Source organism: Methanosarcina sp. (assembly GCF_028693135.1).
GTDB lineage: Archaea > Halobacteriota > Methanosarcinia > Methanosarcinales > Methanosarcinaceae > Methanosarcina.
Genome location: NZ_JAQUVZ010000001.1, coordinates 1 through 115343, shown reverse-complemented (window position 1 = coordinate 115343; position 115343 = coordinate 1). Strand labels below are relative to the sequence as shown.

The window sequence follows — 115343 nt, the reverse complement described above, 5'->3', positions numbered from 1 at the left end:
CACGAATTTCATGATTTTCCTGAAGTTTTTTTGCAACCGTACTTTTACCTGAACCATCAATCCCCTCAAGTGTGATCAGTTTGCCTCTCATAATAAAATAAGCAGGATACCCGTGTCTTTAGACATGGGAGGAATGCGTAAACATCCCCGTACTTGCTTTCATCCCTCCTTTAGATTATATTTTATAAGTTGGACGGGAGCTAAAAACTAGCTCCCCTCTACTTTCGTAGAGTAATGCGTATCCCGATTGTGGACTCCAACTTCGTGAAGTTGGAGTGTTGCAGCGTAGATGGAAGGACTTCAACTTCGTGAAGTTGGAGTGTTGCAGCAAAGCTGGAACCAGTCAATCAAGGAATCCGACCTCCTCTCGATCTGATATTGCAAGGTTTGTTTGATGCAAGCACCGCCCACAACCCTTTAGGGCTTTTAACCGGCATCCTTAGAGCTTCAAACTGAGGCGACATTCGAAGGTAACTATTGTTGTATTCTTGCATATCGGTTACCGATTTTGTTTACTCCAATCGGTGATCTGGTCAACCTAGGCACTATAACATGCCTGCCACTTTAGTGGCGGGTAGTTGACAAGGACCGCCTTTTTATTTTTTTCTTTACAGGTTTTCATTCAAATGCATTAGCTGTATTTATACTCTCCAGAGAGCCTCGGGTAGCTGGCAGGTCAGGGCAGCAGTTTCAGATGAAATGAGTATCCATTGGTCTTCGGTTAAGGAATTTTCTTGCCTGAAAGTATCGATTTTGCATTAGAAGTCTACCTTAAATTTTGGCCTGATTACATGAAATCGATACCGTGTCCAGTTCTCAATTTCTAAAAATATTTGATAACTGTTGTGGGAATGGAGGTAATTTATCACGATTCCTCACTTAACCGAAGACGCATGAATGAGTATCTATTTATGTAAACATTAAAAATAGCTTAAAGTAATGACCGTAATAGGAGTTATCACACGGGGCAAGTACGGGCATCGCCTTGTTGACGTTGTAAAGGAGCACAGTGATTTCTCAGTTGTAACTGTCGACCTGCCCGAGTTCGTGCCCATATTTATTGAGGAACCCGATGAGTTTTTGGAAAACCTGAATTTCGACCTGCGTGTCTTTTCTGCCGATCTCGTGGTTACCTATTCCCTGCACCCTGACCTGACCTCAGCAATTGCAAAGCTTGCCGCAGAAGCCGGGGTACGCTCTTTGATTATACCGGGAGGGTCTTCCAGGGCATCGGTTCCCGAACTTAAACAGATTTCCGAAGCTTCCGGAATGGATATAGAGGTGGATGAAACTTGCTGTACCCTTGAACCCAACTCATTCAACCGTCCATTTGCTGATATTTTCGGGTCCCCAGTTTTGAAAGTTAAGACCGAAAACGGAAAAATCGCTAAAGTTGAGGTCATAAAAGGTGCCCCCTGCGGGAGTACCTGGCATATGGCTAAGGAACTTGTCGGAGTGCCGGTAAAAGATGCTCCCCCAAAAGCCGGGTTGCTGGTCCAGCAATATCCATGCCGGGCGATCAGGGGTGAAATGGGGGGGATTCATGAGTCTGCAGAACTTCACAAGCAGGCGCTCATAACAGCGCTTGAGAATGAGGAGTGATTATATATTCCTTGGAAAAATATAATCTAAATATGGCAGAAGAATGGGACCCATTTTTTATTTTCTGAAATTCCTGTTTTTTGCCTGTACTGATTGCCAAGTATCTTTTTGGGGGTGAAAATATTATTTCCCTATCTATATCAGAAGACTCAGGGCCTGAAGACCTTGAGCCAATAGCATTTGCAGTGCATTCACTAATGGGACTCCCTACCACCATTAGAAGCCTCAAACGAAAAGGGCTTCGTCTGGAAAAGGGAAAAATCCTTGACCGGGACTATACAGGACCCGTTCTCGAAGAGGTGTTAAAGACCAACAAAATTGCCCATGAAGTTCCCGCAGAAGGCATGTACCGCGGAAAACATGTGGTAGTTGCTCCTATCCGTTCAAAGGATGGGAAGGTTGTTGCGGTTCTCGGGGTTGTGGACCTTCTGGCTACAATTGATCTTCCTTCTGTCTTTCAGGAATATACCTCTGTGCTGCAAGAAGTAGAAGATGCAAAAAAATGAAGCTGAAACAGGTTCCGAGAACCATTCTATAAAAAAGGAAAAAACTAATTGGATTTTATTGGAGGATTTTGTCCCCTCTCTTTTTCAAGGTTTGAGAGGACATTTATCCAATTCCTCCAGTCTTTATTGAAATCCAGGATCCTGATTTTTAAACCAGGAAAAGTTTTCTGGTGTTTACTGTGGTTTTTCGTATAACTTGACCTTTTTCAACAGGACTCCGCTCTTTGCGTGGGGCTGTCTGAAGACTGTATCGTTGGACTTTTCGATTTCTCTTGCTTGAGTTGCGAGTATTGCTGCAGCTCCCATTATCTCGTGCCCGGCTGCGGCTGTGAGGCATACCTGGTCGAGTTCCTTTAACATGAAGCAAGCAGGGAAATTAACCTGTGCAACTTTCTCAGCCATGTGAAGGGCTGCAAGAGCTTTTGCTTTTGCGTAAGGGTTTGCAAAGCCTGCGTGTTCTACACATTTTTCGGGTTTTGCGAAGATATGCGGGAGTTCAAGCTCCTTTCCTGTCCTTCCGGAAGCAACCTGGTCGGTTACCCTGTCGAGTTCCTCCTGGATAAGTCTTACAACACCACAGATGGAGAGGACTTTCATTGCATCGGAATTGAAGGACGCCATTTCGACGGAGTCGAGGAATTCCCTCTTTGCTCCGATAAGGGGGTCTACCGGGAGGATAATGTATCCAAAACCGTCCTGTTCAAAAGCCTCACGGGCTTCCTTTTTAGTAGGACCGTCTGAAACTACGATACAGGGTACATCTTTCCAGAGTTCACGGGCTGCGGTCGGGCCTGGAGCTGCTGCATTCGGACTGATTATTACCACGAAGTCAGCATTCCACTGCTTGAAGCTTTCGGTGTCTGCCGCTTCTGCAGGGCCCATTTTGGCACCAGTACCGAATGATCTTACAGTAATTCCCTCTCGCGCTGCAATTTCATCCTGGATCAGATTGATAACCTGGCTCATTCCCAGGTTGCCCATTTTTATAAAACCTATGTTGACCATTTTTCTCAAAATCCTGTGTTAACCTTTTTCTTCAATAGTGGAATTCCTAAAGGGTTTATAATCCTTTTGGCAATCTCTCTTTCTTATCCCTCTTATTTTATATATATCTGCCCTATTTATAATTATTATTCGGTATCATTTATCGATCCTCCGAAAAGCTTAAAAGGGATGTGATTTATTTCACTCAAAAACGTTGACATCAATGCTGTTGTTTTGTGGTTTTGTTTTCGCGAAACCCGCATTATAATTTGAAGAACTTTATCCGTTGGTGGGCTTTTAATGTCAGGGCACATATATTCTATCAAGCTGCGGGGGTACCCTGAAAACGGTACTTCGGGCGGCATGCCCTTTTTCGGGAATTGCCCCGCTATATATATAGCTATTCAGGTCCAGGTTTTGATTGAGTGAACTGTCCTATACATAATTCTACTGAAAACAAACTCATTGTTTTTGATATGGATAGTACCCTTATAGATGCTGAGACCATCGATGAGCTCGCCAGAGCCGCAGGTGTTGTAAGCAAAGTAGAGGAGATTACGAAGAGGGCAATGTATGGAGACCTCGATTTCGAGCAAGCGCTTGCAGAAAGGGTCAGACTTCTTAAGGGACTTCCCCTTGAAACTGCCCTTGATGCTGTAAATCAGATAAATCTTATGCCGGGAGCAGCCGAACTTGTCCTGTATGTTAAAAATCGGGGTTATAAGACTGCGATGATTTCCGGTGGATTTACCATAGCTGCCGAGAGAGTAGGTAAAACGCTTGGTATTGATTTCGTCGTTTCCAACGAACTGCTTGTTGAAGATGGCTGCCTCACGGGCGAAGTTGTCGGTCCTGTCACACAAAGCGATTCCAAAGCAAAGGTGTTCGAGGAATTGGCTCGGCTTTACAATGTCAGGCCCGAGCAGTGTGTGGTTGTCGGGGACGGCGCAAATGATGCCTGTATTTTTGAGGTAGCAGGTTTTTCCATAGCTTTCAATCCAAAGCCCATACTTAGGGAATATGCGGACGTGGTCATAACAATAAAAGACCTGAGAGCCGTGATCCCTGTTCTTGAATCTCTTTCTTATCAATTTTGTAATCAGGCACAGCATGTCGACATCGAACACTACTAAAATGCCAGCTTTTTTGCTGGATCGGGAGGCACAATAAGAGATGCTAAAGGAATTACAGAAAAAAAGATCAGATTTGAAGGACATTTCTGAAGAATCCAAAGATAAAAGAAATACTTTAAACGCTGAGGCCAGCGCGCTTGCCGCAAAGCGCAACGACCTGAACAAGAAGACAAAAGACCTTATCAACGAAGCCCAGGAACTAAAAGTTCTCAGGGACGAGATTAACGAGAAGGTCAGTGAATACAAGAACAAGCGCGATGAAACCAATGCCAGAGCCAATGATCTGTTTGCAAAGGCAGATTCCATCAGGAAGCAGAACAACCTTGGCGGGCCCTCAATCAAAGCCTTAAGGAAAGATATCGATCGCCTTGAATTCACCCAGCAGACCGAAGTTCTGAGCACAAGCAAGGAAAGAGAACTTGTTGGCAAGATTGCAGAGCTTCAGAAACAATACCATGAGAAAAAAATCCAGCTTGAGGGCAACCTCGAACTGAAAGATATCCTGGATGAAGCCCAGCAAATCAGGGACGAAGCTTCAGAGTTCCACAATGAGCTTGCAGAATACGCCAGGCAGGCCCAGGAATTCCACGAGAAGATGATTAACGCCTTCAAGGAAGCTGACAGAACCCGGGCAGATTCAGACATTGCACACAGGGAGTTTGTAAAAGCCCAGGAAGCAGCTGACGAACAACATAAGATTTTCATCAATGCCCAGAAGGAAATCAGAGATCTCGATAAAGAAATCTTCAAGCTTAAGAAGAAAGACAAAGACGGGAAGTCCCGCGTTGTTAAGTCCGAACTTCAGAAGGATGCAAAATCCATTTTCGATAAGTTCAAGGGCGGAGCAAAACTCACTACCGAAGACCTGATGACTCTTCAGCGGTCTGGTTTAGTCTAATCAATCACATAGAATCAATTTGTTCGTTGAAATTTTTAATTTTCGTTGCAAGTGAAGGTTTCAAACCTTTACCTGCACTCATTTTTCTATTACCTGCTTATTTTCCTGTTGCTAGCTTAGTTTTCTGTTATCAGAGCAGTACTGGAATCTGCTGCTTGTTTAATGTTGCCTGTTTACTGCCTGTTTATATCCCCTGTTCACTTTTCGCTGCTCCCAGCTCACGGTTGATATTCTGTTAGTGTACTTTCGCGCAGTTTACTTTCGTGCAGTGTACTTTCGCACGGCTGTGCTTTCGCTTTTGTCTGCTGTGCAGGCAAGCTCAGACCGCACAGAGGATGCGGAAAAAAAGAACTGTTATGATTTTTAAGGTCTGCCTGCTTCAAAAATCTGAAATTTACTTTAAAAACCCGAAGCTCACTCCAGAATCTTCAGGTATTTTTCCCTGAACTCGGGGTTTCTCATAAGGCAGCATTTTGCGTTATATACGGGATCGTCCCTGATTTTTTTCCAGACATCTTTTACTTTATCCATGTGAACATTTCCATAGGGGATAGGAATGCAGGCACAGGGGAGGATATTTCCTTCAGGTGTGATGTGCAGCCACTTTTTTCCTGCCATGCAGCCTGTGGTCTTCATAACCTGCGGAATTGGAAAAACCCTGGGTCCTTCTTTCTCCTGGGCCCGGGACACAAAATTGTCAAATTTCCGGAGGTCTTTTGGGGTCATGATCTCGGAAGCATGGTCCATCCACCTGCCGGTTGGCACTATCTCATAGAAAGAGAGTTCATGGACTCCAAGCTCCGTTGCAAGAGTATAGAGTTCATTAAGCTCATTGACATTATCCCTTGAAAGCACCACATATATGTTTACAAGCAGCCCTGCCTCAAGTCCGTTTTTGACCGCTTCAACTGCGCTTTTGAAAACCCCTTTCCTGCCCCTCACATAATCGTGCTTTTCCTCATATGCGCTGTCAAAGCTAACTGTAAGGGAATACAACCCTGCAGCTTTAAGGCTTCGAGCGCGTTCTTCTGTCAGGCCCACTCCTGAGGTGAACATGCCGGCAATGGCTTTATCAGGGTCAACGTAACTTATCAGGGTTTCAAGACCCGAATAGGTAAGGGGTTCTCCTCCATCGAAAATAATAAATGTTGTGCCCATTTCGAGCACCTGGTCGATTACATCTTTAACAGTTTCGGGTGTAAGCTTTGTCCTGTTCTTTGTATCAGGGAGGGCACAGTGGATGCAGTTGTTGGGGCAGTCCTCTGTAATTGAAATTGTTACCTGGTCAGGTATATTTTTCCCGAACATTGATGATAGCTGGCTCTTCACAAGCCGGTCAAAGCCCGGACTCGGAATTGGAGGCATCCAGGTAGAATAGATCAGGCGGTCAGCTTCTACATTTGCAGGCTTTTCGCCGTCAAATATCGAGATGTTTGCCGTAAGGACTTTTTTCATGAGTGGAGATGCTAATCCACCTGTTTTCATCTTCAAGCACCCATCTTCAATTTCAGCATAAACCCTAAAAAGGGGGTTTTTATAAAACTCGTACTGCATATTTTCCCTGCATCTGGCTTTCTGGTGGTTTTTTCCTTTATGTATTTTCCGTTCTATTTTTTCCGGTTTTGTCTTTTTCCGTTTTTTCCGTTTTATCTTTTCCAGCTTGCCTTTCGTCTCCAGTTTACTTATCCCTCAGGAATGCCCTGTATTTCAGTAGGGCTGAGGGTTTCTTCTTCAACGTGAAGATAAATACCTGCATAGCCTGTTCAAAGGAGCTGCCGTGGATAAAGGACAGGTCCTCTTTTTCAAATACCCTTACCATTTCATCTATTTCTCTGTCCGTCATCTTCCTGAGGGTCTCAAGCCCTATACGGCCCAGGTAATGCTCGACCTTAAACTCCTTTTCCCAGGTTTTCCGGAATTCCAAAAGAGCACTTTTTGAGACATCTCCCTTTTTCACAGCATCTGCCGCCACGTCTCCGCATATCTGGCCTGCCCTCATAGCATAGCCTATTCCGGACTGCCCTGCAGCTCCTCCAACTACCATTACCCCATCCGTTATGTATTCACCAGGTATGGTAACAATAGGGTCTCCCCCGGAAAGTTTTCTTACAACCTCAAGTTCTTCGAGCCCTTTAAGCTTTTTGAAACGCTCCACCCAGGCATTCAGGTAAGGTGTGGCATCCTTGCCACATCTGCGCACATAAGCTCCAATCGCGGCATTATCGCCTCCTCTGGGGGCATATGTGGTCTTCCAGCCGGGAGCATGGTTTCCCACATAGTACTCAAACATTTCAGGCTTCCCGAGACCAGGGGCTCTGACATCCAGCTCAATTCCCCAGGCAATATCCTCCGGATGTTTCATTGTTTTCAGGCCCAGAAGGGAGGCCATTTTTGAATTTATGCCGTCGGAAATTACTACGAGTTTCGACCTGAACACCCCTGCCGAAGTACTGATGGCAAATTCCCCTCCCTCTTTCCGGATACTTTTTACTTCTATTCCTGTCCTGAGGTCAACCCCGGTTTTCATCACTTTTTCAGCATAAAACCGGTCAAATCTCGTTTTATCGATAGAATAACCGGGTGTTTCTACTATGACTTCGCGTCCTTCCGGGGAGATGAGCTTCATCCCCTTGAGGTAATGCACGACATAAGATGGGTCTACCTTTTCTCCGCACCTGTCAAGCATCCCCTTAAAAAAAGAGTTCGCGGGGTGTGGAGGATTTCCTATCTCTTCCTTTTTTTCCAGCAAAAGTACATCTGCACCCTTTTCACAGGCATTTCTGGCAGCCATGAGCCCTGCAGGGGACGCCCCAATTACAATAATGTCCGCATCCATTTTTTTCTATCCTTTTTCACCAGAGAATGGAGGTATAAGATCCAAGATATATGCAGAGCACCACGTCCAGGATCATTGACCCGAACATTATTGCTCTGTAGTTTGAGCCGTTAAGGAAAAGCGCCCCCCCCCTCTCAGGAGTTGGATGTTTGATAAAATCAAGGCACTGGGCAAGCATCCAGAGCCCTGAGGCAAGAGTTCCCGCAAAAAACACCGGTCCGAGTTTGGCTGACCAGCCTATTATTACTGAAGCAATAACTCCGACAATCCACCAGAATGTCACAAACCTGGCGGTAAAAGGAATTCCGAAGGTTACGGGCATTGTGGGGGCACCTTTTAGCCGGTCTCCTTCCACATCTCTGGCAACGCCTCCCAGAGTAAAAGCCCAGTCCGTAACGCACATCATGAGCCCGAAGCAGATTGCGGGCAGGGGCAGGATCACTCCGTCGCTGCCTTTCAGAATCCCTGCAGGATCAAAGGCAAGCCAGATGCCGATAGGCACAAGCCCGTAGGAGATGCCGACAGGCAGGAAGCTCAGGAAGGTGCTGCGCTTTGCAAAGATTGAGTAAATGGTGATAGTTGCAGCTGCGATAAATAGGACGGCAAGGGATTCCGGGTTCAGGTACGTGGCTGCCGCACCTGCGATAAGCAAAAGCAAGAGAGCATAAATCATCGCCGAATTTTTCGAGACTCTCGAGGCGGGCAGGGGGCGGTCCGGGATATTGATGGTGTCGATATCGACATCGCAGCAGTCATTGAAAACGTATGAACTGGTTATGGCCGCAAATCCTCCTATCACGGCAATCAGGAACGGGACAAGTAAGGGCAGTCCTCCGGTTGCCAGGTATGAAGCAAGGATCGCACTGGCGGCTGGGAGGGTCAGGTCCATGTAGTAGAGTTCGGGTCTCAGCAATCGGAGGTAGGGGCTGAGTTCCCCGATTCTTGCTGTAAGGGACAATCTTTTCACCTGTTCTTTTCTGGTTTTTATTGGGGGTTGGTTGTATTTCGGAAACTGTCAGGTTTTTAGTGTTATCAGGGGTTTTTACAGTTAGTCCTATAAACATTGGCATCTCAAAAAAGTTTCCTTTTTCTCTTTTTCAGGAGAATCTTGCCTTGAGAAGGTAGCGGAGGGGTTTATGAGATGCAGGAGAACCCCTGGAACCATTAAAGAAGCTGTAAAAAATCCAGGCCCCTTGGGGGGTATGGGGAGCTTATTCTTTTTTCCAGGCGTCCCTGTAGACCAGTTCAGCCTTTTCTTTTATTTTTTCGAGCAAGGGGTGCTCGAACTCCCGCTCACAGACAAAGGTAAACTTCGCTTTCGGGTTAAGCTCTATCAGTTTAAGGATATTTGAAAATGCGGTGCTGAGGGCTTCGTAATCCGGAAACTTTGAGACCTCGGCATTGAATGGGTATACCTCTTCCATTTCTGCAGGGAATGCCCCGAAAGGTGCTTTGAAGATAAGGAGCTGGTCATAGCTTTTCTCCCCTTTCACTGGAGTTGTGCGGATAATTGCCGACCCCTCAAGGCTGAATCTTTCCAGCCGCTTTCCGAAACGCAGGACTTCCGGTCTGGAGGCGGATTCCGGCCCGCAGTAAAAGTATGTGCTTTTGGTTGCAGGGTCTAACTGTTCCAGCCAGGGGGAATGGGTGTAGAGCTTTTTCAGCCCGTCAAGAAGTTTCGGATGGGCACGGCAGCGTTGTTCAACAAGCTCGAGCAGTTTTCCGTCCTTGATGGACTGCTTGATCAGCCGGATTTCTGCAAAGGTTGCATAAAGGTTATGCCTTGCGAGAAGTTCTTCCTTATTTTTGGCTTTTTTCAACTCGTCGGCAGTATATTTAGTACAGATAGGACAGGAACAGGGCAGGTAGTTCAGTTTTTCTATGTGATACGTCCCGTTTACAGTAATATAACGCCCGTCCTTGGCATAGAGGGCATAAGCTGCCGAGTCAAAAAGATCACAGCCAAGAGCGACTGCAAGAGCAAACATCATAGGGTGCCCTGCCCCGAAAAGGTGTACCGGTGAGGTTGGAGACAGGCCTTTTTTGGCTGCGGCAATTACATCCACAAGCTCTGCGTAACGATAGGATTCCATTAGCGGGACAACGGCTCCCAGGGGATAAACATCAAAGTTCAGGTCTCTCAGGTGGGATGCAGCCTTTTCCCTGAGTTCAGGATAGGTTGATCCCTGGACCGGGCCTGCCAGGAGCTGTTCGCCCTTAATGAATTTGCGGGCAGCTTCCAGGCGTTCGGCAGTGATCGCAAGTTCTTCTTCTGCTCTCCTGTAGTGGACGTCCGGAGGAGTCGGAATATCAAGTGGGACTATGATGTCACTCCCGATTTCCTGCTGGAACGCGAGGATCTCCTCGTTTGTAACTTCCACAGACCCGTATACTGAAAGTTGAAAAGAGCCTGAATCTGTCATAATTGGCCCGTCAAAACCAAGGAGCCCATGCAGCCCTTTTTCAAGGGCGACATTTCGCAGTTCTTCCTTCCGGTAGATAATATAGGAATTTGTGATCAGAATCTCTGCCCCGAAGCTTTTCATCTCATTCGGGGGGATAAGCTGGATGTTCGGATTTACTACAGGCATGACAGTAGGAGTCTCAACAGTCCCGTGAGGGGTCTTGAGTTTACCTATCCTGCCGCCTGCGTCCTTGTCGAGAATTTCAAATATCGCTGACATGCCGGGGGTATAGATGCCTATCAGATATATTTATCTTTGGGGACCCCGAATTGCGCCTCGGGAGTACGCGGTCCTTTTCGCTGCGCTCAAGAGGACTAATTGCTGAGTTATAACAGTGAGCTTCAATCAAGAGGACTGAGTTACAAATATTGTTGACCTTTTTCTGTTTTCCGTGCCTTCCGTTTTTTGTGGTTACAAAGTCTGAGCGAGTCAGGTGTATATTTACGTCAGGTGTATATTTACGTCTAAATTATAGTTCCCCTCTCTCCATTTTTTCTTCCCCTCAATCTCCTTTTCCTGGATCAGTCTTCTTTTGCTCGCGGCATTGCGATGATTTCCCTTACCTGAAGGGAGAAGAAGTCGTTGCTATGAGCCGGTCTTAGCACAAGAGCTACATCTGCACCCCACCTTGTACCTCCGATGGCTATGATTTCGGTATCTTCTGAGATCGGAATATGGCCTGAGTCTGCTGCCATAATGGCAACCTCTATAGCTACCTTGAAGCCTTTTCCGAAAAGGGAGCGCAGGGTATCCGCAATTACTTCGATCCTTGAATAGCCTCCGAACTTCTTTGTGACCGAACGCTCTATTCCGGAAAACATATGTGACTGAGTAGTGATTATTGCTCCAAGTTCTTCGAGTTTCTTTTTGTACTCTTCTTCTACTTCCCACTCGCCTTTTTCCTTCTGGCCGTACTGGTGGCTTACTCCAATTACTTTGATGTTGCTGCCTTTTACTGCCTCTGCCATTTTAAGAGCGGTTTTTCCACTGGTACTGGCAACTACAATATGGGATATTCCAAGTTCTGCTGCCCTTTTTGCTGCAGCCTCAACAACTGCGTCTGTGTTTTCTTCCCCTACTTTGTCCAGATAAAGAATTGGTTTTTCCATGAATTAATTCCTCCTGTATTCGGTTTTTTATCTTTTTTTACAAACTGTTTTTGTGGACTGTTTTTCCAGTTCCTATTCTGCAGTTCTTTGATTTCTTTCCTGTTATCTTCCCTTTCCTGTTATCTTCCCTTTCCTGTTATCTTCCTTCTTTTCTATGAAACTCTTTTCCCTCTCCTTTTCTTATCCTTCAACAACGCAGTTTGCATTTAGCAAACATTGGGTGGAGAATGCATCGTAATTAGAATAAACGCTTCTGATCTGAATTATTTTTTCTCTGTCATGAGAAAAGATATATATTAAAAGGAGTCTCTTTTAATAAAAAAGAGGGTTATGGCTTTCGGAATCCCGGATTCATCGATGTTTTTCTATTGATGTCTGTGCAGAAGGTAACACAGACCCGGGCTGCTGAGAAACTTGTTTATTTAGGATTAGCATATATTATCTAGGGGTTTTATTTCATTGAGGTGGTTTTTTGTCAACTACTACAGATTATGATAACAACGACGTGAAGATTATTACTAAACCTGTGCAGTCAAAAAACCCTGTTTTGATTGAAGGTTTTCCAGGAATCGGGCTTGTGGGGAATATAGCAAGTCAGCACATGATCGAAGAGATGAACATGGAGTATATAGGCTCCATTGAGTCCAGGTATTTCCCTTCAATTGCAGTGCTTTATGAGGGGCTTATAAACATGCCTGTAAGAATCTACGAAAACGTGGAGCACAACATCGTTGTAGTCATCTCCGATATTCCGATCAGCCACTCGGTATCTTACGATGTAAGCAATGCTCTCGTGGACTGGGCTGAATCTATCAATGTCAGGGAGGTTGCTTCCATTGCAGGAATTGCCATTATGGACGGGGAACATAAGGTTTTCGGGGCAGCTACCACGTCGGAAATGCTGGATAAAATCAAGGAAAAGGTAGAAATTTTCCAGATGGGGACTATTTCCGGGATTTCAGGCAGCGTAATGGCCGAATGCCTGCTGCGCGGGATTCCTGCAATTAGCCTTCTAGGGGCTACAAAAACCCAGAATCCGGATCCAAGAGCCGCTTCTGCTGTGATTGGAGTTCTTAATGAACTGTATGGACTTTCGGTCAGCACTGATAGGCTTATAGAGCAGGCTGAACGCATAGAAATCGAGCTCCATAAGCTTGCTGAAGATGTTCAGACTACCGAGCAGAAAGGAGAAGTAAAGAAGGAATTCCCAATGTACGGGTGATTCCATGGAGTATATAACGTTAACAGGAATTGCTGATTCTGTGATCGAGGTCCTGAAGAAACACGAGCTAAGGACTCTTGAGATTCGGAATCTGCAGAACTTCTTCGGAATACTCGGGCTCAATGCAGGAGATAATGTTCTCCTAACTTCTACGAGCCTTCAGGACCTTACAGATGGGACTTCAGCCCTTATAGCAAAGATTGTGCAGATGCAGATCTCTGTTCATTCTATTGTCAGTTCAAACGATATCTATTGTGAAGAACGAGAAGCCATGTCAGCTCGTATTCAGCTTGAATGCAGGAGCATGGCACGGGTGAAAAGCGTCGTTTCAAACGAACTCGGAAAACCAGTGAGGGTGGACGCAAGAGAAATTTCCTGCTACGAAGCCAGATAATAATCTCGTTAATTACGTTAATTTTCTAAAAACGGCTTCAAAAACGGCTTTTCTTAGTTTCCTGGCATCCCAATGTCAGACGATGCCCATGTGTTTTAAAGAGAATCTTAAAGAGACTCTAATTTTCTGGTCTCTGATGCTTCTTTTCTAGAAAATGTTCATTCTCTTCTTAATAAAACACCACTGTTCTGAAAAATCCCACTGTTCTGAAAAATATTTCTGCCCTGAAAGAAGACACTTTTGAGAGTTGGAAAAAAGAACGGAAAAGAAAGGTTCCGGAAAGGTGGAATTCTCTCCGGTAACCCTGGATTCATATTTTTGAATTATTCACATATCTTCAGGCATTTCGCCGCCCATCCCTGGGCCTGCTCTTCCACCGCCGGCTGAGGCGATTACGTCATCGATCCTGAGGATCATAATTGCGGCTTCTGTAGCTGCGTTGATTGCCTGGGTCTTGATCCTGAGAGGTTCGACAACATTGTTTTCGAACATGTCTTCGATCTTGCCTGTGTATACATTGAGTCCAGCCCTCTTGTTGCCCTTTTCGTGCTGGGAGCGCATTTCCACAAGCATGTCGATAGGGTCAAGCCCTGCATTTTCTGCAAGGGTCTGAGGAATGACTTCGAGAGCTTCGGCATAGGCCTTAACTGCAAGCTGTTCTCTGCCCTTAAGGGTTGCTGCGTATTCCCGGAGTCTGAGGGACAATTCGATTTCAGGGGAGCCGCCGCCCACAACAATCTTCTGATCTTCGAGAGCAACGCCCACAACTCTGAGGGCATCTTCGAGGGCTCTCTCAATCCCTTCAACTACATGCTCGGTTCCGCCGCGAAGCAGAATTGAGGTGGTCTTGCTGTCCTTGCAACCTGTTACGAAGGTCATTCTGGAACCTGTGACGTCTTTCTCTTCCACAAGGCCTGCGTAGCCGAGGTCGGACTCCTCGATTTCATCCATGCTTGTGATAACCTTTGCACCTGTTGCCCTGGAGAGTTTGTCCATGTCACTCTTCTTGACTCTGCGCATTGCGAAAATTCCTGCCTTTGTCAGGTAGTACTGGGCGAGGTCATCCATGCCCTTCTGGCAGAAGACTACATTTGCGCCTGTCCTGATTACCTTTTCCACAATTTCCCTGAGCATGGATTCTTCCTGGTCAAGGAAAAGCTGCATCTGGTCAGGGGAGGTGATCTTTATCTCGGCTTTTGTTTCGGTCTTCTTGAGCTCGATTGGCACGCTCAGGAGCAGGACTTTTGCATCTTTCACTATTTCCGGCATTCCGCTGTGGACACGTTCTTTATCAACGATTACACCTTCGATAATCTCGGAGTCTGCGATGCTTCCACCGGGTCTCTTTTCGATCTTGATGTCCTCGATGTCCACAGTGATCTTCCCATCTTCACTTACCTCAACAACCGATTTAACGGCCTGAACTGCAAGCCTGGAAAGGTGGTCCTTGTTAGCCTCTGCGCCTTTACCTGTAATGGCTGTGGCTGCAATTTTTTCGAGGGTTTCGGTATCTTCCGGAGTTGTGCTGATAGTGATGGTCTCCAGGATCTTTGTAGCCTGGTCTGCTGCAAGCCTGTAACCACTTGCAATCACAGTGGGGTGAACGCCGCTTTCCAGCAGGTCTTCTGCCTTTGTCAGGAATTCTCCTGCGAGTACGGCTGCAGTGGTTGTCCCGTCGCCTACTTCGGCGTCCTGGGTCTTGGCGACTTCTACGATCATCTTTGCACCTGGGTGCTCGATGTCCATTTCTTTAAGGATAGTTGCTCCGTCGTTGGTGATGACGACGTCTCCCATGGAGTCTACAAGCATCTTGTCCATACCCTTCGGCCCAAGAGTGGTCCTAACTGCCTCAGCTACTGCCTTTGCGGCCATGATGTTGTTGTGCTGGGCGTCGGAACCGTGGGTTCTCTTGCTGCCTTCTCTTAAAATAAAAATCGGTTGTGCTGCCAAAATTTAATCTCCTTTATAATGATATGAATTTCTATGAATTTTTATCAGTAGTATTTCTGAGCACGTTATTTTTGTGCGTAATTTTTCATATTCTTAATGCAAGCACTTCTATATAAGAATTCCTCTGGAGGTCAGGTTCTTAATCTTGAAAATTGGGTCTTCTGGTCCTTTTAATACATTTATTTGGTTGGTTTAGATGGTAAATAAAGTCCAACAATCTCACTCCTTAAACTAGGATCGCTGGTTGTAAAAAATCTGTTCTTTGTGAATTAAGGAGAAAATTTCAACTCTCAGAAAATAGTGCACTATAAGACGACTTACAGACGACTTACGCACTTGAGGCGTATATTCAAGTACAATATACTTTGTAATCAAACTCAAAATTTAGATTGTTAAATGTTCAATGATATTGGTTTTGTAAGAAATAATAAGACACAAGGAGCTTTTGACAGTCGGTTGGATAATTTATTTTATATGTTTAAGTTACATCTTTACTCTTACTCCAATTTTACTCAAAACAAAAATTTAATGTATTAGCTGCCTAACTATAGAAAGTAATCAATTAATTTACAATATTTTTTCCATTTATCAATAGCTCATTTCGACATGAGATAAAGCGTGATCAAACTAAATTGAAAAATATTGGTGCGTAAGGGCTACAGATGACCTCTCAAGAACATGGAAATATTAAGGTTTTTATCAGTTATAGCCACGATTCTCTCGATCACAAAGGGCGCGTGTTGAGCCTTTCAAATAGTCTGTGCGACGATGGGATAGACTGTAACATCGATCAATATGAGAGGTCTCCTGTTGAAGGCTGGCCAAGATGGATGAATAAGCAGATAGATAATGCAAATTATGTACTTGTAGTCTGTACGGAAAGCTATGAGAAGAGATTTAAAGGTCAGGATGAACCGGGAAAAGGTCATGGAGTTAAGTGGGAAACATCGATCTTAACTCAAGAGCTCTACGACGCTGAAGCTAAAAATAAAAAGTTCATTCCAGTGGTATTTTACTCCAAAGATGTACATTATATTCCTGTAGTGCTTAAAGGGGTAACTCACTATGTTCTTGATACAGATCAGGGTTATGACGATCTTTACGCACATCTTACTGATCAGAGACTAATTCCCAAGCCTAAAATTGGAAATATAAGACAGTTGCCTCCTGTTGTGGGAGATAATCTACAAAAACCGATTACTGCGGCTGAAAACTTAGAAATAATACAGTCATCAACAAAGTCTCAATATCTAGACGCCAAATTCAATGTTCCATACCGACAGAACTCTTTTTTTACAGGTCGCGAAGAAACTCTAGCACAACTTTATGATGAACTTAAATCTAGAAATGCGGCAGCTCTTTCTCAGCCAATGGCGATCTGTGGACTTGGAGGTATTGGAAAAACCCAAACTGCAATTGAATATGCGTACCGCTATCGGGACGAATATGAGTCAGTATTTTGGGTTAAGGCGGACTCAATAGATTCAATAGTCTCAGATTACGTTTCTATTGCAAAATTACTTAACTTACCTGTAAAAGATGACTCCGACCAGAATCTTGTGGTTTCTGCCGTAAAGAACTGGTTGAGAACTAACAATAACTGGCTGTTAGTTCTTGATAATGCTGATTATCCATACCTTATTGAATATTTTTTACCTTCAAATATTCAGGGCCATGTCCTACTAACTTCGAGAGCTCCAACATTTGATAATCTAGGGATCACGAATCCTATCGAAGTTAAAAAAATGTTGCCTGAAGAGGCTAAGGAGTTTTTTCTCGTACGTACTGGGCACAAAAACCTTGATCAATCAGAGATTGCTTCACTTGAAGAACTCATAAGGGAACTTGATTGCTTGCCACTTGCTATGGAGCAAGCTGGAGCTTATATCCATAAGCTGAAGTGCAGTTTTGCAGAATATCTTTCTAGCTATCGTAAGCATGGTTTGGAATTACTAGAAAAGTCTCAGGTTCAGAATACTAAGTATTCTGATTCTGTGGCTACAACTTGGTTGTTAAATTTCGAACAGGTGAAACAAACTTCTAAAACTTCCACTGATATATTATCTGCAAGTGCTTTCCTTAATTGTAATAATATTCCATTTGAAGTTTTTATTAAGGGATCAGGAGAATTAGGTGAAAATATTTATTCGATGCTGCATGATATCGAAGATGATAGGCTAGTTTTTAAAGAAGCTATTGAACCACTTCGGCAATTTTCACTTATTTCTACTTATTATGATAAGAATACATTTGATATCCATCGACTTGTACAGGTAGTTCTTAGAGATGGAATTGAAAAAAATGAACAGCAACGCTGGGCTGAAAGTGTTGTTAAAGCCTTAAATCGTGCATTTCCTAAAGTTGAGTATAAAAATTGGGAGCTTTGTGATAAACTTCTTCCACATGTTCAGACCTGTGCAGAATATATTAGGCTGTTGAATATAGAGACTGAAGAATCCGCAAAACTGCTAAATGCAACCGGTAATTACCTGCATAAACGTGCACGTTTTAAGGAAAGCGAGTCACTCTTGAAGAGCTCATTGGAAATTCGAAAAAAAATATTGGAGCCCGAACATTATGACCTCTCTGAGAGCCTCAATAACTTAGGGGAACTTTATATAGATTTAGGTAGGTATTCTGAAGTTGAGCCTCTGTATGTGCGCGCATTAGAAATCCGAGAGAATACTTTAGAGCCAGATGATCCGGCTATAGCAGAAAGTCTCAATAACTTAGGGGAACTTTATAACGATTTTGGTAGGTATTCTGAAGCTGAATCACTACATCTACATGCGTTAGATATTCGAGAAAACACTTTAAATCCAGATGATCCGGCTATAGCAGATAGTCTAGACAATCTAGCTGGAATATACATTCATTTAGATAGATTCTCTGAAGCCGAATCTCTACGTATTCGTGCATTAGATATTACGGAAAAAGCATTCGGTTTTGAACATCCAGATGTAGCTGCCTGCCTCAACAATTTAGCTGGAGTTTATAACGTTTTAGGTCGGTTTTCAGAAGCCAAAACTCTATTGATTCGCTCATTGAATATTTCAGAAAAAGCACTTGGTCCTGAACATCCAGCAGTAGGTGTCAGCCTCAATAATTTAGCTGGAGTTTATAACAATTTAGGCAGATCTTCAGAAGCCGAAACTCTGTGCATTCGCGCATTAAAGATCACAGAGGACGCGCTTGGTCCTGAACATCCTTATATGAGTAATCGCCTTACCACTTTAGCCGAGGCCTATAGAAATTTTGGTAAGTATTCTGAAGCCGAAACTCTATTAATTCGTGCTTTGGAAATTGCTGAAAAAGCACTTGGTTCTGAACATCCAGATGTAGGTATTAGCCTTAGCAATCTAGCAGTATTTTTCAAGGATCGCAACAAGTATTTCAAGTCCAAATCATATTATGAGCGAGCAATTAAAGTTACGGAAAAAACTAGGGGAGAAAATAGTCTTGAAGTTGCTAGACTCTTAGAAGGTTATGCCTCTTTATTAGCTAAGATGAAAAGGAATAGGGACGCTACGACAAAACATAATCGTGCTAAATGGATTCGTTCGAAAATTGAAAAAGGAAGTAAAAAGTGAGCTAAATTTATTACTGATATCGAGCGCAGAGAGCCTGTCCAAAATTGACCTCAAAGATTGGGATCAATTAAAAGAACGTATAAAAAATAGGACTTACGCCGTTGAAGTATAAAATCAAGTGCAATAGGCACTTCTGTTTAAATTTGAATTTTTAAACACTTAAAGGTTCAATGCTATGTTGATATCTCAACCATGTAAGTCCTATATAATAAAAGCTTTTTAAAAAGTCAAGTCGAAGGAATACTCCCATTTCACCTTCGACTTATTTGCACGCTGTATGCGAAGAATTAGTGTGTTTTTATGTACTCTATCATCCGCGGGGTCAGCAGAGGGATGATTTCGGGTAGCATGTTAGGCATCAGGTTCTCCATTGCCTTTGGCATGAGGTCCGGGAGCATCTCTCTCATGTAATCAGGCATCGGGACCCGCCTCTCAACAGCTTTGAGCATATCAGGCATGACCTTTGGCATGACCTTCGGCATGAGCATCGGCATCATTATGGGCATCATAGGCTTCATCATGGCATCCATTCCGGGCACATACTTGACCATCTTCATCATGGCCTGAAGGGGAGCTGGCATTGCGGCCATCATCTGGGGCAGGAGTTCTACCATCAGGTCGGTCATGTTTTCTGGCTGCAGGAGGGCGATCATCTTCTCAAAGGGCACCCATGACTGCAGGGCGTAGTTTGTCGTGTCCGGGATGTCATAGCCGAGGCTTCTTGCCACAAGGGCGCCGAGGTCCTGGGACTCTATGTTCATGTTGTTTTTCTCGGCTGCGACACGGAACTGAACCGTACAGCAGGGACACAGAGCCGCAATGATGTCTGCGTTTACATCTACCGCCTCCTGAAGCCGCATCCCTCCAAGTTTATATGCAACAGGAGGCTCGGCAATAAGGCTCACCACCGAACCACAGCAGTGGGCCTTTTCCCTGTTGTGTTCAAGTTCTTTAAACTGGATGCCAGGTATGGCTTTCAAAAGTTCCCTTGGGGGGTCGTATATCTCGCCTCCGGCTCTTCCCAGGTGGCAGGAGTCGTGCCAGGCAACCACTTTATTCAGGGGTACCTTGAATTTGGGCTTCAGCACGTCCAGGCGCTCAACCAGGATTTCTGAATAGTGTTTTGTCTCAAACCCGTATTCGATTCCCAGTTTTTCTGCCCACTGAGGATAGACTGTGTGCCACATGAGCCAGCATGCAGGACAGGAGGTTATCACGGTTTTTACGCCCCTCTTTTTCATGTTGGAGATGTTCATCCGCATGATCGTTTCAAAGACATCCCACTTTCCGGCAACGAGCATGGGAATTCCACAGCAGGCTTCCTTGTCTCCCAGCCCTGTAAACTCGACCCCCGCATCGTCGAGCATACGTACAGCCCCTATAGCCACGTCTTTTTCCACATAGGAGGCGGTGCAGCCTGCAAAGTAGGCGTACTCGGCTTTGTCTTTCATTTTTGCCCTGATGTCGTCAGGAATCCATTTATCCCTGTCTTTGCTGAGGTTTGCCCAGATGTTTCTCTCTTTCAGGAGGCTTGCAGCCATGATCTCGAAAGGCGGGAAGGTCATCTTTTTCTCTTCATCAACTAGCTTTCCGCGCATTGTCATCCAGGCATGTTCGATTGGCATGTCCAGCTCACAGCGGGCGTCGCACATCTGGCAGGTGGTGCAGGCAAGGAAGGTGTTCGTCTGCCTCTGGTCAAGTTTTTCCCGGCCTGCCAGGTATTCCTTGATGAAGAACCATTTTCCCCGGGGCGACTGGGACTCCCAGCCCCTGCCGTAGTACTGGTCGCACTCGCTCACACAGTATCCGCACTGGGAACAGGAGTAAGCAAGTTCGGCAATGTCTGCAGGGATGTCCTTTTCGTCTTTGAAGGTAATTTTCCCTATCCCGGACATATTCCCAACAAGCCTTCCCATGGGTTCGAAGGAAGAGCCAAGGGACACGGCTGTGTTCAGGAGACTTTTTCCTTCCAGGGTCTCAGGATTCATTATTCCGTTGGGGTCGAATTCTTTCCGGAGGGCTTCTATTTCCGAAAGTCGGGCTCCAAAGACGCTCTTTTTCTTCGAGGCAAAGAATAGGCCGGAAGAATAGGCTCTGCCTCCGTTTTCTTCTGCAATTTTCAGGATGCTCAGGGAAAGGGCAAAGGCCGTATTGAAGAGTAAGGAGCGTTCGGAGTGGCGCATGAAGCAGAGGAGTACAACATTTCCGTCACTGATAACCATCCCTTCTGTTAGCACCGGGAGTTTAATCCTCTTTTCAATTTCTTTAAAAGCACTGTCCATTTTTTCAAGCGGCACCAGGATCTCAGCAGGGATGAAGGAGGGGCCGAGCCTTTTAACCTTCATGGACTTGAACCATTCCTCGGTCTCGTGCTTCGCAATCTCTTCGGGAAGGACCGTACCGCCTGCATTTTCAATTGCTTCTTTTAAGCCGGAGACGTCCCTTGAAGCAGGGTACATAAAGGTACAGACGTAAGCAACAGGCAGTACTGGCCTGTTTTTGTCCACAACTTTCCCATAGTGAAGTTTTTGGGGCGATTTATTCTTCATGTCCGCCCATTCGGGGTTAAGGAAGGAGATCGACCAGAGGGGTATGTTCTTTTTCCTTATGGTTTCTACCGTTTTTTTCATGGCTGAAGCGTCAGGGAAACTGGCGGAAACGGCTTTTCTTTCTTCGAGTTTCTGGACATTCAGGGTAATTTCGGTGATGATCCCCGTGGTCCCCATTGTCCCTATTAACTTCTTGAGTTCGGGGCCGGAAAAGTCCCTTATTTTCCCGTTGGGGAGAACAACCCGGGCGTTTTCCATACTCTCATAGCCCCAGCCGAACTCATAACTCCCATACCCGGCTCCACTCTGAGCCAGCCAGCCTCCGATGGTCGAGGACGGAGCGCTTGAAGGAATTGCCCTGACCGAGAGGCCCTCTTCTTTCAGTTTCCTCTCTAACTTTTCCCAGATAAGCCCGCTCTGAACCACTGCTTTCTGCCCTTCGGGGTCGATGCTGATTATCTTATTCAGTAATGTGACATCGGCAACTATACCCCCCTTTGTAGGGATTACCCCGCCGTACCCTGAGGAGGCTCCTGCACGGGGGACAACCGGAATCTTGTACCTGTTTGCAAATTCCAGAAGCTTTAAGGCGTCTTCTTCCGTCCGGATTTTTACAACAGCCGCGGGGTCAGTGTTTCCTATCACCTTCTTGACAAGAGGGGGTAAGGCTCCTATATCGTGGTTGTAATAGTGGCGATCACGCTTGTCAAGATTGACGTATTCTCCGAAGAGTTCGGAAAGTTCTGTTTTTTGGGTTGGTGAAAGTTCCGGTACACTTCTTGCTGTCATTTTTTTTCTCCTGGGTTATGGTTTATTTGTGGATACTTTGCAGTGTGCGCAGGTGTTCTTGTTCAGTCAGGTTAAGTTAGGTTCTGGAAATGTTTTTCTGGCTTCCATATACTATATATTATATATTTCTAAATTAAATATATTCGTCTTTGTGATCTGAGCCAGAATTCTTTTTTCTGCAAAATTATTTTTTTCTGCTCGTTTTTCTGCTCGTTTTTCTACTGTTCGGCTTTTTCGAAGCTCTTTTTATTGTACTCTTACAAACTTTAGAGTAATCTTATAAAATGAAAAAATTAAAAATGAAGGGCATCTTTGGGACAGACACTCACACAACGTCCGCATTTGATACAGTCGGGTTTTGTCTCATTCTGGCAGACCTTTAGCTGCATGGGGCAAACTTTTTCGCATTTCTTGCAGCTGATGCATTTGTCTTTTTCAAGCTGCAGCTGGTGTCGTTTTCCCCCGAGCAGGCTCTGGGCTGTCCCCATAGGGCAGAAGGAACACCAGGTTCTCGGGCTCAGGTAGCTGCCGAGAAGGACTGCAATTGCAGTTGTCACAATGCACATGGTGACAAGGACCATCCCTATCTTCTCAAAGGTGTTCAGGGTTCCGACGATGCTTGAAATCCTGTAGCCCATGAACCCCATCATCAGGAGAAAGACCGGAAGGCGCACCCACAGGCTCCTTAAAATGCCGGGGATCTTTTTTTTCTTTGAAATTTTGCTGACCCAGAAATCAGCAAAGCTTCCCCTGGGACAGAGGTTTCCGCAGAACCATCTGCCTCTGAAGGGGCTGATAAGGAAGATTGCTGCAAAAATAAGCAACACAAAGTATCCGAGTGCGGGATACCAGAGTCCTCCTATGGAAACAATAAGTACAAGGATTCCCAGGTAGGGAGTAATTTTTAGCATTTTATTTAACCGCCGTTTTCCCATTGTTCAAGTTCCTGTCCGAGTCTGTCGGCCCAGGAGTGTACAATTTTTTGAATGACATTTTTAATCTGGTTTCTTGAATGGATTTTATAAATGAACACGTAACCCCCCCCGTCAAGGTTTTGCTGTGACCTCTGGAGAATCCCTTTTTCGTGCAGCTTTTTTACGGAACGCTGGACCGTAGAAATATCCAGATCCAGAGATCTGGAAAGGGTGTCAGTATCAACCCATTTTTCGGGTTCATTTAAGAAGTGCTTCATAACATTCAGGTCAGCTTTTGTAAGACTGAGAGCGCACTTGATCACATCTTCTACTTTGAATTCCTTGCAGGCAAAGTCTATTATTCCAATCCCTCCTCTCTTCTACAGTACTGTTATATTCCGTCCGGCGTATATATATACTGGCAAGTACGGCACACTAAAGGCAAAAATACGAAGTACATTAATTTTTTCACTCTGTTTCATTGATCTGTTTGTTTTTCTCAGTGGTTTCCAGCCACTCAAGCTCATGTCCCCAGCATAAGCCAGATTCTTTAACTTTGGGCGCGCGGAGGCACAGTGAGAAATCCCCTTCCTCGGAGCGAAGCGACAGGCGGGGGTAGCTCATTAAAACAAATTTGCCTGATTTAAAATAACTCTATTTCTATTTTAATTTCTGTTTTATGTTTTGAGATATGTTCTTTCATATAATATTCCGCTTCCCCGAACATTTGTGCTTTTGCCCTTTTGTATAATTTTCTCTGTTTCTCCCCCGATTTTTATCCCAATTGCCTGCTGAAGTGTCCACTCACTGCTCCATAGAGATAGATTTTTATACTCCCCCTCCAATCTGCAAATTGCGGTTTAATGAGCTTGCTTGATTTGAGGTTTCTTTTCCACAGAGAAATCCGATCTTGAATATGCTTTCTGCTCATTAATATCCACATATACTCCACAAAAAGCCGGCAGGTTTCTCCTTTTATCCTGCCGGATACAAACATCCTTTTTTCAATTAAAGTTTACTTGATCCGAAAAATTCTGTCTTCTTCTTCAGGTCTCCCCCACAGGTTCCCTGTTTTCCCTTCGGAAGGCAGATCTTTTCCGGATCAGGTGTTTACACCGGAGAAACCCTAAAGTTTCCCGGTTGCCGGTACTTACATCCCGAAAGCCGTCTGTGTAATCGTATTTTCTATTTCGTTCTTCAGTTCTTCCGGGATTCCCTTTATCCCAACATCCAGGAAACCTCTTATGATCATTCCTATAGCTTCTTCTTCGGTAAGCCCTCTTGCCATCAGGTACTCTACCTGGTCTTTAGCAATTTTCCCCACGGCTGCCTCATGAGTAAGCTCGATATCGTCTACATTTGCCTCAAGGATAGGGATTGCTAGCTGACTGCCTTTGTCGGTAAGGACAAGCCCTTTGCATTCCAGGTGCCCTTTTGCACCTTTTGCATTGCCTATCATTTCTCCTCGTGCAATTAGTCTCCCGCCGATTGTGATTGTCCTCGAAATCAGTTCCGCTCTTGTATCCGGGGCGTTGAAAATAGCCCTGCTTCCAAGGTCAAGTACGGAGCCTGGGTGGGCAATTGCTATGGTATTGAGCCTTGTAACTGCTCCCTTTCCTTCGAGCCTGACAGTCGGGTAGGTCTGTACGGAGCGCACCGGTTTCAGGCAAATGTAATTGCTCACGTAAGTCCCGCCTTCTTCCACCTGCACAACTGTCCTCGGGCGGACTCCTATTTGTTCAGCCCAGTTGTGGATCATTGTGAAATTCAGGGTGGCTCCTTTTTTTACATATATCTCGGATATTCCAAGGTGCAGGCCTTCTTCAACTCCCTTTTTGGCGGTACAGCCTGTGATAATGTCGAGACTTGCCCCTTCCTCGACGACTATGATATTATGCACTGTCTGGGATACCTTTTTGCTGTCCAGCATAAGGCAGGTCTGGACAGGCATGGAGGATTTCTTTCCCGCAGGCGCACGGATAAAGTAACCGTCCGCGTTTTCAAGGTAGGTCTTTGCCGTGTACTTGTCAGTATCCACCTGCACAAGGTTCCAGGAGTAATCTTTGAGCCATTCATACTTTTCAAGGGCTTCATGCGTGGACATCAGTTCCACGTTATCATCTTTCTGCGAAGAGTGTGAGACTGCATTATCCAGTACCAGAAAACTGCCGGATCTGCCCTCTTCGCTTGGGATTATCCCTACCTGAAGCAGGGTTTTTTTGCTTTCCTCGTCAAGAGTTTGAAGATCTTCAACAGGTTTGCTGACCTTAGAGCCCTCCTCATATTTTGCCAGTTCAAAATCCTCTCCGTAAGTCGCCTTTTTTTCAGCTGCGCTCTTGGCTCTCTTTTTCAGGCTCACTTCATCAGTCTGCATGTTATACACTCCTGGTACCCTTTGTTTTTTATTTCTTCCAGCATTTTAAGGGGATTTCCTGAACACATGACCGTTCCATTACACAGAATATACCCTCTATCTGCCTGGACATAATCCAGAACCTGGCCTGTATGGGTAATGATAAGGGCGGATTTTCCCTTTTTGCACCTTTCACCTGGACATTTCAGACCTTCTTCGAGAAGTCCTTTTATTGTCATCCCGACCTGTTCGATGCTTACAAGATCCACTCCGGACTCTGGCTCGTCCAGAAGGTAGAGGCTCGGATTCTGGGCTGCAAGCTGCAGAAGCTCAGAGCGTTTGATCTCTCCGCCTGAAAAACCCACATTTACATCCCTGTCCAGAAAGCGCCTCATGTCAAGGTTTTCTGCAAGGGCTTCAGGGTCCTTTTTTCCTTTCGATGCTACTTTTACAAGGTCCCTCAGTTTAATTCCGGACATATCCGGTGGACGCTGCATCATAATACCCAGCCCGCGGCGGGCTCTTTCATCTACTGGAAGATTGGTAATATCTTCTCCATTGAACAGTATGTTGCCTTTCACAATACTGTACTCGCTAAAGCCCATGATTGTCCTCATAAGGGCCGACTTTCCGGCTCCATTTGGTCCGAAAAGCACATTTGTATACCCTTTTTCAACCTCGAGGTTCACGTCATGAAGCAAAATTTTCCCGTTGACCTCTACAGTCAGGTCTTCTATTTTCAGCATCGATGTTTCTCCCTTAATCTCGTTTTAGATGCGGTTTCCCCTATTCCTTTCTCCGTATCTTGAGAAGTAGCAGTTCGAAGTTCTTTTATTTAAATTATATTCTGGCAGAAATAATTCTAAAATCAGACTGTTTTGCCATTTCTATCTGATTTCCAGTTATCTGCACTATATTCCTTTATTCCTGTTGGAGAACATTGTATTTCTAACCATACGTTCCCTTTCAGGGGTTTCCTTTCCTCTTTTTAAATTAAAACACTAAGTTAGGATTCTGTAATAAATTGGAATTACTATAGGGATTGAAACGAAAGTAATTTCTCTAAGCAGAAATGGGTTTTGGGGAAAAATTATTGTTTGGAAATAAATGGTTTTTTGAAAAGACAGTAATTGTTTGGAAACAAAATCTTTTTCGAAAAAGAATTATGTTCTTTTTTAATTTATCGGAGTTCAAAGCGCATTCCAGCTCTAGTTTCCTTATATTTTGAGGGGAAAGCAGCCTTTATTTTTTCTTTATGGACTGTGCAGTGTCCGGCTGCTATCAGTTCCATCTCTTTAAGCCTCTCAAACCTATCCCCATCATGCAGCCCTCCAATAATCCCTTTAATATCCCCATGGCAAAGAGCAGCATCCATTATTGCATCAATTCCCGGATGAGCGCAGCCTGTAAGCACATAGGACCCGTTTTCTGTACCCAGAACAAGGGATTGTTCTTTTATTTTATCTCCCAGTTCTCCTGTGCTCCAGATCCCATTAGATATCTCTACGGCTTCCTTTATCTCTACAAGGGTAGCCCTCTTCTTAATTTCCCTTTTGAGATTCTCTGAAAAAGATGAAGGGACATATACAGTGAGTCCGGGATTTGCGTGAAGGATCTCGGGCAGACCCCCTATATGGTCCCAGTGCTGATGGGAAAGGACCAGTTTACTTATACAGGGAGGGTCAATGCCAATTTTTTCCATATTCTTGAGAAGTAGAGTCCCATCCCATCCAGTATCGAAAAGAAGGATTTCGTTGTCTGTTTCTAGTAGAGCCGAAAATCCCCAGCTTCCTGTAAAACCGGGGCACGCTTCGTTATCATACAGCACTGTCAGCTTGAGCATCTGCCTGCCTCGCATTTTCAACATTTTCCGTCTTTGTCTCTAAACGTATCTGATTTACAGTTCTGACATTGTCCGGTATTCAAGCATCGTGGAAAGCGGGTTTGTTTCAATCTTTATTCCTGTCTCTTCAAGGGCACAGACCCCGTTAATTCCTCCCACTACCGCAACTCCGAACTTTCCGATGTCAACCGGAGCTCCAAGTAAAAACTCATCAATTTCTCCTGTAGTGATACAGCCGGCCAAACCCACCTTTGCTACCCTTTTCAAAAGCTCTCCTGTCATATCATAAGCAGAGGCATTTATCTGCCGCATATTGGCAAGGATTTTTCCTTCCCCTTTCTCAAGTACCTCAAGGACTGAGGTATGGGCCCTATTCATGAAAATCTTTATAGGGTCAATGGAAGTCCCGCTGTAGGAGATTAGATCAAGAAAACGTGCTGGTTTCCTGTTTTCGATCTGGAGGATCCCTCCATATGCGGGTTCTACAGGAATACCTGCTTTCAGGAGAAGCCCATCAAAAGTGACGCTACATACGGTAGCTATTCCAATTTTTCCAGGGGGAAGGGGTATTTCAGGTTCGGAATCCTCTTCGAAGACTCTTACTTTAGGGCTTATCATGTACCCTGAGTGGGCTGTATACGAAATCAAATCAACAACAGTTTCGAAATCGTCTTTGTCAAAATAAGAAATATTTACCACGACATCCCCTTTGTCTGTTTCAGGGTTATAAGTGGTTTTGAATGCCATTTCTTCGATTCTGGATATCACAAACCCAAAACGATCCCCTATAAGGGCATCATTCATTTCGTTTTCTCCAAGATCCGTAAGCGTACGCCCGGCATATCCGTGTTTGTGTGTAAACCCTCTCTCATCCAGGATCCTCAGGTGGTAGCGGACAGCCCTCTCTCCTATATCATAGCCCCGGTTGTTCAATTCGTCAGCTATCGCCCGGGCACCTATAGGTTTGTCACTTTCGTGAATCACCCTCATGATTTCAATGAGTTTTCTCTCTATTTGCGGATCCATCATGTTATAACACCGTTATACCCTGTATCAATTCCGTGATCTTTACGGATAATCGTGATAAAACCACAAAGACCACACATTGAATCATTTTGTGTGTGTCTCAATGAGTAAATTTAAGTGGTTTCAGTAGAGTTTCATAAATTCTCAGCAGGAAACCCCTGAGTCTTTAGCTCAGGGGAGGAATGCGTAAACTTCTCCGTCCTGCTCTGTTGAATTCGTTTTTTATTAATGTAATGAGGGCGAATAAATCACCCTCCACCTACATACGTAGGGTAATGCGTATCTGAATTGTGGACTCCAACTTCGTGAAGTTGGAGTGTTGCAGCAAAGCTGAAAGGACTCCAACTTCGTGAAGTTGGAGTGTTACAGCGTAGCTGGAACCAGTCAATTCCGGAATCCGTCCTCCTCTCGATCTGATATGGAAAGGTTTAACGATGCAAGCACTGCCCCTACCTCTCAGGACTGTTTAACCTGCATCCTTAGAGCCTTAAACTGAGGCGACATTCAAGGGTAACTATTTCTTTCCTATCGTTTACCGATTTTCCAAAGCTTCTAATCGGTGATCTGGTCAACCAGGGCTTGTTAGACAAGCCCCTGAGTCTTTAGCTCAGGGGTAGTTGACAAGTAGTTTGCCGGGACGCCTCAACGAGTTTTTCAATGAGTTCCGGGTCAGTATAACTATTTTTTAATATAATTGGCTATTTTTCGATTGCTCCAAACGGATTCAATCCTGATTTTAAATACTCAATTATAGTAAATATTTTCGTACTTAATATAAGTTTGTCTTATTCAACTTCATAAACCCTCAGCAGAAAACCTCTGAGTCTTTAGCTCAGGGGGTAGTTGACAATAACTGCTACTTATAATCTCGGAAAAGAGAATTTTTTGGATAACAAAAAATTCTGTTTCGTCTCTTTATTAACTTTTTCTTTTCCAGCTTCTTATTAACTTTTTCCTTTATGGCACCCGCAGTCATTTTAAAGTGGTAGCCAGTTATATTGGCAGTCTCAAATGTGAATTTCTGAATCGTGAATTCTCAATAACAGGCATCAGCAGCGAATAGCCTATCTGGTTACTTGTATATTATACAAGCTTTACAATTCCAGGTTCGGGAGAGTAAAGCTCTCCTGTTTCCAGAAGTTTCTTCAAAATTGCATCAAATTTCTCCTGACTTATCCCTTTTTCCACAGCCTTCTCACGAAACTCTTCAATTCCTATTTTCCCATCCGAAACCCTGAGGATCTCATTGAGGATTGATTTCTGGTCTTTTTTAGCGGCTGTGCTTCTGGAAGTAGTTCCGGACCCCGGTTGAGCCTTTCCTTTTATGGCTTGACCTCCGGGGTTTGAGTTTGCGGCTTCTTTCGGAAAGGGTTTCAGGGAAAACGTTTCTTTTCCTTTCCCTGAAAGGTCAGCCTGCAAGCGAGTTCTGAATTTCACAGCTTCGGATAATTCTTCAAAAGAGCCTAATATTCTGAGTTTTCGCACCTGCAGAATGGCTCCGCAGTGCTGGCATCTAAGGGTTTTCTTCCCGGGCTCTGTTATCTGGGCATGCTGCCTGCATTTTGGGCAAACTACCACCACATAACAAGAGCTTCCGGGGTTTTCTCCAAACTCCATCGCTTCTCACTTTCCGTATCTTCTCTGTCTCTTTTGGAAATCCCTGATTACTCTCAGAATGTCTATTTTTCGCACATCTTTCCAGTTGATGTCAGTAAAATAGAGTTCCGAATATACGGACTGCCATACAAGAAAATCTGAAAGTTTCTGCCCTCCCGAACGGATCATTATATCAGGTTCATGTTTGACAAGGAGGTGTGATTCAAGCATTTTTTCGTCCACTTCTTCCGGCTTGAGATGTCCTGCCTTAACCTCCTCAAGAAGTGAAAGTACAGCCCTGGTGATTTCTCCTCTTCCTCCAAAACCAAGTGATACATATACAAAAAAATCCCTGCCCTGCCGGCTGCTCTTTACTTCCCCTTCAAGGCCATATATTTCATAACCTGTTCCGGAAAGAATATCTCTGAAACTTTCTTCCAATAGGGTTCCAATCGTTGACGCAAGCTCGGTTTTCACCAGCTGATCCGTCTTAAGAATGTCCACATAAATGCTCACGAGTTCTACCTTAAACTTTTTGAATGCGAGGAGCGCGCTCAGGAGTTTTTCCATCCCTTTAATGTCAAGGAGATCGGTTTCCTTGAGTATGATAGCCACATGCGCCGGGGTCTTTGTAGTTGACCTGGTTATTTGCCAGGTCAGGTACCTCTCATAGAGGAGATAACCAAAAAGCAGGTCCATCGAGTATTCCTTCTAAAACAGCCTTAAATGGCCTGGTATTTATTTCTCATTGTTTAATCCGGGTTCCGGTTTTTCTCAGGCATGCGGGTTTTTTCGGCTATTTTACAGCAGATTATTTTGCAGTAGATACGATCTTGATTACATCCCCATTTTTCAGCTCGTGTTTTTCCCCAAGTCTGAGTCTTGTCCTTGCATCCACCGCATACAGGAAACGATCTCCTATCTCGGTATGGATCTGGTATGCAAGGTCGTGGCAGTTAGAACCTTTTTTCATAAGGTAAGCATCTGGCAGCATATTTCCTACTTTGTCGGACCATTTACCTTCGTCTTCTACGGGATATACTACAATGAGGTCCAGAAGTTCAAAGACAGTTCTGTTTATGCACTCCTGAACACCGGTGGTGCCAAGCCGTTCAACTACTTTATGGATGGCTTCAAGCCCTTTTTTCTGGGCTTTTGTAAGATCTTCTGTAAGCATCTCGAAGTATCCATTTCCTGGCTTATACTTGATTATCTCATTTTTTGCCGCTGATTTCAAAGCTAGTTCGGCTGCTGCACTCGTAGGTACTACTATCCTGTCAAGTTCTTTGAGTTTATTCAAGTTATCTCTTGGGGCAATATCTGCCTTATTTGCAGCTATAAGCAGGGGTTTGCTTATCTCTCTCATAGTATCACAGAGCTGGATCATATCTTCTTCAGTCCATTTTATGTGATCCACCCTTACAAGCCCCGTGTCAACTAAGGCAGCGTTTACGTGATATTCATTTATCCCTGCCCCTGCAAGCTGTTCTGAAATGACGACTTCAAGCTTTAACCCTTCTGCCTGGATTTTTCTGGAAAGCTTCACCCAGTTCCTCTCCAGAATTCCATAGAGCCACATGGTAATTTCCCTGTTCAGGAAAACCACATCCTCAAGAGGGTCATGGTCTCCTATTTCTACAGGGTTGCCCTCAGCATCTGTCCCGCCTGAGGCATCTACAACATGAATTATTGCCTGAGCCTGCCGGAGTTCGTCCAGGAAAGTGTTTCCAAGTCCTCTCCCTTTGCATGCATCCGGCACAAGCCCCGCAACGTCAATAATATCAATCGGGACAAGTCTGACGCCATCCACACACTTCCCACAAGTTTTTTCCTTCTCTTTACAGGGGCACTCAGCCTGAACATATGTGACACCGTGATTGGCGTTGATGGTTGTGAAGGGATAATTCGCAATTTCAACGTCTGCAAGGGTAACTGCTTTGAAGAAGGTGGATTTACCCGCATTGGGCTTTCCTGCAAGGCCTATGGTCATCGACATAAATTATAAAAACGAACATATTGCATTTAATCTTTATTGATATCAAAGCCGTAGAAACAGGTTTTTTTCCTCCTTTTTCAGGGAAAACAGACAGATGCGCTGCAGGTTCATCCGGCTGTTGAGTGATAAAGTTTATATCATAGAATGTGCTTATCAGAGTTACTCGCTTGCGTCCCGATAGGGTAGTGGATATCCTTGAGGCCTGCGGAGCCTTAGACCTGAGTTCAAGTCTCAGTCGGGACGTCAATTTTTCTTTATTTTCTATTTTCTTTATTTTTTCTTTATTTTTGCTTATTTCTTTATTTTTTCTTTATTTTTGCTTATTTCTTTTCCTTTTTTCCTCTCTGTTGCCTTATTTCTCCTTTTATCTCTGTTTTTTTATTTTTTTGTTTGTTTTAATTTTGTTGTTTGTTTTAAATATCTTTACAATATTATGAATGTAAACGAACTTGTTTTATAAAGGTTGAAAGATAGTGATATCTATGAAAGGAAAAATTCTGGTTTTTCTTCTGGTGTTTGTGTTCTTATTTGCCTCCGGTTGTGCTGAGGAAGATGCGGGGACTGCGACTGAAGAATCCGATGCTTCAGAAGCCGCAGTAACAGAATCGCAAGAAAACGTACCGCAGGAAAATGTTGCTTCAGGGTCTGGAAAGGACCATATTGTCCGTCTTGAGTATTATAATGTAATAAGACCTTCAGAACTGGATGTCCAGGCAGGGGATACCGTCTCCTGGTGGAGTGGTAAAAGGCAGGGAAATTATGTCCTGGTAAGTGAAGAAGGGCTCTTTTCGGATCAGGAAATGGCTTACAGTGTCCCTTATAGCTACACATTTAATACTCCAGGGACATACCTTTTCACTGTAAAAGACGTTCCGGAAATGAATGTTACGATCAGGGTGAACTGAGAACCTCTGTTCTCAAATTTTTTAAAAACCACTGCTTTTTTCTACTGATCTCAGACTTCTGCGTGGTCGGGCAGAGTTTCAGTTAAAACCCATTTGACAGAAGCACACATTTTATAATGTCTAAATGGGCTTCATGCTTCTGTTTTCTTTATATAATTCAAAGTTTTTTCTTGCATCGTATGATTTTTAGACATTTTTCATTTTATCAAAATGTAATGTGTCTATACAACGTGTTTTGTGTAATAAAATACTGTATTAATTAGCCGAATATGTCAAATTAGGGTTAAAAAGTAATACGGATTAAAGATGCCTGCCTGCCATACTACCCGTTCACATGCATAAATTTCAGGCTCTCTATGAGCCTCTACGAAAAAAAGCGTTAGGATTGTTGTAATAAAGTTCTCTTAAAGCTCTCTGCGGAAAAGGAGCCTTCTACTGTTTGCCGGGCAGCGCCTCTTAAGAGTTGATCTTTTTAAGGCTAATCTGTTTAAAAGTTATTTGTAATCTGGAATTTTATGGAGGAGAGAATTTCTCTCAGACCCTTGTAATCGGCCTTGACATACCTTTATAATGGTCAAAAAGTTCTTTTCCCCATTTAAGTGCGCTTTCGTCAAAACTCACAAGGTTATGATTGTAATAGATTCCACTATTGCAAAAGAGGGATAAAGCCATAAATTTCTCTGTAACTATGCTTGATGCAATTTTCATATTATTGTTGTTGCAGACATAGAGTTTAGTGTATTTTAAGTTCAGGAAGTGTTCAAGCTCTTTTTTGTAGTCGTTGAGCATCCTGTCATAAACATACTCCGTGAATACAAGTGTAATATCCGTACCCTTTGCTGCAAGTTCTATACAGAGCGAAGGATAGATCGGGAGGAAAAATGAAGATGAGATCATTACCTTATCGGATTCGGAAAGGTGGTTTACGACTTCTTTTGGGTACTCGAACACATGGTTTCGATCAGGGTTTACTTCATTATAGTCTCCAAGCTGTCCGATATTATCCAGGAATTCAGGAGGAATTGATGTCATATCCTGGTTAATCCAGTAATCGTGGTTTTTATCGAATACATTAAAAGTCTCAAGGATTGCTCTCATCTTGGGGACAAGAACCTCTCCGATACTGGAAAGTTTGTAGAGCCTGTTGTTTTCGACAATCAAGTCCTGTTTCATCATGATCTTTATCTGGGTCATTATAGGGCTTGAGCGTACATCGAGTGTGTTTTTAATTTCTTCGATGGTCCTGGGTCCGTCCAGAAGCAGCAGAAGGAGGTTTTTCCTTTTTTCTGAAAGAAAGAGAACATCCAGCAATGATGATTCCATCTAATTCCCTCTCTTATTTTTATCCTATCATATCTAACATTGTATATATCTCTATATATGTCTATACCAGAAGTTTATACACTTCTCTAACCTTTCTACCTTGCCATTATCATTTTTTATGGGAAAAGTACCTTAAGGTTAAGAATTATGAGGACATTCTGAAAATTGCCATTTTTATGTGTAACAACTACTACTATAATATATATAATTATTTTTCATTATTTTTGTTTCTGGTGTCCCCATATCCAAGTCTTATACGGCAAAACTTTGATCCATCTTCTTTTCCCCCGCCGGAAAAGCGAATAAGTATATATTTAAAATCAGTTGGTGGATTCATAAAACCTCAACAGGAAACCACTGAGTCTTTAGCTCAGAGGTATTGTCCTGCACTTTTCCTCTTTTATGACCCTTTTTAAGTTATATCTTATTTACCTGTTTGGACAGTCTCTTGAAATAGTCAAACAATTCCTGGCCCCACCGCAGGGCAGAAGGTTCAAAACTCAGAATAAACTGCTGGTCAAACTTTCCATTTTTGTCAAAGAGCCCAAGGAGCATTATTTTATCAGTTACTGTAATTTCAGAAATTTTTATTCCCTCTTTAGAGATGTAAAGGCTCACATTATCCATGCTCATTAGCTCTTTTATCATATTTGAGTGTTCTTTTGAAAGATGATCCCAGACCGACTGTGTAAAATTAAGGGAAAGTTCAGCTTCTTTTCTGCCAAGCTCAACATATAGGGGCAGATAGGCAGGATTGAAATATGAAGCAAGGGTTGAAGCCATCTTTGCATTTGCCATGCTATCAATAATCTTCTGAGAGGGTTCATAAATGTGGTTCAGGTCCGGCTCTACGAGAATGCAATCTCCCAGCTCTGAGATTCTTTCCAGAAGGTGGTGGGGGATTGAATTCAGATCATGACCTGTCCAGTAACAGTTGTTTTTTTCTACCACCTGAAGGGCACTGATCAGCGGTTTTACCTTTTTGATTATGAACTCTCCCAGCACCGTGAGCTTATACATTCGGTCTTCCTGGACGATGAGATCGCTATCTATCAATTTTTTTATCTGTGGAAGAATTGACGTGGCAGTAACATCTAGTTCATTCTTGATTTCATCAATGTTTTTTGAGCCGCTATCCAGCAGTATAAGAAGGTTTTTTCTTTTATCGGAGCGAAAAACAAGATCAATAAGTGAGGATTCCATATCTCCCTACTTCCTACAGTATAAAATGCTGCGATATGCTGCCGGTCCTTCTTTCCGGCAGGGGGGTTCTTATGCTGTTCTTTTTCAAAGTCAAAGATTCTCCGGCACTTTTTCGAAATACCTGTTTCTGGGGAATACAACTGTAGACTTCAGTCTGTTGAATAACCAGGGGCGCAGACTCCTACAAACGTCATCTTTGTTTCCATTGGGGTCTGCTTCCATCCTGGGGGGACGAGATACTCTATGCTGGTATCTATCTTTATTGAACTTTCCGGAAGCCCGAAATCTTTCATCGAATCCAGGATCATCTCTTCCCCGGTTTTTTGGGAGTATTCCACCGCAGCCCGATATTGTTCAAACTTTTTTCTTCCAATCGGCGTAAATACAAGGAAATTCTGATCCGGATTTTCCATCGAGTATGGCTTGATAGTTATCTCAATTCTTTTAATTCCTTTTCCTACGAGAGCTCCGACAGCGTTGCCTACTCTTGCCTGCTCGGGGACAATAATATCTGCATCAATGAGAGCTTTTAGCTCTCCATAGTAGGCTTTTACCGGTCCTCCCAGCAGAACGATGGGAATCTTTACTTTGTACTGGACAGGAACTTCTTCTTCCAGCATCATTTTTATTCCATCTTTTCCCTTTCCTTCCATTATAAAGGACATCAGGCTGTAAGCCATATTTCTGGCAACCTGCTGCTTTACTTTTTTACAGAAGACATGCACTCCCATTTGAGTAAAGCGGGAAAGTTTTTTGGCTCCTATCAGGGCAGTTTCTACATCCCATTCCGTGTATTCCCCAAGGACGTGCAGGGCATCAGTGGGCGTAAAGCCTATTGCCTGGATCACCCGCTGGTTGAGCAGGGAATCAAGGATTGCAGGAGAAGGAACACGCTTCATTTTATTTAATATTTCATGGATGGAAATAGGTTCGTCTCCTATAACTTCCAGCAGCTTTTTCTCCCTCTCTGTGGGGTTGATGGGTGTTACTCCGGTTCTTACAAAAAACTTGGTGGGCTGGATATGCTCATTGAGCATGGTCCTTAAAGGTATAGGATTTTTTTCAAGTTTTTCTTTGAAGTTAGGGTAGTTTACCGCAGCAAAACAGAGGGGCATGACTCTTCTTGGTCCTATCCTTATGCATTTCTTGAACCACACATGGCTATCTCCTCCGTTTGCGGAGCTTTCCATTTTTATAGCTTTTACGTGGGTTTGCCAGCCTCCAACAATTGCCCCTTTCTCACATAGTTCTGGCACGCCGTTTTTAATTATAGACACATCTGTGCTCGTCCCTCCAACATCGATCACAGCACATGTGTCAAGCCCTGAAAGGTGTGACGCCCCCATAATACTTGCAGCGGGACCGGAAAAAATAGTCTCAATCGGGCGCAGTTTTGCTCCTTTGATATCTATAACTGAGCCGTCACATTTTAACATAAGAACCGTCGCATCAAGCTTTCTTTCCTTTACTTCAGCCATGATGGAATGGATAAACTGGTATGTTATGGGAATTAGTTGAGCATTTAAAACCGCGGTTGTTGCCCTTTCGTAAGCTCCAAGTTCCTGGGAGAGTTCATACCCGCAAACTACAGGATGCCCTGTAAGTTTGAGGATTATGTTCTTTACCTTCAGTTCGTGTTCCGGGTTTCTGGTGCTAAAATAGGAAGAAACGGCAAATGCAGATACTTTATTTTTTAGACTTATTGCAAACTGCTCTACAGCTGTGATGTCAAGGGGGTGGAGTTCGTTTCCATTGCTGTCATGTCCCCCATTCACTGTAATACAGTAGTCGGCTGGGAGCTCCTTTGGAATGGTGTAGTCCCCTACAAGGATCAGTCCAACAGGATACCCTGTCCTTTCCATTATGGTATTTGTTGAAAGAGTTGTGGAAACCGACACAAGTTTTACTTTCTTAAGATATTCCGGGTTCAACTTGTCAATTGCGTTCCGAATTCCGGTCATAAGGTTTGGATAGGTGGTAACTGCTTTGCCTGTATCAAGGATACTGCTGTCTGAATCCCTTAAGATAACTACATCAGTATATGTTCCACCTGCGTCAATACCCAGACTATATTGCATTGTCAAAACAGCCCCATTTTTTACTCAATTTTAGGCGATCTATATCTTCTTTTAGCTTTATTCATTATCCTTCTTATCGGATTTGTGGAGTTATGTCACAATATATATATATTTCTATTTATAATGTGTAACTGTAATTTCCATTTCTTCCTGCCTTTTCTTTTAGACTTTCAGGGTATTCTTCGGAACACCGACTCCTACATAGATAAGTTTTGTTTCCATAGGCACGTCTGTCCAGCCGGTGGGTGCCAGGTGCTTCCTGCTGACATCTATCTTTATGTCCTCTTTTTCAAGCCCTGCACTTACCATATAATCCATGACAAGCTGTCTTCCCATCTTTTCTGCATATTCCAGGGCATCGCTGTATATGTCAAATTTCTTCCTTTCTGAAGGGGAAAACACAATAAATTCGTTTTTCTTTTCCTGTTGAAGGGTACTTTCTATAACTTCATTCTCTGGAGCTATGTTGTATTCCCCCTCATCTTCAGGTTTTTCTTCCCTGGATTTGGGAACAAGTCTTGTTTTTATGAGAATCTCTACCCTTTTAATTCCTTTTCCAACAAGGGCGCCAACTGCATTGCCAACATCAGCGTGTTCAGGAACTATGAACTCTGCATTAATCAGTCTTCTCAGGTCTTCACCATATGCTCCGACGGGTCCTCCGAGAAGGACAACAGGAATTTCCACGCTAAAGCGCGTAAAGTTCTTTCCCATAAGTACTCTGTCAATCTCGTTTCTGGGCATTCCCTCTATCAAATATGCGATAAGGTCTTCGGCAATGTTGCGCGCAACCCTGCTCTTTACTTCAGCACTAAAAGCCTCCGGGCTTAGCTTCAGGGACCTTCCAAGTATGTAAGCCCCCAACCTTGCAGCTTCCACATCCCACTCGGTATATTCTCCAAGGACATGCAGGGCATCGGTGGGTGTAAAACCTATAGCCTGAATCAGCCTTTTCTGTATCAGTGACTCGAGTAGTAAAGGCGAGGGGCGTTTTTTCAGTGCTATTAGCAGGTCTCCGAAGGAAACAGGCTCTTTTCCTATATGCCTGTATATCTCTTGTTCTCCTGCTTTCAGCTCAATAGGCCTGAAATCTGTACGGACAAAAAATTTCGTTACCTGGATGTTTTCACAGAGATAACCTTTTGCTACCCTGTTATGCTTAAGTTTCTCCCTGAATTCGGGATATGTGACAGAGGCCCTGCAGAGAGGAATCACCCGGCGGGGGCCTAAGTTGATCCGGTCACCCTTAAGCCATATGTGGCTGTCTCCGCCGGTTGCTGAGGTCTCCATACGGAGAGCTTTTACGCGGGTCTGCCAGCCGCCGACGACCGCACCTGAGCTGCTAAGCTGTGGGAGCCCGTTTTGCATCATGGCTACGTCCGTACTCGTACCGCCAACATCAATCATAGCGCATGTTTCAAGCCTGCTGAGGTGAGATGCACCCACAAGGCTTGCAGCGGGCCCTGAAAAGATAGTTTCGATGGGTTTTTCCAGAGCTTCTTCTATTCCAACTACTGACCCGTCGCACTTTAGCATCAGCATGTTTGCGTTGATCCCGCGGCTTTCAAATTCTTTGATTATTGACTGGATAAACTTATGGGTAATTGGGATCAGTTGAGCGTTGAGAAAAGCAGTTATAGCCCTTTCATAGGCTCCAAGATCCTGGGACAGCTCATGCCCGCAAACAACCGGGTGCCTGGTAAGTTTCTTTACGGCTTTTTTGACGGCGAGCTCGTGCTCGGGATTTCGGTTGCTGAAGTACGAAGAAACCGCAAACGCAGAAACTTTGTCCTGTACTTTGAGAGCGAATTCCTCTACTGAATCAAGGTCCAGGGCTTTTAGTTCTTCTCCGTCGCTGTTATGCCCGCCGGAGATTGCTATCCAGTAGTCTGTTGGAAGTTTCTCCGGGATCACATAGTCTCCGACCATGATCAGCCCTACCGGAAATCCGGTGCTTTCCAGAATCGTATTTGTGGACAGAGTGGTGGATACGGATACGAGCTTTATATCCTTGAGATAGTCGAAATCCAGTTTATCGATTGCATTTTTCATTCCCTGCAGGGGGTCGGGGTAGGTCGTCAGGGCTTTGCTCGACTCAACTACTTTTCCATCAGAATCCCTTATGATAACGGCATCAGTATAGGTGCCTCCTGCATCGATTCCAAGACTGAAGTGCATTTTCTTACTTACCTCTCTTATAAATTGGATAGTGGCTTCTTCAGGTTTTCCGGAGTTATTAGTTTCCGGTAATGTTTAGTAATTGCTATTAATAACCTGGTCAGTTTTCTGACTCTGGTTTCTCGTTAGATTTCGTTACTGGTTAAAGCCTGTTATTATTGTTAAAGTCTGAATAGTTGTTAAACATGTAGTAGCTAAATGGATATCTGATGAAACCTGAGTAATTAAAGATATTTTTTAAAGCCTGTAAAATTTAAACGGATTTTCTCTGATCCAGGTCCGAACAGCAGGTAATTAATTGGACTAAAGTTCAAAGTCTAAGGTATCAAAACGTTAATTGTCGAACGTTATTTTCTCGCTTATTTATTGGCTGTTTTGTTATTGGTCATTTATACCACTATCTTTTTTCTTCCTTTCTCAGAAACGTTGATCTTTTTCTGGAAAGAACAATTTCTCTCAAGGGCAGGTTCTGCTTTTATAAGGGTGTATATACCCTACCCATAGGTTGTTTTAAGTCTCATTTCCACCAGGTCCGCAATCTCCGTAACTTCCTGAATGTTCAGAGAGTTATTTACAGTAATACAAGCATTGATTGCAATCCCGTTTCCTATTCTCCTTGTTTTAAGCTCTCCAGAACCCAGTACTCCTTCGGTTCTGTTTATTATCTCTCTGATCTTCCGATTATTTTCTTCATCAAGGGAAGCTTCTATGAGCTCGTTGGCAGTGCCGTAGAGGAGCTTGCCCGAGGCTCCGATAAGGTAAAGGCTTAAAAGAACTGCAATTAAAGAATCAGCTATAACCCCGTTTTTTCCGGGGAGAAACGTACATCCTATGCCCAGAGTAACAAAACAGGAAATAAATAAACTTCTGATATGAGCGTTTCTTGTATAAGAGTCAATTTCTGATGAAATCCCTTCATTTTGATTCCAGGTTCTCCTGTTAAAAAAAGGAACAATTTCTTTTGATATAAGGGTGAAAGCAGCAGCGTAGAGTGCAAACATTTCAGGGGTTTCAGCCTCTCTTCCCTGCATAAATATAAGTAGTTCTCCTGAAGCTAGAGTAAATGATTGTACTCCGGCAAAAAGGAGCATACATGCTCCGGCTCCCGTAAAGAGGGTCACAACTTTTCCATGCCCATAATTATGGCTCCAGTCTTCGGGTTTGCTGGAGATAAAAAGGTCAAGAAGCTTTACGGATTCACCGATTAACTCTGAAAAGGAACGAACTGCATCCGCGATAAGTGCTGTGCTGTGTCCCAACAGTCCCGCAACCAATTTGAAGAGAGTTAGTGCAAGACCAAAAAAAAGCCCTGTATATGATATGTTCCGGGTTTTATTCAAATTTTTGTCCGCTTTCATCCGAAACTCACCGTTATTGATTCTTTTAATCCTCCTTCATAAAGCGGGCCCATTTGACCGGATCGAAAAGTGATTACTTTATTATTTAAGTTATTTTAAAAATTTAATAAGACCTTGAAAGCCTACATTTTCCCTTATGTGGTACATAACGCAGCATTTTCAGCCACTAATATCAATAGATCTTGGAGAGGGTATGTATCTTGAAAACACAGATTTATAACCTGTGTTTTCGAGGGTTGAATTTTTTTTTGGGCTTTCTGTCCTGTTTTTGCCCTGCTGTTTTTATGGGATTTCGTAGGTCTTTTAGGTTGGTGTAGGTTTCTCTCAAATTCCGTTTTTTAATTCCGTTTTTTAATTCCGTTTTTTAATTCCGTTTTTTAATTCCGTTTTTTAATTCCGTTTTTTAATTCCGTTTTTTAATTCCGTTTTTTAATTCCGTTTTCCTTTTTACTGAGGGTGTAATGCTGTCATTACTTTATCTTCAGAGTGGAGCAACTGTCTTTCCATGGATTTCATTCATTACCATGGCAAGAGCCGTATACAGAGATCCAAGACCCATAATAAGTCCGACATATCCAGCCACTACAAGCAGCCCGGTACTTCCGGTTGCGTTTACAACGGCCAGCAGCATAAATAATATAAATAATGTTGCAAATACAAACTGAAGGGCTCTGACTCCTATCTTCATTGTAATGATTAACATAACAAAGGTGTACATACCCCAGACGGAAAGATATGCGGCCATAGCGATTCCAGAAGAGGCTTCAGCCCAGCCTATTGCAGGCATTACAAGCAGTCCTGCCAGTGAGAACCAGAAAAGGCCGAATGCGGAAAATGCAGTTCCTGCAAAAACATCTCCTTTCTTCCAGCACATGATTCCTGCAAACACCTGGGCAAATCCTCCCAGGAATATTGCCATGGAGACAATCATTGACTCCACTGGGTATACGCCTATGTAGCTCAGACTCAACAGAACTGCAGCGAGGCCCAGGCCGGTAAAGCCAAGAGGGGCAGCATTTGCAGTTTTGTCGACTATTGTGGTAGAAGTTCCTACGTTTTCGCTCATGATTATTCCCCTGAAGCCGTTTTAAAAAAAATTAAAAAAAAAGAAGTTTAGGGCTTAGAGCCCGTAGTTTTCAGGTCTGAAAACTGCAACTTCTTGTTTGTATTTTGTCAGGCTTTCACTCATGAACTTGTCAGCATCATCGGTAAGAGCCACAAGGTCGGCTTTAACCTTTGCAAGAGCATTGGTTTCGAACCTTGTAAGTCTGAGCTTGCCGGAGTTGATGCCTTCTTCTACAATGTTACAGCTCTCAATTGCAGCATTCTTGGCACGGAGGTAGTTGTTGTTTCCGTCCTTTGCAATTGCCTGTCCTACCTTGTAGGCATTTTCATAGGAGACAACATATCCCTGTGGGTCTCTGTACTTGTCAGAGAGTGCGAGGATGTCCCTGAGGTCCTTTCCCTTTCCGAGTTTCAGAGAGGTGTTCATCATTGCACAGTCGTATGCAAGGGACTCGGACCAGCACTGAACAGTGGTACCACCGAATTCACCGTGGTATTCAACGGATTCGTTGGACCAGAGGTCACAGCACTGCATGGTCACGTTACCCATCAGGTCAGAGTGGGCACAGGTTGAGGACTTACCTTCCTGAGCAATTGGCACACCGGAGATGGATTTTATGATGGTGTTTTCGTATCCGCAGTCCTTTCCTGGGCCAGTTGCACCTGATTCAAATCCACAGAGGGTCCTTCCTGCAGAGATTGCCCTTGCAACGATTGCAGTTGTGTGGGCAAGGTTCTTGTCAAGCAGACCGCCTGCGATGAACATTGCAGTGTTTGCCTGGGCACAGTCTGTGTCACCGGCTGCAACAGTTCCTGTCTTCTTTGCAATCTTTGCAATGTCGGTCCAGATCATTTCCATGTCCATGGAGCCGAGCACACCGATGCCGAAGAGGATACCTGCAGTGTCGTTTCTGAGGATGGAGTAGTCGAATACTTCCTTACCACCCATGCTCTCTACGGAAAGCATGTCTGCGCCGCTCTTGGCACATTCTTCAAAGGCTTCGAGGAAGACTGAATACTTGTCTCCTCTGAGCTGGAGGTAGTCACGGTCTTCACGGATGTCACCGATTGTGTGGCGGAGTGCGCACTTTATGCCGTATTCATCGTGGTATTCTTCCATGATGGTCTTCTGGGCATGTGCAACAGCGCCTCCCCATTCGGGGTTGTTGGACATCTGTTCGACGTGTTCGGTTTCGAGTACTATGGAAGGAGCACCGATCTGGACCATTCTTGCCATTACATCGGTGGTAATCCTTTCGTATTCCTTAATGAGTTTGTCTTTTGACTTGCCTGCCTGAGGTCTTGGGGCGTAGTTAATTTCAGGAGTTGTGAAGCCAGCACCGATCTCGAGGCCAAGCCCTGCCTTTACGGGGAACTTTGCGTTTCCGAAAAGCATGTCATCTGCTTTAGCGTAAGCCATTGAAGTGTATTTCTTTACCATTTTGCTACCTCCTTAGTGCTTGTGGAATTCTGCTCTTAACTTCTCAATGTCGTTCCCGCTGGCAAGGATTGCATCAGCAATCTTCACTGCGTCTGAAGCTTCTTCACCATAAACTCCGAGGTCATACTGTGCAACGAAGTCCTGGTTTACAGCACCGCCACCACATGCAAAGGGTAATTTTAATCCCTTTTCAAGGAGCTTGTCATTGATTTCCTTGAATGCATACATGGTGGTTGTCATGAGAGCAGTACCTGTAAGCATAATTGGTTTCTCTTTTACAACAGCCTCAATGACTTCGTCAACAGGGACATCTCTGCCCAGGTCAGTTACGTCATAGCCGGCTGCTCTAAGGAGGGCAGCAACAATGTTCTTTCCGATGTCGTGCACGTCACCTTCTGCAACATGGCAGACAACAGTGCCCTTGGGCTCGGGTACTTCGGTTGTCTGGGATTTGCAGAATTCAATACCATTCAGCATTGCGTCAGCAGACATCATAACATTGGGGAGGAAAATGATACCATCGTCGTAGAGCTTGGATACTACACCCATGCCTACCATCAGAGCATCATTGATAAGGTCGATTGGCTTTTTGCCTGCAGCGATTGCGGCTTTGAGTCCGTCAACCACGTCGTCTTCTTCTCCCTCATAGATTGATTTTGCAATCGGGTAGATGAGTTCATCCTTCGGGTAAAGCTCTTCTGCTGCTTCGTCAGGAGTCATTTCCTTTTCGAGGGCGACGTTGTAGCGTACTAATATGCCATCGATGTCTTCCAGTTTCAAATCCAACATATTTTAACCTCCATTTTAATGAAGAGATCTCGGATTGCTCAGATCCTTGATCCTGCAAGTTGCATCTCCCTGAACTTTCAGGTATTTCTTCCGAAATACTTTCTGAAACAATGTAAATGAATTCGAAAACCTCCAGGCCGAATTCGTTCCATTGTAGGGGTATGGATAACCTCTTAATATGTACTGGTTTACACAAAAGTGCTGAATTACAGTCTAATTCCTGTTTTTCAGGCTCCTTAGGAATTTTACTTATATCCTGGAGTTCAGGATTTCCAATTCCTCTTTTTAGGTGCCAATAGACCTTTTCTTCCCAGTTAACTCATGAAAGGTGCACTCCCTTACTATTCGGGAATTCACTTGCAGATTAAAGTTGGATTTCCTCGCATATACCCTCACCTGTGCTAATTTTTGCGCAGCTATTATTTTATAATTCCCGCTCTATTTTTTTCCGCAAATGATTTTATAAAAAAGAAGTGTTTTTTCGTCCCCATTGATTTGATCAATGGTATCAAAATTTATGGGGCGCTTATCCCCTTTTAAGGGATATCTCTGATTGCGGATATTGAAGGTATGAAAGGTTTTTATTTGAGCTATGGGGATTATCAAGTAGATTTGTTTTATCTGGAATTTTTATGAAGACAAAATAATGTGCATCTGGATATTTTCTTGAAAGGATGCAAGTAAGTTTTACATTCCCCATTATTTTTTTCTGTATTTCCAGAACTTTTATTTTCTCCCTATTATATTATCGAGATTTTTAAAGTTGGGGTATTTAAATTGTCCCTGATTCTGTTTAAATCCTATTTTTTGCCTTTTTTGTGCCGTTTTTTAAAATGTGGGCAAACTTTTCCTTAATAAGTTATTACATCTCTGCTTTAAATTTCTTCTTATGCAAACTTCCTTCTATTTCCCGTAAATTTATTGCCATCCCGATGCCAGGTTTTTCTGGACGGTTGAAAGAACATTTTGCCTTTCTAATGCAGGTCTCTTTTGGGCAAGGTGCGAGGACAATTTTATCATATATAAAGTTTGTGCATGTCCGGTCAAGGCTTTCCTGAACCGGAAACATATTTCCTTCAAAAGTTCTTCTGTTGAAAGGGACTTATTGTGCCCTGACGGTAGACGTGGTCGTTTTTTTCCACCTTTATATATGAAAGTTGACTGTCTTCCAGCTGTCCAGTTACCGTCGTGTCCACAGTTTTGATAAGTTCTTCCCTGGATACGGATGTTACCGCAGAGAGTATCTTAATCCTTGATCGGGAATTCCTTTCTTTTTTAAGGATTTCAATTTCGGGTTTTTCATATGCTGAAGTCACACTTCCCTTTACAAAATCCTCTTTGTGTGCAAAGGAAAGTTTGATATGTCCTGTAAATTCAGGGTTCAGTTCTGTTACTCTATTTCTTATGCCGTCCAGGATCTGCCCGGAAACAGAAACCGCTGTTTCAAGAGGTATTTCCTGTGAAATTATCTCGAACTCGGTTGAGTAAGCTGAAACTCCGGACATTTCAATTGAGTTTCTCGCTTCACTAATTGTTTTATTCTGGCTGCTTCTCCTGATCAGACAGAACAGTTTGTCCAGGGCTTCTCCTCCTTGCCTGGCTGAGAAATGAACTATCCGCGCTGTTGGGTTCAATTTGCGGAGAAGCAGGCATGTCTCCAGAAGTTTTTCAGGCCCTATGAGGTCTACTTTGTTGATACCCAGAACCTCGGCATCTTCGATCTGATTTTTAACAAAATTCTGCAGATCTCCTACATCCGAGCCCAGACGGCAGGGGTCCACAAGATTTACTATTGGAGTGAATCTCATATCCGGGATACCCATGCTTTCTATATTACTTTTAATCTGTCTTGGAAAGGCTATCCCTGTAGGCTCTATTATAATAGTATCCGGACGGTAGGAAGTTATTAGGTTTTTTATGGTGTACTCCATACTGATCCTAAGAGTGCAGCAAACGCATCCGTTTGTAATTTCTCTGGTTTCCACTCCCCCTTCCGAGACAGTGTCACCGTCTATCCCTATCTCTCCGATCTCGTTGACAATAATTGCTATTCGTTGCCCCTGTGCTCCAAGGTATTCGATCAGTTTTCTTATTGTAGTAGTCTTCCCGCTTCCGAGGAAGCCGCCGATTATCATACACTTCATGGCTCTGCCACCTTCCTCATGACTTGAATTAAGGATTGGACATTATTACTGGAATATCTCTGTACTGTCAGCAGTATTATTATAGTCCGACAATGTTTAATTGTCCTGCCTGACGCATTGATCAAAGCAGGAGTACTGCACCCTTTCCTGCCTGGAGGTTTTCAGCAGTAAAGGGGCGTATAGATCCCTGATTCGGGTTTCCAGCCTTCATTTTAAACCCTTCAAATGGCAACAGGGTCTAAAAAGTACCTTTTACCTGTGTTCTGATACTCTTTTTGTGAGGGGATTGAGGGTTAGAGTACCGGGACGTTTTTCCGTCTGGCAATCGTCCGGTAAATGGCAAAACCGGAGTATCTTACCTTTACAAAATTTTTATGGACACAGCCCCCCTCTCGGAAAGGCACCTTTAAATGGCAAATCCGCACCTTTCCGGGAAGAGTATTGTAGGTCTAACTTTAGCTGGTGGTAGTTCACTTTTCAGTGAATATGACAACAATGCTCACGGAGAGGGAGTAGCATTGTTATCAGCGTGATATTTTTGAATTTATCCGGTTCTCCCTTGTTCCGGATTTATGCTTGCATTTTTGGCTTATCTCTTTGGGACGATCTCATCAATCCTGAGCACGTTTTTTGCCGTCTCCGTGCCTGCTATTATGGCGAGTTTCTTGACAGTTGCCGAATCGTATACTTTCGGCCCCTGATCAGTTACCTTTCGTGAGAGGTCTATCCTTGCCTCTATTCCTCTTGAATATGAATTCTTCATCTGCGCCATTGCATCAATTGCATTCATTCCCATATTTCTGGCAAGAATCGTGGGGATCTTTTCGAGGGCTTCTGCATACGCCTGGACTGCAAGTTGTTTCTTTCCGGCCTGTGTTGCCGCAAACAGCCTGACCATGTGCGCCAGTTCAAATTCTATTGCCCCTCCTCCATTCACGATTTCCCTGTTTTTCATAAGGAATGCCGCATTATTCAGGGCATCATCAACAGCCTCTTCCACCTTGTCAAGTCCATATTTGATAGGTTCCCAGATCATGATGGTGGCTATTGCCTTCTCTTTCACGGTGATGAAAACAAAGTTTTCCCCGTTTTTCTTTTCAAGTCTTATACTATCTGCTTTTCCGAGGTCGCAGGGGCGAATCTCGTCCTGAAATACTTTCAGGGTTGTGCCTGTAGCTTCCGAAAGTTTTTCGAGGTCTTTCGTTTTCAGCTTCTTGAAAGCCAGCATCTCATGGTCCCTGAGCAGAGTTTCTATGTAAGGGTCGATATCTCCTTCACAGAAGAGCACGTTTGCTCCCGAATCAATGATCTTTCGGGCAATTTCCCCGCACATCTGCTTTTTTCTCTCCTCAAAAAGAAGGGAAGTCTGTACAGAATCCATTTTGAGGTTATGCTGGGGGTTTAGGTATCCGCTTTTTATCTTGAGGTCATAATTTATGATAAGGACTGCAGGGTCCTGAAAACTTTTCGGCATATCTTCCCTTGCCGGGTTTTCATCCATGATCAGGCCTTCTATTGCAACGATTTCCGATCCACCTTTCTTTTTGAGGATTTTGATGTTCCTGTTCAGGTCGAGTCTTCCTGCCTGCTTTTCGCTCAGGTGCTTTATTACTTGAAGGACGATGTCCGTAACAGCTTCTGCCTGCTGCCTTTCAATCCCTTTTCCTGTTGCCGAGCACATTATTGTTGTACGTATGTCCTCTTCTGATGCCTGCTTTATACTGTACTGCAGCATCTCATACGCTTTTTGCATGGCAAGTTCGTATCCTTCTATAATGATTGTCGGGTGTACCCCTGTCCTGATAAGTCTTACAGCGTTTTTAATCAGGTTGCTTGCAAAAATCACAGCTGTTTTTGTGCCGTCTCCGCAGGCCTTATCCATCGATTCCGCAAGTTTTTTAAGGGAAGTTACGATCGGGTGAAGCACATCCATTTCCTTTAAGATGACTTTCCCGTCGCTTGTAACGAAAATATCTCCAACAGGGTTTACTATTATCTTGTTCATCCCCTTCGGCCCAAGGGATGAGCCCAGCAGCTCGTCAATCTCTATGGCTGCCCTTTCAAGCTGGTCGATAAGCTCTTCTTCTTTTACCGGCTCGTCGATAAGGATCTTGTCCCTAATCGTCCGGGCTAGTTTTGCCATTCCGTCCTGGCTTTCTCTGTTAGGGCTTGCTGGTGTTTTTAGTTCGCTTGCCATGTCCTTTCCTCATTTGCTGCTGTTTCTGCTGTTTTTGACCTGCCGGAAGTCTTATTTATGGCGGATATTCTTCCTTTAGCCAAAATTTAATCTGAATCTCTGATCTCTTTCAGGCTTTTTATCCGGGTTTTTAATAAATCTAAAAATTAAGGGGGTTTGAGGTTTTACCGTTTTTTGATTGGCTTTTTTGGGGTGTTTGCCGTTTTTTGATTGGCTTTTTTTGGGTGTTTGCCGTTTTTGATTGGTTTTTTTGGGTGTTTGCCGTTTTTTGATTGGCTTTTTTGGAGGTTTTGCCGTTTTTTGTTGGCTTTTTGGAGGTTTTGCCGTTTTTTGTTGGCTTTTTGGAGTTTTTGCCGTTTTTTGTTGGCTTTTTGGAGGTTTTGCCGTTTTTTTATTTAAGATTGAAACTTTTACCGGATTATTTTTTATTTAACTTATTACTGAATGTCTGATGATTCGGAGAGCCTTTCTGTGCATTCGAGGTAGGTCTCAAGATTTTCCATTGTAAAGTCTACTTCTGTGGGAATATCGTAACATCCGGAATCCGTGTATGTATCTATATATTCTCTTTCTGTGGACATATTGTAAGATCCGGAATCCGTATCTATATCTGTAGATTCTAATGATCCGGGGGATAAGTCTGATTCATATTTTAGAGGGTTTGTTTCAATAATTGAATAACAGAAGAGGAACTTCTGAGATGAATGGTTCAGTTCCAGATTGTAGATTGCAGGGTGTAAAGGGCTCGAATAAAACATTTTATTCTCAGGGGTGGGTATTTTCTGAGGTCTCATCCAGTTTCACCTCTTTTAACAGGGGTATTTGAAAAGGTCCACTACTATTTTCTGCGGGAAATATTTCGTTTTTCGGCCCAAATGTGTTTTTATTCGTTTTTTATTCTCTTTTTCCTTCCTTTACAATGCTTTTTCTATCGTTTTTAGTTCGCTTGCACTTTTTGAGGTAAAGGGTTCAGGAAATACTTTCGTTTTTATTCCCGTTTTTTTCTTGTTTTTCTATTTTTTTCTTCCTTCCAATACCTTTTTTATCGTTTTTAGTTTGCTTGCAATTTTTGAGGTAAAGGGTTCAGGAAATACTTTCGTTTTTTATTCCCGTTTTTATTCTCGTTTTTTTCCTGTTTTTCTATTTTTTTCTTCCTTCCAATGCCTTTTCTATCGTTTTTGGTTCGCTTGCACTTTTTGAGGCAAAGGGTGCAGAAAATAGTGAGAACCCGGGTTTTATTGTGATTAATAAAGAGAGGATGGGTTTGAATCCCATCCCTTACCTGGCAATCCAGGCTTGCTTTTTTCTTCGGAAATTCAACGGGTTTAGCCGATGATTTTCTTGTAGAGTTCAGGTCCCTTCTCTGCAACGGTATATGTCTGGGCAGTGATGGTGTCACAGGGTGCTCCTGGTGGCACTTCACAGCCGGTTGAAATCATGTACTTGGACTGCATACCGTTCTCTTTGAGAGTGTTCAGGACGCTTTCCTGGAGAGCCATGGTATCTGCCTTCATCTTACTGATACCTTCAGGGCTGTTGTCTAGGAACAATATTGGGCTGACCTCTCCACCGAACATAGTTTCTTTTCCGTGGGTGCTGATCAGGTACTTGTGGTCCTTGGATCCCTTATTGGCCTCGTCGGGGTAGAAGGTGTAGCTGTAGTACTCCGTGTTCCACTTGCTTATGAGATCCCAGTGGGGGACGTCGGCACAGTTGTGGATAACGACTGGCTTGTTGTACTGCTTGTAGAGCGGGGCAATCCTGTTCTGCATGATCTGGCCTTCGGACTTCATGTATTCGTCAGCGCTGAGGATGACGTTGTTTGTCCAGAGGTTTACTATACAGAGGTTGTCGGGCTGGGCTTCTTCGAACATGCCCTTCATGATTTCTTCTACGTAGGTTGTGGTCTTGTCAAGGGCTTTGAGGACAACGTCAGGGTTGGTCCTGAGGTCGGAAAGGACACGGGTTGCTCCCATAATCTGGGTCAGGGCTACCATTGGACCTTCGATCAGAGCGGTCATGGGTGCGCCGAGGGCGTGTGCCTTCTCTGTTGCAAGCTTGTTGCCCTGGATAAGGTTGTAGGCACGTGTACCTTCCTTAAGGTCGGGGACTTCCATTTTTTCGTAGTCTTCAAGGTGGCCGATTGCTGCGGGGGTGTCTTCTTCAGGATATCTTACAGTTGTGCCGAAATCTGCTGCATCAACACAAAGGTCGGTCAAGCCGACGAAGGTATCCATATTGAAGTACTTGATTCCCGCTTCGACACAGTCTGCATACTTTTCTGCACTTGTTGAGTAGTCTTTGTAGGAGCAGGGCACGAATTTCCTGGAAACGCCGCAGGCGAGAGGTGCTACAGGGAGCCTGTCGACTTTCTTGTCCTGGAAGGCAGAGCCAAACCTCTCTGCTTTGGTCATGGTTTCCTTAAACTTCGGGACCACGGAGTCGAATTCGGCTTTGACTTTCTCAGCAGTTATGAGGCCGATATCGATCTTTTCCTTGCCGCCTTTCTGTGCGAGGGATTCTTTGTACTTCATCTTGCTTGCTGCAATTGAGGAATCGCTCCATAAATCGGCAGGAAGCTCGCTTACAAGTGAACTAAGAGTTTCGACTGCTATGCTTGCATCACCGGCTGTGCCGTCTGCGCCAATGCTGTCTGCAAAGGTTTTGGAAATAGGCGCTCCACCGATCATGACAATCATGGAGTCTCTGATGCCTTCTTCCTGAAGCTGTTCAATAACGGTTTCCATACCACCCATTGTTGTGGTCATCAGAGTGCTCATTGAGATTGCAGTTGCCTTCTTCTCCTTTGCGGTTTCTACAAATTTATCAAGAGGCACGTCACAGCCAAGGTCTATCATGTTATAACCGGCTGCAGTCATCATGGTCTTGACAAGGTTCTTGCCAATATCGTGCACGTCTCCTTCAACGGTACCGATGATGACATTTCTGGGGACGGAGGTTCCGTCTAGTTTAATGTAAGGGGTAAGGATGTCCATTCCGGCATACATCGCATCTGCTGCGAGCAGAAGGCTGGGGACAAAGGCTTCTCCTTTTTCGTACATATCACTGATGATCTTCATGCCTTTTGCAAGGCCTTCAACTATTGCTTCGTATGCGTCCAGGTTTTCATCGAGGGCTTTTTGTGCAAATTCTTCTGCAATTTCTTCGTCGCCTTCAACCACAGCATCCATTAAAGCATTCAGAATGTCTTCTTTTGCCATTGAAAAATCTCCTTTTTTTTAGTGAAGGACCCAGACAGCCAGTTTTCTTCCTACTCTTCCGGATCTCCATCTTTTTTTACTTAGATCGTTAACGGGTTCCACAGCCCGTCAATTCCCTAAATCCACTAATTATACTCCTTAATTCACAAGATGGCCATTCACCTGAAAATCAGAATCTTTCGGCTGCGGTACAGGACCGAAATTTCGCCTGAATTTAGTCAGGTTATTCTTTCCTTTCAGGTTTTGGTCACTAATGAATGATTGACGTAAATGTATATAGCTTAACCGACAATGTTTTTTGATCTATAAGCAGTTTTTTATATCCCTGTGAAATATAGTTCTCCTTATATTTTGGATGGGCCTGATTTTTATTTGGCTTCTTATTTTAAGGTCCTGGAAAATTTGTTGTTTCTTTATAGTTTGCACTAACAGCCTTTTTGCAAACGTGATATTTTTTGTCGGAGTATGGAAAATTCCTTCTTATTGAAAAACAGAGACTATTTGAAATTGTGATGGGGTGCAAAAAACAAAGGCATTAAAAATTTGAAGGTAATGATCTCGAAGATACAGGCTGATAAACCACAGATTTCAACTGGTTTTCTGACCTCACCTATGCCAACTGACCTTCTGAACTGACCTTTTGAGCCTATCACATTTATATTATTCGGTGAATAAACAGACATTTTGTTTTTCAATATTGTGAAAACAGTAGAATATGTCTGATGTTGGCTTTATATTTTTTGATTCTTTACTTATTATGATACTTTAAATATAATATCTGTAATGTTATTCTGCTCAATATTAAAATGTAAATATAATCCATATCTGTAGTTTATGTTATGCTGATCATAATCTATATTTACATATAAAGCTATATCCATATATTATATCTGTAATATAATTAATATTATTTTAATCTAAGAGACCCCCCACTTTTAGATTCTAATTTCATATTGAAGGTATGTTGATGCTCACTCCTTTAACTCAGAGGGGTATACAACAAGAGATTAAATTTCAAAACGCTTTATTATATGTGTTAATAATAATTCATCCTGGTAAAGTACTGGATTTCTCCAGTAATGCCTGGCTAAATGTTGAAGCTATCCTTCCCGGAGGAGTGAGGTGGGTTTATGGGTATGGCTCCGGAAAACGGTAGGTTGAATTTAATATAACAGGTTCATGCTTGGAAGCTGATAAACATGAGTACTCTTATAGACTTGATTTTCTTCTCTGAAAAAAGAAAAAATCTCCTTGTCCAGTTAGCTAGTGGGCCAATGCATATTGATGAGATCAAGGACACCCTTAATGTAAAGGCATGTGCGGTAATGCCGCAGATAAAAAAATTGAAAGATATGGATCTCATCGTGCAGAAGGGAAGTGCCTATGAACTCTCGGATATCGGAGAAGTTATAGTTGAGAAGATGCTTCCCCTTAATACGCTTCTTGATGTTTTTGATGGAAATAAGGATTACTGGTCAAAACATGACAGGTCTCCAATTCCAAAGCACCTGATTCAGAAGATGGACATGCTGGGAAAATGTACTTTGGAGGAGCCTGATCTGGACCACCTTTTTGAATTCCCAAAACACCTGGAAGATAGACTTTATAGCTCTAAAACCCTCAAGTCATTCTACTCTTATTTCTGTCCTGATTGCCCTTCGATACAGGCAAAATGTGCAGAGGATGGGGCCGAAGTGCACCTTATTCTCGAAGAAAAGATCTATAATAGGCTGAAAAATGATTTTGAGGATGAATATAATACCTGCTTGAACAATAAGGTTTCACTTTACATCTATTCTGGAAAATTAAGGCTATCTTCTTTTATGGTTACGGACTCTTTTCTGATGCTGAAGCTCTTTGGAAAAGATGGAGAATTCGACCACAGGAAGATCATGAGTTTTACCCCTAGTGCTCTGGAATGGGGCAATGAACTTGCCCAATATTATGTGGACCACTCCGTGAAAATCATTTAAATATTTTATCAGCTGTCGGCCAGAGACATTTCTGGCAATTATTTACACAGCCAGGCGGGAATTTTTGGGAAAACTATTTTTGAAAAAGAAGGAATAAGAATGTTTTTCTCTTACTCGCCCTTTCTTTTCTTCTTATTTTTTCCTGCCTTCAACACTCACGATTTTTTGTCCATGTCCATGTTCGTGATGTCCATGCTTCTGGTCGTGTTCATGATCATGTTCGTGTTTGGCTTTATGCACGTCTATTCCCCTTTTCTCAAAGGTTTCCTGTACCGAGCTGTTCACAGAATCTTTTAGAGCTTCCTTCTTAACATTTGAGACTGCTGAGAGGATCTTTAATGTCGGGACAGCTCCTTCTTTTGATTTTATGATCTCTTCCTGGGGCTCTTCGTAATAGATAGTAACGCTCTGCTTTACGGTTTCTAGCCCGTTGTCCAGAAAGAGCTTGATATGCCCTACAAATTCGGGGTTTAGCTCCAGAACCTTTTCTTTTATTGTGTTCATTAATTCAGTAGTGAGCTCCCTGGTGGTTTCCTTGCTCAGGCTTTCTCCGTCTTTAATTGCAAACTCTGCAGCATAGCTGCCAACTCCGGAGGCTTCGATGGAATCTTCGGTTTCCTGAGCTTCGGGAGGTCTGGACTTTTCTTCTGTGATGGTTACTTGAGTTTTTTCCGGAATTTCTTTGATATCAGGGAGAACAATCTGCATGAAATTTTCAAATATTTCCCCGGTATCCTTCCCCGAAAGCAGAACCACTCTGGCTTTAGGATTCAGTTGCTGTACTGAAGCTTCCAGAATGGGAATCCGGATAGGTTCGATCAGATCTACTTTGTTTATTCCCAGAATCTCGGCATCTATAATCTGCCTCATGGCAAAGTCTTTTACCTCTTTCATTAGATACTTGAAGCGGCTGCCATCGATCAGGGTCACAAGGGGAGCGATTTTTACCTCCTCTCCAAGATTCATAAGTTCGACTTCGTTCCTGATAATGTGTGGAAAAGCAATTCCTGTGGGCTCGATTAGCAGGATATCGGGTTTGTATTCAATTGCAAGAAGGGTGATTGTGGTCCTCAGCCCAACTTTCAGAGAGCAGCATATGCAGCCTCCTGTGATCTCTTTGGTATCGAATCCGAACCTTTTGATCACGTCTCCGTCAATCCCTATTTCTCCTATCTCATTTACGATGATAGCAACTTTTTTTCCTTTTTCTGCCAGGTATTTGCCCATATTGATAATGGTGGTTGTCTTCCCGCTTCCCAGGAAACCTCCAACAACAATAACGTCCATTTTTTCCCTCCGTTTTCTGCCGCTTTCTACTTATTGTCCCTTCATTTTTTATCATTATCGAAAAGTGTAAACCTTCAGACATCTGATCCGGATATATAAGCATCAACTTTTTTATTCTTAAAGTATATTGTTTTATCCCTCAATAGGGGGTTATCACAATTCTTTTGTTTTTCTCAAATCCTTTTTTGGAGTCTATTTCCTCTGGGTTTATTCTGGTCTTCAGAGTCTAAAATACAACAAATATATGAGGTTAGGCAAAGTCACAAATTAAAAACAACCGAACAAACTTCGTAGGTGCAAACAAAAAAAGAACTCCAGTCTTGAAGGAATATATTTAAACTTTACTCGCTAGACGTCTTATGACCACGGAATATGAAGCAGAAAGCCCGCAAACTTTAGTTCACGAGCTCTCCACTTTTTTTCAGTTTTAATAAGTTTTTCTTACCTTCTTTTTTCCTTCTCAGTTGCCTGCAACAGTCAGGTTTTCCCATTTGAACCTGTCATCCGGGCAAGCATGCAGACAGCGCTGGCAGTTTGCTCCGTCACAGAGGTCGGTCCTTATTTTTATAGTCCCGCCGTCTTCCACCCTGAGAGCTCCGGTGGGGCATACCTTTGCACACGTCTTGCAGTCTGTGCAGTCTTCGATGACCATGGTAAGGTAGGTCCCGACTTTCTCAAGCACTTCGAGCCCTTCTTCTCCGAGTACAGGAATATCCCTTTCAACCTGGCGGTCGATTTTAAGGTTAGTTGAAGGCTCGCCGATCCTGGGGAGGCTTTTCTTTTTCAGGAACTTCTGGAGCATCTTGAATGCCATGCCCTCGTTCCAGTAGGCAAGTTCAAGCATATAGGCTTCCTTAAAGGCTTCGGAGGTCGCGAACATCACATGAGTGCCCACTATTTCCTTTGCAATTGCCTGCAGTTCCCAGAGCCTGTCTTCAGAGAGCAGGATTTCCCGGGCAACGGCCAGGGAGGTGTTTCCTATCTGGGAAACATAATTTGCGTTGAAAGGGATCATCCCTACCTGGTGGGCTTTTTCAGCATCCATATAAGTCCCGGCAGCTCCTGACATGTGAGCTATCTTGAGGTCTTCCATCTCAATGCCTGCAGCTACACAGAGGGTAATGTGCCCTGCCCGAAGTGCTCCGATGGCTCTTCCGGCTGCTGTAAGGTCTTTTTCCGTAAACTTGATCCCATCCTGAAGGTGGATGATGCCTTCAGGAGTCTTAATTTTTGGCAGAACTATCAGTTTATTCCTTATTCCGGTTTCGATAAGGGCAATAACTCCTGTCCCTGTTATGCCTTTTGCAGTGACCTCTCCCTTTTCCACGACGTCCCCTGTCTTCGGGTTTACGAGATCTCCCATGGCGGGGTTCATGTCCCTGTCGAGCACGTAACAGCGCAGGTTTTCTCCTTCAAATTCGACATCGCTGATGGTATGCGGGGATGCAATGGATCCGTATTCGATTTCCTGGCCTTCGAGAGCTGGCCCGGCGGCAGCCGATCCGGTGTAAATAATCCCTTTTGATTTCAGGGCCATTTCGGCGTTTGTCCCATAGTCCGTAGCGATCGCAATTTCATCACTTTCGATCATGCCTGCCTTTACTATAAGGGCAAGTGCATCGGCTCCGACCTCGTGTTTTATGGAAGGGGGCACAAACAGTTTGCAGTTCTTAAACTCTTCAAATCCCTCTATTTCGGTCAGAGGTATTACCCGAGCGTCTCTGTTTTGTTCTTCAATATGATACTTCTGTTTCTTACGCTCGCCTGCGTATGCCAGGTCTTCAATGGGAATTCCCTGAAAGATAGAAAGCTGGATCGGGTTTCCGCAGATTGAGAACTTCTCCATCTCTTCGGGTTTTACTCCGAGTTCCGCAATGATATTTTTGACTGCTGTTGCCGAGAGTCCGTGGGCTTTGTCAAGCCCGTAATGGATTGCAAAGTCAAGGTGGTCCATTACGTTTGCTCCCGGTAGGGGGTTCCGGAGAGTTATCACGGTTTTCTTAATTTCGCCTTTTTCCAGGTCAATTTTCTGGGCCCTAAAGCCACTGGTTCCCAGGTCAATTGCAACTCCTGTTTTCATATCTTAACCTCCTCCAAAAAAGTTTAAGACTTACTTAACTAATTATCTCAGCATTTATTATTTTTAATAAATTTTGATAATTTTGATGATAAATAAGCTGTCCCAATGAGTTTTGCTGAATCATTTGCCTGGATCGAGCCTTCTGAACTAACAGCCTGTTAGGGGACTGGCTCTGGATCTCCTCATTTTTGAGGTCCCGTCCTGGCAAAGTAAAAAAATATGAATCAGGGCAGAACATCCCGAAGTTCTAATTGTTTTAGAGCTCCGGGATTTGCCTGTAAAAAAATAAAGAATTTCGTGCTTTTTCAAGCGTAATATTCGTTTCTTGCTGCGACCATGGCTTTTATGTTCTCGAGTGGGGTCATGGGTGCAATTCCACAGCCCGGTGCGAGCACATCGATACCGTCTGCAAGAGCCTGCTTGGATTCGGTTTTGATCTTGTCAACAGGTCCGGGCAGCAGGGTGAAAGGACTGGAGATGTTTCCTATTAACCTTACTCTGGTTCCGATGACTTCCTTTGCCTTCTTTACGCTGCCAATCTTTTCTTCAACGCTGAGGCCTTCAAATCCGCAGTCTGCCATATAGTCAAGAATTGAGTTAACGTTTCCACAGATGTGGAGGATGGTTACGGAGTTCACGCCGGCAGAGAACTTCTGCAGCCTTGGCTGGAGATACTGCTTGAAGGAATCAGGGCTCATGAGGTCAGGGGAGGCGACAGGGTCTGCAATGGCAATAATGTCTGCACCTGCTTCGACCATTGCGTTTGCATAGATAATTGAAGCTTCGGTTGCGAGATCCAGAACCTGTTCGAAGAGGTCAGGTTTTTTAATGGACCATTTCATGAAGGATTTTACACTTGAAAGGTCAGAGGCGACAGTGATAGGGCCTTCCATACCGCCGATGATTGGGACATCCGGACCAACCTTTTCTCTGATGATCTTGATTGCTTCAAGTACGGCTGGAATTCTGCCTTTCTGAAGAAGGTCTGCAGGGACTGCTGCGCCTTCAAGGTCTTTGGGGTAGGGGTGACCGGTAACAGAGGGCTGCCTGTTCTTGGTACCCATATTGATCTCACAGCCCATGGCTTCGACCAGGACGGTAAGGCAATAGGGGATCCTTACAGCTTCAAGTCCGCTGAGCTCGTAGTTGGCGAGTGACAGTTTTGCCATAAGTTCAGGGTTGCTGTGGGATTCAGGCCAGGGGGCTCCGACTTCGTCCATGAGTTCTACAATTCCGGTCTGGGTTACGGAACAAACAGGTGTTTTGTCAACGGGCTTGCCTGCAAGGGCAGCTAAAAGTCTTGTTTTAAGTGTGAATTCGCTCATATCGGTCATACCTTTTTTACTATTATCCGTAGAGATATATTTTAATTCCAATTTAATTGTCTACTTGACAATATTATATAGACCTTTTCAATCCAAAATGTTTCACACTCCAGACTAGAGTATCCAGAGTATGCAATATATTAAAAAACTGTAGGTCTTACTAATGAATGGGATCAGATAGTACTTTCTGAATCACCTTTTTTGTCTCGCCTGAGCAGGAGTGAGAATAACGGTAGTAAAAATAATTCTCTAGCTCCTCAATTGAGTTAAGATGCGATGATTTTTTTAGTTAACAAATTATAAAAGCTAATTGCCGCGAATATTTTTTTGCCTTTTTTTTAATAAATCCCATCATAAATTTTGACTATATTATCCTGGTTATTATTTCTTCCAATCTTTTTCCATCCCTTTTTTTCTATGATCCGGTTTTGTAGGCACCAGGCGCTCTATTAAAGACCAGCCTCTGCTAATTGATTATTCTGGGTTTTTGAAGTAATTCGGATAGTTTCGCAACGTTAAGTTTCTTATTCTTGTGTTACATTAATCTATAGGGGATTTAATGGAAAGGCAATTGGCTGAAAATAAAAATAAGATCTGTTCTCCGCAGGGTGATGAACATCTTATTTCTCTCCCTGAATTTCTAAAAAGGTTCGAAACGGAGGAAAACGGGCTCAGTGAACAGGAAGCTGCGCAAAGGCTCCGGGAGTGCGGACCAAATGTCCTCGAAGAAGCAGGAAAGGAAAGCATAATTAAGAGATACGTCCGTCAGTTCCGAAACTTTTTTGCTGTCCTGCTGACTGTAGGAGCGATTCTATCTTTTGTTGGCGAGTACCTTGATCCCGGGCAGGGAAATCTCTATATAGGGGTTGCTCTTGTCGGGGTCGTTGTCCTTAACGGGACTTTCACATTTGTGCAGGAGTACCAGGCCGCAAAGACAATGGAAAGCTTCCGGCAGCTTCTGCCACCTCATGCAAAGGTCTTCAGGGGTGGAAAAGTAAGGGAAGTCCTGGCTTCGGAACTTGTGGTAGGGGATGTCGTCCTTCTTGAAGAGGGGGATAAGGTTCCTGCAGATGGGCGCCTGATTGAAACCAAATCCCTGAAAGTGGACAATTCAACCCTGACCGGGGAATCAGAGCCGCAGCTGCGTTCTCTTGAATGCACTCATTCGAATCTGCTGGAATGCCGGAATGTGGTTTTTTCCGGAACTCTTGTACAGAGTGGTAACGGTAAAGCCGTTATTTTCGGAACCGGGCCGAATACCCAGATGGGAAGCCTTGCAACGCTTACAGAGCAGACATTATCCGTGGACACCCCTATCCGAAAAGAACTCAACCATTTCATAAAGATTATTTCTGCAATTGCTATTTTCCTTGGAATTACCTTTTTTCTGCTCGCATTTTTTCTCCAGAATATTTTTCTTGCAAGCCTTATCTTTGCCATAGGAATCATTGTTGCCAATGTCCCTGAAGGACTTTTGCCCACAGTTACGCTTGCCCTCAGCCTTGCTTCCAGAAGAATGGCCTCCCGGAATGCCCTTATAAAACAGCTTGAGTCTGTGGAAACCCTGGGCTCGACTACCGTGATCTGTACGGACAAAACCGGGACCCTGACTCAGAATAGGATGGCAGTAAATTCTCTTATCGCAGGGTTTGAAACTCTGGAGCCGGAAAAACCTTTCATTCCTCAAGAAGGCTCTGCAGGGCAGGATGCAGAAGAAAGTCCAAAAAAAGGTCTTGCGGAGAAAGATACTGATTCAGGCGCAAAAGGAGTTCCTGTTACAGGAAATCCCATGTGGAATCCGGACAAGATTCCGCCTGTTTTTATAAGAGTTGCAGGGCTCTGCAATAACGCGAAAATTTACGATTCGCCTCCCGGATATACTGGCGACCCGACAGAAGGGGCACTTCTTGTTTTTGCGAACAGTTTTGTAGATATAAATAAACTCCAGAGCGAGTATCCAAGGCAGGAAGAGTTTCCTTTCGATTCCCTTACCCGGCGCATGGAAGTTGTCTGCCGCACTCCTGAAGGCAAACTTGAAGTATACCTCAAGGGCGCTCCGGAAGTGGTTGTGGAGATGTGCGGGTTAGTTATGGAGTCCGGGGGAGTAAGAAAACTGGATGAAGCCGGGCAAAAAGAACTTCTGGACAGGCACCTGGGGTTGGCAGAAAAAGGAGAACGGATAATTGCCCTTGCGTTCAGGCAGGCAGAAGGGGAGAAAGAGTATACCGGAGATTTTATTTTCCTGGGTTTCATCGGGATTGTAGACCCCCCACGCCCTGAAGCGAGAGACGCTATTGCAAAATGCCATGCCGCCGGGATCAAGGTTGTCATGATCACAGGTGACCACCCGGTTACCGCTGAGTCAATTGCCAGAGATGTGGGGCTCGCAGTATCCGGAAAACCTGAGATTATTACCGGAGACGAGCTGAAATCCCTTTCCCGTACAGAGCTTGCTTCCCGGCTTAAAAACCCGAGTATTGTTTTTGCCCGAACTTCTCCTGTACAGAAGTTGAAAATTGTACAGCTCTTCCAGGCAGAAGGAGAGATCGTTACCATGACCGGAGACGGGGTTAATGATGCTCCTGCGATCAAGAATGCCGACATGGGGGTTGCGATGGGCAGCGGCACGGATGTGGCTCGCGAAGCCGCAGATATGGTACTGCTGGACGACAATTTTGCTACAATTGTAAATGCGGTAGAAGAAGGCAGGACTGTTTTTGATAACATAAAAAAGTTTATTGCTTACATCCTTACAAGCAATATCCCCGAGATTCTGCCATTCATAGCTTTTGTTCTCCTTTCTATTCCCCTTCCCATGACTGTTCAGCTTATCCTGGCAATCGACCTCGGAACTGATATCCTTCCTGCCATTACTCTGGGGGTGGAAAAAGGAGAAGGAGATATTATGAAGAGGCCTCCCAGACCAAGGCATGAAAAATTATTAACTCCTCAGGTGCTTTTGACATCCTACGGAGTAAAAGGGCCTATTGAGGCTGCTGCGGGCTTCTTCTGTTATTTTGCCGTACTTCTTGACGGGGGCTGGGGTTTCGGCGAGCAGCTTGCACACACTAATCCCCTTTATATGCAGGCAATAACCGCTTTCTTCTCAGCCGTGATTATCTGCCAGATTGCTAATGTGTTTGTTTCAAGAACCCGGTTTCAGTCTGTCTTCTCAATGGGACTGTTCAGCAACCGCATGGTTCTCCTGGGAATTGCAAGTGAACTCCTGATTCTTGCTATCATTATCTGGAATCCGTTTGCTAACCTTATCTTCAATACCGCTCCCATTGATCTCAGGTATATGCTGCTTGCCGTTCCTTTTGCGGTTCTCCTCTTTGGGGTCGATGAACTGAGGAAATATCTCCTGAGAAAAAATGTTAACTGGGCAGCTAGATACTTTAAATGGTGATCCGGGCACGGTTTGAGGAATAAATTCACATGAACTCAAAAATGGGTGGAAGGGTAGCCTGAAGAGCCACCTGGAAGAGAAAGCTGATACATAACTTATGTGATCTTTTGGAAGTAAATTATGTGATATTTAACACTTTTGGCAAGTTGTGTTTTAAATCTTCTTTAATATATTTTTTTCCAGATACTGCCACGTGACTCATTTTTTTGGATAATAAAGCTTATAATCTCTTGTAATCACACTAACAGATTAAACTTATATACCATGTGGACGCAGTATTTATTATTTCGCTCTCCGTCATTCTTTATGGATAAGACGATTTTCACTTCAAGACCGCGTTGGTTTTGATGAGGGTATCCACACAAAACAATGAAGAGCCATATAGCTCAAGTCTATCTGCTATAATTCTTTTATAAACCCCTACAGGTTCAACCTGCCGAGTGTATATACTATGAATGTGAGTAAAAAAATTTTAGTTATTATCTACATAATTTTTGCCCTTCTGACTTCGGTCGTCATTTTTGCATCTCAGAATATCCTTGACTCAAGTTTTTCTGACATGGAGGAAAAAGGGGCAATTAGTGATGCGGAAAATGTACGTAATATAATTGATTTCCATATCATACAATTGGATGAGACAAACTCTGCCCTTTCTTCAAGGGAAGATATCAGGGCTTTTATGCTAAGTGAGAATCCAGAAGACCTTGGCGGGACTTTACTCACTGACTTTTTTACCCTGAGTGGATGTGACTTCATTTTTTTTGTCAATAGTTCAGGGACTATAATATACTCTCAGGTTTCAGATTCAAAAAATGTCGGTAATGCTTCCAGTGACTTAATTATTCCCGAAATCAACCAGAAAATAAATGATGGAAGTCTTCTCTGCAGGGAGGGGCTGAGCCCTTTAAACGGGATGTTTCAGCTGGGAAACGGACCTGCAATTGTTTCCTGCCGCCCCGTATCTGCTGCATCCGATAACAATGAGATGATCGGAACAATTATCCTGGGGAGGGATTTGGATGCTGATCTCATTGATTCCATCCAGAAAATTGCAGGGAATCCGGTTTTGCTTTACAGTCCTGATAGCGTGCCTCCTGATTTTGAGCAAGCCTTTTTAGAAAATAGAAACGGGAGTTTCATACATACTGTAGAAGGGGGCAGGTTAGCAGGTTATTTTATTCACGAAGACATTAATGGAAACCCAATTTTCATGGTTAGGACGGATGCTGACGGAAACATCTATACAGAAGGCAGGAAGTCCCTCAGGTATATTGTACTTTTCCTCCTGTTTTCAGGTCTCGTGGTCGGAGCAAGCTGTAAGTTCCTTCTTGACAGGGAAGTAGTATCCCGAATTGTTGCCATTGACAATTTTGTAGAAAAAGTGGGGAAAGATGAAGCTTTCTCAGCACACTGTATTATGGAAGGGGATGATGAGCTATCGAGGTTGACTGAAGGAATAAACCGGATGCTTGACCGTCTGAAACTAAATTCTGATATATTTAAAGCTCAGGAACATGAGAAGAATGCTATTCTCAATTCTCTCAGCGAATTCGTGATCTTTATGGATCTTGGGCTGAGAATCGTCTGGGCAAACAGGGCTTCTCTGGACTATGCAGGTCTTAAGCTTGAAAACATTATTGGGCACAGATATGAGGAATTCTTTCCAATGTCCTCTACTGCTCCCGGAAAATCTCTCGCAAGAAAGGTGCTTGAATCCGGAAATGATGGATTAGGAGAGGTAGTTACTCCGGACGGAAAATTATGGATGATCCGTGCAAATCTGATTAAGGATGAAGATGGAAAAGTAACCGGAATCCTGCAAACAGAGCTCAATATTACAGCATACAAACGTTCTGAAGAGAAGCTTCTTCAGGCAAAACTGGAAGCTGAGGTTGCCAGCTGTACAAAAAGTGAGTTCCTTGCCAATATGAGCCATGAACTGCGGACACCTCTTAATTCCATCATCGGTTTTTCGGACATACTGCTAGAGAGATTTTTTGGGGAACTCAACGAAAAACAACTGAGGTATGTTAATAACATATCTTCCAGTGGAAAACATCTTCTGGGACTTATAAACGATATTCTTGATCTCTCAAAAGTAGAAGCCGGAAAAATGGAGTTGCACTACAGTGAGTTTTCTATTGGCTCAGTTTTCGAAGAGGTGAAAACTACTCTTTCTCCTCTTGCTAAGGTAAAATCTCTTGAAATGGACTTTAATGTAGAATCAGATTTTGCAGATCTTCAAGCCGATAGGGGTCGTTTGACCCAGATTCTTTATAATCTTGTAAGCAATGCGATCAAGTTTTCCCTGGAAGGAGGCAAGGTATCTGTCCAATGTAAACAAAGTGGAAACCTAGCTTTTTTTTCAGTGATGGATACGGGAATCGGTATTTCTTCTGAAGACCATAAAAAACTTTTCCAGCCCTTTACTCAGATCGATGCATCCTTATCCAGGCAGTACTGCGGGACAGGGCTTGGGCTTTCTCTTGTGAAGAAACTTGTAAATCTACACCAGGGAGACATCTGGGTTGAAAGTGAACTTGAGAAAGGCAGTACTTTTATGTTTACAATCCCGCTCACCAAACCGTCTGAGTCCCGAAAAACCGATACTAAGGACATTAATGATTTAATGCTCGATGTTGAAATAAATAAAGCAGCTGCCTTTTTCGTGAAAGAGTGTGCAGAAGACTTGCAGGACGAAATTGAGCTTCCTGAAATCTGTCTTCCGGAAAAGAGTGTCGAAGAGCAGAATCTTGTTCTTGTAGTTGATGATGTGAAGAATTCCAATGAACTTATTTCAGTTTTTCTCCGGGAAAACGGATACTGTACAGCCTCATTATATAGAGGAAAAGATATTCTGAATGTTGCAAAGAAACTGAAACCTTATGCTATCACGCTAGATGTTTTCCTGCCTGATACTAATGGCTGGAGTGTCCTGAGACAGCTAAAGAGCGACTCTGAGACAGCCCGTATCCCCGTAATTATTATTTCAGTGACAGATAATAACGAGCTGGGAATCTCCTTTGGGGCAACTTATTCCTTTACAAAGCCAGTAAAAAGAATCGAATTACTGGATGCCTTAAGAGAAATCACAGGTAGGTTCAGGTTCGAAGAGCCAAGAATTCTTATCGTTGACGATGATGAGAATGCAGTGGAGCTGCTGAGTTCAATGATTGAACCCGAAGGCTTTGAGGTGGTAAAGGCTTATGGTGGGCAGGAAGGTCTGGACATGCTCTTTTCCGAGCAGCAGCCAGATATCCTTATCCTCGATTTGATGATGCCGGGAATAAGTGGATTTGAGGTCATTTCACATATGAGGGCAGATCAACAGACAAAAAATATTCCTTTAATTGTATGTACTGCAGGAGAGTTTACTGAGAAGAATATTGAAGAACTTAACGGCGAACTTAAGGGACATCTTATTTCTATTATGAAAAAGGGTACTTTCGGAAGAAAAGAGTTAATTAATAGGATAAAACAATTAACTATGTTTAAGAGGCGTGAAGATGAAAGAAATTCTTATTGTCGAAGATAACCCCATGAACATGGAACTGATCCTGGACCTTCTCGAGTTTTACGGACACCGTGTAACAGAAGCCGAGGATGGGATAAAGGCTCTTGAACGCCTTGCTGAGAAAAAGTTCGATATTATCCTTCTTGATATGCAACTTCCCAAAATGGACGGGCTTGAGGTTATGGACCGGATCAAAAAGAACCCGGCAACTGCAGATATTCCAGTAATAGCTGTCACAGCCCATGCCATGAAAGGAAGTGAAGAACACTTTATCGAAATGGGATGTGTGGATTATATCTCAAAACCCATAGATATCCACAGGTTTAGATCCCTGATTGATAAATACCTGGGAGACTAAAGAGAGGACACCGAACTGCAATCTTAAAGTATAACTTCCATTATATATATTTTATATACTACGTTCCGTATTTTTAGGCACATAAAGGTCTCAAGGTATTGAATTATGCGCTTAAAATATGCGAACTAAGGTTATATATTTCTAAAGAATTGGTACTCTATCAAAAAATACCCCAAAAACGCTGTAATTAGAAGTTTGTAAGCTGAGACGATATTTGCAATTTAGAGCAATCTAAAGAGATTAATATCTGGAAAACAGAGAACATCAGGAAAAGTAAACTAATATTGGAAAACGATTGTAGCCGGAAAGGCATTTGTTTCGATTTCGAGCTGATGTATTTTTTCCAATCCTATTTTCAATCCGAATTCGATTTTTGTCTATATACGGCTTTTGTCTATATACGGCTTTAGTCTTATGTTTCAAACAGGTGCTGCTTCTGTCTTAAACGGCCATATTCCCAGTGAAAATTATATTTTCTCCAGGCGTCTGGACATATCTTTATAGTATGAAAAAAGCTCTTCACACCATTTGAGGGCGCTGTCATCGAAGCTCATCAACCGCTGGTGGTCAAACTTTCCTTTTTTATCAAAGAGGACAAGAGAGCAGAAACGTTCTGTCACGACGTTTTTAAGTGTTACATTTTTATCACAGATATAGACTTCCGTATTCTTTGATTCTACAAGAGTCTTCAGGTCTTCAAAATAATCCTTTTTCATTCTATCAAAGACCGGCGTTGTCATGATAAGACACATCTCTGCTTCTTTTCTTACGAGCTCTGAATATATTTCAATATGGAGAGGATTGAAGTATGAAAGGAACATTTTTATATGTTTTGACGCTAGAAGGTTCTTTTTGAAATCTTCGGGGACTTCGAAAAGCCGGTTAAGATCGGCTTCAAGCATGAAGTAATTTCCTAGTTCATTAATCCTTTTAAGAAGATGCTCGGGAATTGCGGTAAAATCATGGTTAATCCAGTAATCGTAGTTTTCCTCAAAAACCCTTACAGTATCCAGCAGAGGCTCCATCTTCTCAACAACGATTTCCCCCATATCCGAGAGCCTGTAGACATTTCTTTCGTCCTGCACGATCAGACGCCCTTCCTTTAATTTCTTGATCTGCGGCATAATTGAAGTCGAGTTAACGTTAAGGGCGGTTTTTATTTCGTCCCCTGTCTTGGGCCCTTCTTCTAGAAGGAGCAACAAATCTTTCCTTTTTTCAGATAGGAACGCTAGGTCAATAAGTGATATTTTCATTTTAATTCCATCTCCCCTAGAAGCTTCTTAAGTATGCCGGAGAAGTTCTCCTACATCTTATTTCAGGAAGCAATCTTTATTGGCAAAAGTCCTTTATTTCTCCCAGGAGAAAACTGCGAGGGGGACTTAGTGCAACACTCATGCGCTACTTTTCAGTTGCTTCCTTATATTGTTTTCCAAAATTTACTTATTTTCTTAAAGTTAAGCTCCTTTTATCTGTCGGTTTCCCTTTTTCTTTGTCTATTTTCCTTTTTCTTTGTCTATTTTCCTTTCTCTTTGCTTTTTTCCTTTCTCTTTGCTTTTTTCCTTTTTGTCTGTTTTTTTACTTCCTATCTTTCTGTTCCCTTTTCTCTTTGCCTTTTTTATTTTCTGCCTGTCTTTTTCATCCTTTTCTCATTCCTTTATTCCGGTAGCAAGGACGTAACCCACATATTGTGAGGTTGACTTTTTTCGGAGCAGGGTTTTTTTGCCTTCTCCCAGCCGATTGAACCGGGATCTGATCTTTCTGCTGAACAGGTAATACTTCCCCATTTTCAAAATCAGCTCTGCAAAGTACCGGGCAAATTTCCAGCTCCCGCCCATCCCCTCAATCAGTGCTTTTACTTCTCCAGGTCCCGGAGAAGGCCTGAACTTTCGGATATTTACGTCTTTGAGCCCACCTTCTTGAAGTCCCCTTTTCCATTCTTCCGGCGTGGGGAGGGAAAAGGGAAGCCCTGTAATTTTCCCGAATACTTTTTCTGCGTGAGCGATTTCTTCAGCGGCTTTTGGGGGAATCCTCTCCTCTTTGTACATTTCGTTGATTCCCACATAGCCCCCCTGTTTCAGGACCCGCGCGAACTCTTTGAAGGTTCTGCCTCTATCAAGGAACTGGGACACAAACTCGGTTATCACTGCGTCAAAAGTCCCGGCTTCGAAGGGAAGGGCATAAGCGTCCGCAACCCTGAACTCCACCCTGTCCGAAACGCCCTGCCTTCTGGCCCTTTCTTTTGCTTCCTCAAGAGAAAGTTCTGCAATATCAATTCCCATCACATTGCAGCCGATTTTTCTGGCAAGGAAACAGGCAGAAAAACCGGTCCCACAACCGATCATAAGGACTTTTTTCGTCCTGTCAATCCGACATAACTCAGCAAGTTTTTTTGTGGATGTAAGGCCGCCTGTATGATAATAGGGCACTCCCAGGTAACTCATAAAATCATAGTAGCCAAGAGCTTCGGCTTCTTTAACTGAAAGCCACTTTTTGGAGGCAGATACTTCCTTTTCTGTTTGTGCCCCTGAATTTCCCAAACCTTCAGACATGCTTTTTCCCTCCGAGGTCATACTCCCTTCTGGGAGTTTATTTTTTCCTCTACATATTCTTCAAGCTTGTTGAGAGCCTTATGATTCTTTTTTCCAAAAATTACTTCTTCTCTTAAAGTTAAGCTCCTTTTCTCTGTTTTTTCCCTTTTTCTGGCAGGTACCGAAAGTTCTGTAAAATATGATTGGACTAATAAAAACGAAATTATGAATTGAAAATTGATACTAATACCAGGATAAAAACGAAAACCAATGAAAATAATAGAAAATTCAGATCAAATCGTCGGAAATTAATATTAATAAAATGTAGCAAGTTCACAAGTGACAGGTTTTAGTAGTTTAATGAATATTCAAGGATTTCCTAGCACTTTTAGCCCTTCCCGGAATAACCTGGTTTTGTTAGTTTATTCATTTTGTTCAGGCAAATCGATGAACCAGCCATTTAAAGAAAATCTTAATGAAAAAAGGAAAACGATCTTCATGCCAACTTATCTGACCTACTTTTATCTCTTTCCTGTAGCTGCCCTTATTGCAACCCTTGCAATTTCTTCAGGCATCTCAGGCACTAACTTCTGGATTCCGGTATATATGATATGGCTTGGCTTTGACGCGAAAATGTCTTTCTGGCTCGGGTTATTGACCATGATCTTCGGTTTTGGATCGGGGATACTCAGAAACCTGAAACAAAAAACAATTTCCTGGTTCATTGTAAAAGAATACCTGAAAATTACAATCCCTGCAGCTGTTATCGGAACCCTGCTAATTCCTTTTGCTCCTGCACAAATGCTCATAGTCCTGTTTGCGAGTTTTATTCTGTTATACGGGATCTATCTGGTATATCGCTACTGGCTTTACCGAATGGGGAAAATTCCTGAAGAGCTCGAAACTCATGATAGAATATGCTGGAAACGCGCCGCAGTTGCAGGTTTTCTCAAAGGGCTGATCGCAACCGGGCTTGGAAAATTAATCATGCCCTGCATGCTGGGGCATGAAAAAATCCGGTCTCCTGCAGAAGCTGTGGGCTCCACAGTCCTGATTATCTTCATTGTGAACCTTGTTGCCCTCCTCCTCCGCCTGACCCCTGACTTTATACCTACCCTGATCGAAAAAAAAGAACTGATCTTCGAGATAATGCTCTGGGTTGCTCCGGGAGTAATTCTGGGAGGGCAGATAGGACCGGCTATTGCAAGAAAGCTGTCGCAGCAGGGGATTAGGCTTTACACAGGAGGAATGCTGGTAGGCATCAGCATGCTGATGTATTTAAGGGCCTTTGCAGTCATATAAATTTAAAAGAAATGTAAAAGAATTACGGAAAAATTAAAAAATAGGAGCTTTTCAAACTCCCGTTTTCACTTCTTTCGAAGCCTGCTTCATCAGCACAACCAGTCCTTTCAAAATCTCTTTCGGAGAAGGTGGGTTCCCGGGAATTTTCATATCCACAGGCAGGATTTTGTCAACCCCGCCGAGTACGGCATAAGAACCCTTATAGATCCCGCCGTCACAGGCATCGTCTCCCACTGCTACCACAAACTTTGGGGAGGGCATGGCTTCATAGGTTTTTTTCACGGCTCCAGCCATGTTAAGGGTGACTGCTCCTGTAACCATCAGGACGTCAGCATGCCTCGGGGATGCAACAAAAGAGATCCCGAACCTCTCAACATCATAATGAGGGTTTCCAAGGTTTGAGATTTCAATCTCTGTTGAATTGTCACTGCCTGAATCCAGTTCGCGGATGGCAAGGCTGTGCCCGAAAACTTTCGGAATCTCTTTTTTGATTTCCGTTCCGAGGGCTTCTAATTCTTCATCTCTAAATTCAAAGGTCTCCGTAACCTTTTTACGGAGAAAGAGGGAAAGCGGGTTTACCATAATTATACCTCACTGCGTTTCTTCCACTGCATTTCTTATACTCTCTTTTTAAAGGTCGGTTCCTGCATAGGAGAGGTTAAGGCTCTTGTTGATCACGGGAAAATCAGGGACAATATTCCCAAGTACCGCATGTTCTATAGCCTGCCAGTTGCAGAAGGAAGCCGTCCTTACCTTGTATCGATCAACAAGCCCGTTCTTGAGGTAGACCCAGTGCAGGTTCTGTCCCCTTGGGGCTTCTACAAGGGCAAGTGAATATCCTGTAGCTCCAGGGTTGTTTGCTTCTCTGAGATTTTGCCCGGCGTATCCGGTACTTTCAGCAAATATGGGACCCTGCGGAAGTTTTTCTGCGAGGCGCAGGATGAGGTTTACAGAAGCCCTTATCTCATTGGTTTTTACTTCAAAGCGGGAAAATACATCCCCTCTTTTCCTTACTGAAGGTTCCGGAGCAAATTCTTTATATGCTCCATAGGGCCTGTCAAGCCTGGTGTCGGCTGGGCAGCCTGAAGCCCTGGCTATAGGGCCTGTAAGGTTAAGTGGTGAAACAAGTTCTTTTTTTATTATGCCTGTTGTTGCAAACCTGTCAATAAGTGAAGATGAAGACATTGCCCTATCGAAAGCAGACTCAAATGCCCTGGAAAACTTCTTAAGGAAGGCAGGGAGACCTTTCAGGAGTGAATCCGGGATATCCTTTTTCAACCCTCCTGGAGTATTAATCCCGCGCAGGAACCTTGACCCTGTCAGTTTTTCGTTCTGCCTGAAGACCTCTTCTCTCAATATGAAGAATGGGCTTGCCACAAGAGCAAAACCCACATCTACAGCCATTCCAGCAAGGTCCCCGAGCAGGGAATAGATTCTTTCGAGCTCAAGCATTATTGCCCGCAGGCTTTCTGCCCTTTCAGGCACGTTTATCCCGCAGACCTGCTCTACTGCCATACAGAACCCTGTTGCATTTGCCATACTTTCGTCCCCACTCACTGCTTCGGCAAGAGCTACGCATTTTGAAGGACTTTTTCCCTCAGCCAGTTTCTCTATTCCCCTGTGCTTGTAAAAAAGCCGGATTTCCAGGCTGAATATGGGTTCTCCTATCACGCTGAATCTGAAATGCCCAGGCTCGATTATTCCGGCATGTACAGGCCCGACGGGGATCTGGTACACACCTTCACCTTTAACCTGCCTGAACCTGTATTCCGTAGATGGAGCTTCAGCCCATCTGATTGGCCCGTTTTTGAAAGCTTTTTGCAGGGGATGGAAACCTTCAGGATAGCATTCGTGAAGGAAGAGCCTTCTGGTATCAAGGGCACCGGCAAATTCCAGCCCGAAACCATCCCTTATTTCTCGCTCAAACCAGGAAGCTGAGGGGAAGGTTCCTGCAACCGATGTAACCTTTTTTTCTTTTCCTGCCTCCCGGACAAGTACAAGGACAGGTGCCCTTCCTGCCTGTTTGAAAACATAAAAGAGGGTAAAGCCGCTCTTTTTTTCAAAGGCTTCTGCGCAAAAAAGCCCTATAAGGCTGAACTTCCTTTCCGCAAGTGCAGGAGTTGCATCTTCAAACCCGGTTTCTGAAAGCCTCAGGTATATTTCGTTTTCACGGGCATTTAGCAGTTCGGGCTCTCCTTCTACAATGCCCGAAATTATTGAAAGCAATTCCATTGTGTCCTTATTCATTTTGATATCCATATGTATCGCCCCTTAAACATACCCGAGTTCAAGAATTATTGCATCAAGCAGGTCCTTCAGTGAATCAGGGAAATAAAAGCCAAGGGCAAGGGCAAGAGCCAGCATGAAGATCGTTGGGACCCTCATGCCATTCTTTACCAGATATTGGCCCGGAAGCCTGCTTTTCTCATAGGCTGCTTTTCCTGTGGAGTTTTCTTTTACGGCTCCTCCTGTTCCTGCAGAAGTTCCGGTTATGTGCCTGTGCTCCTCTTTTTCGTTTTCTTCCTCTGCAGTCACTTTCGAGAAGGCTTTCAGGAGGAAGTTTGCAAAGGATGCAGCTGCAAGGATGAGCATGAACAGCACTGCAAGAGTCAGGTAAGGAGAAATTGCCGCACTTTCCAGCAGGATGAAAAATTTTGCAGGGAAGAGGGGAAAAGGCGGCATTCCTACTATTGCAATACTCCCAAGGATCAGGCACCAGGCTGCCCTGGGCTGGAGTTTAAAGACGTCCTTCATATTTTCACGCATATTGCTTCTGTATTGCCTGTGCAGAATGCCTGCGGAAAACAGCAGAGTTTCTTTTACCAGGACATGGATGAGCATGTAATAAAGAACCCAGAAGAGGGCAAGAGGGGTTCCCACTCCTATTCCTATGAGTAGAAGGCCCATATGCTCGACACTTGAGAAGGCTATTAGCCTCTTTAAATTCCTCTGCTGGAGCATGCTGAATGAAGCAAGAGCAATTGAGAAAACTCCTGCTGCAATCAGTATAGAAGACGCCTGTGGGGCGGCACTGCTCTCTCTAAGCAGGGCATACATCCTGATAATTCCGTAGATTCCCAGGTTCTGCATTAACCCTGAAAGAATTGCACTTACCGAAGGTGCCCTTGCATAGGCATCCGGGAGCCAGGTGTGGAAAGGAGCTACCCCTGCTTTTGCCCCGAAACCTATGAACGTGAATGTGAAGCTTGCAAGGAGAAGGGCAGGGGAAAACTCAGAGGCGTGAACTGCAAGTACGGTCCAGTTGAGGGTACCCTCTCCGAGGGTCTGTTCTGAGAGGGTGAAGAGGAAAACCAGCCCGAGGAAAGCAAAGAGCATGGCTCCTGAGACTATGAAGACGTATTTTAAAGCGGCATCGATATTTTCCCTTGCTGACAGAATTGCAACAAGCATGGCAGCGCAGACTGTTGTGAGTTCTGCAAAGATCCAGAAAAGCGCCAGGTTATCCGAAAAGAGCGCAACAGTGGATGTAACAAGCAGGAGGTTGAACGCAAGGTAGAAAGTCTTCAGGTTTTTAGGGTCAAGTTCGCCGGTTTCCATAAGGCTGTCGGTATACCCTCTGGCATAGAAGGCTGCAGCAGAGAATCCCAGGGCTGTTATCAGTTCCACATAAAGGTTAAGGTGGTCAAGATAGAGGGAGGCTCCGAGCTTTACTGGCAGGTCAAGCATAAGAAGGGCGATGCAGCTCATGACAAGGTGCAGAAGGCCGTTTCCTGCGGCAAGTGCATTCATTAACCTGTGGGACCTTGGAATAAGGCCGAGTGCCAGGAATATTCCCATTACTAACAGGTAATAGCGGATCATCGAGACTCAACTCCTGTCCAGATCTGCAGTTCCCGGAATTTCTGTCTGTACTCCTCAATGCTTGAATCCATCCCCACAGCCAGAATAGTGGTCAGCAGGACCAGGATTATTAGGTCTAGTATGATCAGGACTTCGATGATAAAGGGAAGTTCCGTAACAAAGAGCCCGAACATCAGGACTCCATTTTCCATGCTGAGGTAACCAAGCGCTTTTGTGACAACTTTTTTTCTGCTGAACATCACAAGCATGCCCATAAGGGTAAGGGAAAGCCCTATCACAGCCCCGAAGAAAAAGAGCTTCGAGAGGGGCAGTCCTTCGAATACCCTTGAAAGGAACGTATAGGAGAGGAGAATAAGGCCTATGCTCAGCAGAAGAGATGGTGTTGGCTCCAGATATGCAAAGTGAAGATCTCTTCCGATTTTGATTTTCTCTTCTATTCTGGAGACGAAGTAAGGAATTAGAATCACTTTACTTGCCAGGGTCAGGCATGCCAGCAGCAGAAGCTGACCTTTTCCGTCTATCAGGTAGAGGAGGAAGGAGACTGCAGCCAGCAGGAAAGACTGGATAGTATATGTGGTAAGGGCCGAACTAAGGTTGCGGGTTGAGATGATCAGCCCTGCACTTATAAGGACAAAGACGAAAAGGACCTTTATTATGCCTTCAAGGAAGAGCGGGTCAATCATGCAAACACCTCGATAAGGATGGTAAGGGCGGAAAAGAAAAATGCCATTACATAAAATGCAGGAAGCCTGAAGAGCCTCATCTTTGCAAGGGCTGATTCAAAGAGCCCGATTATTATTGCAAGCAGCCCTGCCTTCAGGAGGAAGAGAAAGGCTGAGACCGCAATTTTTCCTGCATCGATCTCGGTACTGAGCCCTACCGGAAGAATTGTGTTAATCAATATCCCCATTAGCAGGAACTGTTTAAGAGCATGGGCAAGTTCGAGCAGGGCAAGGTTCGTTCCTGTCTGTTCAAGGATCATTGCCTCATTAATCATGGTAAGTTCAAGGTGAGTTGCCGGGTTATCCACAGGCAGCCTTCCGGTCTCCACGATCAGGATAATGAAGAGCGAGATTGAGACCAGGACAAGGGTCGGGCTAATGGGAAGAATCGTGCCTGCATTAAGGGCGAACATCTGGTGCAGGTTGAGGCTTTTCAGGACAAAGGCCAGAGCTGCAAAAGCAACTACCATTGTTGGTTCGATTACAGCCGCAAGGCTCATTGATCTTGAACTGCCCATGCCGCCGAAAGCACTTCCGGCGTCAAGCCCGCCAAGGGCGGTAAAGAACCTTTCAAGCGCAAGAAGGTACAGGAAGACAATGATGTTTCCGATTCCTCCTGCAGGTTCCGGGACAAAGACCAGAGGTACGAAAAGGGAACAGACAAGCAGAGTCGAAAGGTTGAGGTAGGGGGTAAACCGCATGATCCAGGAGGAGGTCGGAGAATAGACCGCTTCTTTTTGCAGGAGTTTTCTTAAATCGTAATAAACCTGAAAAAGACTCGGACCCCTTCTCCCCTGGGCGTATGCCTTTACCTTTCGGATCAAAGCCATGTACAGAGGGGCTGCCAGCAGGGCAAAAAGCGGATTTAAGAGGGCAAAAAGCAGGAACGACGTGTTCATACAAAGCCTCCTGTTGCTATAATCAATACAATTACTGCCAGAAAGGCGTAAAGGATGTAACTGTCAAGTTTTCCGTTCTGCAGGCTTGAAACATATTTTGAAAAACTCTCGATTGCCCTCGCAGGAGGAATGTAAAGGTACTCTTCAAAGAAGCGAAGAAGGCGGATTTCCACGTTCCCGTTCTTAAAGAGACTTTCCTGTTTGTCGTGGTACTCAGCTTTGTGCACAATCTTTGTCCTGTAGATGTTTTTGAAGATCATCACAAGAGGCTCGGAAAAGCCTGCTGAGCTGTATTCCATGTGAGGGGCAAGGGTCGGAATTCCGCATCCCCAGGTCTCGCTAATTCGGGCAGGACTCGTTTCTTTTGAACGGATTATCAGGAAAAGGGCTGCGTATATTAACCCAAGCAGAAGCCCCAGTAAAAGCAGGTCCGGAAACTCAATCTCCCAGCCTGCAAAAGAAAGGAGCTGCTTTGAGAAAAGCCCTGCAAGTATGCAGAGAGCTGCCGGCACTGCGGGTCCTATCAACATTGGTTTCTGGACTTCCTCAGCAAGGCGGCTCTTTTCCGAGCGCGGAAGGGCAAGACAGGTGATTCCGAAAAGTTTTACGAAAAGGGCAGCTGCCAGCGCTCCGGTGAGGGCAAAACTTGAGAGAGCAGTTATCAGAAATACGGTGAGAAGGGGGTCAGTTACGGCAAACGACTGGAAGAAAGCCTGGTAGAGCAGGAGTTCCCCAGCAAAACCGTTTGTTGGGGGCAGGGCTGCAATCGAGACCGAGCCTATCATGAAAAGGGCTGTGGTTGCAGGCATAGTTTTTACAAGGCCACCGAAGGCTTCGATTTTCCGTGTGCCTGTGGCATGGACTATTGAGCCTGCACAGAGGAAGAGCAGGCTTTTGAAGAGGGCATGGTTAAAGGCATGGAAGCAGGCTCCAGCAAGGCTTAACAGGGCGAGGGATTCAAGCCCTTCAACTTTGAATATAACATACAGCCCTATTCCCGTGAAAATGATCCCTATGTTTTCAATGCTGCTGTAGGCAAGGAGCCTTTTTATGTCGTTTTCCTTAAGGGCATAAATTACCCCGAAGAGGGCTGAAAGGCTGCCTGCTGTAATAATGAGCACTCCCCACCAGAGTTCAGGTGTGAAAACTGAGAGCAGGAACCGCAGGAAGCCGTAGACTGCAACCTTCAACATAACTCCGGACATCAGTGCCGAAACACTTGAGGGGGCTGCAGGGTGAGCATAGGGAAGCCACTTGTGGAAAGGAACAAGTCCTGCCTTGACCCCGAAGCCGATAAAAAGGGAGAGGAAGGGGAGAGCCAGTTCGCTTGCAGAGTATTCAAGCGGTCCGAAATCGGCAGAGCCTGTCAATCTGAAGAGGCTTATGAAGCCCACGAAAAGAAACGCTGTGCTGATGTTTGTCATCACGAAGTAGAAAAAGCCTGCTTTTTTATTTTCCTCCGATGAATAGTCGTGAAGCACAAGCAGGAGAGAAGAAAGGGACATTATTTCCCAGAAAATAAGGAAGATGACCATATTGCCTGCGAGCACTACCATAAGCATGGCAAGGATGAAGAGATTTGTCAGGGCTGTCTGCAGGTTTTTCCCGGCTTCGCTTTTAGCGTGTTCCACATATTCGACCGAATAGATTGAAACACCGGGCACTACTGCTGCAATTAGCAGGATAAATCCGGCTGAGAGCCGGTCTGCAACAAGGGTAAAATCCAGGCCCGGAAGATATCTTATGGGTGGAAATACAGGCTCTTTTCCAGTGTAGAGGAGCGCGCCTGCAAAACCCAGAAGCAGGATTGATGAGAGAAGAGAAAGGCCAAAAGAAGTCTTTCTTGTGTTTTTACTGCGGTACAGAAGAGGGAGGACAGTTCCGGATATAAGGGCGGCAATTGCACCGTACACTAAGGCTTCGAGCAATGTATTCACTCCTCAAACCGAGATCCGGCAACTAATAGAAAAGCTGAAAACAGTTTTTCAATCCGGGTAGAGAGTTCTGGCTTTCCAGCCCCTCTACCGCTTAAAGTAAGGCTTTCGAAACTGTCCTCTGTATATGAGATGATAGGGTCATTTTTGTAATTCGTATTGAGATTCCACCGTAAATTTCATCCGGGTTTACTCTCCCCGGAAACGTTTCTGCCTAATACTCCCTAATATTATACAGGATTACATTATAAAGTTTCTTGTACGGATTAATAATTATTATTAATGATATATATTTCTGATAGAGGAACATAATCAGGGGCTTTGAACACAATAAATAAATTTGCTTTTTTGGTTCTCAAGAGGGAATTCCTGATATAACTCTCATCATAGGGAGATTGGAATGACCCGAACTATAATAATCTTCCGCAGCTTTTACCACTCTCAACAGAATTACTTTTAAGTTTAAAACTATTTTATAATAATTAATATGTGCTCAATACTTCCTATGTGCAGAAAGTTAAATGTGCAGAATGTTATTGCCTTATCTGTGGAATAGTCAGAACTATCAGCAGTTGCCGATAAAAATGGACAGAATACAGAAAGGAGCAAGGCAACTTCAATTGAATTATTTTTTTACATGTGCCCGCATGGATTGCTATGACTACTCGAAAAATAAGTTCCTTTCCGGAACCTTTCACTGATAGTGATATTGGTTCTTATTCCTTTCTTATTCCTTTCTTATTCTTTTTTATCCCTTTTACTTTTTTAAAACCCTGTACACCAGATGCACATACTTTTTTTCCACAATTTCATTTTTTACAAGTTCGAGTTGAATCCCGCTTTTCTCAATGCCTCTGAAAAGGTTTGTCCCATTTTTCCCCACAATCTCCGGAGTCAGGACAAGGCTAACTTCCTCAACGAGCCCCTGTTCGAGCAGTATGCTGTTCAGTATTCCTCCGCTGTCCGAGACTACAAGTTTAAAACCATACCGTTCATTTGCAATTTCAAGTGCCTGCCTGACATCCACGCGTCCCGCTCCTGCCCGGATAAAGTCGTAGTCCCTTTCCTTTAGGTAAGTGATGTAAGGTTCAGGAGTCTTTTCCGATACAAGGACGATCACATCTTTACTGTACTCGGAACGCCTGAAAACGTGCATCAACCCTTCGAGAACTCCCCGGGAATCCGCGATCATCCAGTATGCCCGAGAGTCTTCAGGTAGGATTTCAGGTTTCTTGAAGTCCGACTTCTCTTCCGGAGGGATTTTTTCGCAAAAAAATTGTGTTCCCGCCTTTGCGGTGTTTGAGCCGACTATCATGGCATCAGGCTCGTAACTGGCCAGGATTCCATAATGAACATCAAGGTTTGCCGTAAAGCCGGTAGTTGAGCCGTCGAGACTTATGGTGTTGTGTATAATCAGTCTTGGTAGCATATTGTCACCCATTCCCTCAAATTAAACATTCAATAAAGTTATTCTATATTGGAATATATTTAATCTGGATGCATGCTCTGGAATTTGAAGGCGTATCAAAGTCTTTCGCAGAAAATAATGTTATCAGAAACATCTCTTTTTCAGTCGAACCGGGCGAAATTTTCGGGCTGCTGGGACCAAACGGGGCTGGAAAAACCACCCTTATAAGGCTGCTTCTTGATATTCTAAAACCGGATTCGGGAGAAATCCGGGTCTTTGGGGGTTCTCTGGGGCCTGCTGCAAAAGACAGGATAGGCTACCTTCCTGAGGAAAGGGGGCTGTACAGGAAAACAAAGCTTCTGGATATGCTTGTATACCTCGCACAGCTTAAAAATGTACCCAAAAAAAAGGCTCAGACGAATGCAGAGTCTCTTCTAAAATCCCTGGGCCTGTACGAATACAGGGGGAAAAGGGTAGAAGAGCTTTCAAAAGGAATGCAGCAAAAAATTCAGTTCCTTTCTTCTATTATCCATGAGCCTGAACTTATTATTCTTGACGAGCCTTTTTCAGGGCTCGATCCCATAAGCACGAAAACCGTTAAAGACAAAATTATCGAGTACAGGAAAGCAGGCCGGACCGTTATCTTCTCCACGCATATGATGGAACAGGCGCAGAAGCTCTGCGACAGGATCCTCATGCTCAATAAAGGGCAGCGAGTGCTTTACGGCACCGTTGCAGGGATACGAAAGGAGCACGGACAAAACTCTCTGCTTGTGGAGTTCGCTGAAAAAAGGAGTTTGAGCATTATTCAGGAAATTTCAGGTATAAGAAAAATTACTGAGCATGAAGGGTCATTTGAGATCTTTCCTGAGGAGGGGATCAGTGCACAGGCAGTTCTTCAGGAGCTTGTACAGAGAGCCGAAATTCTGCGATTTGAGCAGGCACTTCCTTCCCTGAATGAGATTTTTATTGAGACTGTGGAGAGTGCTTCTGGTGAGTAAATTTTCCGGAAAAACCTTTATTGTTGCCAGGTACGAGTTTCTGAAAACCATAAGGCGTAAAGAGTTTCTCTTCATGACCTTTGCTTTTCCTCTTCTCCTTACCGGAATCGCTTTTATCCCCCCTCTGCTTGCTGGCACCACCCCTGCCGAAGACCAGAGGGTAGGCTATATTGACATGACCGGCTCTTTTTATTTTCCGGAATCCTCAATCAGTGAAGGTTTTTCTTTAGGGCCATTGGGGGCAAAGTCCTCAACTATAGAGTTTGTAAAATACGACGAAAGCTCTAAAGCCAGGAAAGCTCTGCATTCCGAGCAGATCTCTTCCTATCTTATAGTCCCTGCAGATTTCCTTGAGACCGGCGTAATTGAACTTTATGCCTCTGAAAAAGGAATGTCGGTTACGGGGTCCGAACTATCGGCTGAACTTTCAAATATAGCGATCAATTCTCTCCTGAAAGATCGTGTGGACGAAACCGTGCTCAAGAGAATCAAAAACCCGATTAACCTGAAGCTGTATAATGTCGGGGATAATGGAGAACCATCGGAGCAGGGTATAGCTGAGGTCCTGACTAACTTCGGGCTTCCTCTCCTTATGGCCTTTCTCCTCTTTTTCAGCATTTTTTCGTCATCAGGCTATCTTCTCCGTGGGGTTTCGGAAGAAAAGGAAAACAGGATTATGGAAGTTCTTCTTTCTTCTGTAACCCCTTCCGAACTTCTTACAGGCAAAGTCGTGGGGCTTGGTGCAGTCGGCCTCCTGCAGATTGTCGTGTGGATTTCAGCAATAGTTCTGGGGGGCGGATATGCTCTCCCGGTAAAAATAGATCCCATGCTTCTTTTTATTGCCCTGATCTATTTCCTGCTCGGTTTTCTCTTTTTTGCCAGCATGATGGCAGGGATCGGGGCAGTAACCGGCTCACTCCAGGAGAGCCAGCAGGTTGCGGGGATCTTCACATTTGCGGCTGCATTTCCCCTTGTTTTCATGCAATTCATCCTTACAAAACCCGACAGTCCCCTGGCAGTCTTCCTTTCTCTCTTTCCTTTTACATCTCCCGTAACCATGCTTGCAAGGATCGGGGCTTCGGAAGTTCCTTTCTACCAGATCGCAGCGAGTTTCTTTATCCTTTTTGTTTCAATTCATGCAGTAATCGTGATTTCAAGCCGGTTGTTCAGGGTTTACCTGCTCATGTATGGGAAAAGGCCCGGGGTAAAGGAAATCCTGAAGAATATCCGGGAAGGCGGCAGGTGAGGAAAAGAACAAAACGACATCTTTTGATTTATAGGATAAAGCGTAAAATCCCGAAGTCTTTAGCTACATCAGAGAATTTGAGGCAGATTAAGTTACCTTTTCTCAGGTGTACACGGTGATTGATTCGGGAATATTGAGACTCATCAAATAAACACATATTCTATCGTTATGATTTTATAATATTACTTACATATTTATGATTGGTTCATAAGGGATTACTGTAGAATGGAGCAAATGCAGGACAGCTTAAAAACTGATCCAGTAATGATACTTCATGACACAGGATACTGTAGAATGGAGTAAAAGCAGGACAGCCTTAATTAACTGATCCGGTAATATTATACTTCATGACACAGGGTAAACCTTGTGAACCACCTAACTTTCTAATTCGATGGTCTTTTTTATATCACATCTCTCATTGAGCATACACGTTCTTATTTTATCTCCGCAGGCGGGAAGACACATTTCCTCGACAGTTCCGGCTTTGCCGGAAATGACAGGGAGGGTTAGTTCACGATAGATCCGCCTGGATACAGACCGGAGCTATATGGTTTACTGCCTGGAGAGCAATGCTTTCAAGGAAGTTACGGATACTCCAGGGAATTTTATCCAGAGTATGGGAGGCTAAATTCAGGCTGCCTATAATTTCGTTACTATACTTAAGAGGGATTATTGCAACTGCTGTTATTCCTTCTTCCTTTACCGCTTCAGCCATATTTTCGGAGTAAAAATCCAGCGAGTAAATGGGCTTTTCGGTCCAGATCTGTTTTGCCTCATTTGATTCTGCTTTATATTTTGAAACTTTTTCTTTAAATTCAGGTGAAATTCCTCTGGATGCAACAAGATTTATCTGGTCCATGAGTTCGTCCTTAATATATACGCCTCCGGCATCCAGCCCGTGTATCTGCAAGCAGGCATCAAGTACCAGGTCCAGAATGGTATGGAGGTTCCAGGTTGTATTAAGGTTTGTTACCAGTTCCCGCTGGACTTCAAGCATTTTCTGGGCTTCTTTTTGTTCGGTAATGTCTACAACAATGCCCTGAATATGAGTTGCTTTGCCTTCTTTATCCCTCTGGATAAAGGTTTTCTCATCCACCCAGAGCATTTTTCCATCTCCTGTGAAAATCCTGTACTCAATGCTGAAAGAATCCTGACCTTCTGCGATGTTGCGTTTAAGGGTCTCAATGACCTTTGCAATGTCATCCCTGTGAATTATATTTCCGTAAACTATCTTCCCTGTTGTGAAATCTTCTACAGTGTACCCTAACTGGGTCACGTTTTCTGAAACATATTCGGCAGGCAGGTTTTCTTTGTTTTCCCATAGAAAAGCTACTGCCTGGCTGTTATTTATTATAGTCTTCAGCAGCCTCTGCATTTCAAAAGATTTCCTGAGAGCTTCTTCGTTCTCTTTCCGTTCGGTTACATCGAGGACAAGCCCTTGAAAGTGGGTTACCTCTCCGTCTTCATTCCGCTGGATAAATGTCCTTTCGTTGACCCAGCGCAGGTCCCCGGCTTTTGTGAATATCCTGTACTCAGCATTGAAGTCAACTTCACCTCTCCGGATGCGCTGTTCAAGCATTTCTTCAACTTTTTTCTGGTCATCGGGGTGGATGATGTTTCCATAAAGGATATTGCCGGAAATAAAGTCCTCAACCGTGTATCCAAACTGGACTACGTTTTCCGACACAAATTCGGATGGCCATTTTTCATCTCTTCTCCACAGGAAAACAACTGCAGGGCTGTTGTTTACTACGGTCCGGATTATTTCCTGCATCTTAAGGGCAGATAATAGGTCCACAATTCCGATTGCCGCAATTACCTCCCCTTCCTCCGAGAAGATCGGGCAAACAGCCACGTTCCTTCCCAGGTAAGTGCCCCCCTTTGGGACTCCACGCACAGTCATGCCGGTCCTGAGCACCTCTTCGAGTACCGGCCCTGTATAGTCCCTGTCAATGATTTCCCCATTTTCCAGGCGAAGCCCCTTCCGCTTGAGGCTGCGGATGGTGGTCGGAAGCCCTAAAAGAGAATGTACTGCAACTGCTATTGCCTCAAGTTCTTCAGGTCCTGCATCTTCAGATATCAAAGAAGGAATTCTTTTTACCCCCAGAAGGATTCTGATATTCTAAAACTAAAGGTAGGAACATTTCAACAGGAAAGGTTTCTTGCTGAAAATCAATGCCCGTCCTTTTATACTATATTTTTCAGAGAATATATAATCGTTCTTCATTTATATAATTGAGATTTTTCAAATCCTGGATTGTCTGTTATGAGAGCAGGAGAATAACCAGAAACTTGGGAAACTGTATTCATTTCTTATAATTTCCTTAAGAAAGGGCGCCTCCCTCCAGGACTCCGAGATATATTCGTTTTTCGTGCCCAAAAGGCATTTTTTGGGAAGCCTGTCCAGAGTTCTCCTGTTGATTATGTATACTGAAAAGAAAATGGCTGGCTCAGCCCGGTAGTAAAATATTACGTCGATGTACCGGTAAATCCTGTTTTTACAATGCTATCAGCTGGATAGCTGAAAAAATGCTGAGAAGAAAAATGTGAAAGGAACTGGTTGAAGTGCAAAAATAAATCCTTTCAATAATCCTTTCTATAGTACATCTTTTTACTTAAGACCAGATGAAAATTAGTAGTCCTGAGCGGATTCGAACCGCTGTCCCGGGCTCCAAAGGCCCGAAGGATTGACCACTACCCTACAGGACTGCGCATGCAAGCTTTTACTTATAAAGTAATTCATGTACTTAATTTTTGTGCCATCTCTGGACTTTTTTGCAGTATTTTCAGGTTAAATATTAAATTATATACAAAGTCGGATGATGGCTTTGAAACTTTTTACATGATAGTGTTTTTTGTTTGAAATGAATTTTTTGTATAATTAATTTAAAGTAACTTACATTACTACTATATAATGGAGCTGGAAGAGATAGGGAAGACTGAATAGAAATATTAGCGGATTGTAAAAAAATCGCCCGGAGTTGCCCTTTCTTGCTCTGGTAGTATGTTTGATGGGAACATATTTTCAGAGCTGCTGTTGGGGGACACAGTAAGAGAGAAGGGTGACTCCGGGCTTCTTCTTACAGTCATTTTGTTTTTAGTGAATCATTTTTTTTTAGTGAATCATTTTTGTTTTTAGTGAATCACCATTTTTTTTAGTGAATCAATATTTTTTTTAGTGCGTTTTAATTTTGTTATAATTAATTTTTGATCGCTTTTGATCGCTTTTGATCTGTTTTGCTATATTCTCAATATTCTTTTTTTCTTCTATTGAGTGCTCTTGTTGAATATTTCTGGGTAATAATTAGAATCGGTGCATAATTTATGCTGGTTTTGAAACTTTTAGCGTAACAATATAATTTGTTACCGAACAATTTTTGACATAATTAATTTAAAATAATTTATGCTATTAGTATATACTGGAGTTGGGAAGTGAGATTGGGTAATCTACCAATATAATATATCACTTGGAGAATCGCCTGGGGGTCGCTGATCCTTTCTTCGAATCAATATGCTTGGGGGAGCATATGATGTTGGAGAGGCTATGTTGGGGGACATGGCTAACGGATGTAGTGCCTCTGGGCTTCTCTCATACTGTTTTTCCTTACTCCGTCTTTTCTATTCTTTTCTATTCTTTCCTTTTTGTCCCTATTTTTGTCCCTATTTTTGTCCCTATTTTTTTCTCTGTTTTCTTCTCTGTTTTCTTCTCTGTTTTCTTCTCTATTTCTTTTCCGCCTTTTGCCAATTTATTCTTTAATATGGTTTTGAGACTTACATTTATAAAATATATTGTTTTTCAGGTTAATATGGCAAAAGACCGAGCATCGAAATGCCTGCCAGGTTGATAGTTTAAGTAACACGTGCCTGCAGATCATAGTTGAAATTTTGGCAGTTGGCAGTTTAACCTTTAGTTGAGCCTTATAATTAAATCCATATATTGCTTTGAATTTTTTAACGTTAAATTAATTTTTGTTTAAGAACAAAATTTTGGGTAATTAATTTAAAATATCCAATGATATAATGTTATATGTGTGGAGTTGGGAAGTGAGCAAGGTATAAATATAATATAATATAGAACTGCTCGGAGGCCATTGATCCTGCTCTGGATCAATATGCTTGGGGGAGCATCTCTTCAGGGCTGCTTTGTTGGGGGACACGGTAAAATAGGATAATAGTGCCTCTGAGCTTTTTCTTACAACGTTTTCTTCACTGAACTTTTTTCTCTCCGGACCTTTTCCCTGTTACTTTAAAAGTTGTCAAAAACGGGCGTTTGATCGGAAGAGTGATGCCCTCTTTTTCGATATGAAGCTCAACCACTTCTTTCAAGTTCGATACTGCTTCTTCAATCGTATTTCCCTTACTTGATATGTCCAGCTCCAGGCATGAGGATACGTACAGCTCGTTCTCCTTTTTCACCATTGCGGAAAATGTAAACATTTCTGTCATTGTTTGTAATACCTCAATTTTTATGTTAAGTATTTCGCATCTGCTTTTTATCTCTGGTTAAGTGGAAGTTTAGCTTAAACACATTGAATTTTTTAATAAAAAGGGGGACTTCGGTCATTCCTGTTTTGAGATCTGAAAGTTTTCATGTTTACGCAGGTTTGAACATCTGATGTGATCAGTAAGAAAAATGATATTCATCTTCAGTTCAAACTCCTTGGTATTTATAAAACTACTTTTATAATGATATATGGAAGCTTAAAAAAGGAGATATTATATGGAAGCGGAAATGACCTCAAGGGAGCGTTTTATTAACGCACTCGAAGGAAAATGTGTTGACAGGGTCCCATATGGCTACCTGTGGTTCGGAGCAGGGAATGCGGTACTGGAGCGGATGGGGGTAAGCCTCAAGGATGCCTATTGTTCTGCAGAGGGAATTGCAAGGGCGCAGATCCTTGCCCGGGAGATGTATCACCACGACAATGTGATGTCACCCTGGGGCTGCCTTCTGGTGGAAGCTGAGGCGCTCGGGACGAAGGTAAACATAAAGGAAAATGCCTATCCTACAGTTGCGAAATATGCCCTAAAATCTGCGGCTGAGCATGAACTGATAAACCCTGATGACATCGGGCAGTCCGGGAGAGTTAAGACAATTGCCGGATCGATTGAGATTCTCAAGACGGAAATTGGGGATGAAGCCTTTATTACCGGGGCAACGATGGCTCCTCTGATGCTCGCGTCTCAGGTCATGGGAGGAAGCAGGCTCTGTGTTGATATGCTCAAGGATCGGGAAGGCTTCCACGCCCTGCTGGAAAAACTCACGGAAAGCTGCATCCTTTTTGCCGACGCCCTGCTTGAAGCCGGAGCTGACGGCATTTTTGTCGAAAACGGGGAAAGCACAGGGGACCTTTTCAGCCCCCAGATGGCTGAAGAATTCATGCTGCCGTATACGAAGAAACTTTACGACCATATCAAAGCCGAAGGAGGATACGTAATTTCCCATAACTGCGCAGCCCAGGCTTTCTATGACCTGGAAATGAAACTTGAACCCCATGCCCTTAACTTTGCCTTCGGGGACGTCAGGTTGCTCGGTAAAAAGTACGGGGTCGAATGTAAAAAACTCCATAACCACAACAACATCGGGTGCGGCCCGAGGCACTGCTTCAAGGAGTTTAAAAAATTCTCAGATGTGGGCATCTGTCTTATGGGAAATATTATCCCGGATGCTCCTCTCACCGGCTCACGGGTTGAGATCGAACATGAGGTAAAAAGCTGTCTCTCCGCAGCGCCGGAAAAAGGTTTCATTCTGGCAACAGGTTGTGAAATCCCTCTTAAAACACCGCTTGAAAAGATGGAAATGCTCTGGGGTGCGGTAAAAGCGGGGATTTAAGGCTTTCCCTCTTGGCTTTTAATTTTAAAATTTTTCTCCAAAATAATTCGTAACATCCTAAAAATCAGTTACTATGTTAAAACCCAGTTACTCCATAAAAGTCCACAGTTCCCTAATATATAATTTAATAGTCTATAATTTTCATACAAATTTCGAAAATTCCTGGGACAGCTCTTTTTCCCGAAATTTTTTTAAATCTTTTTTCAGGTTTTAATTCTAAGGGCGTATGGGTGGAAAGATACAGACTTATATTTTTTTCAGAAACAAGAGACTGCAAAATACGGTTACATATCTGCATTTTTTACCGATGTTGCATATTGTTTAATATTCATCTATGTACAAAATATTAAAATACAGTTAGCTTATTCCTTAAGTCTGTTATTTAAACCCCGAGTCTTATTTGAACCGATCCCGTTCTAAAAAATCTGCTCCCAGTTTGAGGAATTTTTATGGATAAGTTAAAAACAAAAACCCCACTAAAACTTCTAAGTGTTTTTTTAATTTTACTGTTAACCGCCTCGGCAGCTTCCGCTGCCTATTCGTACCAGCATGGTAAATATTACTCCAAGAATTATTCATATACTAATTATGAATGTAATTACAACCATTCAGACTGCAACCAGGATTCAGACTGGAACTACATAAATTGTAATTCCGTAGAAAATACTGACTCTGGAATTTGTAACCAGTGTCCGGACTGGAACTACAGAAATTGTAATTCTGGAACTTCTGACTCTGGAACTTCTGACTCTGGGACCTCTGACTCTGGAGCCTCTGACTCTGGAACTTCTGACTCTGGGTCCTCTGACTCTGGAACCTCTGATTCTGGAGCCTCTGATTCTGGAACCTCTGATTCTGGAGCCTCTGATTCTGGAGCCTCTGACTCTGGAACCTCTGATTCTGGAGCCTCTGATTCTGGGTCCTCTGACTCTGAGTCCTCTGATTCTGGAACCTCTGACTCTGGGTCCTCTGACTCTGGGTCCTCTGACTCTGGAGATGCCGTCCCCCCTGTCACCCCAACAGACGCAACCGGCACAACTACCGTGAAACTGTGTAGTAATAATGTTTGTACAGTTGGGGGGAATGGAGAAGTCCTTACCCTTAAAAACTATAACAACGCAGTAAACCCTACCTATGACCAGCTCTTAGTGTTTTTGAAAGCTGACAGGACCGATGAAAAGCCTTACACTTCAACATATGTTTGCAGTGACTTTGCAAAAGCTCTTCACGACAATGCAGAAGCTGCCGGTATAAAAGCCGGCTGGGTAGGTGCAGAAGGAGCTAATCACGCTTTCAATGTTTTTGAAACCACCGACAAGGGGACTGTGTATATAGACTGTACGGGTGTGCCCGGAGGAGCTACACTTCAGGATAAGCAATTGAATGTGGTAATTGGCCAGCCTCTGAGTGGAAAGTACCTGTTCAGACAGGGAACGATTACTGGCATGGAAGGAACTGTTACAAGTTTACTGGTTTACTGGTAAGCTTTCCTTTCTTTTTCTTTTTCTTTTTTCAGATCAGATTAATACGATAAATTGTGAGACTGAGTTTTTTTAAAAAGAAATTTGAAAAACTGCTAACTAGCCTTCTGTTTTTGGATATTAATTTTTCTGATTTTCTTTTTTGACCTCTATCCCAAAAGTTAGTAATACACAATTTTCGAAAAGCCCTGGGGTAGTTCTTCTCCCAGGAATTTTTCAACTTCTTTTTTCAGGTTTGCAATGGCTTCTTCGACAGTTTCTCCTTTACAGATTACATCCGCTTCAGGGCAGATTGAAACATAGTAACTCTCTTCCTTCCGGATGGTTGCAGAGAAAGGAAACCACATCGTCATATTCTAAAATATTGTTCAGTCCATTTTAAGCTTTTCGTATCCTGTACTCTTGCCGTACTCTCTCGAGCCGTTTTTCAGGGGTCACATGGGCGAGCGCAGGAAATTTATACTTGCGAATATATCACCTTCGAAGTTTATATTAATAGAACATCGAAGCTTATGTTAACCGGCTTGCAGGATTTATGGCAGCAGAGTCTTTGATATCCTCTTTTGTGGCTTCACCTGACCTTTCGGTACTTGTCCTCATGGGAGTCCTTTTACTGATCGCTTTAAGGCAGGTAGGGTCTTTGAGGCTGCAGATCTGGCAGGTTATGACCCTGGGGGCTTTCTCGGTACTGCTGCTTGGGGAAATCTCGCCTCAGGAGGCTCTTCGGGCAATCAACCTGGACGTGCTCCTCTTCCTTTTCGGGGCTTTTTGTGTGGGGGAGGCGCTCAACAGAAGCGGATACCTTGCCTGGCTTGGGAGCCGGATAGTTTCAAGGGCAAAGAATACGGATCAGCTGGTCTTGCTCGTTATATTTTCTACTGGGATTCTCTCTGCAGTCCTTATGAATGACACCCTTGCTATTATGGGTACTCCGCTTGTTCTGCGTTTTTCCCGGAAATACGGGGTATCTCCCAAACTTATGCTTTTTGCCCTGGCTTTCGGAATCACCACAGGCAGTGTCATGAGCCCCATAGGAAATCCTCAGAACCTCCTGATCGCAATTGACGGAAATCTTGACTCTCCTTTTGTGACTTTTTTGAGCTCGCTGGCTCTGCCGACTCTTATAAACCTTTTAATTGCTTACGCAGTACTCAGGCTCTGTTTCAGTCGGGAATTTGGAAAAAAAGCTTTGATCCATTCTGAAGAGGTTATTTCCGACCCTGAACTTGCAGAAATCTCAAAGAAGTCTCTTTTCCTTCTGCTGGCTCTCATCACCTGTAAGATCATTCTTGTGGAGTTTCTGCCTTCCCGGGATTTCAGCTTGAGCTTGATTGCCCTGCTCTCAGCTTCTCCCATACTGCTCAGTAAGAGGCGAACTGAAGTTGTAAAGAATATTGACTGGACAACGCTGGTTTTCTTTGTTTCAATGTTCGTGCTTATGGAAAGTGTCTGGATTTCCGGAACCTGCCAGGAACTTCTCGGCAGAATGTCTCCGCATTTAGGCTCGGTTCCTATGATTCTTGCCCTCAGCATAGGACTCAGTCAGCTTATTTCTAATGTCCCCTTTGTTGCGCTCTATCTCCCTGCAATGGGAACTGAGGTTTCTCAGGTGCAGTTGATGGCGCTTGCTGCTGGAAGTACAATTGCGGGGAACTTTTTGATTCTGGGAGCCGCAAGCAATGTTATAATTCTCCAGAATGCCGAAAAAGACGGTGAAACGTTTTCTTTTATTGAATTCGCCAGAATTGGGCTCTTAATCTCATTTTTAGATGCTATTATTTACTTTATATTCCTTTTGCCCTTAAAAACATTAATATTTCTCTAAATAAAGCTAATACATTGGTTATAACTTGAAATGCTCTTTTAAAACCTATTAATCCTCTAATAAGTTTAGCTGGTTAACCCCCTGGGTATATATAGGTCTCCCAATCCTCCGATAAGCTTGATATACTGAAAGCACATACACTTTTTTCTGGAAGATATCAGATCATGACCCAGAATACTACCGATTCAAATACCAGGCGCAAACGCGCTAAAGGAACCGTACAGACGAAAACCCTCGGGCCTGTTGAAGACCTTGAACCTCATGTTCGGTCCGATTGGTGGCAGACTCTTTTTAACTCCCTTTATCTCAAGACCGATGCCGATCTTCTGGATGATGTGGAAGTTACAAGGAAAGAAACAGATCTTGTAGTCTCCATCCTCGGACTCGCCCCTGAAGACACGGTTCTCGACCTTTGCTGTGGACAGGGCAGGCATGTCCTGGAACTGTCAAGAAGGGGTTTTTCAAACGTTGAAGGCTATGACAGGTCCCAGTACCTTATCCGGAAAGCAAGAACAAGGGCTCAGAAGGAAAACCTGCAGGTCAGGTTCAGGGAAGGGGACGCGAGAAAACTGCCTTACCCATCTGATACTTTCTCTGTGGTTACTATCCTTGGAAACAGCTTCGGATACTTTGATTCCACTCTGCATGACCGAAAAGTGCTTGAGGAGGTTTTCAGAGTACTGAAGCCCGGAGGCAGGGTCTTTATTGATGCTGCAGACGGGGACCATATGAAAAAAAATTTCCAGCCAAGATCATGGGAATGGCTGGACAGGAAGTACTTCGTATGCAGGGAAAGGGCCCTTTCTTCTGATGGTGACCGCCTGATTTGCAGGGAGGTTATATGCCGCAACGACAAAGGAATAATTGCGGACCAGTTTTACGCTGAGAGGCTGTACAATAAGGAAAGCCTTTTTGAGCTGCTTACAGCATCAGGTTTTAGCAGCCCGACTTTTCACACAACCTTCAGCCCCGTATCAACAGGCACCCAGGATGCAGGACTTATGGAACAGAGAATCCTGCTTTCAGCAACGGTTGAGAAAGCCTGGCCGTCTCTGGTTTCCCCTCTTCATGCTGAGAATAAAAAACCCCTTAACGTTGTCGTGGTGCTTGGCGACCCGAGAAAGGAAGATCAGGTCAAGCCTGCCTGCGTATTTGATGATGATGATTTCGAAACCGTTAACAGGATGAAAAAGGCACTTGCCGAGATTCCTTTCATGAAATTCACTTTCCTGGACAGGCACGAAACCCTTATAGAGGACCTTAAAAAGAGGACCGGAAAAACTGACCTTGTACTCAACCTCTGCGATGAAGGCTTTTACAATGACCCTACAAAAGAGCTCCATGTTCCTGCCCTGCTTGAGCAGTTCAATATTCCTTACACAGGTGCGGGTCCCCAATGCCTTGCCTTCTGCTATGATAAGTCTCTTGTAAGGGGGGTCGCCCGTGAGATGCGAATTCCTGTGGCAAAAGGAATTCTCGTTACCGGAGATTCTGATGTTTCAAGGCTTTCCCTCTCTTTCCCCCTGCTGGTAAAACCCAATTCAGGGGACTCAAGTTACGGGATCACGCAGAAAAGTATAGTCCACAGCAGGGAAGAAATATTCGAGATAATGAAGGAGACGCGGGAAAAAATAGGGTCCGATAAACCTTTCCTGCTGGAAGAGTTCCTTCCGGGGAAGGACATTAGTGTCGGTATCATCGGAAATCCGCCTGTATGCACTGTACTGCCTATCACGGAAGAAGACTACTCTGCAGTTCCGGAAGAACTTCCCAGGATCTGCGGGTATGAAGCTAAATGGCTTCCTGATTCTCCGTACTGGAATATCATATCCGTACCCGCGGGACTCCCTGAAAAAACAGAAAAAGAAATTGTGCGGTGCTGCCTTGCTCTCTTTACAAGGTTGGGCTGCCGTGACTATGCTCGCTTTGACTGGAGACTTGACGCCGAAGGCAGGCCAAAATTGCTTGAAGTAAATCCGAACCCTGGCTGGTGCTGGGACGGACACCTTGCAAAAATGGCAGCTTATACCAACATCTCTTACTCCGGTATGCTGGCAGCAATTCTTGAGGCTGCAAAGAAAAGGTATGGTATCGGAAATAGTGTAAAGGTCGAGCTGCATAAGAAAATCCCTGGACAAGCCCCCAGGAAAAGCCCGGCTGAATGTGCTGCGGAATTCGAGGAGGAAGTCGAAGCTAAAGGCTCTATCGAATCAGAGAACGACAGAAAGAGAAATGTTTTCTCCAACAATTCTGAAACAATACAGGTTCTTTAAGAGTATATTCTCTCAAAAAGTAATCTCAAAAAATAATCTCAAAAAATAATCTCAAAAAATAATCTCTAAAAGATCGGTTAAGCAAAAAGGTTAGATTTGAACAAATTATATCCAAAAAAATTATATCCAAAAAAATTATATCCAAAAAAATTATATCCAAAAAACTACGGAATGCGAAAGATCGATTTCTTCCTTTTTTCTTCCCTTTCGCTTCCTTTTTCTTTTACTTTTGGATGATTATCGTGAGGATATCTTCATCCTCCATGACATGTTCAATTCCTACTCTCTGCCCAGGGTGTTTTGCAGACGGACCCCAGATCTGGGCATAGCGGAACTTCCTGCGGAAATCACGGTGCAGACGGTCACAGATCTGGCCTATATTTGTCCTGCTCATGACTATGAGAGGCTCTTCCATATCTGCTGGCCCTCCCTGAGGTTTCAGGTAGACTCGAATAAAGCCCAGGCATTCGTAGATAGCGTCCTTTAGTTCCTCGATATTAATGCCTTTATGGGCTGAGATCAAAAGTGAGTTCGGGTATATTTTCCGGCATTCTTCTATCAGCTGAGGATACCCAAGGTCAACCTTGTTGATCGCGATCAAAGAGCGGACATAACTCCGGTTTTCCAGGACGACATCGATAAGCTGATCCACAGTGATATTTTCCCTTATAAGGACATGGGCATTGTGGATTTTGTACTCATCCAGCACGGCTTTGATGGTCTCTTCATCGAGGTCAAGATCGACGGTTGAGTTTATCTCGACTCCCCCCCTGTCCTTTCTTTTGATGGTGACGTCAGGGGGCACCTCATCCACGCGGATTCCTGCCTGGTAAAGTTCGTCCATAAGTACGTCATAGTGCTTTGGCTGGAAAACGTCGAGCAAAAAGATAACCATGTCGGAGTTTCTTATGACCGATATAACTTCTTTCCCGCGTCCGCGCCCTGAAGATGCGCCTTTTACAAGACCGGGTACGTCAAGGAACTGAATTGTTGCGCCTTTGTGTTCAAGCACGCCAGGCACTACGGTAACGGTAGTGAATTCGTATGCTGCGACCTCTGATTTTGCGCCCGTGACTTTATTCAGAAGAGTAGATTTCCCTACTGACGGGAAGCCCACGAGAGTTACGGTACCGTCTCCCGACTTCTTGACCGAGTAACCGTCTCCTCCACCTTTTGAGGAGGCTTTCTTCTCAATTTCGTCCCGCATGCGGGCCATCTTGGCTTTTAGCCTGCCTATGTGGTGAGAAGTTGCTTTGTTGTACGAGGTCTTTCGAATTTCGTCTTCTACTTCCTGTATTTGCTCCTGTATGCTGCTCATCTGGAACCTGCCGATTTCGGGACTAAAGAAATGATTGTCATAGTACTTTAAAAATAAAACCGCATTCATACGGTCTTTCTAAACCTTTTTTGATCCAAAACAGATCCGTTATCTGGATATTTTATTCTGAATAGTTGGATGCAATATATATACCTATGGAATGATTTTTCTCGCTACTTAATGGTTTTTACTGCTATCATTATTTTATTTTCTCGCTACTAAATGGTTTTTACTGCTTGAATTATTTTGTTGGTCTGAAATGATTTTTATTGATTGATCCGGAAATGATGAAATTGGACTATTATTTATATCTTTTAATAAATATAATAATATTTAAACCTTCTTGATGGAACCCTCTGGCAAATCTGTATAACAACGCCTTTACTCAAAAGAAATAATCTCTCCAGTTTTCTCATATGCCTGCAGCCCTGCCGGAAGCTTTGAGGCAAATTCTGTGGAGCTAAGGGTTTGCAGGAATTTTCTGATTTCAGGGGTGTCCAGCACCTCTTTTCTGACCAGAAAGTCATATTCTTCTTCTGCAAATTTTACGAATTTCAGGCTGTTTCTTTCTGCACAGTTCCTTAAGCCCACTCCGGCATCAGCCTTTCCTGAAAGCACAGCCTCGCAGACTGCAACTTCGGACTTCGCTCCGGAAACGTATCCTGGTATTGAGGCCGTAAACTCTTTTTTGCTTATTCCTCTTTTCCCTGCCAGTTCTTCGATTTTCATCTCAAGAAGAGCCCTTGTGCCTGAACCTCTGTTCCGGTTAATCAGGCGTTTTCCTGGCAGGTCTTCAAGTCCGGAAATCGGGCTGTTCTGCCCGACAAGGAGCCCCACTTCCCTCCTGTACCCTTTAACAAGCACAGCTCCTGAAAGGCCCATTGCCTCTACTGTGGGGGCATTGTACCGGATTTCATTTGGCAGGGTCCCGTTCTGTCCTTCCGAATGCCCGGAGGGCATGTTCACGCCTGCGATATCTGCCGTGCCTGCGGCAATTGCACTGAAACCGCCGCTTGAGCCGGTGTAAAGGATTCTGAACCTGAGTCCGCTAAGGTCTTCCAGAACATCAAGTCCAGGGCAGAACCCGCCTGCTATGAGTATATCTGGCTTTTCAACTTCTCCAAAAAGGGTCACTTCTACCGGAGTTCCTGCTTCTATAAACTCTGTCTCTGGCAGGATTTCTATAAAGCCATCTGCTCCGGAAAGCGATGTTATGGCACCTGAGCCCCTGTCTGCAGGATAAACTCGTCCCCTTACCATGCCTACGGGGAGGAGCTGCTGCCTCCCTTCGGAACGGAGGTCCGTACCCATTATTCCTTCTTCCGTTTTTCGGATTCCAGCCTCTGCTCCAAGGGATTTTCTAAGAAGGGGTGCCACAAATTCATTAAAGATCATTAAAGCAGATGTGGGGTTCCCGGGAAGCCCGATAATTGGGATATTTTTTATGACGCCGATGATTACAGGTTTTCCCGGTTTTATGTTTATCCCGTGGGCAAGGGTCTCTCCTGCTTCGTCTATTAACCGGTACATCACATCCCCTGCCCCGGACGACGTGCTGCCCGAAGTCAGGATAAGGGCACACTCCGAAACCGCAGTTTCAAGTGCTTTTTCCATCAAACTCTCATTGTCCTTTACAATCCCGTAAAGCAGGGGGAAAGCTCCGCATTCCTGGATTCCTGCGTACAGCGTGTAAGAGTTTGCATCATATACCTTTCCCGAAGCCAGTCTTTCTCCCGGATTGGCGAGTTCGTCTCCAGTCGAAATTATCCCTACAGGCAGCCTGAGTACGGGAACTTCTTTTTTTCCTATGGAAGCCAGGACCCCGATTTCTCTTGTGCCCAGTTTTCTTCCCCTGCGCAACACCCTTTCCCCTTTCAGGATATCAGAGCCTGCTTTCATGATATTTTCTCCCCCGGTTACAGGCCTGAAGATGAGTACAGTCCCGTTTTCTTCAGATGTATATTCAATCATAACCACAGCATCAGCCCCTTCAGGAATCGGGGCTCCTGTTGAAATTTCCACAGCTTCCCCTGTCGAGACCGTGAATTTTGCATCCGAACCTGCGGGAATATTTCCAATTAACCTCAGTTTTACCGGTTCGGGTTCGCTGCAGGCATACGTATCTTCCGCCCGGACCGCATAACCGTCCATTGTTGCTCTTGGAAAAGGAGGGACATTAATTTCGGTAATAATGTCCTCTGCAAGGATTTTTCCGTGAGCATTTTCAAGGGCTGAGCTTTCTTTTTCAGGACGGACCTGAAGGCTGTTTATTATTCTCCGGGCCTCCCCCACAGAGACAAGTTCCCGAAATTCTTTGCGTTTCATAACAGTCAAACCTGAGATCTTATCGTTTTTCAGATGGATTTTTTCCTTAATAGCATTTCCCGGTGCATATTAATCTGTTCGTGCACCCGTAATCGCTCTTACAGCCGAAATATACTGGTGCATTCAGGAGAAAAGTACACAGGGCTGGCTGAAAAGCTTAACTCATAACCTCAAACGAAATAGATTCCAGCTAAAAAAATAGATTCCAGCTAAAAAAATAGATTCCAGCTAAAAAATAGATTCCAGCTAAAAAGGTCGAATGAGAACGATTTCATAAAAAAAAGATTTTGGCGGGAAAAATCCCGCAGTTTTTGTTTTTATCTTGAGATCTATGCTCTTTTATTGAGCAGGCTCTTTTATTTATAAATCGGTGTGCCCGTACTCTTGGTTATTTTCTCAAAGGCGTCAACCATTTTCATTGTAAGGGGTCCTGGTTTGCCTGTACCTATGAGTCTTCCGTCAAGTTTGGTAACGGGGGCAGATTCGGCTGCAGTTCCGGTGACAAAGATTTCGTCTGCTGTGTAGAGGTCAAACAGGCCGAGATTTGATTCGATTACTTTGTAGCCCATCTCGTCCAGAAGTTCGATCGCTGTAGCTCTTGTGATGCCTTTCAAGTTGCTTATTGTGTGGGGAGTAAAGACCTGGTTGTTTTTGACGATAAAGATATTGTCTCCCGAGCCTTCACACACAAAGCCGTTCTGGTCAAGGAAGATTGCTTCATCTCCTCCTTTTTCGTTGGCTTCAATCTTTGCGAGGATGTTATTGAGATAGTTCAGGGACTTGATGTTTGGAGATAGGGCATCCGGGGCATTTCTACGGATACAAACGCTAACTCCGGTGAGCCCAACTTCGTAAAGGTTGCCGTACATGGCTCCCCAGCCCTGGGCGATAACAACGATAGTTGGCTTTTCGCATTTGCGAGGGTCAAGCCCGAGGTCGCCGATTCCTCTTGAGACGATGGGGCGGATGTAAGCATCTTTGAGGTTGTTTTTCCTGAGGGTCTCAAGGATTATCTCGGTCATTTCCTCTTTTGTTACCGGGATGTCCATTGCGATTGCTTTTGCTGAGTCGTAAAGCCTGGCAACGTGCTCCTTTAACTTGAAGACACGTCCGTTGTATGCCCTTATACCTTCGAACACACCATCGCCGTAGAGGAATCCGTGGTCATAGACCGAAACTTTGGCTTCGGCTTTTGGGACAAATTTCCCGTCTAAATAAATCAGTAAATCACTCATTTGCAAATCATCCTTTTCAGTTTTTATTTCCTGTAGGTACTTATCTGGTGCTTTCGACCCAGTACAGTCTTTAATCTACAGGTCAATAGCCCATTTAACTTTTTTACTCTTTTGCAGTATGTAAGCTCTATGAAAAGCTCTTAAACGAAATCAGAATTCCGGGAGAGTTGCCATACTGAAATTTTTAAGAAACACTCCAAGTAAAGTGGGTAGATACTAAATATATATTACAATTCCGCTTCCACATAAATATTTTAAGATTTTATACCGCATCAATTATTCTGTTCATGCAAAAGGTTTTTATCTTAAAAGGCTCATTTCGTACTCCGCAGTAGGAAAAGCAAATTGGGCTCGTGGCTTAGCCTGGATATAGCGCTGGGCTTCTAACCCAGACGTCGGGGGTTCAAATCCCTTCGAGCCCGCTTAATTTCTTTTCCCAATTATTCCTTTCTTTTCCCAATTATTCCTTTCTGTTTCCGATTGTTTTCTCCTGGTCACTTTTCCTGACTCTTCTTTGTTTTTTTCCGGGCATTTTTGAGGGATCAGTCTCGAATGGAATACAAGCAAAAGAGATTCTTATATGGTTTTTTCGGGATATCAGGGTCTATAAAACCCGGAAATCCTTTTTTTATCGGTAAAATTCGTGATCCCGGAGTGTCGTTTGTTCAGATCTTCAGCTTTGGTATAAAAATAAGTCGAAAAAAGAAATTTTATAATTAAAAAATCCAAAAAAATGAATTTTCAGGGGCCAGAGCAGGGTAAATCCCTTAAAATGCCTCCGGAAAGTTTCACTTCCGGTGTTTGAGCAGTAGCCAGCCCCCTCCAAGGATAAGGAGTGCGGGTAGAAACAGTTCATCGAACCACCAGAATATCCTGAATATACTCAACCTGTCGAGCAGGAGGTAGATGCCCACAATGAGCAACAGCGCTCCCAGTAACCTGTTACGGTCGGAATTTTCATTTCCTCTTTCTCCTGGTTGCCTGGGGCTTTCCCATGTGCTCTGTGTCCTGTTTTCGTATGGGCTGGGCGTCTCGAGACGCTCTCCCGAAGGCATGATTATGGCCAGAATAAGGTAGATTACCAGCCCGATCCCGTTTGCCAGGGTCAACAACACAAAGGCAAGCCTGACAAGGGTGGGGTCTATCCCGAAGTACTCCCCTATCCCCCCGCAGACCCCAAAGAGCATGCTATTGGTCTTGCTCCTGGTCAGCCGCTTCTCCAGGGTGTAGGGAGTGCTTTTATCTTCTCCGGTTTTTTCTTCAGATTCTTCTCCGGTTTTTTCTTCAGATTCTTCTCCGGTTTTCTCTTCAGATTCTTCTCCGGATTCTGTCCCGGATTCCGTTCCAAAATCAGTTTCAGGTTCCTCCGGGGCTTCGGAAACACTTTCTTCGTAATTCTTTTTTTCCTTAGATTCGGAATTTTCCTGCATATTGATAATTCCATTCCTGTGGATTTATATTATCTGGATACTCGCTTTATCTTCCTTATTATTTTTCTACATGTTATTTTTTCTATATTCTCTGCTCCTTTCAATGGCATTCGGTGCAGCCGCACTCATGACCCCTGCGGAAGACTCCGTATAGCATCAGAGGGAGCAGGAGGGCTGCAAAGCCGATCTTAATGCCTTCTGGAAGCAGTTCTCCTGCGCTTCCCAGGGTTGCCGTCGCACTCACTCCCAGCTTAAGGTAAAGCCAGTCAAGAAGGATTCCTGCCCCAAGGGCGCACAGGGAGATTACTCCGAGGTAGAGGGCTGCGGAACGTTTCCCCAGGAACCGGACGACCATGGTTATGGTTGCCGCATTGGTTGCAGGACCTGCAAGAAGGAAAACAAAAGCCGTGCCAGGGCTCATTCCTTTGGCTACGAGGCTTGCGGCAAGAGGGGTCGAGGCCGTAGCGCAGATGTAAAGTGGAATTCCCACTACAAGCATGACCAGCATTGACCCGAGCCCCCCTCCCAGGTATTCCTGGATCAGGGTTTCAGGAACAGCGTAGGAAATTATCCCGGCAAGCAGAATTCCAATCAGCATCCACTTCGCGATTTCTCCGGGAAGTTCTATGTAGGCATATTTCAGCCCTTCCAGGAACTGCTCTTTTACGGATTTTTTGATTCTTCCATCAGGCAATGATTCTTTTTTCTCCTGCTCGCAGTGCCCGCAGCCACACGAGGAGGTTTTTTCTTCAGGCACCTGTGTTGCTGAAGAGAGTGTAGGAGGCACGACTCCTTTTCCGGATCCGGGCTTCAATTCCAGAGGCATGGTTTTTGAGGACGCCGTATTCAAGGCAGGATATTCCGTTTTTCCTGTTTCGGAAACTTCAGGGGAGCTACAGGAAGGGGAGCTACAGGAAGGGGAGCTACAGGAAGGGGAGTTGCATCTTTTTTCGGCTGCCGATACTCCCACAAGGGTCGAAACTGCAAGGATTTCTGCTTTTTTCCCGGGATTCTCCTGTTTTTTGCTTCCTTTTTTTTCCGGCTCTTCCCCTATCAGCAAGTTGTCTGCAAGCCCTGCAAGAAGTGCAGTTGCAAGGGTTGCAATCGGACGGAAAATAGTCATCAGGGGGTCAAGGAGAGCGTAGGTGATTGCAATAGAGTCCACTCCGGTCTGGGGAGTCGAAATCAGGAAGGACAGAGTTGCGCCTCTGGTTGCCCCTCTTTTCCTTATAGACATGGCTGCAGGGATCACTCCGCAGGAACACAGGGGAAGGGGAAGGCCTGCCAGAGAGGCGTTGATAACGGAGCGGACTTTTCCTGCGGATGTTCCAAGGTAGTCCACAATTTTCTGATCCGGAACAATTATATTGAGGAGACCTGCAACTCCGAACCCAAAAATGAGGTAAGGGGCAGCTTCCACAAAGATTTTCCAGGAGGCGAGAAGGATCCCCGAAAGCAGGAAAGGGATGAAACTGAGGAATTCAAGGCTCATGTTTTTTCCTCCACATGTTCAAGGCACATCTCGATAAGTGTGCGTACATGTTCGTCTGCAATGTAGTAAACCGTAAATTTTCCTTCCCGCCTGACCCTTACAAGGTCAAGCTGCCTGAGGGTCCGAAGCCCGTGAGAGACCGCAGACTGCGTGACTTCAAGAGCCTGCTCGAGTTCACAGACGCACATCTCTTTCTGCCTGAGCAAAAAAAGGATTTTCAGGCGGGTATTTGACTGAAGCGCTTGAAAGACTGCAGACATCCGCGTAATATTTTCTGCAGCAGGAGCCTTCTGCAGCAGGTTTTCTATCTGCTCCGGGTTAACTCTCTCGCACTTTTCTTTCATGAACATATGAACAACTGTTCATATACTAATCTCTTTCTAAAAACTGCTCCGGCCTGAAATGGCGAAGTGAGATGAAGAGTAAAAGAAGGAGGGGCAAGTGCAGAAAAAGAACTGAGAAATGAACAGGTCAAACGGCTGCAGAGAAATATGGTCTGGAAAATGTTTTTCTATGCCTTTTTATTCCGTTTTCAAAATCTCAGGAGAAGGGCAGCAAAAAATACAAGGGCAAAAAGGGACGCCCAATCTCTTTTTTGCATTAAAAGCTCATGCATCGAGGTCCTGCGAGTTCCTTGATATCCCCTGCTTTCCATTGCCAGAGCCAGTTCTTCAGCATCCCTGACAATTCCTCTTATCAGGGGAATGACAAGGGCAGGGACCGAGTGGAAAGGATTCCGCCCGAAATACATGCCCCTTGAAGCCTGAGCAGCTTTTGTCCGTTCAACTCTCTCAAAAAGAAGGGGGAGGAAGGCTATAGAGATGTTCATCATTGTCGCAAGTTCATAAGAGTTAACTCCCAACCAGCGAAGAGGCAGTGGACGAAGTATTCTCTCTATCCCGCAGGTAATTGCAGACGGGTCGGTGCTGGCGGTCATAAGGGCGGCAAAAAGCAGGAGGAGTATAAACCGTGCAGAAAGCCTGAGCCCATTTTGAAGCCCCTCTATACTCGGCTGCAGGATCCAGAAAGAAGCCAGAACTTTTCCTTCGGTGAAAAATAGCTGCGCAAGAAATATGAATATAATAAACAGCAGCATAGGTCTAACTGCCCGGAAAAATATTCCAGTTGGCAGCCCTGTGAATGATGCAAGGGCAATAAATAACGCAAAAATGACCCCTATTCCAAAAAAACTTTCAGTCCGGAAGACCAGAATGCCCAGCAGCATTACAGCTGCAAGTTTTGTCCTGGGGTCAAGCGTATGCAGAAAAGAAGTCCCCGGAACGTAACTAAAAACTGGTTCTTGCATGCTTTTTCTTGTCCCCCCCTATTTTTTCCTTTTTCTACGTTTTTAGGCTATTCTTCTGGTTATTCTTCTGGCTATTTTTCTAGCTATTTTTCTGGCTATTTTTCAGTTTTTTGGCTATTCTTCTGGTTATTTTCTTGCTTTTTTGGCTATTCTTCAGGTTATTTTCTTGCTTTTTTAGGCTATTCTTCAGTTTATTTTTCAGCTTTTTCTTTTTCAAGCAGCGATTTTACTCTCAAGATCTCTTCAAGCGCTTCTTCAACCGTGAATATGGCAGGATTTACCGGCACTCCTCTTGCTTTCAGTTCTCTCATCATGGATGTTACGGGGGGGAGAGGTACATTTTCGGTCTCAAGGTACTCTTTTCTGCTTCCCTGAAAACTTATCCTGCCTTCCCGGATAAGCACTATTCTTTCCAGAAGGGGAAAAAACCCTTTTAGATTGTGGGTCACAGTTATAACCGCAGTACCCTGATCCTTTATCTTTTTGAGAGTATCAAGAATTTCTTTTTTTCCGCCAGGATCCAGCCCTGTTATAGGTTCGTCCAGTACAAGGTATTCCGGCCTGAGGGCAAGGGCACCTGCAAGGGCGACTCTTTGCATCTCTCCTCCGCTCAGGCTGAACGGGTCTCGAAGTAACATTGAGCGGTCGAAAGAAACCGCTTCAAGGGCTTCAAAGACTCTTTCTTCAGTTTCTTTTTTGGAGTAGCCGAAGTTTAGCGGCCCAAATGCTATCTCCTCATATACTGTCCTGCAAAAAAGCTGGTCTGCAGCCTGCTGAAAGACCATCCCTATCCTTCGTTTAACTTCTTTTGAAGAGGGGGCAAGCTCATCAACAGTTACTTTTCCTGAATCCGGGCGCAAAAGTCCGTTAAACAGTTTTATGAGGGTGGATTTTCCTGCACCTTTTTCTCCCAGGATCCCCACGAATTCTCCTTTTTCGATGCGCAGATTAACATCTTTTAAGGCTGCTGTTTCAAGAGGGGTATTTTTCGAGTAGAAAAAACTTACATTTTCAAGAATAATCGGCATATCTCCTCCGCAAAACTGGACGGACAAGAGGTCTTTTCCCAGGGGACCGCAACTCCGTGATTTTTCAGGTGCTCTGCAAGTTCTATCAGGGAAGGCGGAGTGAGCCCGAGGGCCCGGAGAGAAGGGTCTGAGAGTACATTCTCAGGTTTTCCTTCAAGCACTATTCTCCCTCTGTCCATTACGATAATTCGGTCTGCAGCATGAAGCTCTTCAAGATTATGTGTGATATATACTATGGTTTTTCCTTTCTCATGCAGCCTTTTTACACGTTCGAGGACGGTTTTCCCCGAATCAGGGTCAAGCATGGAGGTTACTTCATCAAAAACAAGACATTCGGGCTCCATGGCAAGGACTCCTGCAAGAGCTACGCATTGTCCCTGCCCCCCACTCAGGCTCTTTGGAGAATGATACCTGTATTTCTCAAGCCCTGTTTCAGCAAGGGCTCTATTCACACGCCTCCGGATTTCCATGGGGGGGAGGCAGAGGTTTTCAGGCCCGAAAGCAAGGTCTTCTTCTACGGTTCTGCCAACAAACTGAGTCTCAGGGTTCTGGAATACAATTCCGACAATTTTCCTGATCCCCTGGAGCTTTGAAAAGTCTCCGGTATCCATGCCCCTTACCATGACCTTTCCTTTTTGAGGTCTCAGGAGCCCGTTAAGGTGGAGGGACATAGTGGATTTTCCACTCCCATTTTTTCCTATTATCCCTATGTATTCCCCTTTTCTTATTCCCATGTTTATATTTCTGAGGGCAGGGGTTCCATCAGGGTAATTGTAACTAACGTTTTCGAACCTTATCATGTTAAATCGAATTCTATTTTTTTTAAATTAAGTAATATTTGATAACTCAGTTTTTTCTGGGAATGGGATTACTCGGGGCTTTAGAGTTGACTGATTTAGAGTTTGTGGGTTGAGGCGATATATGCGGCAACTGCGGTTTTTACTATTTCTCCCGGCAGGAAGGGAATGGCTCCAAGGGCAAGTGCTGTTCCGAGTCCTATTTTGGCTACCAGCATCAACTGGGAAACCCCCAGGGCATATATGACCAGAACTCCTGCGCTCATATTAAGGGCATTGACCACAAGCCTTGATTTTCCGGCACTTTCCGCCTTTTCGGAAAGCTTGCCTGTAAGGTAGGCAGCCAGTATAAATCCAAAAATGTACCCCCCAGTAGGTCCGAGAAGCACTCCTATTCCGGAACTGCCTCCTGCAAAGACCGGAAGCCCTGCAACCCCGAGCAAGGTGTATACAACCATACTCAGGCTTCCCCATTTGCTCTTCAACATGCTTCCCGCAAGCAGGACAAAAAATACCTGTAATGTGACCGGAACAGGTGAAAAGGGGATGGGGATCTGTATATAAGCTCCTGCAGCAGTCAGGGCTGCAAAGAGGGAGGCAAAGACCATTTTCCGGAGTTCGGGAGTATGGACAGGGTAAGAATGATCATGTCTCATATGCATATTTTTTCCTTTTTTGGTAATTTTATCTTTTTACCCGGCTTTCTGTCAGCTTTTCACATTTTTATTGTTTACTCGATTCTCCTGTCTGAAAAAGCGTCAAGTAAATATTTTTTGAAAAGGTATGAGCGTGAATTGAACATTAATTGAACATTAATTGAACATTAATTGAATATGAATTGAATATGAATTGAATGTGAATTAAGTAAATTCGATAATTCTGAGAGTATATTTAAATCATACAGAGCACATTGTTAACTCTTTTTTCAGTAAATCTCTTAGAGTGATGTAATTCTATGTAACCATAAACGCATTGTTAACCTGGCGGGTTTACATGGTTTACATTGAATTTAAAACTTTCCAGAGGTCTTCTATAGTCACTTGCAGACTTTCTATGCGCCGGAGCGATAATTACTTATATATCTTATGCCGGTATTATGGATACTTCATCTGAAATGCAGTTTTAGCATACTGTTGCATGCTGTATTTAGGGAGTTCCATCGTGGGCGCGTGGCCTAGCCCGGATATGGCGGCAGCCTCCTAAGCTGTAAGTCGGGGGTTCGAATCCCTTCGCGCCCGCTAAATTCCATTTTCTTATATATTGTCTTTTTTGCCTGTTTCACTTTATCTGTTTCTATCTGTTTCGGCGGTTTTTTTTGAAAGTTTATCTGATGTGAAAAGTTCTGAAGTATGGATTCTGTTTGAAGTATGGAGTCTGTTTCTTCTTCATCAGGTTCTCAATTTATGCTTTTGTCTTCTGAACATCTCCCTTTCTGTGTCCATAAAAAACAGATCCTCTGCAGGTGAGAGAAAAAGCCGATATTCAGAAGAGAAGAGAAGAGACGAAATGATAAGATAAGAAAAGATAAGAGAAAAAAAGAGACGAAAAGAGAAGATAAGAACAGAGATGAGACATGTCCCGTAAATTATGGGAAATTTTCTTATTTAGAAATGCAGTATTAATGTTTATAATACAGACTAATTTTTATTAAAAAACATAAATGCCGCTTCAGAGGAAACAGAAATTGATCAGAAAAGCCCGGATAAGTGATGTTGTTGAGATGAAGCAAATCATCAACACTTACTCTAAGGAGGAGCTTATGCTTGCTCGCTCCCTTAGTGAGATGTACGAGAACATAAGGGACTATTATGTATGTGAGATCGAAGGAGAGGTCGTTGGGTGCTGTGCCCTGCATGTTGTATGGGAAGACCTTGCAGAAATCCTTGCTCTCGCAGTTAAGCCCGACTGTTCAAGAAAAGGAGTAGGCACAAAGCTCGTTTCAGCCTGTCTTGAGGATGCGGAAGACCTCGGCATGAAGGACGTTTTTGCTCTTACTTATGTGCCTGAGTTTTTTGAAACCCTGAGCTTTAATGTAGTGGATAAAAACAGCCTTCCCAGGAAAATCTGGTCTGGATGCATCAGGTGCCCTAAATTTCCGGACTGTAATGAAATTGCAGTTCTTAAATCTATCAAAGCTAAACCTGTCAATGCCTGAGATATTCAGGAGCCCTCAGGAATTCTTACGCTTCACGGCTCCTGAATTTTCTTATTTTTTCTTATTTTATTACTACGGGGGCGTAGGGGGTTACGAATATCTTACCTTTAGGGACTGGCCGACAATTCAATTTCAGGGCAAAAATATGTGCAAAATAAGGTCTTTAAAGCCTTTAAATCTAAAAAAAAGGAACTGGAATTTTAATGGTCGTAATTTTCGGACCGTCTCTAAAGCATAGTATCTTCCTTCTTTCCTTATAACCTTTGATAAAATCCCTTTTTCGAAACCTTTTTCAATCCGAATTTAGTTAAACAGATTAAAACCAAAAGCTATTTATCCAGTGATTATGTTTTTTAGGTTGTCCTAATTATTTTACCTAAAAAATTTCGGGCATGTATTGGCGGGATGGTGTTAATGCATACGGATCGACTTGAAGAGTACTTAGAAACGATTCTTTACCTTATTACGAAAAACCAGAGCCCTGCAAAAACCAAGCAAATTGCAGAAGAACTGAATGTATCTTCGCCCAGTGTGACGGAAATGATTAAAAAATTACATTCTATGGGGTTGGTTGAGTATCAGCCATATCAGGGGGTCGAATTGACCGCAAAAGGGGCAGAAGAAGCTATCCGAATAAAAAGGAAACACCAGGTCCTTGAGACTTTCCTGGCTGAAGTGCTTGATTTTGACCGAAAGGAAGCCCACAAGGAAGCCTGCGAGCTTGAGCACGCGGTATCAGACACGGTGCTTGAGAAGCTTTATGATTTCATGGGAAACCCAGAGTACTGCCCTGACGGGCACCCGATAAACATCGATAAATGTAACTTGCGGCGCGAGGAAAGTTTCATTCCTCTCCATGAAATGATAGAGGGAAGTTCAGGCACGATTGCCAGAGTAACCCTTCCAAGGGAGACAAAAGAGCGTTTAACCTCTCTTGGTATCCTTGCAGGGGAGGATATTGAAGTCAGGCGCAAGCAAAAGCAGGGATGTATCTCAGTCATGGCTGTTGGGTCTGAGATTGCCCTTGGCAGAGATGTCGCAAAGAAAATTTTCATCACTCCTAAAAGCAAAAGTGCGTAAAAACGGAACACCGATGGCATTTTACAGATCTGAGATAAAATAATGGAGGAATGATAGGGATTTCTAGTTTATGCTGTACTTCTGGCAACAGAAATCAAAAGAATTCTCCTTATGATGTGACACTTGCCTTTATAGGCAACCCTAGCGTTGGAAAAAGCGTTTTTTTCAGCAGGCTTACAGGGGTTGGAGTTGAGGTTTCCAATTACCCCGGAACTACGGTTGCGCTTAAAAAAGGAAGTGTAAAAGCCAGAGGCAGGACCATTGAAGTAGTTGATTTGCCTGGAATATATTCTCTCGGAGTTGCAAATGAAGACGAAAAAGTAACCAAGAGATTTATTATTGAAGATCAGCCGGATGTCATCATCAATGTCCTTGATGCAAGCAGGCTTGAGAGAAACCTCTATTTGACTCTGCAACTGCTGGAACTCGATATCCCTATGGTTATTGCCTTAAATCAGGTAGATCTGGCAGCAGAGCTCGGAATTCTCATTGATACGGACAAACTTTCAGAACTCTTAGGCCTGCCTGTAGTCTCCACGGTTGCAACATGGGGGGTAGGGCTTGATGAGGTCGTGCTCGTGGCTCTTGAAGAGAAAGACAAAGTCCAGGAGCACCACAGGGTAAAGTACAGCCAGTGGATTCTCCAGGCTCTGTCCGGTCTTGACCATGCTTTTCCGGATTCATCTCAAATTGTTAAGATTGCAGCCCTGCTGAACGATGCCGAGTTTGTGGAACTCTGCTGCATGCCGCCGGAAGCCAATGCCATTCTCTCTTCTGCCCGGCGCTTCAGACAGAGCCTTGATATCGAGCACGGAATTTCAGTTCCGGATACCGTTGCAAGAGACCTGTACGGAGAATCCGGGCATATCGTAGATAGTGTTGTCTCAATGTTCGAGCCGAAAAAAAGATTTCGTGACAGGGTAGATAAAGTTCTTACCTCTCCTAACTTCGGGATTGCGGTTCTCATATCTGCCCTGCTCCTGACTTTTCTTCTTGTCTTCAGAGTAGGGGGCTTCCTTGAGGCCTGGATTGTTGATGATCTTTTTGAGCCTCATATTATCCAGCCAGCGGAAGCCATGACTCTTGGCATGGCGCCTATCTTCCGAAACCTGATTATTTATTCCCTGCGGGGTGTGGAAGCCGGATTTGCAATTGCAATCCCGTATATTGCAGTTTTCTATGCTATACTTTCCATATTCGAGGACTCAGGCTACCTGACCAGGGCAGCTTTTCTCCTGGACAACCTGACCCATAAGCTCGGGCTTCACGGAAGAGCTGTTATCCCTCTGGTTCTGGGGTTTGGCTGCAATGTTCCCGCAATAATGGCAGTGCATTCCCTCGGCACGCGGAGGGAAAAGAGGATAGCTTCGCTTCTCATCTCTCTTATCCCCTGCTCTGCAAGGACAGTTATCATCCTTGGACTTGTGGGGACATTTGTTGGTTTTTGGCCCGCGGTTTCGATATATGTGATGAATGTTCTCATTATTGTAGCGATGGGCTGGGTTCTAGGAAAAACCCTTCCAGGCCAGAGAAGTGGTTTCATTATGGAAATGACCCCTCTCAGAAAACCTGAACTGAAAGCCACCCTCAGGAAGACCTGGATGAAAAGCCGGGAGTTTTTATATATCGCTTTTCCACTGCTGCTGGTAGGGAGTGCATTCCTGGGAATTGCCGATGCCCTCGGTCTTCTTTCCATCTTCCAGAACTTTGTAGAACCCGTATCTGTTGGCCTGCTGGGCCTTCCGGCTTTTGCCGCAACAGCCCTGGTTTTTGGAATTCTCCGAAAGGAAATGGCTCTCCAGATCCTGGCAGTACTTGCAGGTACAGCCAACTTCGCAGCTGTAATGACTCCCCTTCAGATGTACCAGTTTGCGGTTATCACAACCATTTATGTCCCGTGTGTGGCAACGATTGCAGTACTGAAGCATGAGCTTGGAACAACGGATACGGCTATGATCGTGACCTTCACCATAATCCTTGCTCTTGTGGTAGGTGTCTTGATCCGGATTTTCGGGCCTATTTTCCTCTAATTCCCGAGTTGCGATTAGGGATCACAGAAAATCGGAGATTTTCTGGGAGTTGCACTGCAAGTGCAACAACTCGCGGTCCTTTTCACTGCCCGAATTGCGATTCGGGAGCCCGCAGTCCTTTTCGCTTCGCTCAAGAGGACTACTTGATGGGTTTTAGCTGAGATGAGCTCAAGAGGACGAAGGCAGGCAGACTCAGCCTTTTGTGGCGCAGGGAGAGAAAAACTAAAAGATTCTTTCTTTGATTCCGGAATAGATCAACCAATTAATCAGGGGCCACCAAAAGCAACCAGTTTTTTGATTGTTTTTATGGTTATTCTCTGGGAGATAGGTTTCTGTGCACCGAACACAATATTTATATATTAGTAAACTTGGTTCCACTCTCTCATCTGTTTTCATGTTATAGTTAATTATTAATACTTCATACATCGTGTTTATTTCCAATGACTCGGATTACCGATCACTTACACAAAAACGTTCTTAGTGTTATTATGGACATTTTCGAAATGGATCATTTCCGAGAGCCTGAAGTTGAAGAGGTTCAACTTTTCCTTGAAAGTACCGGAACCCATGGTTCTGTTGTTAACGAGGGTGCTCTGGATATGGACTGCAGTACATCCCCCAAAATCCAGGTGAAGCAGAATGTACTTCTCAATTTCGATGAGTCTAGTCCGTCCATTAATTAACACACACTTCTAAAAATTTCCCCCATCTGTTGAAATCCAACTCTTCAACTCATTTCAGAGTTGACTTTTGGGTTTCATTCCCTATTTTGAAAAAAGTCCTGGATTGAAGCCTTTATCTTGTTTATATGAGATTATTAACTGCACCCAGAGTTCTGGATTTTACCATATTTTTGTACCCATTCACCATGCATTTCCATAGACCAGGACAACTCTTTATGCGCCAGTTCTTCATTTTTATGCTGCGCCGCTTTATACATATTTATCATACAGTTCTGCCTCTTTACTCTTCAAGAAATATATTGTCTCTACGGGATTGTTGAATTCTGGATCCGAGCATTATATGCTTGAAAGTGATATGCTTGAAAGTGTGGTATTTTAGCATCTCTATACGTCTTTACAGGTAAAATTAATAACCACTGTTTGCTTTTCCAGAACATTTCCGATCTACCTTTCTTGTTTTCGGCCCTTTCTGACGTTTAAACCTTCTTCCTTCGGAAATTTCATATTGTATGCAATTTCTTCTGTCCTGCTATACGGTTTCTGTAGCCGTTTTCAGAAAGGTTTATAAAGTTATCTTATTATAATATAATTTAAAGTTATTTCGGGTCAACTGAATACTATCGATTATCATATATATATAGAGTAAGATTACATGTACTTTATACACATTATTTAAATTTGTATGATCGAATCAATTTAATTATATCACACTGACGTTTCATGCTAGCAAAAAACTGCAGATATAAGGAAACTCGGGACCCGAATTTATTGTAAGAGGTATTTTCATGAGAACTGGACAGAGGGACGTGCACAATACACCGCTTAAAAGGCGACTGTCAATAACCTATGAGGAGCTCGAGACTCTCAAAAAAACAATCAAGATTTCGGTTCTTAATGAACTGCAGGCCGAAATGGATAACAGTTCCGATCTGGATTCCTTTAAGGATCAGATCCTTTCCGAAATCAGAACTGAATTGAGGGGGCTCCCTGATTCTGCATCACTCAAGGCTTCAATTATTGGCGAACTGCGAGCCGAATTCGGTTTTGGCAGGGAAAATGACTCTGCGACAGCGGACCGGCGGCTGAAGGAACTGGCAGGAATTCAGGACGGGCTTGTCAGGGAGCTGCTTGACCAGAAAATGATTATAAAACAGCTGGAAAAAGAAGTTGATAAACTTTCCGGAGCTCTGGGTGGCATGCAAAATACTATGCCCTATTCTCCTTCCTCTCCTCCTTCTCCTCCTTCTGTTTCTCTTCCAACCCTCGAAGACCCCCTTGACCTTCCTCCTCTCTCCAGAAAACCAAAGCGTAAACTTGATTTCAGGAAAGAGAGCCCTTCAGCACACGAGCTGATTGATTTCACGGAAGCTCCTGCATCCCTGCCAGGCACAAAAGCAAAAGTTCAACTTAAGATAAAGGAGGTTGAGCCCGAGGAGCTTGACGAACAGGAGGTCGTCGAAACAAAGTGTGAGTATATCATCGCCGAGAGCGGAGATCGAAACAGGCTTAGAGGTAACCTGAGGCAGCAAACTCCAGTAAGAGAAGCTCCGGCGAGACCGTCGTCCCCTGCAAGCCCGCGATCTGCTATGAGGCACCAATTTCCTGTGAAGGCAGACCCTGTAAGAGCCCGACCCGATGAAGATTATAAGTGCGAGTACATAATCGCAGAAAAGGTTCAAAAAAAGCGTTTAATCGATGAATCCGTGGATCTTCGGGATAATGAGGATGCGGAAATCATAACCTGCAACCGGAAAGACCCCCAGGAGTAATGAGGCTGAAAATACGGAGACCTCCTCAAAAACGCAAAATCTCAGAGGCATTCTGTGTACATAAAAGAAATCGAGTTCGTTAATTTCAAGTCCTTCGGAAAAAAAGTAAGGATTTCCTTTTACAACGACTTCACCACTATTTCCGGGCCTAATGGGAGTGGGAAGTCTAACATCATAGATGGGATTCTCTTTGCACTCGGGCTTAGCAGTTCCAGGACCATGCGGGCTGAAAAACTTACGGACCTGATCTATAATGGGGACGAGGCAAAAAAGCCTGATTTTGCCCAGGTTACTATCCGTTTTGACAATACTGACCGCAAGATGCCGTTAGATCTTGATGAGATTGAGGTCTCAAGAAAGGTCAGGCGGACAAAAAATGCGTACTACAGCTACTTTTACTTTAACGGAAAAGCCGTAAGCCTGGGAGAAATCCATTCCCAGCTTGAAAAGGCAGGGGTAACGCCTGAAGGGTACAATGTGGTAATGCAGGGAGATGTCACGCAGATAACCTCCATGTCCTCTGTAGAACGGCGGAAAATTATTGACGAAATTGCCGGGGTTGCCGAATTTGATGAACGTAAGCAAAAGGCGCTCGGGGAACTGGAAATCGTCAGGCAGCAGGTCGAACGTGTGGACATTATCCTTGAAGAGGTGCGTACCCAGCTTGAAAAGCTCTCAGGGGAACGAGACCAGGCCCTGAAGTACCAGGCTCTGAAAACTGAAAAAATTAAATTTGAAGGTTATGTCCTACTCTCCAGGCTCAAGGATGCCAGAACCGAACTGGAAAATGTGGACAAAGAACTTACAGGGAAAGAAGAGCACCTTGAAAAAGTCCAGGTACTGCTGGACGAGAGGGTTAAGGAATTAGAAGCCCTTGAACAGGCTCTGGAAGCAATTTCCCTTGAAATCCGGAAAAAAGGGGAAGATGAACAGCTGCAGGTCAAAAGGGAAATCGAAGAGACAAAAGGGGAAATTTCCCGCTGCGTGGACAGCATTGAGCTTTCGGAATCCGAACTTGAAGACGCTGACGCAAAGCGCAGAAAAGCATTTGTTGATATCGACTCCACAAAGGGCAAGGTAAGGGAGCTCGAAGAGAAAATAGAAACCGAAAACGTGAGAAAAGAAAGCATCTCTTCTGAGCTGTCCGAGAGAAAAACCGAGCGTATGCTGCTTCAGAGCAGGATTGCGGATGTGGATGCAAAGTTTGCAGCAACAAGGGACGAGCTCATGGCTGCCCGCAAGAAACTTGAGGAGTTTAAAAACGAAAAAAATGAGCTTATCCGTAATGAGGACCGGCTCCTTGATACCCTCAGGAGAAAATCGTCGGAACTGCGGGAAATTGAAAACCAGATAAGGGATGCAGAAGCTGCATTTACTTCCTCTGACAGTGATACTCTTTCTGTCCAGTATGAGATTGAGAAACTTACGGAAAACCTGGAGTCCCTCATAAAAGACCGTGACGATGTTGAAAGCAGCCATTTCAGGGTCAAGGAAGACATAAAGAAACTTGAGATCAGGCTTCATGGGCTCCAGCAGGAATATGCGATTGCCGAGGCAAGGGTCCGGGCTTCGGAACAGGGCGGTGGATATTCGAGGGCCGTGGAAATGGTAATCGGAGCTTCCCGGCAGAATGAACTCTTCGGAATTCACGGGACCATTGCCCAGCTGGGAAAAGTTGACCGCAGGTATGCGGCTGCCCTTGAGGTTGCTGCAGGGAACCGGATGCAGGCAGTTGTTGTAGATAATGATGGTGATGCTTCAGAGGCAATAGAATTCCTGAAGCGGAGAAAGGGCGGAAGAGCTACCTTCCTTCCGCTTAACAAAATGAGGGATTCCAGGCGGCTTGAAAGCCTCAGTTATGACAATGGTGTAATAGGGTACGCAATTGATCTTATCGAATTTGATCCCGATTTCGAACCTGCTTTCTGGTATGTTTTCCAGGATACTCTTATTATGGAAAACCTTGCCAGTGCCCGCCGCCTCATGGGGAAGGCGAGAATGGTCACCCTTGAAGGGGAACTCCTTGAAAAGAGCGGGGCAATGGTTGGAGGTTCTCTTTCTTCAAAATCGGGGATCTCTTTTGCGGCAGCGGAAAAAGATAAACTCCTTGAGCTTGCAGGGGAGATAAAATCCCTTGACGCAAGCCGGACCGCAGCGATCAGTAAACAGGATAACATTGAAAGCCACGTTTTTGAGCTTAGCAGGAAGATCCGCGACTGTGAAGCTACTATCTCCAGAAAAGAACTCGAGCTTCAGGAAATCGCCGGCAGAGGGGCCAAACTTGCAGAGCTCCTTGAGGCTAAGCAGGCAGACCTGAGGGCAATTGAGGAGTCCAGGACCGAACTCAGGACTGAAATGGACAGGGTAATTGCGGAAAAGGTTGAAAAAGAAGGCATGGTGGCTGAACTTGAGGTACAGGTTGCCGAAATTGAGGCAAAACTTGCTGATTCTCCTCTTCCGGAGATCAACAAAAAAGCCGAGTTTGTGGATGAGGAACTCCGGAGGCTTGACGGCAGGATCAGGGACACCGAAGCCAGCTTGAATGCCCTGCAGCTCGAAAAAGAGTATGCTGAGCAGAAGATTGCCGAAGCTAAGGCGCTGATCCGGGAACTCGATGAAAAGAAAGCTTCAAGGCGGGAAAAAGTAGAGTCTCTCCGGGTAAAAATTGCGGAACTTGAAGTGCAGCTGAAGGAAAAACAAAACCGGGAAATTGAACTTTCCGAGGAACTTATAGGGCTTCAGAAAGAAAGGGAAAACGTTCAGGCTGAACACAGTGCAGTAAAGCGCAGGGTCAGTATAGCTGCAACCACCCTTGAAAAGGCAAAACAGCAGGTAGTTACGCTCACAGCTACAAAAAGTGCACTTTTTGACCAGGAAAAGCAGCTGCTTGAAGAGATACAGAGAAGGGGCATAGAAGAATCCTTAGAGGTCCCGAGTTACGAAACCGTTTACATGAGGATCCAGGCAATTGAAGAAGCCATGCGCAGGCTTGAACCTGTAAATATGAGGGCAATCGATGAGTATAACGAGGTGGAACTCAGGCTTTCGGACCTGCAGGGTAAACGCGATACTCTCTTTACCGAAAGAGAACAGCTCCTTGAACGCATTGACCAGTACGAGCAGCTTAAGCGGGACACCTTTATGGAGGCTTATACAAGCATAAATTCCAATTTCAAAGAGATTTTTTACGAGCTTTCCGATGGCATGGGGGAACTCCTGCTGGAAAACCCTGATGACCCCTTTGCCGGAGGAATGACCCTCAGGGCTCAGCCAAAAGAAAAGACTCTCCAGCGCATAGAAGCCATGTCCGGAGGAGAAAAGAGCCTTACGGCACTTGCCTTTATTTTTGCAATCCAGCAATACCGCCCTGCTCCTTTCTATGCCTTTGACGAGATCGACATGTTCCTTGATGGCTGGAACGTAGAAAGAGTCTCAAAGCACGTTAAAATTTCAGGATCAAAAGTCCAGTTTATTGTTGTTTCCTTACGAAAACCCATGATTCAGGCTGCAAACCGGACGATCGGGGTTACAATGCAGGAGAATAACATCACAAGTATTACCGGAGTGAAGCTAAATGGCTGAACTTATAGATAATTCGGCACTCAACATTTCCGGACTTCTTTCCCCCGATGTTCGTGAATCCGGGGAAAAGGATTCTCTTTTTTCAGACCTCGAATCTTTCGGGCTTCCATCCACTCTTTCATACCTCGGCGTTGATTGGGCTTTGCTTGACCTTTCAGAGTTTGATACCTCTGAGCCCCTGGGTATCCTGGTCGAACTTGCAAAGGACGGGAAGATCGATCCCTGGGATATCGACGTTGTGCAGTTAACTGACAGCTTTCTGCAAAGGGTAGAAGAGCTTCAGAAAATGGACTTGAGGATTTCTTCAAGGACTCTACTTTATTCAGCTGTCCTCCTCCGTATGAAAGCTTTAGTGATTCTAGGAACGGAAGAAGAGGAAGTGGATGATTTTGATTCTGGATTTTTCGATGATGAAGGTTTCCCTGGGCCCGATGAGTTTCCTATCCCAAAGCTGCCTGTCCGCCGCCTTTCCACAAGACCGGTCACACTGAATGAACTTATTCTGGAGCTTAAAAAAGCTGAAAAGACGCTCTCAAGGAAAAACGAAAAGAAAGCCCGTCTGGCTGCAGAAGAACCTGATATTCCCCCGGACGCCCTGAATACCGGGGACGTTCTCGGGATTGCCCACGAAGAGGCGATCAGCTCGAGGCTGGCACTTATCTGGGCAAGGCTTGTTGAACTATTTATGAAACAGCCTGTTGTGGAGTTCTCGGACTTCCTTAAACTGAGTGAAGACAGGGTCATGGATTACCTTTCCCTCCTTTTTCTTGCTTCAAGCAGAAAGATCTGGCTTTTCCAGAATGAACTTTTCGAGGAATTGTATATTTATCCCGGAGAAGAATCAGGCTTTTCCACGGAAGACAACCCGCCTTTCTTCCATCATCAAAAACAGGGCTTAGCAGGAGATGATTCAGAGCCTGAATTTTCCCGGGGAGAAAGGTTTGCAGGCAGTAAATCCCCGGTTGAGTACACAGCTGGAGTGCCTGATGAAGCCCGGTATCCCGAGGCTTTTCCCCTTGAGCCGGAACGAATGGGTGCAGACTCTCCTGAAGAAACACGTTAACCAACTGAAGAAACACGTTAACTCAATTGAAGAATAACCTTATCCTCTTTTCTGGTCGTGAAACTTATGAGTGAGCTTGAAATTATCGAAGCGGCTCTTTTTGCTGCGGGCAAGGCAGTAAGCCTTGAAAAACTTATGAAAATTACAGGAAAACCAAAAAAGAATGTCTTTTC

General features: G+C 44.1%; 83 protein-coding genes and 4 tRNA genes (1 of these 87 running past the window's edge). 29 read left to right on the top strand and 58 right to left on the bottom strand.

Going from position 1 to position 115343, the window contains the following annotated elements; all coding sequences use genetic code 11:
• On the bottom strand, positions 1 to 91 hold the beginning of the coding sequence (gene tmk, locus PHF18_RS00435) for a dTMP kinase (RefSeq protein WP_300097056.1). The gene continues 527 nt to the left of window position 1, outside the view; only the first 91 of its 618 coding nucleotides appear in the window; the start codon lies at positions 89 to 91; its stop codon lies beyond the left edge, outside the window.
• An 848-nt stretch (positions 92 to 939) separates the two neighbouring features.
• On the opposite strand from tmk, the gene PHF18_RS00430 reads away from it, so the two are divergent.
• Both PHF18_RS00430 and PHF18_RS00425 read left to right on the top strand, forming a co-directional pair.
• Positions 940 to 1602, top strand: a complete 663-nt coding sequence (locus PHF18_RS00430) for a DUF166 domain-containing protein (protein WP_300097054.1) — start codon at positions 940 to 942, stop codon at positions 1600 to 1602.
• Between the two features lie 80 nt (positions 1603 to 1682).
• Positions 1683 to 2108, top strand: coding sequence for a DUF2111 domain-containing protein (locus tag PHF18_RS00425; RefSeq protein ID WP_300097052.1), 426 nt, complete (start codon positions 1683 to 1685; stop codon positions 2106 to 2108).
• A gap of 174 nt (positions 2109 to 2282) precedes the next feature.
• Here PHF18_RS00425 and PHF18_RS00420 read toward each other — a convergent pair whose 3' ends face one another.
• Positions 2283 to 3113: a F420-dependent methylenetetrahydromethanopterin dehydrogenase gene (locus PHF18_RS00420; RefSeq protein WP_300097050.1), complete on the bottom strand. Its 831-nt coding sequence runs from the start codon at positions 3111 to 3113 to the stop codon at positions 2283 to 2285.
• A 279-nt stretch (positions 3114 to 3392) separates the two neighbouring features.
• Between PHF18_RS00420 and PHF18_RS00415 the strand changes: the two genes are divergently transcribed.
• The 3 genes from PHF18_RS00415 to PHF18_RS00405 are packed head-to-tail and all read left to right on the top strand — an operon-like array spanning position 3393 to position 5123.
• Entirely contained in the window at positions 3393 to 3521 is a 129-nt protein-coding gene (locus PHF18_RS00415) for a hypothetical protein (protein WP_300097048.1), read from the top strand.
• Positions 3518 to 4225, top strand: a complete 708-nt coding sequence (gene serB, locus PHF18_RS00410) for a phosphoserine phosphatase SerB (RefSeq protein WP_300097046.1) — start codon at positions 3518 to 3520, stop codon at positions 4223 to 4225. Before PHF18_RS00415 ends, serB begins: the two co-directional genes overlap by 4 nt.
• Before the next feature lie 40 nt (positions 4226 to 4265).
• Positions 4266 to 5123: a coiled-coil protein gene (locus PHF18_RS00405; RefSeq protein WP_300097044.1), complete on the top strand. Its 858-nt coding sequence runs from the start codon at positions 4266 to 4268 to the stop codon at positions 5121 to 5123.
• 414 nt (positions 5124 to 5537) lie between these two features.
• Here PHF18_RS00405 and PHF18_RS00400 read toward each other — a convergent pair whose 3' ends face one another.
• From PHF18_RS00400 to PHF18_RS00380, 5 genes are all read right to left on the bottom strand, one after another.
• A complete protein-coding gene (locus PHF18_RS00400; RefSeq protein WP_300097042.1) occupies positions 5538 to 6677 on the bottom strand; it encodes a radical SAM protein in 1140 nt (379 codons plus the stop codon).
• Between the two features lie 124 nt (positions 6678 to 6801).
• On the bottom strand, positions 6802 to 7959 hold the full coding sequence (locus PHF18_RS00395; protein ID WP_300097040.1) for an NAD(P)/FAD-dependent oxidoreductase: 1158 nt from the start codon (positions 7957 to 7959) through the stop codon (positions 6802 to 6804).
• A 16-nt stretch (positions 7960 to 7975) separates the two neighbouring features.
• Positions 7976 to 8917, bottom strand: a complete 942-nt coding sequence (locus PHF18_RS00390; RefSeq protein ID WP_300097295.1) for a UbiA family prenyltransferase — start codon at positions 8915 to 8917, stop codon at positions 7976 to 7978.
• A gap of 253 nt (positions 8918 to 9170) precedes the next feature.
• Positions 9171 to 10643 (bottom strand): tRNA guanosine(15) transglycosylase TgtA, encoded by a 1473-nt coding sequence (tgtA, locus tag PHF18_RS00385; RefSeq protein ID WP_300097038.1) that lies wholly within the window; start codon positions 10641 to 10643, stop codon positions 9171 to 9173.
• A gap of 302 nt (positions 10644 to 10945) precedes the next feature.
• A complete protein-coding gene (locus PHF18_RS00380; protein ID WP_300097036.1) occupies positions 10946 to 11533 on the bottom strand; it encodes a pyruvate kinase alpha/beta domain-containing protein in 588 nt (195 codons plus the stop codon).
• 472 nt (positions 11534 to 12005) lie between these two features.
• On the opposite strand from PHF18_RS00380, the gene PHF18_RS00375 reads away from it, so the two are divergent.
• The gene (locus PHF18_RS00375) at positions 12006 to 12755 is read left to right on the top strand and encodes a proteasome assembly chaperone family protein (RefSeq protein ID WP_300097034.1); all 750 of its coding nucleotides are present in this window, start codon (positions 12006 to 12008) and stop codon (positions 12753 to 12755) included.
• 4 nt (positions 12756 to 12759) lie between these two features.
• A complete protein-coding gene (locus tag PHF18_RS00370; RefSeq protein WP_300097033.1) occupies positions 12760 to 13149 on the top strand; it encodes a DUF473 domain-containing protein in 390 nt (129 codons plus the stop codon).
• Between the two features lie 327 nt (positions 13150 to 13476).
• Here PHF18_RS00370 and thsA read toward each other — a convergent pair whose 3' ends face one another.
• Positions 13477 to 15099, bottom strand: a complete 1623-nt coding sequence (gene thsA / locus PHF18_RS00365; RefSeq protein ID WP_300097031.1) for a thermosome subunit alpha — start codon at positions 15097 to 15099, stop codon at positions 13477 to 13479.
• Between the two features lie 662 nt (positions 15100 to 15761).
• On the opposite strand from thsA, the gene PHF18_RS00360 reads away from it, so the two are divergent.
• Complete coding sequence (locus PHF18_RS00360) at positions 15762 to 18689, top strand: toll/interleukin-1 receptor domain-containing protein (protein WP_300097029.1); 2928 nt, start codon at positions 15762 to 15764, stop codon at positions 18687 to 18689.
• A gap of 287 nt (positions 18690 to 18976) precedes the next feature.
• On the opposite strand, the gene PHF18_RS00355 is transcribed toward PHF18_RS00360, so the two are convergent.
• From PHF18_RS00355 to PHF18_RS00310, 10 genes are all read right to left on the bottom strand, one after another.
• Positions 18977 to 22027 (bottom strand): FAD-binding and (Fe-S)-binding domain-containing protein, encoded by a 3051-nt coding sequence (locus tag PHF18_RS00355; RefSeq protein WP_300097026.1) that lies wholly within the window; start codon positions 22025 to 22027, stop codon positions 18977 to 18979.
• Between the two features lie 293 nt (positions 22028 to 22320).
• Positions 22321 to 22938, bottom strand: a complete 618-nt coding sequence (locus tag PHF18_RS00350) for a 4Fe-4S binding protein (protein WP_300097024.1) — start codon at positions 22936 to 22938, stop codon at positions 22321 to 22323.
• Positions 22939 to 22943: 5 nt separating this feature from the next.
• Positions 22944 to 23303 carry a MarR family transcriptional regulator gene (locus PHF18_RS00345; protein ID WP_300097293.1) on the bottom strand — a complete coding sequence of 120 codons (360 nt, stop codon included), beginning with the start codon at positions 23301 to 23303 and terminating at the stop codon, positions 22944 to 22946.
• 788 nt (positions 23304 to 24091) lie between these two features.
• Positions 24092 to 25315, bottom strand: coding sequence for a SufD family Fe-S cluster assembly protein (locus PHF18_RS00340; protein WP_300097022.1), 1224 nt, complete (start codon positions 25313 to 25315; stop codon positions 24092 to 24094).
• Entirely contained in the window at positions 25297 to 26040 is a 744-nt protein-coding gene (locus tag PHF18_RS00335) for an ABC transporter ATP-binding protein (RefSeq protein ID WP_300097019.1), read from the bottom strand. The genes PHF18_RS00340 and PHF18_RS00335 overlap by 19 nt, the downstream gene beginning before the upstream one ends.
• A 434-nt stretch (positions 26041 to 26474) precedes the next feature.
• Complete coding sequence (locus PHF18_RS00330) at positions 26475 to 27137, bottom strand: MBL fold metallo-hydrolase (RefSeq protein WP_300097291.1); 663 nt, start codon at positions 27135 to 27137, stop codon at positions 26475 to 26477.
• A 54-nt stretch (positions 27138 to 27191) separates the two neighbouring features.
• Positions 27192 to 28166 carry a DUF128 domain-containing protein gene (locus PHF18_RS00325; protein WP_300097017.1) on the bottom strand — a complete coding sequence of 325 codons (975 nt, stop codon included), beginning with the start codon at positions 28164 to 28166 and terminating at the stop codon, positions 27192 to 27194.
• Between the two features lie 1080 nt (positions 28167 to 29246).
• Complete coding sequence (locus PHF18_RS00320) at positions 29247 to 29780, bottom strand: hypothetical protein (protein WP_300097015.1); 534 nt, start codon at positions 29778 to 29780, stop codon at positions 29247 to 29249.
• Positions 29781 to 29786: 6 nt separating this feature from the next.
• The gene (locus tag PHF18_RS00315) at positions 29787 to 30458 is read right to left on the bottom strand and encodes an undecaprenyl diphosphate synthase family protein (RefSeq protein ID WP_300097013.1); all 672 of its coding nucleotides are present in this window, start codon (positions 30456 to 30458) and stop codon (positions 29787 to 29789) included.
• 112 nt (positions 30459 to 30570) lie between these two features.
• On the bottom strand, positions 30571 to 31755 hold the full coding sequence (locus PHF18_RS00310) for a redox-regulated ATPase YchF (RefSeq protein WP_300097011.1): 1185 nt from the start codon (positions 31753 to 31755) through the stop codon (positions 30571 to 30573).
• 171 nt (positions 31756 to 31926) lie between these two features.
• Here PHF18_RS00310 and PHF18_RS00305 point away from each other — a divergent pair.
• Positions 31927 to 31998: transfer RNA gene (locus PHF18_RS00305), tRNA-Arg, on the top strand.
• Positions 31999 to 32237: 239 nt separating this feature from the next.
• Entirely contained in the window at positions 32238 to 32660 is a 423-nt protein-coding gene (locus tag PHF18_RS00300; RefSeq protein WP_300097010.1) for a cell surface lipoprotein, read from the top strand.
• Positions 32661 to 33194: 534 nt separating this feature from the next.
• On the opposite strand, the gene PHF18_RS00295 is transcribed toward PHF18_RS00300, so the two are convergent.
• From PHF18_RS00295 to PHF18_RS00235, 13 genes are all read right to left on the bottom strand, one after another.
• Positions 33195 to 33983: a winged helix-turn-helix domain-containing protein gene (locus PHF18_RS00295; RefSeq protein WP_300097008.1), complete on the bottom strand. Its 789-nt coding sequence runs from the start codon at positions 33981 to 33983 to the stop codon at positions 33195 to 33197.
• A 417-nt stretch (positions 33984 to 34400) separates the two neighbouring features.
• The gene (locus PHF18_RS00290; RefSeq protein WP_300097006.1) at positions 34401 to 35186 is read right to left on the bottom strand and encodes a winged helix-turn-helix domain-containing protein; all 786 of its coding nucleotides are present in this window, start codon (positions 35184 to 35186) and stop codon (positions 34401 to 34403) included.
• A gap of 149 nt (positions 35187 to 35335) precedes the next feature.
• Entirely contained in the window at positions 35336 to 37264 is a 1929-nt protein-coding gene (locus PHF18_RS00285) for a hydantoinase/oxoprolinase family protein (protein WP_300097004.1), read from the bottom strand.
• Between the two features lie 162 nt (positions 37265 to 37426).
• Positions 37427 to 39442: a hydantoinase/oxoprolinase family protein gene (locus tag PHF18_RS00280; protein ID WP_300097002.1), complete on the bottom strand. Its 2016-nt coding sequence runs from the start codon at positions 39440 to 39442 to the stop codon at positions 37427 to 37429.
• A gap of 494 nt (positions 39443 to 39936) precedes the next feature.
• On the bottom strand, positions 39937 to 40800 hold the full coding sequence (locus tag PHF18_RS00275; RefSeq protein ID WP_300097000.1) for a cation diffusion facilitator family transporter: 864 nt from the start codon (positions 40798 to 40800) through the stop codon (positions 39937 to 39939).
• Positions 40801 to 41281: 481 nt separating this feature from the next.
• Positions 41282 to 41866, bottom strand: a complete 585-nt coding sequence (locus PHF18_RS00270) for an acetate uptake transporter (protein ID WP_300096998.1) — start codon at positions 41864 to 41866, stop codon at positions 41282 to 41284.
• 54 nt (positions 41867 to 41920) lie between these two features.
• The gene (gene mtaB / locus PHF18_RS00265) at positions 41921 to 43306 is read right to left on the bottom strand and encodes a methanol--corrinoid protein co-methyltransferase MtaB (protein WP_300096996.1); all 1386 of its coding nucleotides are present in this window, start codon (positions 43304 to 43306) and stop codon (positions 41921 to 41923) included.
• A gap of 12 nt (positions 43307 to 43318) precedes the next feature.
• Entirely contained in the window at positions 43319 to 44095 is a 777-nt protein-coding gene (gene mtaC, locus PHF18_RS00260; protein WP_300096994.1) for a methanol--corrinoid protein MtaC, read from the bottom strand.
• A gap of 862 nt (positions 44096 to 44957) precedes the next feature.
• Entirely contained in the window at positions 44958 to 45164 is a 207-nt protein-coding gene (locus PHF18_RS00255) for a hypothetical protein (protein WP_300096992.1), read from the bottom strand.
• A 7-nt stretch (positions 45165 to 45171) separates the two neighbouring features.
• Positions 45172 to 46239 (bottom strand): GTP-binding protein, encoded by a 1068-nt coding sequence (locus PHF18_RS00250; RefSeq protein WP_300096990.1) that lies wholly within the window; start codon positions 46237 to 46239, stop codon positions 45172 to 45174.
• A gap of 589 nt (positions 46240 to 46828) precedes the next feature.
• Positions 46829 to 48436: a TCP-1/cpn60 chaperonin family protein gene (locus tag PHF18_RS00245; protein WP_300096988.1), complete on the bottom strand. Its 1608-nt coding sequence runs from the start codon at positions 48434 to 48436 to the stop codon at positions 46829 to 46831.
• 437 nt (positions 48437 to 48873) lie between these two features.
• Positions 48874 to 49230 (bottom strand): hypothetical protein, encoded by a 357-nt coding sequence (locus PHF18_RS00240; protein ID WP_300096986.1) that lies wholly within the window; start codon positions 49228 to 49230, stop codon positions 48874 to 48876.
• A 531-nt stretch (positions 49231 to 49761) separates the two neighbouring features.
• Complete coding sequence (locus PHF18_RS00235; protein WP_300096984.1) at positions 49762 to 51657, bottom strand: uroporphyrinogen decarboxylase family protein; 1896 nt, start codon at positions 51655 to 51657, stop codon at positions 49762 to 49764.
• A gap of 1199 nt (positions 51658 to 52856) precedes the next feature.
• Here PHF18_RS00235 and PHF18_RS00230 point away from each other — a divergent pair.
• Complete coding sequence (locus PHF18_RS00230; RefSeq protein WP_300096982.1) at positions 52857 to 53630, top strand: winged helix-turn-helix domain-containing protein; 774 nt, start codon at positions 52857 to 52859, stop codon at positions 53628 to 53630.
• 132 nt (positions 53631 to 53762) lie between these two features.
• On the opposite strand, the gene PHF18_RS00225 is transcribed toward PHF18_RS00230, so the two are convergent.
• The 3 genes from PHF18_RS00225 to mtaA all read right to left on the bottom strand — a co-directional run bounded on the left by PHF18_RS00225 (position 53763) and on the right by mtaA (position 58322).
• Positions 53763 to 54917, bottom strand: a complete 1155-nt coding sequence (locus tag PHF18_RS00225; protein ID WP_300096980.1) for a GTP-binding protein — start codon at positions 54915 to 54917, stop codon at positions 53763 to 53765.
• Between the two features lie 460 nt (positions 54918 to 55377).
• Positions 55378 to 56997, bottom strand: a complete 1620-nt coding sequence (locus PHF18_RS00220; RefSeq protein ID WP_300096978.1) for a methylamine methyltransferase corrinoid protein reductive activase — start codon at positions 56995 to 56997, stop codon at positions 55378 to 55380.
• A gap of 305 nt (positions 56998 to 57302) precedes the next feature.
• Complete coding sequence (gene mtaA / locus PHF18_RS00215; RefSeq protein ID WP_300097289.1) at positions 57303 to 58322, bottom strand: methylcobamide:CoM methyltransferase MtaA; 1020 nt, start codon at positions 58320 to 58322, stop codon at positions 57303 to 57305.
• Between the two features lie 559 nt (positions 58323 to 58881).
• Here mtaA and PHF18_RS00210 point away from each other — a divergent pair.
• The 3 genes from PHF18_RS00210 (at position 58882) to PHF18_RS00200 (ending at position 65603) form a co-directional block, all read left to right on the top strand.
• Positions 58882 to 61731 (top strand): cation-transporting P-type ATPase, encoded by a 2850-nt coding sequence (locus PHF18_RS00210; protein WP_300096976.1) that lies wholly within the window; start codon positions 58882 to 58884, stop codon positions 61729 to 61731.
• Positions 61732 to 62182: 451 nt separating this feature from the next.
• Entirely contained in the window at positions 62183 to 65266 is a 3084-nt protein-coding gene (locus PHF18_RS00205; protein WP_300096974.1) for a response regulator, read from the top strand.
• Positions 65238 to 65603, top strand: a complete 366-nt coding sequence (locus tag PHF18_RS00200; RefSeq protein WP_300096972.1) for a response regulator — start codon at positions 65238 to 65240, stop codon at positions 65601 to 65603. The genes PHF18_RS00205 and PHF18_RS00200 overlap by 29 nt, the downstream gene beginning before the upstream one ends.
• 467 nt (positions 65604 to 66070) lie before the next feature.
• On the opposite strand, the gene PHF18_RS00195 is transcribed toward PHF18_RS00200, so the two are convergent.
• Positions 66071 to 66856 (bottom strand): winged helix-turn-helix domain-containing protein, encoded by a 786-nt coding sequence (locus tag PHF18_RS00195; protein WP_300096970.1) that lies wholly within the window; start codon positions 66854 to 66856, stop codon positions 66071 to 66073.
• Between the two features lie 393 nt (positions 66857 to 67249).
• The gene (locus PHF18_RS00190) at positions 67250 to 68152 is read right to left on the bottom strand and encodes a class I SAM-dependent methyltransferase (protein WP_300096968.1); all 903 of its coding nucleotides are present in this window, start codon (positions 68150 to 68152) and stop codon (positions 67250 to 67252) included.
• A gap of 426 nt (positions 68153 to 68578) precedes the next feature.
• On the opposite strand from PHF18_RS00190, the gene PHF18_RS00185 reads away from it, so the two are divergent.
• Positions 68579 to 69433: a sulfite exporter TauE/SafE family protein gene (locus PHF18_RS00185; protein ID WP_300096967.1), complete on the top strand. Its 855-nt coding sequence runs from the start codon at positions 68579 to 68581 to the stop codon at positions 69431 to 69433.
• A gap of 51 nt (positions 69434 to 69484) precedes the next feature.
• Here the strand turns inward: PHF18_RS00185 and PHF18_RS00180 are convergent, their stop codons facing one another.
• The 7 genes from PHF18_RS00180 to PHF18_RS00150 form a co-directional block, all read right to left on the bottom strand.
• A complete protein-coding gene (locus PHF18_RS00180) occupies positions 69485 to 70015 on the bottom strand; it encodes an NADH-quinone oxidoreductase subunit B family protein (RefSeq protein ID WP_300096965.1) in 531 nt (176 codons plus the stop codon).
• Positions 70016 to 70063: 48 nt separating this feature from the next.
• On the bottom strand, positions 70064 to 71692 hold the full coding sequence (locus PHF18_RS00175) for an NADH-quinone oxidoreductase subunit C (RefSeq protein ID WP_300096963.1): 1629 nt from the start codon (positions 71690 to 71692) through the stop codon (positions 70064 to 70066).
• 12 nt (positions 71693 to 71704) lie between these two features.
• Complete coding sequence (locus tag PHF18_RS00170) at positions 71705 to 73255, bottom strand: proton-conducting transporter membrane subunit (protein WP_300096961.1); 1551 nt, start codon at positions 73253 to 73255, stop codon at positions 71705 to 71707.
• Entirely contained in the window at positions 73252 to 73938 is a 687-nt protein-coding gene (locus PHF18_RS00165; protein WP_300096959.1) for a hydrogenase subunit, read from the bottom strand. The genes PHF18_RS00170 and PHF18_RS00165 overlap by 4 nt, the downstream gene beginning before the upstream one ends.
• On the bottom strand, positions 73935 to 74876 hold the full coding sequence (locus tag PHF18_RS00160) for a respiratory chain complex I subunit 1 family protein (RefSeq protein WP_300096957.1): 942 nt from the start codon (positions 74874 to 74876) through the stop codon (positions 73935 to 73937). The genes PHF18_RS00165 and PHF18_RS00160 overlap by 4 nt, the downstream gene beginning before the upstream one ends.
• On the bottom strand, positions 74873 to 76813 hold the full coding sequence (locus tag PHF18_RS00155; protein ID WP_300096955.1) for a proton-conducting transporter membrane subunit: 1941 nt from the start codon (positions 76811 to 76813) through the stop codon (positions 74873 to 74875). The genes PHF18_RS00160 and PHF18_RS00155 overlap by 4 nt, the downstream gene beginning before the upstream one ends.
• 754 nt (positions 76814 to 77567) lie before the next feature.
• On the bottom strand, positions 77568 to 78251 hold the full coding sequence (locus PHF18_RS00150) for a RibD family protein (protein WP_300096953.1): 684 nt from the start codon (positions 78249 to 78251) through the stop codon (positions 77568 to 77570).
• A 56-nt stretch (positions 78252 to 78307) separates the two neighbouring features.
• On the opposite strand from PHF18_RS00150, the gene PHF18_RS00145 reads away from it, so the two are divergent.
• Both PHF18_RS00145 and PHF18_RS00140 read left to right on the top strand, forming a co-directional pair.
• On the top strand, positions 78308 to 79219 hold the full coding sequence (locus PHF18_RS00145) for an ABC transporter ATP-binding protein (RefSeq protein ID WP_300096951.1): 912 nt from the start codon (positions 78308 to 78310) through the stop codon (positions 79217 to 79219).
• On the top strand, positions 79212 to 80465 hold the full coding sequence (locus tag PHF18_RS00140) for an ABC transporter permease (RefSeq protein WP_300096949.1): 1254 nt from the start codon (positions 79212 to 79214) through the stop codon (positions 80463 to 80465). The genes PHF18_RS00145 and PHF18_RS00140 overlap by 8 nt, the downstream gene beginning before the upstream one ends.
• Positions 80466 to 80976: 511 nt before the next feature.
• Here PHF18_RS00140 and PHF18_RS00135 read toward each other — a convergent pair.
• From PHF18_RS00135 to PHF18_RS00125, 3 genes are all read right to left on the bottom strand, one after another.
• Positions 80977 to 82548: a PAS domain-containing protein gene (locus PHF18_RS00135; RefSeq protein WP_300096947.1), complete on the bottom strand. Its 1572-nt coding sequence runs from the start codon at positions 82546 to 82548 to the stop codon at positions 80977 to 80979.
• 553 nt (positions 82549 to 83101) lie between these two features.
• Positions 83102 to 83174: transfer RNA gene (locus PHF18_RS00130), tRNA-Gln, on the bottom strand.
• Positions 83175 to 84671: 1497 nt separating this feature from the next.
• A complete protein-coding gene (locus PHF18_RS00125; protein ID WP_300096945.1) occupies positions 84672 to 84911 on the bottom strand; it encodes a type II toxin-antitoxin system HicB family antitoxin in 240 nt (79 codons plus the stop codon).
• 274 nt (positions 84912 to 85185) lie between these two features.
• Between PHF18_RS00125 and PHF18_RS00120 the strand changes: the two genes are divergently transcribed.
• Both PHF18_RS00120 and PHF18_RS00115 read left to right on the top strand, forming a co-directional pair.
• Positions 85186 to 86298 (top strand): uroporphyrinogen decarboxylase family protein, encoded by a 1113-nt coding sequence (locus tag PHF18_RS00120; RefSeq protein WP_300096943.1) that lies wholly within the window; start codon positions 85186 to 85188, stop codon positions 86296 to 86298.
• Between the two features lie 449 nt (positions 86299 to 86747).
• A complete protein-coding gene (locus PHF18_RS00115) occupies positions 86748 to 87782 on the top strand; it encodes a hypothetical protein (protein WP_300096941.1) in 1035 nt (344 codons plus the stop codon).
• Positions 87783 to 87940: 158 nt separating this feature from the next.
• On the opposite strand, the gene PHF18_RS00110 is transcribed toward PHF18_RS00115, so the two are convergent.
• The gene (locus tag PHF18_RS00110) at positions 87941 to 88132 is read right to left on the bottom strand and encodes a hypothetical protein (protein WP_300096939.1); all 192 of its coding nucleotides are present in this window, start codon (positions 88130 to 88132) and stop codon (positions 87941 to 87943) included.
• Between the two features lie 182 nt (positions 88133 to 88314).
• Here PHF18_RS00110 and PHF18_RS00105 point away from each other — a divergent pair, with 182 nt between their 5' ends.
• Complete coding sequence (locus tag PHF18_RS00105) at positions 88315 to 89604, top strand: anion transporter (RefSeq protein WP_300096937.1); 1290 nt, start codon at positions 88315 to 88317, stop codon at positions 89602 to 89604.
• Positions 89605 to 89768: 164 nt separating this feature from the next.
• Entirely contained in the window at positions 89769 to 91877 is a 2109-nt protein-coding gene (locus PHF18_RS00100; protein ID WP_300096935.1) for a methyltransferase domain-containing protein, read from the top strand.
• Positions 91878 to 92100: 223 nt separating this feature from the next.
• On the opposite strand, the gene PHF18_RS00095 is transcribed toward PHF18_RS00100, so the two are convergent.
• The 3 genes from PHF18_RS00095 to ilvE form a co-directional block, all read right to left on the bottom strand.
• Positions 92101 to 93195: a GTP-binding protein gene (locus tag PHF18_RS00095; protein WP_300096933.1), complete on the bottom strand. Its 1095-nt coding sequence runs from the start codon at positions 93193 to 93195 to the stop codon at positions 92101 to 92103.
• A gap of 381 nt (positions 93196 to 93576) precedes the next feature.
• Positions 93577 to 95520 (bottom strand): molybdopterin biosynthesis protein, encoded by a 1944-nt coding sequence (locus tag PHF18_RS00090; RefSeq protein WP_300096931.1) that lies wholly within the window; start codon positions 95518 to 95520, stop codon positions 93577 to 93579.
• A 356-nt stretch (positions 95521 to 95876) separates the two neighbouring features.
• Complete coding sequence (ilvE, locus tag PHF18_RS00085) at positions 95877 to 96755, bottom strand: branched-chain-amino-acid transaminase (protein ID WP_300096929.1); 879 nt, start codon at positions 96753 to 96755, stop codon at positions 95877 to 95879.
• A gap of 347 nt (positions 96756 to 97102) precedes the next feature.
• Between ilvE and PHF18_RS00080 the strand changes: the two genes are divergently transcribed.
• Positions 97103 to 97177, top strand: a tRNA-Arg gene (locus PHF18_RS00080).
• A gap of 366 nt (positions 97178 to 97543) precedes the next feature.
• On the opposite strand, the gene PHF18_RS00075 is transcribed toward PHF18_RS00080, so the two are convergent.
• The 7 genes from PHF18_RS00075 to PHF18_RS00045 form a co-directional block, all read right to left on the bottom strand.
• Positions 97544 to 98185, bottom strand: a complete 642-nt coding sequence (locus PHF18_RS00075) for a PspC domain-containing protein (protein ID WP_300096927.1) — start codon at positions 98183 to 98185, stop codon at positions 97544 to 97546.
• Between the two features lie 100 nt (positions 98186 to 98285).
• Positions 98286 to 99677 (bottom strand): SO_0444 family Cu/Zn efflux transporter, encoded by a 1392-nt coding sequence (locus tag PHF18_RS00070; RefSeq protein WP_300096925.1) that lies wholly within the window; start codon positions 99675 to 99677, stop codon positions 98286 to 98288.
• Positions 99674 to 100021 carry a helix-turn-helix transcriptional regulator gene (locus tag PHF18_RS00065; RefSeq protein ID WP_300096923.1) on the bottom strand — a complete coding sequence of 116 codons (348 nt, stop codon included), beginning with the start codon at positions 100019 to 100021 and terminating at the stop codon, positions 99674 to 99676. The genes PHF18_RS00070 and PHF18_RS00065 overlap by 4 nt, the downstream gene beginning before the upstream one ends.
• A 188-nt stretch (positions 100022 to 100209) precedes the next feature.
• The gene (locus PHF18_RS00060) at positions 100210 to 100983 is read right to left on the bottom strand and encodes an energy-coupling factor transporter transmembrane protein EcfT (RefSeq protein ID WP_300096921.1); all 774 of its coding nucleotides are present in this window, start codon (positions 100981 to 100983) and stop codon (positions 100210 to 100212) included.
• Between the two features lie 191 nt (positions 100984 to 101174).
• Positions 101175 to 102011, bottom strand: a complete 837-nt coding sequence (locus tag PHF18_RS00055; protein WP_300096919.1) for an energy-coupling factor transporter ATPase — start codon at positions 102009 to 102011, stop codon at positions 101175 to 101177.
• Complete coding sequence (locus PHF18_RS00050; RefSeq protein WP_300096917.1) at positions 101987 to 102811, bottom strand: energy-coupling factor transporter ATPase; 825 nt, start codon at positions 102809 to 102811, stop codon at positions 101987 to 101989. Before PHF18_RS00050 ends, PHF18_RS00055 begins: the two co-directional genes overlap by 25 nt.
• Positions 102812 to 102906: 95 nt before the next feature.
• On the bottom strand, positions 102907 to 103470 hold the full coding sequence (locus PHF18_RS00045) for a biotin transporter BioY (RefSeq protein ID WP_300096916.1): 564 nt from the start codon (positions 103468 to 103470) through the stop codon (positions 102907 to 102909).
• A gap of 501 nt (positions 103471 to 103971) precedes the next feature.
• On the opposite strand from PHF18_RS00045, the gene PHF18_RS00040 reads away from it, so the two are divergent.
• The 4 genes from PHF18_RS00040 to feoB all read left to right on the top strand — a co-directional run bounded on the left by PHF18_RS00040 (position 103972) and on the right by feoB (position 108073).
• Positions 103972 to 104046: transfer RNA gene (locus tag PHF18_RS00040), tRNA-Arg, on the top strand.
• Between the two features lie 422 nt (positions 104047 to 104468).
• The gene (locus tag PHF18_RS00035; RefSeq protein ID WP_300096914.1) at positions 104469 to 104963 is read left to right on the top strand and encodes an N-acetyltransferase; all 495 of its coding nucleotides are present in this window, start codon (positions 104469 to 104471) and stop codon (positions 104961 to 104963) included.
• A gap of 414 nt (positions 104964 to 105377) precedes the next feature.
• Positions 105378 to 106043 (top strand): metal-dependent transcriptional regulator, encoded by a 666-nt coding sequence (locus tag PHF18_RS00030; RefSeq protein ID WP_300096912.1) that lies wholly within the window; start codon positions 105378 to 105380, stop codon positions 106041 to 106043.
• Between the two features lie 50 nt (positions 106044 to 106093).
• On the top strand, positions 106094 to 108073 hold the full coding sequence (gene feoB, locus PHF18_RS00025; RefSeq protein ID WP_300096909.1) for a ferrous iron transport protein B: 1980 nt from the start codon (positions 106094 to 106096) through the stop codon (positions 108071 to 108073).
• A gap of 461 nt (positions 108074 to 108534) precedes the next feature.
• On the opposite strand, the gene PHF18_RS00020 is transcribed toward feoB, so the two are convergent.
• A complete protein-coding gene (locus PHF18_RS00020) occupies positions 108535 to 108759 on the bottom strand; it encodes a hypothetical protein (protein ID WP_300096907.1) in 225 nt (74 codons plus the stop codon).
• A 782-nt stretch (positions 108760 to 109541) separates the two neighbouring features.
• On the opposite strand from PHF18_RS00020, the gene PHF18_RS00015 reads away from it, so the two are divergent.
• Genes PHF18_RS00015 through PHF18_RS00005 form a run of 3 tightly spaced genes read left to right on the top strand, consistent with a single transcriptional unit; the run spans position 109542 to position 115170 of the window.
• Entirely contained in the window at positions 109542 to 110525 is a 984-nt protein-coding gene (locus tag PHF18_RS00015; protein ID WP_300096905.1) for a hypothetical protein, read from the top strand.
• 54 nt (positions 110526 to 110579) lie between these two features.
• Entirely contained in the window at positions 110580 to 114107 is a 3528-nt protein-coding gene (gene smc, locus PHF18_RS00010; protein ID WP_300096903.1) for a chromosome segregation protein SMC, read from the top strand.
• Positions 114100 to 115170, top strand: a complete 1071-nt coding sequence (locus PHF18_RS00005; RefSeq protein WP_300096901.1) for a segregation/condensation protein A — start codon at positions 114100 to 114102, stop codon at positions 115168 to 115170. Before smc ends, PHF18_RS00005 begins: the two co-directional genes overlap by 8 nt.
• Positions 115171 to 115343: the final 173 nt, after the last annotated feature.

Bases quoted from the DNA above. Each gene is read 5' to 3' on its own strand.
- PHF18_RS00395 (WP_300097040.1), bottom strand. From the start codon at position 7,959: ATGGATGCGGACATTATTGTAATTGGGGCGTCCCCTGCAGGGCTCATG.
- PHF18_RS00160 (WP_300096957.1), bottom strand. From the start codon at position 74,876: ATGAACACGTCGTTCCTGCTTTTTGCCCTCTTAAATCCGCTTTTTGCC.
- PHF18_RS00220 (WP_300096978.1), bottom strand. From the start codon at position 56,997: ATGAAAACAGGAGTTGCAATTGACCTGGGAACCAGTGGCTTTAGGGCC.
- PHF18_RS00170 (WP_300096961.1), bottom strand. From the start codon at position 73,255: ATGATCCGCTATTACCTGTTAGTAATGGGAATATTCCTGGCACTCGGC.
- PHF18_RS00100 (WP_300096935.1), top strand. From the start codon at position 89,769: ATGACCCAGAATACTACCGATTCAAATACCAGGCGCAAACGCGCTAAA.
- mtaC (WP_300096994.1), bottom strand. From the start codon at position 44,095: ATGTTGGATTTGAAACTGGAAGACATCGATGGCATATTAGTACGCTAC.
- PHF18_RS00420 (WP_300097050.1), bottom strand. From the start codon at position 3,113: ATGGTCAACATAGGTTTTATAAAAATGGGCAACCTGGGAATGAGCCAG.
- PHF18_RS00115 (WP_300096941.1), top strand. From the start codon at position 86,748: ATGGATAAGTTAAAAACAAAAACCCCACTAAAACTTCTAAGTGTTTTT.
- PHF18_RS00175 (WP_300096963.1), bottom strand. From the start codon at position 71,692: ATGGATATCAAAATGAATAAGGACACAATGGAATTGCTTTCAATAATT.
- PHF18_RS00290 (WP_300097006.1), bottom strand. From the start codon at position 35,186: ATGGAATCCTCACTTATTGATCTTGTTTTTCGCTCCGATAAAAGAAAA.
- PHF18_RS00035 (WP_300096914.1), top strand. From the start codon at position 104,469: ATGCCGCTTCAGAGGAAACAGAAATTGATCAGAAAAGCCCGGATAAGT.
- PHF18_RS00280 (WP_300097002.1), bottom strand. From the start codon at position 39,442: ATGCACTTCAGTCTTGGAATCGATGCAGGAGGCACCTATACTGATGCC.
- PHF18_RS00380 (WP_300097036.1), bottom strand. From the start codon at position 11,533: ATGGAAAAACCAATTCTTTATCTGGACAAAGTAGGGGAAGAAAACACA.
- PHF18_RS00200 (WP_300096972.1), top strand. From the start codon at position 65,238: ATGAAAGAAATTCTTATTGTCGAAGATAACCCCATGAACATGGAACTG.
- PHF18_RS00185 (WP_300096967.1), top strand. From the start codon at position 68,579: ATGAACCAGCCATTTAAAGAAAATCTTAATGAAAAAAGGAAAACGATC.
- PHF18_RS00075 (WP_300096927.1), bottom strand. From the start codon at position 98,185: ATGCAGGAAAATTCCGAATCTAAGGAAAAAAAGAATTACGAAGAAAGT.
- PHF18_RS00405 (WP_300097044.1), top strand. From the start codon at position 4,266: ATGCTAAAGGAATTACAGAAAAAAAGATCAGATTTGAAGGACATTTCT.
- PHF18_RS00105 (WP_300096937.1), top strand. From the start codon at position 88,315: ATGGCAGCAGAGTCTTTGATATCCTCTTTTGTGGCTTCACCTGACCTT.
- feoB (WP_300096909.1), top strand. From the start codon at position 106,094: ATGATAGGGATTTCTAGTTTATGCTGTACTTCTGGCAACAGAAATCAA.
- mtaA (WP_300097289.1), bottom strand. From the start codon at position 58,322: ATGAGCGAATTCACACTTAAAACAAGACTTTTAGCTGCCCTTGCAGGC.
- PHF18_RS00165 (WP_300096959.1), bottom strand. From the start codon at position 73,938: ATGATTGACCCGCTCTTCCTTGAAGGCATAATAAAGGTCCTTTTCGTC.
- PHF18_RS00065 (WP_300096923.1), bottom strand. From the start codon at position 100,021: ATGAAAGAAAAGTGCGAGAGAGTTAACCCGGAGCAGATAGAAAACCTG.
- PHF18_RS00050 (WP_300096917.1), bottom strand. From the start codon at position 102,811: ATGATAAGGTTCGAAAACGTTAGTTACAATTACCCTGATGGAACCCCT.
- mtaB (WP_300096996.1), bottom strand. From the start codon at position 43,306: ATGGTAAAGAAATACACTTCAATGGCTTACGCTAAAGCAGATGACATG.
- PHF18_RS00225 (WP_300096980.1), bottom strand. From the start codon at position 54,917: ATGGACGTTATTGTTGTTGGAGGTTTCCTGGGAAGCGGGAAGACAACC.
- PHF18_RS00430 (WP_300097054.1), top strand. From the start codon at position 940: ATGACCGTAATAGGAGTTATCACACGGGGCAAGTACGGGCATCGCCTT.
- PHF18_RS00150 (WP_300096953.1), bottom strand. From the start codon at position 78,251: ATGGGTGACAATATGCTACCAAGACTGATTATACACAACACCATAAGT.
- PHF18_RS00125 (WP_300096945.1), bottom strand. From the start codon at position 84,911: ATGACAGAAATGTTTACATTTTCCGCAATGGTGAAAAAGGAGAACGAG.
- PHF18_RS00325 (WP_300097017.1), bottom strand. From the start codon at position 28,166: ATGATGGATCCGCAAATAGAGAGAAAACTCATTGAAATCATGAGGGTG.
- PHF18_RS00295 (WP_300097008.1), bottom strand. From the start codon at position 33,983: ATGGAATCATCATTGCTGGATGTTCTCTTTCTTTCAGAAAAAAGGAAA.
- PHF18_RS00300 (WP_300097010.1), top strand. From the start codon at position 32,238: ATGAAAGGAAAAATTCTGGTTTTTCTTCTGGTGTTTGTGTTCTTATTT.
- PHF18_RS00350 (WP_300097024.1), bottom strand. From the start codon at position 22,938: ATGCTAAAAATTACTCCCTACCTGGGAATCCTTGTACTTATTGTTTCC.
- ilvE (WP_300096929.1), bottom strand. From the start codon at position 96,755: ATGAGTGATTTACTGATTTATTTAGACGGGAAATTTGTCCCAAAAGCC.
- PHF18_RS00055 (WP_300096919.1), bottom strand. From the start codon at position 102,011: ATGCCGATTATTCTTGAAAATGTAAGTTTTTTCTACTCGAAAAATACC.
- tgtA (WP_300097038.1), bottom strand. From the start codon at position 10,643: ATGTCAGCGATATTTGAAATTCTCGACAAGGACGCAGGCGGCAGGATA.
- PHF18_RS00110 (WP_300096939.1), bottom strand. From the start codon at position 88,132: ATGACGATGTGGTTTCCTTTCTCTGCAACCATCCGGAAGGAAGAGAGT.
- PHF18_RS00360 (WP_300097029.1), top strand. From the start codon at position 15,762: ATGACCTCTCAAGAACATGGAAATATTAAGGTTTTTATCAGTTATAGC.
- PHF18_RS00315 (WP_300097013.1), bottom strand. From the start codon at position 30,458: ATGGACCTGCTTTTTGGTTATCTCCTCTATGAGAGGTACCTGACCTGG.
- PHF18_RS00355 (WP_300097026.1), bottom strand. From the start codon at position 22,027: ATGACAGCAAGAAGTGTACCGGAACTTTCACCAACCCAAAAAACAGAA.
- PHF18_RS00285 (WP_300097004.1), bottom strand. From the start codon at position 37,264: ATGCAATATAGTCTGGGTATTGACGCAGGTGGAACATATACTGATGTA.
- PHF18_RS00240 (WP_300096986.1), bottom strand. From the start codon at position 49,230: ATGAGACCTCAGAAAATACCCACCCCTGAGAATAAAATGTTTTATTCG.
- PHF18_RS00250 (WP_300096990.1), bottom strand. From the start codon at position 46,239: ATGAAGTGTATGATAATCGGCGGCTTCCTCGGAAGCGGGAAGACTACT.
- PHF18_RS00095 (WP_300096933.1), bottom strand. From the start codon at position 93,195: ATGAGCAGCATACAGGAGCAAATACAGGAAGTAGAAGACGAAATTCGA.
- PHF18_RS00210 (WP_300096976.1), top strand. From the start codon at position 58,882: ATGGAAAGGCAATTGGCTGAAAATAAAAATAAGATCTGTTCTCCGCAG.
- PHF18_RS00320 (WP_300097015.1), bottom strand. From the start codon at position 29,780: ATGGAGTTTGGAGAAAACCCCGGAAGCTCTTGTTATGTGGTGGTAGTT.
- PHF18_RS00045 (WP_300096916.1), bottom strand. From the start codon at position 103,470: ATGCATATGAGACATGATCATTCTTACCCTGTCCATACTCCCGAACTC.
- PHF18_RS00370 (WP_300097033.1), top strand. From the start codon at position 12,760: ATGGAGTATATAACGTTAACAGGAATTGCTGATTCTGTGATCGAGGTC.
- PHF18_RS00340 (WP_300097022.1), bottom strand. From the start codon at position 25,315: ATGCAGACTGATGAAGTGAGCCTGAAAAAGAGAGCCAAGAGCGCAGCT.
- PHF18_RS00195 (WP_300096970.1), bottom strand. From the start codon at position 66,856: ATGAAAATATCACTTATTGACCTAGCGTTCCTATCTGAAAAAAGGAAA.
- PHF18_RS00330 (WP_300097291.1), bottom strand. From the start codon at position 27,137: ATGCTCAAGCTGACAGTGCTGTATGATAACGAAGCGTGCCCCGGTTTT.
- PHF18_RS00310 (WP_300097011.1), bottom strand. From the start codon at position 31,755: ATGTCGATGACCATAGGCCTTGCAGGAAAGCCCAATGCGGGTAAATCC.
- PHF18_RS00030 (WP_300096912.1), top strand. From the start codon at position 105,378: ATGCATACGGATCGACTTGAAGAGTACTTAGAAACGATTCTTTACCTT.
- PHF18_RS00270 (WP_300096998.1), bottom strand. From the start codon at position 41,866: ATGAGCGAAAACGTAGGAACTTCTACCACAATAGTCGACAAAACTGCA.
- PHF18_RS00245 (WP_300096988.1), bottom strand. From the start codon at position 48,436: ATGGCAAGCGAACTAAAAACACCAGCAAGCCCTAACAGAGAAAGCCAG.
- PHF18_RS00180 (WP_300096965.1), bottom strand. From the start codon at position 70,015: ATGGTAAACCCGCTTTCCCTCTTTCTCCGTAAAAAGGTTACGGAGACC.
- PHF18_RS00205 (WP_300096974.1), top strand. From the start codon at position 62,183: ATGAATGTGAGTAAAAAAATTTTAGTTATTATCTACATAATTTTTGCC.
- PHF18_RS00255 (WP_300096992.1), bottom strand. From the start codon at position 45,164: ATGTTTCCGGTTCAGGAAAGCCTTGACCGGACATGCACAAACTTTATA.
- PHF18_RS00070 (WP_300096925.1), bottom strand. From the start codon at position 99,677: ATGAGCCTTGAATTCCTCAGTTTCATCCCTTTCCTGCTTTCGGGGATC.
- PHF18_RS00015 (WP_300096905.1), top strand. From the start codon at position 109,542: ATGAGAACTGGACAGAGGGACGTGCACAATACACCGCTTAAAAGGCGA.
- PHF18_RS00235 (WP_300096984.1), bottom strand. From the start codon at position 51,657: ATGGCAAAAGAAGACATTCTGAATGCTTTAATGGATGCTGTGGTTGAA.
- PHF18_RS00090 (WP_300096931.1), bottom strand. From the start codon at position 95,520: ATGAAACGCAAAGAATTTCGGGAACTTGTCTCTGTGGGGGAGGCCCGG.
- PHF18_RS00145 (WP_300096951.1), top strand. From the start codon at position 78,308: ATGCATGCTCTGGAATTTGAAGGCGTATCAAAGTCTTTCGCAGAAAAT.
- PHF18_RS00415 (WP_300097048.1), top strand. From the start codon at position 3,393: ATGTCAGGGCACATATATTCTATCAAGCTGCGGGGGTACCCTGAAAAC.
- PHF18_RS00230 (WP_300096982.1), top strand. From the start codon at position 52,857: ATGAGTACTCTTATAGACTTGATTTTCTTCTCTGAAAAAAGAAAAAAT.
- PHF18_RS00190 (WP_300096968.1), bottom strand. From the start codon at position 68,152: ATGTCTGAAGGTTTGGGAAATTCAGGGGCACAAACAGAAAAGGAAGTA.
- PHF18_RS00005 (WP_300096901.1), top strand. From the start codon at position 114,100: ATGGCTGAACTTATAGATAATTCGGCACTCAACATTTCCGGACTTCTT.
- PHF18_RS00120 (WP_300096943.1), top strand. From the start codon at position 85,186: ATGGAAGCGGAAATGACCTCAAGGGAGCGTTTTATTAACGCACTCGAA.
- PHF18_RS00335 (WP_300097019.1), bottom strand. From the start codon at position 26,040: ATGCTGAAAATAGAAGACCTGACTGTAGAGGTCAACGGGAAAATTTTG.
- PHF18_RS00275 (WP_300097000.1), bottom strand. From the start codon at position 40,800: ATGAAAGCGGACAAAAATTTGAATAAAACCCGGAACATATCATATACA.
- PHF18_RS00060 (WP_300096921.1), bottom strand. From the start codon at position 100,983: ATGCAAGAACCAGTTTTTAGTTACGTTCCGGGGACTTCTTTTCTGCAT.
- PHF18_RS00400 (WP_300097042.1), bottom strand. From the start codon at position 6,677: ATGCAGTACGAGTTTTATAAAAACCCCCTTTTTAGGGTTTATGCTGAA.